The sequence below is a fragment of the Armatimonadota bacterium genome, assembly GCA_028871815.1.
Lineage (GTDB): Bacteria > Armatimonadota > Chthonomonadetes > Chthonomonadales > Chthonomonadaceae > REEB205.
The window spans coordinates 115,344-224,649 of sequence record JAGWMJ010000005.1; the positions used below are offsets into that span (position 1 = coordinate 115,344).

Annotated in this window: 87 protein-coding genes (1 of these 87 running past the window's edge); 64 read left to right on the forward strand and 23 right to left on the reverse strand. The window is 62.8% G+C overall.

Annotated features, from left to right (window positions below; genetic code table 11):
* Positions 1–2,560 carry the 3' portion of a DNA-directed RNA polymerase subunit beta' gene (gene rpoC, locus KGJ62_07930; GenBank protein ID MDE2126502.1) on the forward strand. It extends 2,264 nt beyond the left edge of the window, so the window shows 2,560 of its 4,824 coding nt (coding positions 2,265–4,824); its start codon lies beyond the left edge, outside the window; it ends in the stop codon at positions 2,558–2,560.
* 125 nt (positions 2,561–2,685) lie between these two features.
* Here rpoC and KGJ62_07935 read toward each other — a convergent pair whose 3' ends face one another.
* From KGJ62_07935 to KGJ62_07955, 5 genes are all read right to left on the reverse strand, one after another.
* Entirely contained in the window at positions 2,686–3,447 is a 762-nt protein-coding gene (locus KGJ62_07935) for a phytanoyl-CoA dioxygenase family protein (protein ID MDE2126503.1), read from the reverse strand.
* Between the two features lie 12 nt (positions 3,448–3,459).
* Entirely contained in the window at positions 3,460–4,488 is a 1,029-nt protein-coding gene (locus tag KGJ62_07940) for a hypothetical protein (protein MDE2126504.1), read from the reverse strand.
* 50 nt (positions 4,489–4,538) lie between these two features.
* Entirely contained in the window at positions 4,539–5,366 is an 828-nt protein-coding gene (locus KGJ62_07945) for an outer membrane lipoprotein-sorting protein (protein ID MDE2126505.1), read from the reverse strand.
* A 48-nt stretch (positions 5,367–5,414) separates the two neighbouring features.
* Positions 5,415–8,927 carry a DNA polymerase III subunit alpha gene (dnaE, locus tag KGJ62_07950; GenBank protein ID MDE2126506.1) on the reverse strand — a complete coding sequence of 1,171 codons (3,513 nt, stop codon included), beginning with the start codon at positions 8,925–8,927 and terminating at the stop codon, positions 5,415–5,417.
* A 95-nt stretch (positions 8,928–9,022) separates the two neighbouring features.
* Positions 9,023–10,198: a GNAT family N-acetyltransferase gene (locus KGJ62_07955; GenBank protein MDE2126507.1), complete on the reverse strand. Its 1,176-nt coding sequence runs from the start codon at positions 10,196–10,198 to the stop codon at positions 9,023–9,025.
* Between the two features lie 790 nt (positions 10,199–10,988).
* Between KGJ62_07955 and KGJ62_07960 the strand changes: the two genes are divergently transcribed.
* The 16 genes from KGJ62_07960 (at position 10,989) to KGJ62_08035 (ending at position 29,850) form a co-directional block, all read left to right on the forward strand.
* On the forward strand, positions 10,989–11,423 hold the full coding sequence (locus KGJ62_07960; GenBank protein ID MDE2126508.1) for a hypothetical protein: 435 nt from the start codon (positions 10,989–10,991) through the stop codon (positions 11,421–11,423).
* A 9-nt stretch (positions 11,424–11,432) separates the two neighbouring features.
* A complete protein-coding gene (gene rsmH, locus KGJ62_07965; protein MDE2126509.1) occupies positions 11,433–12,398 on the forward strand; it encodes a 16S rRNA (cytosine(1402)-N(4))-methyltransferase RsmH in 966 nt (321 codons plus the stop codon).
* Positions 12,383–12,778 (forward strand): hypothetical protein, encoded by a 396-nt coding sequence (locus tag KGJ62_07970; protein MDE2126510.1) that lies wholly within the window; start codon positions 12,383–12,385, stop codon positions 12,776–12,778. The genes rsmH and KGJ62_07970 overlap by 16 nt, the downstream gene beginning before the upstream one ends.
* 12 nt (positions 12,779–12,790) lie before the next feature.
* Complete coding sequence (locus tag KGJ62_07975; GenBank protein MDE2126511.1) at positions 12,791–14,707, forward strand: penicillin-binding protein 2; 1,917 nt, start codon at positions 12,791–12,793, stop codon at positions 14,705–14,707.
* 176 nt (positions 14,708–14,883) lie between these two features.
* Positions 14,884–16,428 (forward strand): UDP-N-acetylmuramoyl-L-alanyl-D-glutamate--2,6-diaminopimelate ligase, encoded by a 1,545-nt coding sequence (locus KGJ62_07980; GenBank protein ID MDE2126512.1) that lies wholly within the window; start codon positions 14,884–14,886, stop codon positions 16,426–16,428.
* 1 nt (position 16,429) lies between these two features.
* Positions 16,430–17,809: a UDP-N-acetylmuramoyl-tripeptide--D-alanyl-D-alanine ligase gene (locus KGJ62_07985; protein ID MDE2126513.1), complete on the forward strand. Its 1,380-nt coding sequence runs from the start codon at positions 16,430–16,432 to the stop codon at positions 17,807–17,809.
* Positions 17,802–18,851: a phospho-N-acetylmuramoyl-pentapeptide-transferase gene (mraY, locus tag KGJ62_07990; protein ID MDE2126514.1), complete on the forward strand. Its 1,050-nt coding sequence runs from the start codon at positions 17,802–17,804 to the stop codon at positions 18,849–18,851. The genes KGJ62_07985 and mraY overlap by 8 nt, the downstream gene beginning before the upstream one ends.
* On the forward strand, positions 18,848–20,311 hold the full coding sequence (gene murD / locus KGJ62_07995) for a UDP-N-acetylmuramoyl-L-alanine--D-glutamate ligase (GenBank protein ID MDE2126515.1): 1,464 nt from the start codon (positions 18,848–18,850) through the stop codon (positions 20,309–20,311). Before mraY ends, murD begins: the two co-directional genes overlap by 4 nt.
* Before the next feature lies 1 nt (position 20,312).
* Positions 20,313–21,674, forward strand: a complete 1,362-nt coding sequence (locus tag KGJ62_08000) for an FtsW/RodA/SpoVE family cell cycle protein (protein ID MDE2126516.1) — start codon at positions 20,313–20,315, stop codon at positions 21,672–21,674.
* On the forward strand, positions 21,671–22,825 hold the full coding sequence (locus tag KGJ62_08005) for a UDP-N-acetylglucosamine--N-acetylmuramyl-(pentapeptide) pyrophosphoryl-undecaprenol N-acetylglucosamine transferase (protein MDE2126517.1): 1,155 nt from the start codon (positions 21,671–21,673) through the stop codon (positions 22,823–22,825). Before KGJ62_08000 ends, KGJ62_08005 begins: the two co-directional genes overlap by 4 nt.
* The gene (gene murC, locus KGJ62_08010; protein ID MDE2126518.1) at positions 22,822–25,326 is read left to right on the forward strand and encodes a UDP-N-acetylmuramate--L-alanine ligase; all 2,505 of its coding nucleotides are present in this window, start codon (positions 22,822–22,824) and stop codon (positions 25,324–25,326) included. Before KGJ62_08005 ends, murC begins: the two co-directional genes overlap by 4 nt.
* A gap of 44 nt (positions 25,327–25,370) precedes the next feature.
* A complete protein-coding gene (locus KGJ62_08015) occupies positions 25,371–26,204 on the forward strand; it encodes an FtsQ-type POTRA domain-containing protein (GenBank protein ID MDE2126519.1) in 834 nt (277 codons plus the stop codon).
* Positions 26,201–26,983, forward strand: a complete 783-nt coding sequence (locus tag KGJ62_08020; GenBank protein MDE2126520.1) for a DUF881 domain-containing protein — start codon at positions 26,201–26,203, stop codon at positions 26,981–26,983. Before KGJ62_08015 ends, KGJ62_08020 begins: the two co-directional genes overlap by 4 nt.
* A gap of 41 nt (positions 26,984–27,024) precedes the next feature.
* On the forward strand, positions 27,025–27,420 hold the full coding sequence (locus tag KGJ62_08025; protein MDE2126521.1) for a small basic family protein: 396 nt from the start codon (positions 27,025–27,027) through the stop codon (positions 27,418–27,420).
* Positions 27,421–27,490: 70 nt separating this feature from the next.
* A complete protein-coding gene (gene ftsZ, locus KGJ62_08030) occupies positions 27,491–28,651 on the forward strand; it encodes a cell division protein FtsZ (protein ID MDE2126522.1) in 1,161 nt (386 codons plus the stop codon).
* A 56-nt stretch (positions 28,652–28,707) separates the two neighbouring features.
* Positions 28,708–29,850: a cysteine desulfurase gene (locus tag KGJ62_08035; protein MDE2126523.1), complete on the forward strand. Its 1,143-nt coding sequence runs from the start codon at positions 28,708–28,710 to the stop codon at positions 29,848–29,850.
* Between the two features lie 38 nt (positions 29,851–29,888).
* On the opposite strand, the gene KGJ62_08040 is transcribed toward KGJ62_08035, so the two are convergent.
* The 3 genes from KGJ62_08040 to KGJ62_08050 are packed head-to-tail and all read right to left on the reverse strand — an operon-like array spanning position 29,889 to position 33,398.
* Positions 29,889–31,034, reverse strand: a complete 1,146-nt coding sequence (locus KGJ62_08040) for a DUF1343 domain-containing protein (protein ID MDE2126524.1) — start codon at positions 31,032–31,034, stop codon at positions 29,889–29,891.
* A gap of 24 nt (positions 31,035–31,058) precedes the next feature.
* On the reverse strand, positions 31,059–31,349 hold the full coding sequence (locus KGJ62_08045; GenBank protein MDE2126525.1) for a hypothetical protein: 291 nt from the start codon (positions 31,347–31,349) through the stop codon (positions 31,059–31,061).
* A 3-nt stretch (positions 31,350–31,352) separates the two neighbouring features.
* Entirely contained in the window at positions 31,353–33,398 is a 2,046-nt protein-coding gene (locus tag KGJ62_08050) for a hydantoinase/oxoprolinase family protein (GenBank protein ID MDE2126526.1), read from the reverse strand.
* A gap of 3 nt (positions 33,399–33,401) precedes the next feature.
* Between KGJ62_08050 and KGJ62_08055 the strand changes: the two genes are divergently transcribed.
* From KGJ62_08055 to KGJ62_08075, 5 genes are all read left to right on the forward strand, one after another.
* Positions 33,402–34,361 (forward strand): polysaccharide deacetylase family protein, encoded by a 960-nt coding sequence (locus KGJ62_08055; GenBank protein ID MDE2126527.1) that lies wholly within the window; start codon positions 33,402–33,404, stop codon positions 34,359–34,361.
* A 64-nt stretch (positions 34,362–34,425) separates the two neighbouring features.
* Complete coding sequence (locus KGJ62_08060) at positions 34,426–36,453, forward strand: penicillin acylase family protein (protein MDE2126528.1); 2,028 nt, start codon at positions 34,426–34,428, stop codon at positions 36,451–36,453.
* A gap of 2 nt (positions 36,454–36,455) precedes the next feature.
* A complete protein-coding gene (locus KGJ62_08065) occupies positions 36,456–37,031 on the forward strand; it encodes a molybdenum cofactor guanylyltransferase (GenBank protein MDE2126529.1) in 576 nt (191 codons plus the stop codon).
* Positions 37,013–38,914 (forward strand): hypothetical protein, encoded by a 1,902-nt coding sequence (locus tag KGJ62_08070; protein MDE2126530.1) that lies wholly within the window; start codon positions 37,013–37,015, stop codon positions 38,912–38,914. The genes KGJ62_08065 and KGJ62_08070 overlap by 19 nt, the downstream gene beginning before the upstream one ends.
* Positions 38,915–38,974: 60 nt before the next feature.
* Positions 38,975–40,459, forward strand: a complete 1,485-nt coding sequence (locus KGJ62_08075; GenBank protein ID MDE2126531.1) for a phenylacetate--CoA ligase family protein — start codon at positions 38,975–38,977, stop codon at positions 40,457–40,459.
* A 525-nt stretch (positions 40,460–40,984) separates the two neighbouring features.
* Here the strand turns inward: KGJ62_08075 and KGJ62_08080 are convergent.
* Entirely contained in the window at positions 40,985–42,628 is a 1,644-nt protein-coding gene (locus KGJ62_08080) for a hypothetical protein (protein ID MDE2126532.1), read from the reverse strand.
* Positions 42,629–42,775: 147 nt separating this feature from the next.
* On the opposite strand from KGJ62_08080, the gene aroA reads away from it, so the two are divergent.
* Positions 42,776–44,083 (forward strand): 3-phosphoshikimate 1-carboxyvinyltransferase, encoded by a 1,308-nt coding sequence (aroA, locus tag KGJ62_08085; GenBank protein ID MDE2126533.1) that lies wholly within the window; start codon positions 42,776–42,778, stop codon positions 44,081–44,083.
* Here aroA and KGJ62_08090 read toward each other — a convergent pair.
* On the reverse strand, positions 44,072–45,697 hold the full coding sequence (locus KGJ62_08090; protein ID MDE2126534.1) for a phosphoglucomutase, alpha-D-glucose phosphate-specific: 1,626 nt from the start codon (positions 45,695–45,697) through the stop codon (positions 44,072–44,074). The two genes, aroA and KGJ62_08090, sit on opposite strands and share 12 nt — an antisense overlap.
* A 675-nt stretch (positions 45,698–46,372) precedes the next feature.
* On the opposite strand from KGJ62_08090, the gene prfB reads away from it, so the two are divergent.
* The 5 genes from prfB (at position 46,373) to KGJ62_08115 (ending at position 50,997) form a co-directional block, all read left to right on the forward strand.
* Positions 46,373–47,437 (forward strand): peptide chain release factor 2, encoded by a 1,065-nt coding sequence (gene prfB, locus KGJ62_08095; protein MDE2126535.1) that lies wholly within the window; start codon positions 46,373–46,375, stop codon positions 47,435–47,437.
* 44 nt (positions 47,438–47,481) lie between these two features.
* Complete coding sequence (locus KGJ62_08100; protein ID MDE2126536.1) at positions 47,482–48,234, forward strand: 5'-nucleotidase C-terminal domain-containing protein; 753 nt, start codon at positions 47,482–47,484, stop codon at positions 48,232–48,234.
* Positions 48,235–48,318: 84 nt separating this feature from the next.
* Complete coding sequence (locus KGJ62_08105) at positions 48,319–49,350, forward strand: M28 family peptidase (protein MDE2126537.1); 1,032 nt, start codon at positions 48,319–48,321, stop codon at positions 49,348–49,350.
* Between the two features lie 162 nt (positions 49,351–49,512).
* Positions 49,513–49,824, forward strand: a complete 312-nt coding sequence (locus KGJ62_08110) for a hypothetical protein (protein MDE2126538.1) — start codon at positions 49,513–49,515, stop codon at positions 49,822–49,824.
* Positions 49,825–49,926: 102 nt separating this feature from the next.
* Entirely contained in the window at positions 49,927–50,997 is a 1,071-nt protein-coding gene (locus KGJ62_08115; protein MDE2126539.1) for a site-2 protease family protein, read from the forward strand.
* Between the two features lie 67 nt (positions 50,998–51,064).
* Here KGJ62_08115 and KGJ62_08120 read toward each other — a convergent pair whose 3' ends face one another.
* Positions 51,065–53,158, reverse strand: a complete 2,094-nt coding sequence (locus KGJ62_08120) for a hypothetical protein (protein ID MDE2126540.1) — start codon at positions 53,156–53,158, stop codon at positions 51,065–51,067.
* A 138-nt stretch (positions 53,159–53,296) separates the two neighbouring features.
* On the opposite strand from KGJ62_08120, the gene KGJ62_08125 reads away from it, so the two are divergent.
* The 3 genes from KGJ62_08125 to KGJ62_08135 are packed head-to-tail and all read left to right on the forward strand — an operon-like array spanning position 53,297 to position 55,440.
* The gene (locus tag KGJ62_08125) at positions 53,297–53,632 is read left to right on the forward strand and encodes an NAD(P)-binding domain-containing protein (GenBank protein ID MDE2126541.1); all 336 of its coding nucleotides are present in this window, start codon (positions 53,297–53,299) and stop codon (positions 53,630–53,632) included.
* 27 nt (positions 53,633–53,659) lie between these two features.
* Positions 53,660–54,361 (forward strand): NAD(P)-binding domain-containing protein, encoded by a 702-nt coding sequence (locus tag KGJ62_08130; protein MDE2126542.1) that lies wholly within the window; start codon positions 53,660–53,662, stop codon positions 54,359–54,361.
* Positions 54,358–55,440, forward strand: a complete 1,083-nt coding sequence (locus tag KGJ62_08135; GenBank protein MDE2126543.1) for a beta-lactamase family protein — start codon at positions 54,358–54,360, stop codon at positions 55,438–55,440. The genes KGJ62_08130 and KGJ62_08135 overlap by 4 nt, the downstream gene beginning before the upstream one ends.
* Here KGJ62_08135 and KGJ62_08140 read toward each other — a convergent pair.
* From KGJ62_08140 to KGJ62_08150, 3 genes are all read right to left on the reverse strand, one after another.
* Positions 55,437–56,693, reverse strand: coding sequence for an acetate/propionate family kinase (locus KGJ62_08140; GenBank protein ID MDE2126544.1), 1,257 nt, complete (start codon positions 56,691–56,693; stop codon positions 55,437–55,439). The two genes, KGJ62_08135 and KGJ62_08140, sit on opposite strands and share 4 nt — an antisense overlap.
* A gap of 418 nt (positions 56,694–57,111) precedes the next feature.
* On the reverse strand, positions 57,112–57,963 hold the full coding sequence (locus KGJ62_08145; protein ID MDE2126545.1) for a hypothetical protein: 852 nt from the start codon (positions 57,961–57,963) through the stop codon (positions 57,112–57,114).
* 6 nt (positions 57,964–57,969) lie between these two features.
* The gene (locus KGJ62_08150; protein ID MDE2126546.1) at positions 57,970–60,363 is read right to left on the reverse strand and encodes a hypothetical protein; all 2,394 of its coding nucleotides are present in this window, start codon (positions 60,361–60,363) and stop codon (positions 57,970–57,972) included.
* A gap of 793 nt (positions 60,364–61,156) precedes the next feature.
* Here KGJ62_08150 and KGJ62_08155 point away from each other — a divergent pair.
* The 4 genes from KGJ62_08155 (at position 61,157) to KGJ62_08170 (ending at position 66,277) form a co-directional block, all read left to right on the forward strand.
* On the forward strand, positions 61,157–64,294 hold the full coding sequence (locus KGJ62_08155; GenBank protein ID MDE2126547.1) for an RHS repeat protein: 3,138 nt from the start codon (positions 61,157–61,159) through the stop codon (positions 64,292–64,294).
* Positions 64,295–64,381: 87 nt separating this feature from the next.
* Positions 64,382–65,038: a hypothetical protein gene (locus KGJ62_08160; protein MDE2126548.1), complete on the forward strand. Its 657-nt coding sequence runs from the start codon at positions 64,382–64,384 to the stop codon at positions 65,036–65,038.
* A complete protein-coding gene (locus KGJ62_08165; GenBank protein ID MDE2126549.1) occupies positions 65,035–65,712 on the forward strand; it encodes a hypothetical protein in 678 nt (225 codons plus the stop codon). The genes KGJ62_08160 and KGJ62_08165 overlap by 4 nt, the downstream gene beginning before the upstream one ends.
* Before the next feature lie 43 nt (positions 65,713–65,755).
* Positions 65,756–66,277, forward strand: a complete 522-nt coding sequence (locus tag KGJ62_08170) for a hypothetical protein (GenBank protein ID MDE2126550.1) — start codon at positions 65,756–65,758, stop codon at positions 66,275–66,277.
* Here the strand turns inward: KGJ62_08170 and KGJ62_08175 are convergent.
* Positions 66,241–66,420: a hypothetical protein gene (locus KGJ62_08175; protein MDE2126551.1), complete on the reverse strand. Its 180-nt coding sequence runs from the start codon at positions 66,418–66,420 to the stop codon at positions 66,241–66,243. The two genes, KGJ62_08170 and KGJ62_08175, sit on opposite strands and share 37 nt — an antisense overlap.
* 1,084 nt (positions 66,421–67,504) lie before the next feature.
* On the opposite strand from KGJ62_08175, the gene KGJ62_08180 reads away from it, so the two are divergent.
* The 16 genes from KGJ62_08180 to KGJ62_08255 all read left to right on the forward strand — a co-directional run bounded on the left by KGJ62_08180 (position 67,505) and on the right by KGJ62_08255 (position 86,290).
* Positions 67,505–70,012: a DUF4838 domain-containing protein gene (locus KGJ62_08180; GenBank protein ID MDE2126552.1), complete on the forward strand. Its 2,508-nt coding sequence runs from the start codon at positions 67,505–67,507 to the stop codon at positions 70,010–70,012.
* A gap of 85 nt (positions 70,013–70,097) precedes the next feature.
* Positions 70,098–72,620 (forward strand): hypothetical protein, encoded by a 2,523-nt coding sequence (locus KGJ62_08185; GenBank protein ID MDE2126553.1) that lies wholly within the window; start codon positions 70,098–70,100, stop codon positions 72,618–72,620.
* 112 nt (positions 72,621–72,732) lie between these two features.
* The gene (locus tag KGJ62_08190) at positions 72,733–73,707 is read left to right on the forward strand and encodes a hypothetical protein (protein MDE2126554.1); all 975 of its coding nucleotides are present in this window, start codon (positions 72,733–72,735) and stop codon (positions 73,705–73,707) included.
* A complete protein-coding gene (locus KGJ62_08195; GenBank protein MDE2126555.1) occupies positions 73,704–74,696 on the forward strand; it encodes an ABC transporter permease in 993 nt (330 codons plus the stop codon). Before KGJ62_08190 ends, KGJ62_08195 begins: the two co-directional genes overlap by 4 nt.
* 8 nt (positions 74,697–74,704) lie before the next feature.
* Positions 74,705–75,703 carry an ABC transporter permease gene (locus tag KGJ62_08200; protein MDE2126556.1) on the forward strand — a complete coding sequence of 333 codons (999 nt, stop codon included), beginning with the start codon at positions 74,705–74,707 and terminating at the stop codon, positions 75,701–75,703.
* Between the two features lie 514 nt (positions 75,704–76,217).
* Positions 76,218–76,424, forward strand: a complete 207-nt coding sequence (locus KGJ62_08205; GenBank protein MDE2126557.1) for a hypothetical protein — start codon at positions 76,218–76,220, stop codon at positions 76,422–76,424.
* On the forward strand, positions 76,421–77,470 hold the full coding sequence (locus tag KGJ62_08210; GenBank protein ID MDE2126558.1) for a hypothetical protein: 1,050 nt from the start codon (positions 76,421–76,423) through the stop codon (positions 77,468–77,470). Before KGJ62_08205 ends, KGJ62_08210 begins: the two co-directional genes overlap by 4 nt.
* Before the next feature lie 114 nt (positions 77,471–77,584).
* Complete coding sequence (locus tag KGJ62_08215) at positions 77,585–77,773, forward strand: hypothetical protein (protein ID MDE2126559.1); 189 nt, start codon at positions 77,585–77,587, stop codon at positions 77,771–77,773.
* 145 nt (positions 77,774–77,918) lie between these two features.
* A complete protein-coding gene (locus KGJ62_08220) occupies positions 77,919–78,962 on the forward strand; it encodes a substrate-binding domain-containing protein (GenBank protein MDE2126560.1) in 1,044 nt (347 codons plus the stop codon).
* Positions 78,963–79,096: 134 nt separating this feature from the next.
* A complete protein-coding gene (locus tag KGJ62_08225) occupies positions 79,097–80,344 on the forward strand; it encodes an ankyrin repeat domain-containing protein (GenBank protein ID MDE2126561.1) in 1,248 nt (415 codons plus the stop codon).
* A 154-nt stretch (positions 80,345–80,498) separates the two neighbouring features.
* The gene (locus KGJ62_08230; GenBank protein MDE2126562.1) at positions 80,499–81,026 is read left to right on the forward strand and encodes a hypothetical protein; all 528 of its coding nucleotides are present in this window, start codon (positions 80,499–80,501) and stop codon (positions 81,024–81,026) included.
* A 20-nt stretch (positions 81,027–81,046) separates the two neighbouring features.
* Positions 81,047–83,236: a hypothetical protein gene (locus tag KGJ62_08235; GenBank protein MDE2126563.1), complete on the forward strand. Its 2,190-nt coding sequence runs from the start codon at positions 81,047–81,049 to the stop codon at positions 83,234–83,236.
* A 48-nt stretch (positions 83,237–83,284) separates the two neighbouring features.
* Positions 83,285–83,734 carry a hypothetical protein gene (locus tag KGJ62_08240; protein ID MDE2126564.1) on the forward strand — a complete coding sequence of 150 codons (450 nt, stop codon included), beginning with the start codon at positions 83,285–83,287 and terminating at the stop codon, positions 83,732–83,734.
* A 37-nt stretch (positions 83,735–83,771) separates the two neighbouring features.
* Positions 83,772–84,449 carry a hypothetical protein gene (locus KGJ62_08245; protein MDE2126565.1) on the forward strand — a complete coding sequence of 226 codons (678 nt, stop codon included), beginning with the start codon at positions 83,772–83,774 and terminating at the stop codon, positions 84,447–84,449.
* Between the two features lie 21 nt (positions 84,450–84,470).
* Positions 84,471–84,980, forward strand: coding sequence for a hypothetical protein (locus KGJ62_08250; GenBank protein ID MDE2126566.1), 510 nt, complete (start codon positions 84,471–84,473; stop codon positions 84,978–84,980).
* Between the two features lie 38 nt (positions 84,981–85,018).
* Entirely contained in the window at positions 85,019–86,290 is a 1,272-nt protein-coding gene (locus KGJ62_08255; protein ID MDE2126567.1) for a M48 family metalloprotease, read from the forward strand.
* Between the two features lie 26 nt (positions 86,291–86,316).
* Here KGJ62_08255 and KGJ62_08260 read toward each other — a convergent pair whose 3' ends face one another.
* Positions 86,317–86,772 (reverse strand): hypothetical protein, encoded by a 456-nt coding sequence (locus KGJ62_08260; GenBank protein MDE2126568.1) that lies wholly within the window; start codon positions 86,770–86,772, stop codon positions 86,317–86,319.
* Between the two features lie 74 nt (positions 86,773–86,846).
* Between KGJ62_08260 and alaS the strand changes: the two genes are divergently transcribed.
* From alaS to trpE, 4 genes are read left to right on the forward strand one after another with little or no spacing between them, the layout of a single operon-like run.
* Complete coding sequence (alaS, locus tag KGJ62_08265; GenBank protein MDE2126569.1) at positions 86,847–89,570, forward strand: alanine--tRNA ligase; 2,724 nt, start codon at positions 86,847–86,849, stop codon at positions 89,568–89,570.
* 28 nt (positions 89,571–89,598) lie between these two features.
* Positions 89,599–91,791: a hypothetical protein gene (locus KGJ62_08270; GenBank protein MDE2126570.1), complete on the forward strand. Its 2,193-nt coding sequence runs from the start codon at positions 89,599–89,601 to the stop codon at positions 91,789–91,791.
* A 27-nt stretch (positions 91,792–91,818) separates the two neighbouring features.
* A complete protein-coding gene (locus KGJ62_08275) occupies positions 91,819–92,988 on the forward strand; it encodes a hypothetical protein (GenBank protein MDE2126571.1) in 1,170 nt (389 codons plus the stop codon).
* A 33-nt stretch (positions 92,989–93,021) separates the two neighbouring features.
* The gene (gene trpE / locus KGJ62_08280) at positions 93,022–94,521 is read left to right on the forward strand and encodes an anthranilate synthase component I (GenBank protein MDE2126572.1); all 1,500 of its coding nucleotides are present in this window, start codon (positions 93,022–93,024) and stop codon (positions 94,519–94,521) included.
* Positions 94,522–94,542: 21 nt separating this feature from the next.
* Here trpE and KGJ62_08285 read toward each other — a convergent pair whose 3' ends face one another.
* The gene (locus KGJ62_08285) at positions 94,543–96,021 is read right to left on the reverse strand and encodes a Gfo/Idh/MocA family oxidoreductase (protein ID MDE2126573.1); all 1,479 of its coding nucleotides are present in this window, start codon (positions 96,019–96,021) and stop codon (positions 94,543–94,545) included.
* A 53-nt stretch (positions 96,022–96,074) separates the two neighbouring features.
* On the opposite strand from KGJ62_08285, the gene KGJ62_08290 reads away from it, so the two are divergent.
* Positions 96,075–97,028, forward strand: a complete 954-nt coding sequence (locus tag KGJ62_08290) for a J domain-containing protein (GenBank protein ID MDE2126574.1) — start codon at positions 96,075–96,077, stop codon at positions 97,026–97,028.
* Between the two features lie 64 nt (positions 97,029–97,092).
* On the opposite strand, the gene KGJ62_08295 is transcribed toward KGJ62_08290, so the two are convergent.
* Positions 97,093–98,118 carry a GNAT family N-acetyltransferase gene (locus KGJ62_08295; GenBank protein ID MDE2126575.1) on the reverse strand — a complete coding sequence of 342 codons (1,026 nt, stop codon included), beginning with the start codon at positions 98,116–98,118 and terminating at the stop codon, positions 97,093–97,095.
* 118 nt (positions 98,119–98,236) lie between these two features.
* On the opposite strand from KGJ62_08295, the gene KGJ62_08300 reads away from it, so the two are divergent.
* Together KGJ62_08300 and glpK are read left to right on the forward strand one after the other, a co-directional pair.
* Positions 98,237–99,469 (forward strand): glycoside hydrolase family 57 protein, encoded by a 1,233-nt coding sequence (locus KGJ62_08300; protein MDE2126576.1) that lies wholly within the window; start codon positions 98,237–98,239, stop codon positions 99,467–99,469.
* Positions 99,470–100,972 (forward strand): glycerol kinase GlpK, encoded by a 1,503-nt coding sequence (gene glpK, locus KGJ62_08305; GenBank protein MDE2126577.1) that lies wholly within the window; start codon positions 99,470–99,472, stop codon positions 100,970–100,972. It begins immediately after the preceding gene.
* Here the strand turns inward: glpK and KGJ62_08310 are convergent.
* The 3 genes from KGJ62_08310 to KGJ62_08320 form a co-directional block, all read right to left on the reverse strand.
* Positions 100,969–101,472 (reverse strand): response regulator, encoded by a 504-nt coding sequence (locus KGJ62_08310; protein ID MDE2126578.1) that lies wholly within the window; start codon positions 101,470–101,472, stop codon positions 100,969–100,971. The genes glpK and KGJ62_08310 overlap by 4 nt on opposite strands.
* Positions 101,473–101,608: 136 nt before the next feature.
* Positions 101,609–102,832, reverse strand: a complete 1,224-nt coding sequence (locus tag KGJ62_08315) for a PLP-dependent transferase (GenBank protein ID MDE2126579.1) — start codon at positions 102,830–102,832, stop codon at positions 101,609–101,611.
* Between the two features lie 4 nt (positions 102,833–102,836).
* Positions 102,837–103,463 (reverse strand): hypothetical protein, encoded by a 627-nt coding sequence (locus KGJ62_08320; GenBank protein ID MDE2126580.1) that lies wholly within the window; start codon positions 103,461–103,463, stop codon positions 102,837–102,839.
* A gap of 90 nt (positions 103,464–103,553) precedes the next feature.
* Here KGJ62_08320 and KGJ62_08325 point away from each other — a divergent pair, with 90 nt between their 5' ends.
* Positions 103,554–104,327, forward strand: coding sequence for a hypothetical protein (locus tag KGJ62_08325; protein ID MDE2126581.1), 774 nt, complete (start codon positions 103,554–103,556; stop codon positions 104,325–104,327).
* On the opposite strand, the gene KGJ62_08330 is transcribed toward KGJ62_08325, so the two are convergent.
* Together KGJ62_08330 and KGJ62_08335 are read right to left on the reverse strand one after the other, a co-directional pair.
* Entirely contained in the window at positions 104,287–104,511 is a 225-nt protein-coding gene (locus KGJ62_08330) for a peroxidase (protein ID MDE2126582.1), read from the reverse strand. The genes KGJ62_08325 and KGJ62_08330 overlap by 41 nt on opposite strands.
* 60 nt (positions 104,512–104,571) lie before the next feature.
* Positions 104,572–104,865 carry a hypothetical protein gene (locus tag KGJ62_08335; GenBank protein ID MDE2126583.1) on the reverse strand — a complete coding sequence of 98 codons (294 nt, stop codon included), beginning with the start codon at positions 104,863–104,865 and terminating at the stop codon, positions 104,572–104,574.
* Between the two features lie 181 nt (positions 104,866–105,046).
* Between KGJ62_08335 and gap the strand changes: the two genes are divergently transcribed.
* From gap to KGJ62_08360, 5 genes are all read left to right on the forward strand, one after another.
* A complete protein-coding gene (gap, locus tag KGJ62_08340) occupies positions 105,047–106,063 on the forward strand; it encodes a type I glyceraldehyde-3-phosphate dehydrogenase (protein ID MDE2126584.1) in 1,017 nt (338 codons plus the stop codon).
* Positions 106,064–106,070: 7 nt separating this feature from the next.
* Entirely contained in the window at positions 106,071–107,258 is a 1,188-nt protein-coding gene (locus KGJ62_08345; GenBank protein ID MDE2126585.1) for a phosphoglycerate kinase, read from the forward strand.
* Positions 107,259–107,280: 22 nt separating this feature from the next.
* Complete coding sequence (locus tag KGJ62_08350; protein MDE2126586.1) at positions 107,281–107,733, forward strand: OsmC family protein; 453 nt, start codon at positions 107,281–107,283, stop codon at positions 107,731–107,733.
* Positions 107,733–108,533 carry a triose-phosphate isomerase gene (tpiA, locus tag KGJ62_08355; GenBank protein MDE2126587.1) on the forward strand — a complete coding sequence of 267 codons (801 nt, stop codon included), beginning with the start codon at positions 107,733–107,735 and terminating at the stop codon, positions 108,531–108,533. The genes KGJ62_08350 and tpiA overlap by 1 nt, the downstream gene beginning before the upstream one ends.
* 345 nt (positions 108,534–108,878) lie before the next feature.
* Positions 108,879–109,306: hypothetical protein (locus KGJ62_08360; protein ID MDE2126588.1), on the forward strand; the 428-nt coding region annotated here is incomplete at its 3' end.

Sequence of the window (109,306 nt, forward strand, 5' to 3'; positions counted from 1 at the left end):
GATCTCGATGACCGACATGGATGTGCCGGCGGAGTCGCGTGACTCCATCATCCAAACCGCGCAGACCGAAGTGAACCAGATCAACCGGAGTTACAATCGCGGCTCACTCTCCAGCGCAGAGCGCAAATCCAAGATTCTGGAGAAGTGGCTGAAGGCGTCGGATGATGTCGGAAAGAGCATCCAGGCTCAATTCGAGGCCAACAATCCGCTCTACATCATCACCGACTCCGGAGCGCGCGGAAGCTGGAAGCAGTTTACGCAGCTTTCGGGAATGCGCGGATTGATGACCGACCCGTTCGGCAACCTGATCGAGGACCTCCCGATCAAGTCGAACTTCCACGAGGGTCTCAATGTCCTTGAGTTCTTCATCTCAACGCACGGTGCCCGCAAGGGGATGGCTGACACGGCGCTCCGCACCGCGGACGCGGGCTACCTGACGCGCAGGTTGGTGGATGTTGCTCAAGATGTGATCGTGCGCGACGTGGATTGCTACACAACCAGCGGCGTAAACCTGGCTGAGATTCTGGAAGGCACCGAAGTCCTGGAAGAGTTGGGTGACCGGCTCAAGGGGCGGTGCCCCACGCACGACGTGATAAACCCCATAACGGGTGAACTGATGTGTCCGGCCGACGAGATGATGCCGGACAGCACGGCTCGGCTGCTGAACGATATCCGCATAATTGCTCAAGACCTGGTGCCTGTGGAGGCAGCGGACACCCAGTCTGGGTACGACACTGTGGACCCGCGGACTGGTGAACTGATCGGCCGGCACGACTACGCGAGGGCGAATATCGTGGCGCGTGAAGGACAGAACACCACCGTGGCGGGCGCCGAGGCAATTCTGCTGGAAGATGTTCGGGTGCTCCATACCACAGACCGGATTCGACCAGCCGACAAGATTACCGAGATCACGCGATCGCTTGGCGTGTGGGTACGCTCGGTACTCACGTGTGAGCTCCGACAGGGCGTCTGCGCACGCTGCTATGGCCGCGACCTGGCAACGGGGCGACTGGTTGATATCGGAATCGCCACCGGAATAATCGCCGCACAGTCGATCGGCGAACCGGGCACTCAGCTGACGATGCGTACCTTCCATACTGGAGGCGTCGCCGGTAAGCACCTCACGGGCGTCGCCAACGTGAAAGAGAAGCGCCAGTCGACGCTGCGCGAGCTCCATCAGGATATCCGGCTCGGGGTTGTCAGCCTGGAAGAGACCTCCGCAGCGCGAGGTGGCCGCAGCGCGCGACCGGGTGACCTACCATCCAGCCTGCGCGGCATGCGCGCTGAGTCGGAGACGGACTCGCTGGAACAGCGACGCCACGACCGCGAACGATCCCGCTCAATCCAGGCCTTCCTGAAGGTGCTGGAAGACCAGGTGCACGGACTGCTGCGGGTTCAGGAGCTGTTCGAGGCGCGTCGGCCTAAGGGTCAGGCGATTATCACAGAGGTCGGCGGGCTGGTTGAGCGCATCGAAACCGCTGGTCTACGCCGCGTAGTGGTGCGAACGCGACAGGATTTGAACGAGAACCTGCCCCACTGCGGGCTGGGAACCGATGCGGTATCGGCGGAAGAGATCCTGGACGAAACAGGGAACACTCTGTTGCGGCCCGATCAGCAGATTACCGACAAGGAGCTCAGGAAGATTCTGCAGATGGGGATCCGAAGCCTGGCCCTCTACAAGGTTTCACTGGTGCCCTATCGCGGAAACCTTGAGGTTACCGAAGGGCAGACGGTGTTGCCGGGTGACAGGCTCACGGAAGGTCCGCTCGATCCGCACAAGGTGCTGGAGCTGCAGGGCCCGCGCGGCGTCCAGGATTACCTCGTTCGCGAGATTCAAAGCGTCTACAAGAGCCAGGGCGTGGAGATCAACGACAAGCATGTCGAAGTGATTGTGCGCCAAATGCTCCGTAAGCGGAAGGTCCGCAATCCTGGAGACAGCCGGTTTCTTCCGGGCCAGTACGTTGACAAGTTTGTGTTTGAGGATGAAAACACGCGCACGGTGAACGCCGACGGCCAGCCGGCAACTGCCGACTGGGTGCTGCTCGGCATCACGGACGCATCTCTGGCAACGGAAAGCTTCCTTTCGGCAGCCTCGTTCCAGAAGACCACGCGCGTGTTGACGGAAGCGGCCGTTCGAGGCAAGAAGGACGACCTGGTCGGCCTTAAAGAGAATGTGATTATCGGTCGGCTGATACCGGCCGGAACTGGACTGCCATCATACCGCAGCCTGGAGCTGGCCACAGCCGATGGTACGCCGCTGATTGTGGCTCCCGTTCGCCGTGACGACCGCCAGCTGCGCATCGGCAGCGACGACGAGATGATAATGGCTGAGCGACAGCGCCAGGAGCTGCTCTCTGCCGTTCCGGAAGATCTGGAAGGTATGGCCATCATAACGCTAGGGCCATCATCGACCAGCATGGACGATGATGACGACTACGTTGAGGCTCCGCGCCGCGAGCTCGATACCGACGTGCTGGACATGGACGACGTGGCTTTCGGCGACGGCGACGATCTGGATGCCGACCTTTCCGAGGTGCCGGATATCGATCCGATGGAATAGGCGCTCGCACCTCTCTCCGACCGGCGATGGAGAACGAAATACCGGCGATGGCCCGCGCGGAATGCACGCGAGGCATCCCCGGTATTCTGCTGCTGAAGCCGCAGAGGTAACGTAAGAGGAAACGCCTACTCGGGTGGCGTGGAGGTTATGAAGCGCTCCGGATATCTTGCATTCGGGGCTTCAAGCAACTCGCGCTGCCGGGGTGTAAGATCCGGGTAATCCTGAACGCAATAGTATCGGGAAGCCCACGACAGCGGCGCCGGGCTGTACTTGTAAAACAGCGTCCGCCGTTCTGCTGCAGACGTCCAGGGCAGCGTACCGTGCGTTAGAGCCTCCGTGAAGATGATTGCCGTGCCTGCCGGCGCCGCAACCTTCTGAACACAATCCAGCGATGCCGCCTGTGTGCGCCAGTGTTCCGGAAACGGAATGTTGCTCTTGTGGCTGCCGGAGACTACCGCGAACCCGCCGTTACCGGGGTTCACATCTTTGAGGTTGAACGCTACAACCATCAAGCCGTTTCTCATCTCTCCATTATTGTAGTGGTAGTACTGCGTGGCGTCAAACGGGGTGGCGCCTCCATGAAGAATGTTGATGCCGGGCGCCGGTGGCTTGCGGAGCACCACCGCATACTCGTGGTCGAGACGCAGTCCCGCGCCGAGCAGCTCGAGGAGACGCGGATAGATGGCGGCGTGATCAATGAGATCGCGATACGCCCTCCCCCAATCGAGCAGGTGTGTAAAGCGGTGGCGATACGAATCGGCCGTCATCTCCGCTTCGACACGACGATCCATCAGCGCGTTCAGTTGCTGCAGTTCGTCGGCGCTGAGAGCATCTGGTATCGTAATCCAGCCCTGCAGGTCAAACAGAAACCTCTCATCACCCGTCATACGATCTCTTTCCTAATGGGAGTCGCTCTGTTCGGGCGGCGGAGCCGCTTCAATGGCTCGGGGCTCGCCGTGAACGCGTACTTCCGTCAATCCGCGTCTACGTGGTTGTTGGCCACGCTTTGCTCGAATACGTGCCGCCAGCGCCTGCACCGTTCCCTGTGACGCCTTCAAGGCGTCTTGATAAACGCTCCTTAAAACGTCTGAGGATGGCGCGGCGCCGTTTTCATAATAGTACTGGGCGCCTTTGCCCACGGTTACCGTGCCGGCGTAGGCGATGGATGCGCGCGCCAGGAATCCGACAAACGGCACCGCTCCAACGAGTTCACGGGCAATCGCCCGCCAGCCAAAACCGTTGGCCAGAACTGGGCCGAGCTCGGAGGAACGCCGGCGAAAGTCCACGGTCAAGCCATTGGCCGCAGCCAGCTTCATGACCATCATCACCTGATTCTTGGTAAGCACCACCATATCGCTGATGCTGTTCACCGGAAGCAGGATCGCGGAGAAAGGAATAGCCTCTGCGATTCCGGTCAAAAGAGCAAATTGCGCATTAACGGCGGCGGTGTCGGCGATGATGGCAGCGACCACGTGCGGTCGGAATGCGGGAAATCGCCTCGCCAGTGCGAGCGCCAACTCGGGGCGTTCATCCAGAATGCGATGGAGCGTGTTCGGCCAGCCACCCAGTTGGACCACGTTAAAGTGGCTCCCTCGAGCCTCGGCCGCCATCGGGTTGTTTGAAAGATCGATTGTAATGTCGGCGGCCGGCGAGACCCTGGCTGCCTCTCCAAGCGTATCGTACTGGTGAACTGCCTTCTGCGACTCCGTCGGCGCAATAAGCCGGCGAGCGCCGGAATGCTCCAGCAGTTTGGCAGCCAACGCAGCGCGCTCTTCGCTCGGTCCGACGATGGCAATACTTACCGGACGCTCGGCTTCCTGCGCGATCGCGCGAACGGAGACGCTTTTAAGCGTTCCCCAGAAGTTCTTGATGCCGCCAGTACGAACGGCTGCGGTGGTGAGAGAGCTTGGCATACTGGGCTTACGCACGGGCTGCGCGCTGGGTTTCTGAACGAGCAGTCCCTTAGAGGCCGCCGTTCTTAAAGTTTGAAGAGGGAATCGGGCAGGCCGACGTTGACTTTGATGTTGGTGTAGGCAGTCTCGCCGGCCTCCTCACCCTCGTTGTTTACCGCCTCTATCCGCGTGGGAAACCAGATTCCGGGCGCGGCCTGGATCGGATCTCGATAGTAGTAGATAGCGTTGATCTTGCCTTTCTGGCTGTACTCTTCGCGCTTTACCACTACATGTGTTCGCGGGTCGATCCAGACCAAACGGTGCGATGTATCGCCGAACGAGGCGTGATACTGGAGATTGAAGCAGGCGCACGGGACGCCGTATACGGGCCGCACCCCGAGGAACTGTGCCTGAGCTATTGTAAGATAGGCTGGCGAAAGTAGCCCCACATCCAAAAGCGTTTTTCGCTTGCCGGGGCTGTCGCCCAGGTTGCTCACTGTGCGAATGCCAACAGCCGGTATCTTGACGTACTGCGTTGCGCCATTGACCACCAGGCTGGCCCTGGCAGGACCCAGGTGCGCATCCAGCCTCAGCATATTCTGTTCCTTGTAGCGGAGCAGGATGTTGCCCTTCAGTTTGTAGATGCTGCCAAAGTCCTTGTTGATCTTGCGGCCGGCGGCATCGTTGTAGTGCAGCACGTGCAGGGTGCAAGAAAAGTCCTTCAGGTTGCGGACCAGGTAGTCGGCGATATTCCCGCTGATGTGAGAGCTGCCAGCGGTGGGCACGCTCCGTGCCCCACCCGCGGTCATCACTGCCGCCAATGTGCAGACTGCAATCGCGCTGACTTTGTCCCGAGTGACCATAAACTGCTCTGCTCCCTGCCGCTTCGCGTTCTGCGTCCGGCGCTTCTTCATGTTACCTTACGGTGGGTGTGGCGAAAGTGCGCCGCACGGGCGTTTCGCTCAATCGGTCCAAACAGTCTGGCTGCCGGTTATGCGCTCTATGTCGGTGCGGAACGCAGAACCATCATTCACCTTCAGGCCGGTTTGGAGCACGTATTCGGTACCGCTGTGCCGGATGTGGAGCAGCAGTCCGAGTCCACCGGACTTCGCCTCATGGCGTCCGACTGCATTGCGAACGGTGGCGAGGTGCGGCTGGCGATCCCCGTGGATCAACACGTGCGCTATGCCGGTACCGGGGCGGGCATCGGTCATCGCCTCCACGGAGTTCACGAGGATCTCGATTCTGCGGTCCGCCTCGTCGGTCTCTGTTTCAATCTCAATTACCGACACCTTAGCGCGGACGGTCACCCAGGCATCGGCCTGAGCTACGGAACCGGTCTCTTCATACGCCCTTGGGAACATGGTGCACGCAATGGCGCCGGTTGGGTCCTCCAACGTGAAGTGCGCCATCGTCGCCGCTGATTTCTTGACGCGGCGACGGTCGATGCTTGTGATGATTCCGGCAAGGAGGACCTGCTCACCGTGCACGGCATCCGCTAGCTGCTTTACGAACGTTATGCCTGCGCGGCGAAGCTTCGGCGCCATATCAGCCATGGGATGTCCGGAGATGTACACACCCAAAAGCTCCCGCTCAAGGCTGAGCAGCTTTGTGCGATGGTACTCGGGCAGCGTGCTTGGTCCATCATCGATCGCGGGCTGGTTGGCATCCTCCTGAACAAACAGCGTCTGGTTGCCCTGCTTTTCGTTACGCGCGTCGCGCGCGGCACGCCGCATCATGGCATCCAGGCTCTCGGCCATGCCTCTTCGCGTTGTATCGCCAGCCACACCATCCAGCGCACCGCAATGCACCAGTGCCTCCAGTACGGCCCGGTTCACAGAGCTCCCTTCCTGCGCTCCCACGCGAGCCATAAACTGTGCGAATGATACGAACGCCCCGCCGCGGTCGCGTTCGCTCACAATGCGATCAGCGGCGTTCCGGCCTACGCCTCTGATAGCGGTGAGACCAAATCTGATGCTGCCTGAAACGCTTGCTTCGGTCTCCAGCGCATCGGCTTCCTCCAGAGTAAAATCCGCACCACTGCGGTTGATATCGGGTGGCTCAACGCGCAGGCCCATCCGCCGCGCCTCCTCCACAAACACCGCAAGTCGGTCACCTTTGTCTTTGAAGCAGTCCATGAGCGCGGCCATGAACTGACGCGGATAGTTTGCCTTGAGCCAGGCCGTCTTGTAGGCAATTTTGGCGTAGCACACAGCATGCGCTTTGTTGAATCCGTATCCGGCAAACGGCAAAATGAGGTCGAATATCCGCTCGGCGCACTCTGCCGGTACGCCTTTCGCCGCCGCTCCGTTCAAGAAGGCAGCGCGCTGCTGATCGAGGTCCGTGGCGTTCTTCTTGCCGATGGCGCTTCGGAAAACATCGGCCTGGCCAAGCGAATAGCCGGCTACAGCACGGGCGATCTCAAGCACCTGCTCCTGGTAGACAATGACGCCGTACGTATCCGCCAGAATCGGGTCGAGAAGCGGGTGGATACTCTTCACCGTCGACCTTCCGTGACGACAACTGATGAACTTCGAAATCTCGTCAATTGGGCCGGGCCGATAGAGCGCAACCATTGCGGCGAGGTCGCGCACCGATTCCGGCTTAAGCTCACGGATGTGCTGCCGCATCTTTTCCGATTCAAGCTGAAACACGCCGATGCACTCGCCGCCGCCCAAGAGTTCAAAGGTCCGAGCGTCGGTTTCGGGCAGCGTGTCGAAGTCGACTTTAGCGCCCGTTGTTGCCTCAATGCTGCGCAGCGTCTGCGCCAGAATTGTAAGGTTGATGAGACCCAGGAAATCCATCTTTAGCAGCCCGATTTGGGCCAGCATCGGAGCCGGGTACTGCGTCACGCAGAGGCCGGAGTCGGATCGGCCGAGCGCGGTATAGTTGACGAGGGGGTCGCGCGAGATGATAACGCCGGCGGCATGCACCGATTTGTGCCTTGCGATTCCCTCAAGCTTCTGGGCTACCGAAATCAGGCGCTGTAATTCCGGATCGCGCGAAACTGCAGTAGCAAACTCCGGCACCTTATCAAGCGCTTCCTGGATCGTGAATGACGAAGCCTTTGGCATCAAGCGGCAGATACTGTCGGCAACATTGTGATGCAACCCTAACGCGCGCGCCGAATCCTTGATAGCCGCGCGTGCCGCCATCGTACCAAATGTTGTGATCTGCGCAACGCGCGCTTCGAGCGGATTCTGTTGGTCCGGACTGTACTTCTGGGTAACGTACTCAATCACTTCGGCGCGCCGAGCATCTTCAAAATCCATGTCCACATCCGGCATCTGCTTGCGTTCCACGTTCAGGAACCGCTCAAAAGTCAGCCCGAACTCCAGCGGATTCACGTCAACAATACCAACGGCATACGAGACCAGGCTTGCGGCAGCAGAACCGCGAACGCCAAAAAACATCTTTCGCTGGCGCGCAAACTGTGCAAAATCGCGCACGATGAGAATATACGGCGCAAAGCCGGTCTGCTCAATCACCTGCAACTCCGACGAGAGGCGACTGCGAACCTCTGCGCCCGGCGTGCCCCCCCAGATGCGCTCCATGCCCTCGTATGCCAGCTGCGAGAGGTATTCGTCGGCCGATTTGCCCTCCGGCAGGTCCGGATCCGGGAGTGGACAGCGTCCAAACTCGAGCGCGACGTTACAGCGATCGGCAATCTGAACGGTGTTTTCCAGCGCGGCCGGCGTTTCGCGAAAGAGCGCCGCCATCTGCGCATGGTCCTTCAGATAGAACTCCTTCGTGGCGTACCTTAGCCGTTTGACGTCGGATACGTTCGTGTTGGTTTGAATGCAGAGAAGGATATCGTGCGGCTCGGCGTCTTCGGCCTCCAAATAGTGCACGTCGTTGGAGCAGACCAGCTGCAGGCGCAGCTCCCGGGCAATTCGTACCAGTTGTTCGTTGCAGTGCTGCTGTTCCGGGATGCCGTGGTTTTGCAGCTCAATAAAGTATCGCTCGGGTCCGAACACTTCGCGGTACCAAGCGGCGGCATCCCTCGCCCGTTCGTAGTCACCATCCAGAATGCCCTGGCACACCTCGCCTGCGAGGCAGGCGCTTGTTACTATAACACCCTCCGAAAACTGCTCCAGTACCTCGCGGTCGATTCGCGGCTTTCCGTAAAACCCTTCCAGCGCGGCGATTGAGGTGAGCTTGAGAAGATTCCGGTAGCCCTCATTGGTAGCGGCAATCAAAAGCAGGTGCCATGGGTCACGATCCATCGCTGCCGACTTATCATGCCGTGACCGAGGCGCCATATAGGCCTCAACGCCGAGGAGCGGCTTGATCTTCTCTTCCGCGCAAGCGATGTAGAATTCCGCCGCGCCGTACATAACTCCGTGATCGGTCAGCGCCAGCGCAGGCATGCCGAGTTGAGCGGCATGCCGGACCAGAGGCTTGATCCGGTTAGCGCCATCGAGGAGGCTGTATTCAGAGTGGCAGTGCAGATGGACGAACTGGCTGGAGGCCATTCAGCATCTCGATTCGTGGTTTTGGAGCGTTTGCCCGCAGTTGCCGGCACGCACCCAATTGCATACCCTAAACCCGATTGGCGCCGGCACGCCTTTCAAAACGAATCGTGGATATTCATCGGAGGGCCGGCGAGGGCGCGTTCCAGCGTCTCCCACGACGTTTGTTCGCTCACATGAACAAGCCCGGCATTGCGGAGTTCCATGAGCGATGGGCTTCCGTAGAATGCCTGGCTCAGAGCACGAATATCGAGGCTCACCTGCGGATCGGCGTTCGTTGGCACGGCCGTCACGGCGCCACCCGAAAGCTCCACGCGCCAGCAGGCGTTGTTCCACGGGCAAACGTCGTCGGTTATTTGTACATCAGCCGCGCCTTCAGCGTCGGTTAGCGGCTTCCAGCACCCAAAGGCGCCGGCCACATCCACCACGCGTCCCATGGCGAGCGGCTCCAAACTGGTGTCGATTCCTATTTCGAAGTCGGTCATCCAGAGTGCGTCGTCTTCCGCGGCGTGCCAGCGGAAGCTGTCAGTCTGCATATTATGTCGACGCATCAAGCCCAGCAGCGCACGCTTGGCCTGCAGGTTCAGCGCGATGAACTCTCCAACCCTGATACGGCTTCCTTCACCGCCCTTCCAGGTTACATATCCCTCAACCGGCCCGCTTTGCGGATACCTGTAGGTATAGGTGAACGTGTCATCACTATCATCCAGCCGTTGCTGCCACAACTGCGCTCCACGGACCAGCATGCCACGATAGCGCGTGGCGTACTGGGCGTACGCCCGCTGAATCGCCGGCCGGTCATCCTCGCCGGCGAGTCGCACATGTTCCGTTTCGGGCACCAGTCGGAAGTGCCCGGCTGGCATGGTGTAGGTGCGCCGACGCCCTACCCACTCCCATCCAAGCCGGCGGTAGTAGCGATAGGCAAATGGAAACAGGATGGAGACGGGCTGCCCAACCTCGCGCATGTGCTCCAGCGCCCGCTGCAATGCGGCGCGGGCGTATCCCTTTCCCCTCGAGGCAGGCAGGCAAACAACATCGGCGATGCCGCCCATTCTGCACAAGGATCGCTCTCCAAAAACCTGCTCGAAGTCTATCACCACTGCTTTTGCCTGTAACCCGCAGTCATCCCACACACCGAACGTGGTTCGGTCGAGCGGCTGCGGTCCGCTGCCTGCGCCCTTTCGCATAAACCTGCGGTCGCCGAAGAAAAACGCCTGCGACGTCAGGCGTTCCGAATCGGTGGCTTCATCGTCCCGGACTTCGCGTACAATCAAGCCTGATGCTCACTTTCTGTGTTATTGACTTGCGCCACAGAACCTGCGATAATCCTGGCTGTGCGCGAAAGGAGGTGGTCGCAGAACATGAATGACTCTCGACGAGGTGATCGGGCGAGCTAGCCCGTTTTAGCTTCGGTTATGAACGGATGGCCGTCCGGTCACCCGCAGGGCCCGCGAAGAGAACTTCTCTTTGCGGGCCCCGTCCATTTGTGCCGGCGCATTATGATGGCGTCTCGGCAGTACACCAGGGCGTTGTTCGCCGCGCGCCTTCGCCACGTTGGCGTGCGGTAAAGCCACGGCGTATTGCTTTCGACCGGGATAGAGAAGACCAAACAGTGCGGACACGCGGCGGCAATTCGGCATGCTGGCCGCCACATCGGTTCGAACCACGTATCGAGGCAGGCAACTTGAATGGTGCGAGTCGCCCACGGGACCGGGTCGTTCGGCGTCACCAGAGCAGCGACGGAGATTTGCATGCCCCGCCGCTGGGGCATGAATAAGCCGAAGAGGCGTCCGGGCAGCTCAGTCACGGTGTTGCAGCACCTGGTGCGTCAGTTGCTTTGAGGTCCAAAATGGGCTTACTCCACGTCGGCCGCAAGCGGCACCGGCTTAGCTGGTAAGAATCTCTTAAAAAACATTACGAATCTCTTGACTCGCCCGGTGCCGCGCAGTAACCTATGGTCGTCGGTGGGTGCATATCCCTGAATATCGTTCAGCCTGCGGGGAAAAGCACATCGATTGTGGGAAATCCGCCCAAAAGGCCGTTCTGCGTCTAATGCCATCATCGATGTCATATCTCCTATTCGAGGGGGCGTTCGCCGCCTCTTTGGACGACCGGAGCCGCCTTACTATTCCTGAGGCATTCCGTTCTCAGTTGGGCCGCGAGGTGATAGTGGTGGCGGCCGCTGGAGCCACTGTACGAGTTTACCCTGCCGAAGCCCATGACGCATTAGCAGCGGCAGCCGCTGCCGACATCAGCAACCCGTTTGCCTTCGTCTCTTGCAGCCTCACCAGGACCGCAGTTGACAGCGTAGGTCGAATGCTGATTCAGGCGCCGATGGTGGCCTGGCTGCATCTTCGGTTCGACGAATCGGGGCCGGCGGAAAAAGTTATCGTCGCAGGAGGTGCCGGCTGCGTCACTCTGATCTCGAATGCTGGCTGGCGCGGATTGGCGAGCACGTTCGGCATACCGGCGGCAGTGGCCTCTGCCGCGAGCGGATAGGATGAAGCCGTGCCACGTCACCATGTGCCGGTGCTGCCAGGCGAAGCGATGGACCTATTGGGCCTGCAACCTGGAGGAGCGGCTCTCGACGCCACGGTTGGTGATGGTGGCCACGCGCGGCTCATGTGGGATGCAATCGGAAGACAGGGGCGCTTTGTGGGCATAGATGTCGATAAGATGGTCTCCGAGGCGATAAGTACCGAGATGCGGCAACACGTGGCGAACGCCGACATGCTCACCGGCAACTTTGGCGACCTGGAGAGCCTCGTGCTGGGACTGCGCGACGGCGCGACGCTTCGCTTCGACGCCGTTTTGTTCGACCTGGGCTGGCGGGTCGGCCAGCTGGAGAGCGTGCCCGGGCTGAGCCTCTCCGGCGCCGATTCACCACTCGACATGCGTCTTGCCGGTGAAAATGGAGCGGAGAGCGCCGCAGAACTGCTGGCAACGATGCCTGAGGACGAAATCAGCGAGATGCTGGCCTCAAACTCGGATGAGCGGTTTGCCGGACCGATCGCGGCGGCAATCGTTCGGCAACGACGCGCCGGAGCGCCAATAACTACGGCCGGCGACCTTTGCCGCCTGGTTATGGAGGCGGTTCCCCGCCGGGCATGGCCGAAGCGTACCCATGTCGCTACAAAAACTTTTTCGGCGCTTCGCATTCTTGTGAACCGTGAGCTTGAGATGCTCCGGCGCGGAGTGCTGGCGGCAGCGCAGCGCCTGGCGTCCGGAGGCACTTTGGTGGTCATTGCTTTTCACGGTACCGAAGACCGTATCGTGAAGCAGCTATTTCGGGAGATGAGCGGCGTCACAAGCGGAACGCAAACCGCAGCAGCGTTTCGGCTCCTGACGCCGCATGTAGTACACCCGCTGCGGGAGGAGACGCTTCGCAACCGCAGGAGCAGAAGCGCCAGGTTGCGAGCTATTCGACGCCGACCAATGATGGGCGAGGAGAATCCAGGATGTCACCCGCAGTAAACCACGCAACCGCTGTATCTCGGCCGTCCGTTCACGCACAGCTCGAACCGTCGCTTGTCGAGACGAATAGTCACACGCAAGCAATGTGGGCACAGCGTCGGTCCGAAGGGCTCCATCGTGATCGCCTCGGAAAGATTGCTATTGTCGTTGTTGCAGTGGTCGCGGGAGCGTTCGTGAGGATGAACGGTAGCGCGATAGCGCGCAGCCAGACACAGCGTGGTATTCAGCTTCGCCGGCAGTTGTTGGTGGCCGGCTTCCAGCTTGCCAATCTGCAGGCGCGTCAGGCGCACATCCTCTCGCCGGCCGGCGTCGCACAGTTGGCTGTTGACCACGGCATGGCTCCGGCAGATCCCGCTGCCAGCGTGCGCATCGGCAGGTAGACGACGCCACCAATGAACACGCCCCTGCGCCGAGGAGAACCTCGCACACGCCTCAAGCTGGTTCACCGCGCCCTGATCGGCGGCGGTGTGGTCCTGTTAGTGCGCCTTTCCGTACTTCAGGGCGTTCGCGGCCTGGCCTACCGTGCTGCCATCCGGCCGCAGCGCATCATTCTTGAGCCAACACACGGCTCGATTGTGGATCGAAATGGCGTGATTCTGGCTCAAAGCCTATACGATGGCACGCTTGCGTTCGACCCGAGTGTGGTGCTGGCACGCCCGAAAAAGCCCGTGGAAGCACGAAGGTTCGATGCTCGCCTTCTGGCCAGTGCCTACCGCGTGGCGTCGATCGCTCATATGACGCCCATTGAGGTTCAGCAAGCGATGGATGCCGCATACCGGAGCGCGGCTGCATATCGGACCGCCGCCAAACACCAGGAATTGCGGTTCGTTCCGATCCGAAGGCATTTGAGCATCAACCAGCGGCAAGAAATCGAGACGTCTCGCCCGCGGCTACTGGGATTCGGCGTTGTCGACGGCACCGTGCGCACCTACTCGCTCGGCCCGGATGCGGCTCAGGTCGTTGGGTGGATCGATGGCCAGCATCGTCCGGTACTCGGTCTTGAAGAAACGGAACGGAGCGTTCTGGACGGGCGTGCCGGAATGTGCCTGGCGTATACCGATCCCAGAGGTGACGAGATCCCGGGGACGCGGCGGGCGTTCACTCCCATGGTTCAAGGAGAGAACGTTCAAACCACGCTGGATGCCAGGATTCAGCGAGCGGCCGCAGCTGCAGCTTCGCGCGTCTATTCGGAGTACCACCCCAAAGGTGTAGCGGTCATCGTACTTGCGCCAACTACGGGCAGCGTACTGGGCCTCGCCGACATGCCAACCTTTGATCCCAACAGCACGGCACCTTCGGCTCGGACCCAGTCGGAGATGCGAGAGCGTGCGACATGCCAGCTCATCGAGCCCGGCAGCGTGATGAAGCCTCTGACCATGGCGGCGGCCTGGGACGCCGGCGCAGTGAACGCCTCCAGCCGGTTCCTCTGCACGGGCGTAACCGAGATTGGTGGGCGGGCGCTGCACTGCGTCCTGGAGGGAGCCCGCTTTGCTCACGGCCACGGACTGCTCAGCTGCGCCGGTATCGTCACCTATTCGTGCAACATCGGTGCGGCTCACGTAGCGCTTCTCCTTGGCGGCCGCAAGCTGGATCAGGATTTTCGTGCATTTGGCCTGTACCAAAACGCGGGTCTGGGGTTGCCCTACGAGGCAACCGGGTTCTGGTCGCTGGTGCCCAAAGACCCGCAACCCTATGCGCCAGTCAAGGTTGCGCGAGCCGCATTCGGGCAATCTGTAGTCATAACGCCGTTTGCGCTCATTCGCGGTTTTTCCACTATCGCGAATGATGGCGTGGCGATGCGAAGCCGAATTGTCCGCGCGTTGACGGATCTCAACGGCCAGGTGGTGCGCCGATTTCCACCCGTCACGGAGGGCCGGGTGATATCGAGCTCCACCGCTGATGCCATCCGCCAGATGATGGTGGATGTGATAACGCGAGGAACAGGCCGTGCCGCCAGCGTCTACGGCTACATATGCGCCGGCAAGACGGGCACCGCCAACAAGTACCACGCTGGGCAGTACATCTCCAGCTTCGGAGGCTTTCTTCCCGCCGGTCCTCACTCTACGCCACGAGCCGCAATCTACGTGATGGTAGACGAGCCCCAGGGGGCGCACTTCGGCGCGGAGGTCGCAGCCCCGGCGTGGCAGCAGCTGGCATCGCAGGTTATGACGATCCTCAACGTGCCGAGAGACGATCCGGATGGATCGCAGTTCCGCGCGGCTCATGGCGGCTCCGCACCGCCATCGGATGCCGCTTTGGCACAGAGCTCGCCTGCCGAACACAACTTGCCGACGGATTCCGCCGGCTAACGATTCCACGCGAAACATTGCTTCCGGTCAACGCGTGGACTTGCGGGGTCATGATGGCAATAACATGCCGGAGGAAACATGACCCCGCTTTCTTTCCCGTGCGGATACAGTAGTATACGGCATAGCGCAAGTGGATATCGAGTACTGAATCAGGCACAGACGCACGAGGTTTCGCAATGACCTTTGCCGGAGCCGGCCCAACCAGATCGCTTCGAGAACTGCTGGCGGAGTTGCCGGCGTACTGGCTGGAGGGCAGCGACGCCACCACCATAGCAAGCATAACGCATGACTCACGAGAGGTAAGTCCCGGCAGCCTGTTTGTATGCCTGCAAGGCCAACACGCCGATGGTCACGAGTTCGTTGAGAGTGCAGTGGCCGCCGGCGCGGTTGGTATAGTATGCGCCAGTGACGCCGACCTGCGTCCGGTTGGCGTCCCGCTGGTTCGAACGCCGGATACGCGCCTGGCGCTTGCGCTGATGTCGGCCGCATTTCACGGCTGGCCGGCCAGGCATCTGACGATAACGGGCGTGACGGGCACGAACGGTAAAACGACCACCACGCGGATGCTGGCCCACATCCTGCGGGAATCCGGCTTCAAAGCCGCCACCATTGGTACGCTCGGCGCGGAGTGCGATGGCATTCCACTACCGAGCCAACACACAACGCCCGAGGCTGACACACTCCAGGCGCTCCTGGCCGAAATGGTGACGCGTGGCGCGGAACACGTTGTCATGGAGGTGTCGTCCCATGCGCTCGATCAGCGCCGCACCGATGGCATACCATTTGCCTGCGGCATATTTACCAACCTGACGCAAGACCACCTCGATTACCATGCCAACATGGAGGCCTACCTGTCTGCGAAAGCGCGTCTGTTTACGGAGTATCCCACACGTTACGGGCCGGCAGGTCGGACGTTCGCCGGCGTGATCAACACTGCCGACTGGCCGGGGCTGGACCTGGTTGCGCGATCACGTGGTGATGTTTTGACCTTCACCACTGGCGAGAATCCGGCCAACCTCACGGCTCGAGATGCGCACTACGGTTCGGCACGCACCCGCTTCACGGCAGTTTACCAAACCGGCAGATCGCCTGCTGAAGCGCTCGTGGAGCTGCCGGTCGGCGGCGCGTTCCAGGTTGGAAACGCGCTGGCAGCCATCGGCGCCGCCATCAAGCTTGGCATCGATCTGACGCCGGCTGCCCAGGCGCTTGCCACACTGCCGGCGCCGCCCGGCCGCTTTGAAAGTGTTGCTACCGGCGGGCTCGGCTTCGGCGTGATCGTGGACTACGCCCATACGCCCGATGGACTCCAGAACCTGATCACCGGTGCGCGGGCGCTCATGCCCAGGCGAATCCTGTTGGTTTTCGGCTGCGGCGGCGATCGGGACCGCACCAAGCGTCCGATTATGGGTCGCATCGCGGCTGAAGGATCTGACCTCGTTATTGTCACCTCCGACAATCCGCGGACAGAGGACCCGGGCGCAATTATTCGTGAGATCGAGCCTGGTTTTCGCGAGTCCGTGCGCACGCCGGACGCTATTCGCATTGAACCGGAACGCCGTGCAGCGATTCAGTGGGCGATTGCGGAGGCCCAGCCCGGTGACCTGGTGCTTATTGCGGGCAAGGGACACGAAGACTACCAGATTGTCGGTACTGAAAAACTGCCGTTTGATGACCGCAAAGTTGCAAGTGAAATGCTCGCGGCACGCCAAGGTGGCGGCTGACGTGGAGTTCACGCTGGCCTGGGCGGCCGCTGCCATGGGCGCCGCGCCGATCGACACCGACCAAACGGCAACCGGTGTCTGCATGGATTCGCGCCAAAGCGTAGAGGGCCGAGTATTCTTCGCGTTGGCCGGGACCAACACCGACGGGCACGCTTTCGTTGCGGATGCGCTGGCACGTGGCGCCGCGGCGGCCGTCGTAAGCCAGAAGACGGCCGGTACCGGTGCACGCCAGATTCTCGTCGAGTCGCCGATCGCCGCACTCGGCGCACTGGCGCGCGCGTGGCGCCAACAGTTCAAGATACCGGTAGTAGGCATAACCGGCAGCGTGGGCAAGACGTCCGTCCGATCGATGGCGGCCGCAGTCGCGCGGGCACGGTACCGTACGCTGGAGAGTTCGGGCAACCTCAATACCGAAGTGGGCGTTCCTCTCACGCTGTTTGGCATCGACGCGCAAACGGAGATTGCTATTCTGGAGTTGGCGATGCGCGGTCCGGGCCAAATCCGCGAACTGTGCGAGATTGCGGACCCGAACGTCGCGGCGATCACCGGTATCGGGTCCACGCATCTCGGCCTGCTCGGCTCAAGGAGTGCAATCGCCGCGGCAAAGGCCGAGATACTGGATTCTGCTCCGGCAGTTGCCGTGCTCCCGGCGCACGATGAGTTCTTCCCGATGCTGCGTGACCGCGTGACAGCGGAATCGCGCCTGATCACGTTTTCGACCGACCCCGCAGTCCCGGCCGATGTGGTATTGAGGCGCGTGGCAACGATGGACTCACTTGGCTCGTCGGCGCACATTGAGGTACTCGGGGCGCCGGCAGCGCTGCGGATTACGATGCCGGGAACGCACCACATAAGGAATGCCGTGGCGGCGCTGGCGATTGGCGCCGCGATTGGCGTCGACGTGGAAGCAGCCGTGGAGGCGCTGGCCGCGTGGCGCGGAGTCGCCGGCCGCATGACCGTACGCAAGGCGGGAGGCATCACGCTGCTGGATGACTGCTATAACGCCGCACCGGAGAGCATGGAAGCCGCGCTGGCCACGCTGGCGGTGGTAGAGCCGGATGCCGCTCACCGCGTGGTAATACTCGGCGATATGCTCGAGCTTGGCGAGGTTGCCGCCGAAGCGCATGCGCTGCTTGGGAAACAGGTGGCCGATCTGCGCGTGCGTCTGCTGATAACCGTCGGCGCATTCGGTGAAACGGTGTTGTCTGAGGTGCGCGCAAGAAGGTCCGGGATAGCCGGTGCATCCTTTGCAACCGCCGCGGAGGCAGCGGCCGCCGTCCGTGAGATGACGAAGCTCGGCGACACCGTGTTGGTGAAGGGCTCGCGGGGTATCGCGCTGGAAGCTGTGGTACGGCGGCTGGAGGCCGAGCCGGATGCTTAGCCTGGTACTGGCCTACTGCGCCGCGTTTGGCATAACCGTTGGCACGACGGCGCTGTTGCTGCCGATGCTTACCCGGCTTGGCGCCCGCCAAACGGTCAGTGAGAACGCTCCGGCTTCGCACGCCGGCAAGCAGGGCACACCCACCATGGGCGGCCTGTTCATCCTTATCGGCGTGCTCGCCCCGGCTGCGTTTTGGTTCATGGTGACTCAGCCAGGCATGCACCGATCAGCGGAGCGCGACTATGTGGCGCCGACCGTTCTTCTGACGATGCTGTACTTCGGCGCTATCGGATTCATCGATGACCTGCTCATTGTGCGCCGCGGGCGAAACCTCGGCCTCAAGGCACGGCAAAAGTTTGCCATGCAGTGTGTTGGCGCCGTGCTTTTTGTGGTTTGGCTCTCTGCCACCGGCCGTGCCGGATACACAACGTGGATCACGGTACTGCCGCCGGCAGCCCACCTGCCAATCGGTCCGCTGGTCATCAACCTCGGCTTCTGGTTCTTCCCTCTGGCAGCGATCTATCTGGTCGGAATGTCGAACGCCGCCAATATAACCGACGGCCTGGACGGTCTGCTGGCTGGCATAGCCATGATCATCGCATTGGCGCTGGCATGGCAGCTCAGTGGCAGCCCAGAGCCGGCTCTTGGCGTGGTGGCGGCATTTGTTGCCGGATCGTGCGGCGGGTTTCTGTGGTGGAATTGCCATCCAGCTCGGCTCTTCATGGGCGATACCGGCTCATTGGCCCTCGGCGGAGTCCTTGCGAGTCTGGCGCTAGCCGGCAAGCAGGAGACCGGACTGGCAGTCGCCTCGCTCGTCCTGTGGGCCGAGTTGATCTCGGTGATCCTACAGGTTGGCGTTTTCCAGTGGCGCAAACGCCGGTATGGCGCCCAATATGCCTCGGATCACCGACTGCTGCGGAGGTCTCCACTGCACCATCACCTGGAAGAGCTGGGGTGCCCGGAGACCGCAGTGGTTCAACGCCTTTGGCTGCTGGCGGCCCTGTGCGGGTCTGCATCCCTGCTTTGGAGGCTTGCAGGTTGAACAGCGGACATGCGATGTTGGAGATTCCGCGAGGCTCGCAGCGCGAATGGGACGGGCTTCGCGTGGCGATTCTTGGCGCCGGGCGAAGCGGTACTGCCGTGGCGGAGGCGTTGGCACGGCTCGGCGCCGCCGTCAATCTCTACGACGACGCGTCGGAGAGTGCACTGGATGCTGAGCGCATCGCCGCGGTCAGAGCGGCCGGCGGAGGCATCGAAGCGCCCGCTGGCATTCATGACAACGCTATGGCCGACTGCGACTTGCTGGTCGTGAGCCCGGGAGTCAGCGTCCAGCACCGGCTCATGCAAGCGGCGCTCCGACTCGGTATACCGATCTGGAGCGAGGTTGAAGTTGCATGGCGCCTTACACGAGCACGCATTCTGGCAGTGACCGGTACGAATGGCAAAACGACGGTCGCAACGCTGGCACATCGTATGCTGTGTTCCGCGGGATTTGATGCCGCGCTCGCTGGAAACATCAGCGCCGATGCGGTCAAGCAGACGTTCACCGAGGCATCGCGCCACTTCACCGAACCTCAGGCGATAATTGTTCTGGAGTTGAGCAGCTTTCAGCTGGAGAACTGCCACACGTTTGCGCCAGACGTAGCGGTAGCCACTAACATTACCAGCGATCACCTGGACCGTTATGCGACGCGGGGTGCTTATGTTGCTGCCAAAGCGCGATTGTTCGCCCGGCAGAGTTCGACCGATGCTGCCGTGCTGAACCGAGACGATGCCGGCTGCCTGGAGGTGTTCGGTGGTGTGCCGGCAGCACAGGTGCTCTGGTTTACGCGGGAGTGCCGGCTCCCCGCCGCAGCAGTGGGAGCGTGGGTCGAGGCAGATCGGATCGCAGCCCGGCTCAAGCCGCACGGTCAAGAGGTTTTCCTGGCTGAACTTCCGCTTCCACAGGCACTGGAAGGCGCGCATCAGCAGGAGAACGTGATGGCCGCGGCATTGGCCGCGATGTCGATGGGCGCCACACCGGAGGCGATTTCCGCCGCGTTGGCGGAGTTTACGCCGGTGCCACACAGAATGGAGCCCGTTGCCTTCTTTAGAGGAGTGCGCTATATCAACAATAGCATGTGCACCAACGTAGATGCTGCCATTGCTTCAATCCGTACGGCGCACGCGCTGGGTCCTGTAGTGGCTATCATGGGCGGTGCGGCCAAGGGCGAAAGCTATACGGAGTTAGGACCAAGCGTTGTACCGCTGCTGAAGGCTGCGATAACTATTGGGCAAACTGGCCCTGCGATGGCTGCATCTCTGCGCGCGGCTGGGCTGGAGGCGGTATCGGCGGCCGAAAGCCTCCGCCAGGCGGTGCTGGATGCCGCCAGGCTCGCTCGGGCCGGGGACGTTGTGATTCTCTGCCCAGCCGCGGCCAGTTTCGACATGTTCAGCAACTTTGAGGACCGCGGGACTCAGTTCCGACAACTGGCAAATACAATAGCTGCTGGGGAGGCATGATATGACAACACTGGTACCGGAATCGCCAGTCGAGTTACGCACGAACTCTACGGAGATGCAGAGCCCACCGTTTGACTACTATCTGTTCGCAGCCACTTTCGTACTCGCGGCTGGCGGCATCGCCATGGTTTTCGACACAACCTATCCCCAGGTCGGCTCCGGCGCGCTGCTGGCGCAGAGTCAAGCCTATTTCGCGGTAAAGCAGGCCATAGGAGTGGTTGCCGGCTTTGGCGCTATGGCGTTTTTCGCGCGACTGCCGATCGCGCGACTGATGCAGTTTGTAAGGCCAGCGGCTCTGATTGCCTGGGTAGCTCTGTTGTTTGTGTTTGTGCCTCACATCGGTCATACCGTCAACGATGCAGCCCGATGGGTCGGGCCGGCCGGCGCCGAGTTCCAACCTGCTGAGTGCGCCAAGCTCATCATGCTGCTCTTTGTCGTGTCGGAGGTGTGCAACCCGGAGCCGAAGCGCGGAAGGTGGGTGTACGCGTACATCGGCATACCTGTGCTCGCTAACGAGCTGCTCATCTGCTTGCTGAAGCGGCAGGTTAACGCATTCGGGGTGGTGTTGATGGTGGCGTCGGTCGGCCTGCTGGTGCTGGCGAGAATGGTCCAGCAGCCCATACGGCCGGGAACCAAACAGGCGGTGCCGACGCTGCCCCGTATCGCTATCGCGCTGACGGCCGTGGTGATCTGCCTTCGCCTCATCGAGCAGGAGCCGGACCTGGGTACGGCCGCCGTACTGCTTGCCGCCGTGTACTGCGTGCTGGTTGCTGCCAGGGTCGCGTGGCGCACGTTAGCCATGGTAGCATTGGTAACTGTGATTGCATTCGCGTCCGCCACGGTTGGTTACACGCATCGCCGCAGTAGAATCGAAACGTGGCTGCACCCGTCCGCCAATGCGTCCGGCGATGGGTATCAGGTGTGGCAATCGGTACGTGCTGTCGGGTCGGGCTATATCTTCGGCCGCGGTGTGGGCCTGGGTCTCGGCAAATACTTCATTCCGCAGGCCGACACCGATTTTGCGTTTGCTACCATTGGCGAGGAACTGGGGCTATGCGGTTCGGTGGCGCTTCTGGCGCTCTTTGGCCTGGTTATCTTCCGCGGCATGATCATCGCCGAGCGGGCGGGCAACCTCAGGTCACAGCTGCTTGCGGTGGGCATAACGTCGCTAATCGGCTGGCAGGCGATCATCAACATCGGAGTAGCCACAGATACTATACCGAATACCGGTGTACCCATGCCGTTCCTCAGCTTCGGTCTTACAACCCTCATTACCACAATGGCTGGAATCGGTATCCTGCTGCGTATCGGACTCGAGTCACCACGGAGCAAATTGGCAGTCGGCGCTCCCGTCAAGCCATGACCCAGAAATCCGGCGGAATGCGAATCGCGCTCACCGGCGGCGGCACGGGCGGTCATATCTACCCGGCGCTTGCTGTGGCCGCCGCAATACGCCGGCAATGGCCCGATGCGGAGTTGCTGTATCTGGGCAGCGGCGCCGCAATGGAAGCCCGAATTGTGCCCCAGCACGGTATCGCATTCCAGGAAATACCGGCACGCAAACTGCGCAAGTTGGTGTCGCTCTCCACCATCGCCGCGGCGGCCACAATGGTACGCGGCACGCTGGTGGCCCGTCGTTACCTGCGCGCCTTCTCGGTGGATGCGGTGCTTGGGACGGGCGGTTACGTGGGCGCAGCAACGGTGGCCGCGGGTGCGCGGCTAGGCGCCGCCTGCACGATCATCGAGGGAAATGTGCTGGCCGGCCGCACCAATCGCTGGCTGGCACGCCTCACAAAAGCGGTATGCACTGCCTGGGATGAGACCAGCCTGCAATTCCGCCCTGGCCTCGCGATTCGCACGGGCCTCCCGGTTCGCGCCGACGTGGTGCTGCCGGCTGCGGTGCGCCCGGCCGCGGCCCGGCTGGATTTGGTCCAGCAGCTCGGGGCTCCGCCACTGGCGCGGAACCGGTTCACCGTGCTGGCTCTCGGCGGCAGCCAGGGTTCACGCGGCTTGAACGTACCGGTGTGCACAGCGGTTCCGGCACTCCTGGATGAAGGCTGCCAGGTTATCCATCAGACTGGCGAGGCGAATCTGGAGGCAGTGCGGCGCGCTGCAGCAGAGCGTGGCTACCTCGATTCGCCGTGGTACCTGCCCACTGCCTGGCTTAGCGATATTTCGATGGCTTCTGCACTCCGCAACGCGGATCTGGTGGTGTGCCGGGGAGGCATTTCAACGCTATCGGAGGTGATGGCGAATGGTCGCCCCGCGCTGGTCGTTCCCCTGCCGACCGCCTATGCCGATCACCAGCGGCTTAACGCCGAAGCGTTTGAGCGTGCCGGCGGTGCGGTCGCGATGTTGGAGTCGGGCCTCAGCGGAACTTCGCTCGCGGCGGCCGTCTGCGAGTTGGCCGCGTCGCCCGGTCGGCATGCAGCCATGTGCGAAGCATCGCGGCGGTTAAGCCCAATTCAAGCGGCCGATCTGGCAGCCAGTATTGTGATGCAATCTAAACCATGACGGTCGACCAGGTTGCCAGTATCTACTTTGTTGGTGTTGGCGGAATTGGCGTCAGCGCTCTAGCCCAGTATGCGCTCGAACGGGGCTGGCGAGTAACCGGCGCCGATTTGAATGTGGATTTGCAAGCGAACCCGGCGCTCGCGCGCCTCGCAGCCGGCGGCGCAGTCATATTTGCAGGACACGCCACCTCACAGTTGCCGCCAGATGCCACCATGGTCGTTGCCTCAGCGGCGGTGCCGGCTACCAACCCGGAGGTGGCCGAAGCGCTGCGGCGTGGCCTTCCCGTGTTGAGCCGCGCAGAGTATCTGGGCCGGCTGATGGACGACCACCACGCACCGCGGTTTGCAGTAGCCGGCACACATGGCAAATCAAGTACAACCGCCATGTTGGGCGGCATTTTGGCCGGCGCAGGGCGCGGTCCCGCCGTGTTTGTTGGGGCTGAGGCACCGCAGATTGGTGGCAACATGCTCTCCGGTCGGCCAGATGGTCCGTTCGTCGCAGAGGCGTGCGAGGCGTTTGAGTCGTATCTGGAGTTGCGACCCGATATCGCCATAGTCACCAATGTAGAGGCCGACCATCTGGATTACTTCGGCCATGAGGCCGCGGTCTTCGCGTCGTTCGGGCGGTTTGTTTCCGGCATCCGCCGTGATGGAGCACTGCTTCTCTGGGCCGATGACCCGGGCGCCGACATGCTCGCCGCCTCGGCGTCGGATGGCGTACGCGTATTTCGCTGCAGCGCAACGGATCCTCAGGCCGACTTCGTTGTGCGCAGCATCCAACTTACGCCGCAAACTGCCTTCGAACTGGTCGCGCCTGATTCCCGGCAGGTGATTCACCTCGCTGTGCTTGGCCGGCACAACATTCAGAATGCCGCACTTGCCGCCGCAGCCGCCTGGATTGGCGGCGTAAGCCTGGCAGAGTCGGCGGTAGCCCTGGCCGCATTCCCCGGTACCGAGCGGCGCATGGAGATCCTCGGCTATCGAAGCATCGAAGGCCGATGTATTACGGTGATCGATGATTACGCCCACCATCCTGCCGAGATACGCGCCACGCTGTCGGCAGTACGCACGGCCTGGCCAAACCTGCGCATCGCCATTCTGTTCCAACCGCACCTATATAGCCGAACACGCGACTTCGCCGAGGCCTTCGCGCAGGAACTGGGTCTGGCCGACGCTCTGAGCGTGCTGCCAATCTATCCGGCGCGTGAGGCGCCGATTGAAGGTGTCGATGGGGCTATGGTAGCGGCAAGAGCGAACCAGTTGCGGCCCGAACTGGCTGCTACCGGACTCATCGATGCGAACAGCGCGCCGGCCGAAGCGCTTCGGTTGCTCCCCGATGGCGGAGTCGCCCTGTTCATGGGCGCCGGTGATATCCGACTTCAGTCCGAGGCGATGGCCGCGCTCGGTGAGGCGTGTCTCCCACCAGCCGGCTCTGCATCGGCGAGTATGTTCCACGCCGGTCGGTCGGCGCACGGCCGCCTGAACGTCGCGGTGCTCATGGGCGGCAGTTCCAGTGAGCGTGCGGTGTCACTCGCCACCGGCAAGATGCTGATGGCAGCGCTGCAAGGCGAACGCTTCAATGTGCGGACGATTGACACAGCCGATGTTGCGCCTCTGCTGCTGCCTGCGCACGAGCCTCGGGCGGCGGCTGAGCCGGCGCGAAGGCCCGATGTGGTAGTTATCGCGCTGCATGGGCGAGGCGGAGAAGATGGCTGTGTTCAGGGCATGCTTGAGCTGGCCGGCATCCCGTATACCGGCTCGGGAGTGCTGGCCTCTGCTCTCGCTATGGACAAGGTGATGACGAAGCGCATCCTTGCATACGAAGGCATTCCGGCGCCACCACACTGCCTGGCCCAACGGAACCCGGCGCCGGATGTGGGCCGCCTTGCCCAAAAGGTGGAGCATGAGCTGGGCTTCCCGGTGTTTGTAAAGCCGAATCGTGAGGGATCTACCGTCGGCTGCGGGCTTGCCGCCGACAGCGAGACGCTGGTTCACGCGGTTCGCGAGGCATTGACGTTTGACCATACCGTGATCATCGAAAAGTACGTCGGCGGTATGGAGGTTACGGCCGGCGTGCTCGGCAACAGCTCGCAGCCGGAAACCATTGAGGCGCTTCCGCTGATTGAGATCGTTCCGCGGGCGCGATACTACGACTATGCATCGAAATACGATGCAGGAGGCAGCGAGCACGTGATTCCAGCGCGGCTGGACCCTGACGTAACGCAGCAGATCAAATCATGGGCGGTGACCGCACATCGCACGCTTGGATGCAGCGGAATGTCACGATCCGACTTTATCGTAAACGATGAAGGAGTCTGGTTCCTTGAGATCAACACCGTGCCGGGCATGACGGCCACCAGCCTGCTGCCGCAAGCTGCAGCCGCGGCCGGCATTTCGTTTCCGCAATTGGCCGAACGACTGATCGATTACGCCCTGACGGTACATGCATTGGAAAAGCCCTTGCCAACGGCCGTCTTCGAGGGTAGCGCGAAGCGGATTTAGGTTCAGGTGGTGGATGCCACGGACGACTACAGGAGGATGGACATATGCACCCGAAAAGGGAACCGACGAAATCGCTTCGGCGTAAACCTACGCTGGTACGGCTGCTGCTGGCGCTGTACCTGACGCTTATCGTCATAACGGTGGCGGCACTCCGGACCAGTCATATTCTGGATATCCGCAAGGTTCACGTCACCGGCATCGGCGCCCTGGCACCCTGGGAGAAGGAGCAGGCACTCGCTGCCGCGCGTCTTCCGGAAGACACCAACTGGGTGGCTGGGCCACCGGCCACTCTGCGCAGCCGGCTGCAATCACTTCCATTTGTAAGCCGTGCCCGAGTCACGAGAGCCACGCCGGGTGTGTTGTCGGTACAGCTGATGTTACGGTGTCCGTGCGCGCGCCTGGCCACACTGGCCGGCAGCGTGGAGGAGGATGCGTTCGGACACGCGATCCGTTACGCCGGCCCGACTTCTCAACTGCCGAAGATCTACGACGCAGCGGTTTCACAGCTGCCGGAGCCGGGAAGCCTGTGTGATCGGCCGGAGGTGCTCACCGCGCTCTCGGCTCTGGCGTACACTGCCGCCAGACTGCCGGTAACTGCCGCTTCCATGACGATTGATTCCACGGGTTATTTCTGGTTAAATATGCGAGACGGATTAGCTGTGAAGCTGGGAGACGCGACCGACTTGGCCACGAAACTGGATCTGCTCAGCGAGATTTACGCCCGTGAGCCTGGCGTGGCGCAGAGGCTCGCGGTGATCAACCTGGAGTGCTCGACGGTGCCGGCTTGCATACCGCGTGGCGAGCCACAGCCGGCCGCCTCCGTACAACCTGCGTCCATCAACTCTACGCCACATTCCGGGGTGCAGGCGCCTGGATGAGTGCGTTCACCTCCAACGTACAGCATCGCACCTTCTACTGGCAGTTGAGCCTGCTGTGCTTCGTGCTCGGAGGATTGCTCGCGGCTGCAGCTCGCACGGCTTCGTCGATTTCGCGCGCCGGCCTTGTACCTTCGCGAACCGGGTTCACCTACGGTGGCGCCGAGGTGCTGACACCGCCTCGCGTTTCCGAATATGAGGCCGAAATCAAGAAGCTGCGTGAGCGCAACAGCGAACTGGAGAATAACGCGCTAACGGGAAAAGGCGCTGCGTCCACCCTCAATCAAGAGCTGCAGGATCTGAAGCTGTTTGCCGGCCTTAGCGATGTACAGGGGCCCGGCGTGGTGGTAACGCTTACCGATAGCAAAAAGCCGGCGTTGTTACCCACCGACGCTCAAAGCAAACTGATACACGATTCCGACATATCGATGACTGTCAACGAACTGAAGGCCGCGGGCGCCGAAGCGATATCGGTTAACAACCAGCGGATCGTTGCATCCACGCCGATCCGGTGTGTGGGGCCCGTAATCTATATCAATCGCACCCCCACGGCGCCACCGTACGTCATAATGGCTACGGGCCCCGCCACCGTTCTGCAGCAGGCAATGAATCTGCCGAACGGTGCGCTGGACCAACTGCGACAGTTCGATCCCGCGATGGTGAAGGTGGAGACTCGGCCCTTGCTTCGCATTCCCGCCTTCTCCGGAAGTACTGCCACGCCGAACACGGTAACGGCAAAGACGCCAGCGGCAGCATTGGGATCCACGGAACGGCACGAATGAAGGCGCTCTGGCCCATTTCCAGCCTGGTCATCGGGTTCGCAATGGTCTACTGGTTGTTTGACCGCGGCAACTGGCAGGTTCCGGCGGCTTATGCGCCGTATTTGTCTGTTGCTGCCCTTGCCGGCCTCGATACCGTGTTGGGTGGCATCAAGGCCGGAATCGAAGGTAGGTTTCAAAACGACATATTCGCGAGTGGGTTCCTTCTGAACACCTCGCTGGCGGCGCTGATGGCCTGGCTTGGCGATGCTATCGGTCTGAATCTGGCGCTTGTCGCAGTGCTGGTGCTTGGAGGACGCATCTTTCTCAATCTCTCGCTCATCCGGCGTTACTACCTTACGCGCCGAGCCATGGCGCGCAGTCAACAGCAGGAAGAGGCGGCAGCAGCCGCAGCCACGGCGGCAGCTACCAGCCTTTCTGCCCAGACAGAGCCACACTGATTGAGCGCCGTACGAGCTCGGGCAGGTACATTCGGTATAAAAAGGCAATAGTGAAGGACACGAGGACTACATGGCAACACCGAACAATTCATCATTTCCACCCGACATCCACGGCGCCCGGATCAAGGTTGTAGGCGTCGGTGGCTGCGGATTGAACGCCGTCACCCGGATGATCGAAGCCGGATTGGGCGGTGTTGAGTTCATCGCTATGAACACCGACGCGCAGGTTCTTAACATCTCGCCCGCCGGAGACAAGCTGCAGCTGGGCGAGGCGACCACCCACGGATTGGGCGCCGGCGGAAATCCCGATATTGGCCGGCGAGCGGCCGATGAAAGTGCGGCCGAGATTCGTAAACGGCTGGATGGCGCCGAAATGGTATTTATCACCGCCGGCATGGGCGGCGGCACGGGTACCGGGGGTGCGCCGGTGGTCGCAGCTATCTGCCAGGAGTTGGGCATACTGACGATTGGTGTGGTTACGCGACCGTTCTCCTTTGAAGGACCGCGGCGCGCGCGGATTGCGTCGGATGGAATCGATGACTTACGGTCACACGTAGATGCGATCATCGTGGTTCCCAACGACCGCCTGGCGATCGCGGACCGCAAGGTGACCTTTGAGGATGCGTACCGTGCCGCCGACGACATACTGCGACAAGGCGTTCAGGGAATCACCGACATGATCAACATCCCGGCAGTCCAGAACGTAGATTTCGCCGACGTCCAGTCGATCATGAAGGGCGCCGGCACCGCGCTGATTGGGATCGGGATCGCGAGCGGGGATCATCGTGCAGCCGAAGCAGCCGAGCTAGCCATAAACTCACCCCTTCTTGAGCACGGCATGGACGGCGCGACCGGCGTGCTGGTGAGTTACACCACAAGCTCCGACTTCCGCCTTGAGGAGCTTACCGAAGCCTCCGAGATCATCCTGGGCAAATGCGATCCGGACGACGCGAATATCATTACCGGCTGGATCAAGGACAGCGCGCTTGCCGGCGAAGTTAAGATCACGGTCGTGGCCACAGGGTTCGGCCGGCATCGGTCCAGCGGATTTGCCGGCGGCGGTGCGGCGCCACCACGTCCGGCCGACGTTTTCCAACGCAGGATCGACACGGGAACACCAGCTTCCGCGGTGGCGGCCAGCGACGAGAAACCGGCGGCGTCGACGCCGTCGACGCCGGCGCCTACGCGCGACGAGGTCGAGGTCCCTGATTTTCTCCGGCGGCGCCCGTAACAGTTCGGCCGCAGCGCACGCGGGTGGTGGGATAAGTTTGGAAGGCGTGCGTTACGATGGACTCTATCTATCTCGATTCGGCCGCAACCACCGCCGTGGACCCCGGCGTATTGGCAGCGATGCTGCCGTGGTTCCAGGCCGACTTCGGCAATCCCTCCAGCATTCACGCTACCGGACGTCGCGCGCGAGGCGCCGTTGATGAAGCGCGCGATGCGGTAGCCCAGCTCATTGGGTCCGCATATTCCGAGATCACCTTCACCAGTGGCGGCACTGAGGCCGACAATCTGGCGATCCTGGGCGTGCTGCTGGCAGCGCCGCCCGAGCGTAATCACGTGGTCATCAGCGCGATTGAGCACCACGCAGTACTCCATGCGGGCCGGCTGGCTCGCCAACTCGGGTTCCGGGTTACGGAGGTGGCTCCAGACACGAATGGCGTGCTAGCCGCCGACCGCGTGGCCGCAGCCCTGGATGCCGGTACCGCGCTGGTATCGGTGATGCACGGCAACAACGAGATCGGCACACTGCAGCCAATCGCTCAGATCGCCGATGTGGCGCACGCCATAGGCGCGTGGCTGCACACCGACGCCGTGCAGAGCGCTGCGGTTCAGCCGGTGGATGTTGATGAGCTGCGGTGCGACCTGCTGAGCCTTAGCGCGCACAAGATGCATGGCCCAAAAGGCGCCGGCGCGCTCTATGTTCGCACCGGCGTGCCGGTAAGCGCGCTGATGGTGGGCGGAGCGCAGGAGCGTGAGCGCCGTGCGGGAACGGAGAACGTTCCGGCGATTGTGGGCTTTGGAGTGGCGGCGAACCAGACGCGCCGCTGGGTACGAACCGATGGGCCGGCCACGGTGGGCACGCTGCGTGACGGAGTCGAGACCGCCATTCAGAGCGCTCTGCCTGGCGTTACAATCCACGGCGCCGATGCCGCCCGGATGCCGCACATCTCCAGCTTTCGGCTGGATGGAGTTGATGGCGCCACGCTGTTGATGAACCTCGACCGGCGCGGTATCGCCGCATCGAGCGGCTCGGCATGCTCATCAGGCTCTATCGAGCCGTCACATGTGCTCACAGCGCTTGGCATACACCGGCGCGATGCTTCCGGCGGTGTTCGATTGAGCCTCAGTCGCACCACAAGCGCAGAGGAGTTGACTGCGGCAGTACAAGCCGTATGCGAAATCTCTGCCCAGCTCCAGCGGTGAGCCGCCGTAGGCCGTCCGCTCTTTGGGCTGCGAACGGATCACTCGTACAGGAGAAATGGCTTTCTGCGCTGGGCAAACGCGTGGTCATCTTCGTACCAGGAGTGGACGAGCTCTTCCGGATCGGCGCCCGCACGGAATCGCTCAAACGCTGCCCGGTTTACCAGGAGGCGGTTGAACTCGGAGATGCGCCAGGTTGACGGGTACAGATCGCGGAGCGCGGCGGCTATTGCTACACCGGTCAGCACCGGTACAAGCGCCTCGCGGCTGGTGATTTGAAGACTGATCCCCCGGCACAATGCGCCGGCATGGATACTTGAGTTAGGGCGAAACTCTGTAGGCACGAACACCACACCCGGCAGCCGCTCCGCGCGCAGGCGGGCGGCGAGAACGCGGCCATCGATGAACGGCGCGCCAACGATCTCAAACGGCGTGTCGGTACCACGGCCAACGCTCACGTTGGTTGGCTCCAGCAGCCCGATTCCAGGATAGAGCAGCGCCTGGTTGAAGCATCGAATGTTCGGAGACGGATTGATCCACAACAGGTTGGTTTCGTCCCAGAACATACTGCGCCGCCAACCCGCAGCGCGCTCAACGTGAAGGTTCACGCCAATCGGGCGTTCGGTGTGAAACATCCCGGCCAGCTCCCCCACGGTCATGCCATGTCGAACCGGCATAGGATGAAATGCCGTAAAGCTGAGGCGGTCGGAGTCCGCCTCAGGCCCTTCCACCACCAATCCGCCAATCGGGTTAGGCCTATCGAGCACTACAAACATCAGGCCGTGCTCCGCCGCAGCCTCCATGCAAAGACCAAGCGTGCTGATGTACGTGTAGTAGCGAGCGCCGATATCCTGAATGTCGTAGACCAGCGTATCCAGGCCGCGCAACTGTTCGGGCGACGGCTTATCTGTTTTGCCATACAGGCTATACACGGGCAGACCGGTGGCGGAATCGCGGGTATCGGCGACGCCGGTATCCAGCACTCCCTCAAGCCCATGCTCGGGGCTGAAAAGGGCGTGAAGCTGAACGTTCGGCGCGTGGTGCAGTAGGTCCGCGCTGCGCCTCCCCTCGCTCGACAGTCCGGTATGGTTGGTAACAAGGCCGCACTGCTTGCCACGCAGCAGCTTGAAGCCTGTTACCGCCAGAGCGTCGATCCCGGTGGAGACCGGGTTGAGATTTGCCGCCATTACCGCTCCCTTCCATTCACACGCCTATCGCATCTCCACCGGCGCCAGCCACATCGTCAGACCGGGGTTCAGCGTGTACGATGCAGGGAGCGCGCGCAGCGCGCCGGCCAGCAACTCGAGCGGCTCGTGCTCGCCGGCCACGTACAGCACGTTCACGGTGCCCGGCCATATCGGCGTGTTCTGCCTCCGACCGGCCCCGCCGAGCCCGTGCGCGCCAAACAGGCGCGTCCAGCCGGAGATGCCCATCTCTTCCAGCGTCTCAATAACCCGCTCATCCATGCCACTGTCGTACACCGCAGTAAGAAGCGAATTCACGTTTCAATCCTCTGCCGTATGCCGGATTACAAGGTTACCCATCAGGTCGGTCTCCGCAACCCATCCGGGTATTACCAGAATGGTAGCATCGTGCTGCACCACCACGCACGGCCCTGGTAGCTGTTGACGCACCGCGAGCTCCTCGCGGTGAAAAATGGGCGCTTCATGTGTACAGGCCAGACGCAGGCATGTAGTTCCTGCGGGCCGGGCGAGTTTGGTCGGGAGCTGGGGCTTTGGCAACCGTGGCGGGCGGCCGCGCTGCACCGCCAGGCCCACCTGGACGGCCTCCACATTGCGTTCTGGAGCGCTGAAACCATATAGACGGCGGTGGCTGCGGTGGAACCTGGCGATGGCAGCGCCGACGCCCGGTGTAGGGAGCGGGATGGGAATATGGCTGCCCTGCCCTTCGTAACGCAATCCCACTGTGGCCTGCCACGTGAGCCCGCGCAGCGCGATGCCATCGGCAGTCAGCGACGACTCCAACTGGCCGCGCATCTCGTTCAACACCCGGTTCACAAGGCGATCCATCTCCTCAACCGGGCCGGGCGAACTGCATCCGGCGGGAAGTGAGCGGACGACCTCGGTGAGCTTAACGGCCTGTACCAGCCCCCAGGCGGAGAAGACACCGGGATGTGGCGGCGCCATCACCTCACGCATGGCGACCATCTCGGCCAGTTCGCACGCATGCAGGGCTGATGCGCCGCCGAACGCCAGCAGTGTAAAGCCCGACGGGTGATATCCGCGCGCCGCGGTCGCTCGGCGTATAGCGCGCGCCATCTCGGCATTCGCGACCTCTATCACGCCCGTGGCCAGATCTATCGGCGTCATTCCAGCCGCTCGACCGGCATCGGCAAAAGCACGTGCGACGGCCTCCACATGAAGAGGCGTGTCGCCGGCCAGGCGCACGTCGTGCGGTATACGCCCGAGAAGGATGTGGGCGTCGGTGACGGTAATCTGGTTACCTCGCCCGTATGCGACCGGGCCCGGGTCTGCGCCCGCGCTTTGCGGACCAACATGCAGCGCACCGGCCTCATCGATGCGCGCGATCGCTCCACCGCCGACTCCGATCGTTTCGATATCCAGAGCCGGCGTACGCAGCGGCTGGCCGGCGACGTGGGTCTCCTGAGCGGCCTGTGGACGGTAGTCGACTACCACGGCAAGATCGGCGCTGGTCCCGCCAACATCCAGCGTCAGCAGCCTGCGGCGGCGCGCGGCGCGCGCCAAACTCGCTGCGGCCGTAACGCCACCAGCCGGACCGGAAAGGGCGCTATGAATGGCCATGTGGCCGGCTTCCGGTGGCAGGCGCATCGCGCCGTTGGATTGCATCACGTGAACGGCGGAGGCGCCGAGGCGGCGGGCCGGCGGCTCCAAGGCGGTAAGGTAGCTCTGAAGAACGGGCGCCACATAGGCATTCGCCACAGTTGTGGCGGCACGCTCGAATTCGCCCTGTATTGGCGCCACCTTCGAGGAGATGGAGACCGGTATGCCAATCTCGGCGGCAAGCGACAGTATCTGCTCCTCATGGCTCGGGTTGAGGTATGCAAAAAGAAGGCACACCGCCAGAGACTCGGCATTTAACTCCGAAACCAGTTTGAGCGTGCGCCGGATTTCACCGATATCCAGCCCATTCAGCACAGCGCCGCGCCAGTCGACGCGCTCTGCAGCCTCGAAGCGCATTCTCCGCTCAACAAGCGGCTCGGCACGACTCGGCGACAGATCGTACAACCGGTCGCGATTCTGCCGCCCGATTTCAATCGCGTCGCGAAACCCCTGCGTGGAGATGAGCGCCACGCGCGCTCCTGAACGCGTCAGGAGCGTGTTGGTTACCACAGTGGTGCCGTGCACGAGCCGAAATGGTGCCGTGAGCCAGCCGCGATCGATGGCATGTTTCATGCCCGCTAGCACCGCCTGCTCGGGGTGCGACGGCGTTGACGCACATTTCCAGGTTACCGGCGCCCGACCCGGTACGATAAAGACGAAATCGGTGAATGTGCCCCCGGTATCTACCCCGGCAATCGACTCGGATCCTGACTTGGAGATTGGCGTCATCAGATGAGATTCCGGATCACTCTCGAATTCTGCTGGAGCACAGCGGCAGTCGCAGCCATACTGGCGCCATCCGCAAGTGCCGCTCACGGGCGCCGGGCAGCCAAAGCGCAAAAACCGGCTACCGGCATGATACCCATCATCATGTACCACGCCATCGGCGGACCGGCGGAGTTCGCCGGCGGTCGGCGCTACGATATTCACGGGTTGAATATCGCCCCGCAAACCTTCCGACACCAGCTTGAACTGATGCGCAATGCCGGATGGATACCGATCAATGTATCGGAGCTGCTCAAGCGCGGGCCATGGGCGCCATCCGGTCGGCAGCCGGTGGCGCTCACGTTCGATGATGCACGCGGCAGCCAGTTTCACACGCTGCCGAACGGCTCAATCGATCCCAACTGCGCGGTCGGCATCCTGCTTGCGTTCCATCGACGGCATCCGGATTGGCCGCTGCGCGCCACGTTTTACATTCTGCCCGATTCACCGTGGAACGGCGTTCCGTTCGACCAGGATCGCGAAGGCGGATGGAAGCTGCGGTTTCTTATCCGACACGGCTTTGAGTTAGGTAACCACACCACCTCACATCGCCCACTGAACACACTGGATGGCCGTACCATTCAGTGGGAACTTGCCAATGCTGTAAGTTACATTCACCGCGAAGTCGGCCCATACGCCGTCCGTTCGCTCGCCCTGCCCTACGGCATCCCGCCGAAACCGGCCTACCGGGCCACGCTCTTCACGGGCCGGTACCGTGGCGCCACCTACAACCAGCGGCTGGTGCTGCTCGCAGGCGGCGGACCGTCGCCGCTGCCAACCGATCCGCGGTTTGTATTCGGCGCGATTCCGCGTGTTGTGCCTGCACCGGGCGTAGTGGAGCAGTGGACGCGGAAGCTGCGCCACGCGTGGAATAACATTGCGATAGGCAGGGGCGACGCAGGTGCCGGCCCGCGGTCACACGAATAGTCCGGTCGAACGCGCGCAGGTCGTCAATTCCATGGCTGCCTGCTGACTGGGCCAAGGAGGCCGAATGCTGAGCAAACGAACGCTGGTGACGGTGGCCGCAGCAACCGGCCTGCTACTGAGCGCACCGCGACAGCTGCGCGCGCAGACCACGATCTACCGCGATGCTTTGGGTTTGCCATCGGTGGTGGCTCCAGACATTCCGGCCGCCTTCTACGGACTCGGATATGCCGTGGCGCAGGATGACGCCGTGCAGATGGAGAGGAACTTTCTGTTTGCTCGCGGCCGGCTGGCGGAGGTCGACGGTCAAAAGTCGCTCATGCAGGACATCTTCATTCGCACCATGGGCTTCCAGCACGCCGCCGTGATCGAGGCGCCAAAGCTGCGTGGCATCGGTGCGGCGATGATCGACTCGTTTTGCGCCGGAGCAAACCTCAGCCTGCGCCGGCAGCGTAAGCGGCTTCCGCACTGGCTTCGACCGGTAACACGCGTAGACGTGCTGGCGCTCTCCCAACTGATGAACGCCGCATTCGCCCTGGAAGACGTTCAGCAGCAGCTCTATCCCGGCATTGGCTCCAATCAGTTTGCAATCGCCCCGGCTAGAACTGCGCAGGGCCACGCACTCCTTTCCATTGATCCCCATCTGCCGTGGTCCGGAATCTTCGCCTGGTACGAATTCAGCCTCTATACGCCGGAGTTCTGGTTCCATGGCGTCACGGTGCCGGGTGTTGCTGCCACCGTTATTGGTCATACCGCGAACGTGGGCTGGTCGATGACCAACAACAGCCCGCGGCTCTACGACCTGTTCACGATCCATACCAATCCGGATAATCCCAACCAATACCGATTCCGCGGCGTGTGGAAACCGTACATAACACGCGCGGTCACGCTGCACTACCTGGTGGATGGAAAGGAGCAGACATCGCACCAGCTCGTTCGCAGCACAGCCTGGGGGCCCATCGCGCCGCTCCGAGCCACCGCCGTTCACCTTTCCATGCTCAACGATTGGAAGGCATTGACCGAACCGCTGGCGATGGACCGCGCGAAAAACGCGTTGGAGTTCCGCCGGGCGCTGGCGATCGACGGAATATCCATGTGGAACATGGTCTACGCCGATACGCACGGGAATATCGGCTACCAGTACAACGCACGCGTGCCGCATCGATCGCCCCTCGTTTCGTGGACACCCGCCGTGGATGGAGCTAACCCTAACGCGGTGTGGGGCCCTTTGTGGACCGTGGACCAGCTGCCCCACATCCTCAACCCTGAATCGGGGCTGCTTGTAAACGCCAACTCCGATCCGAAGTTGACGCCGTGCGATGGCGAACTCAAGGGTGTTTGGCCGCGAGACGTGACCAGCTACGGTGAGACCACACGGCGTGCACGCCTGGCGCAGCTGTTGATGAGCAACCACAAGGTGACGGTGCGACAGGCGATGGCGATTGCAACCGATACCTATGTACCATACGCTATTCCAACCGTGGCTGCGCTGGCGGCTGCGGGCCGCAACGACGCGAGCATTGGCAGCGCGCTGGCGGTACTCCACGGCTGGAATGGTCGTGCCGATATTACAGACCGCGGCACGGCGCTGTTCTACTACTGGTGCCGTGCGTGTCCCGGAAGCATGGCGCTCCGACAGTTGGCGGGCCGCCACGTCGCATGGACGCCTGAACAGCGCCGGACCGCAGTCGCCGCCCTGCGCCGGGCCGGCGGTGAGCTGATCGCCGATCACGGGTCACTCAGCGTACCGTGGGGCGCCGTCCACGTGGCGGTACGCGGCAGCGATACGTTCCCCGTAAGCGGCTTTCGCACCGGTGATGCCGGAGCCGCTGTTGTGCCCAATTTTGGCCCGTTCGTGGATGGGCGTGAACTGTGCGATACCGGCTCCAGCTTCCGGATGATCGTCAGCATGGAGCCGCACAATGTGGAGTCGTGGGCCATTCTGCCGCATGGCGAGTCTCAGGATCCAGCCAGCCCGCACTTTGCCGACCAGAATCGGCTGTTCGGCGAGGGCCGATATGTTTCCACCAACTTTGGGCCCGCACGTGCGCGGAAGGCTGCTGTTGAGGTCACGCGGCTGCCGGCGGCGCGCTGACAGTGGCCGTCATCGTGCTGGCCGGTGGTGGCAGTCGCAGAATGGGTCGGGACAAGGCGCTTATTGAGCTGAACGGCAAGCCTCTGATTGAACACGCGCTGGAGCGCGTGAGCGGACTTGCCGAGCCGATTCTGGTTGTTGCCGACCGCGCGGACAGGTACACCCTGCCCGGCGCGATTTGCGTCGGAGACGACATGCCGGGCGAGGGTCCATTGGCGGGAGTGGTAACCGGGTTGCGAGCCGCCGGCGCCGGCGCGCATCTGGTGGTCGCCTGCGACATGCCGCACCTGCAGCGAGACCTTATGCGAACGATGCTGCTCAGCGTATCCGACTTCCAGGTAGTTGCCGGCCGGGTCGACGGCCACACGATGCCCTTGTGCGCCGTCTACACGCAGCAGGTTCTGCGCACCGCTGAGCGGCTGCTGGAGACCGGGGAGCGCGCGCTACGCTGCGTGCCGGAAGCTTGCAAAACCCGATGGCTGGATGAGGTGGAGCTGCGGCAGTACGACCCGGACCTGCTCTCGTACAGAAACCTGAATACCCCGCAGGACATCCGGAATTGGAGAGAGACAGCATAGGGCGCATGGGGCCGCGGCAAATACTCTGGTGGGCGGCACTGGCCGTTTGCGCCCTGAACCTGGCCGCGATGATCCGCCGCGCGCCAATACTCAAAGCAGAATCGCAAACGCCGGCCGAGGTATCGGCGCAGGCTGCCGCGCGATGGATCAACCGGCATGCCGAAGCGGGCGCGCCGTACACGCTGCTGACAGACGCCCGGGATATCTCTGCGCCGTGGTTCCACTACCGGCTGCAGTACTTGACGTACCCGCACGTGGTGTACGCGGTGAGCGATAACACGGGCCACGGCAAGCTCACGGGGAACGCCATCTACCACACTGCGTATCTCGTGACGTTTGAACACGCGAGCCAGGCGCCGTTGAACGGCTGGTATTGCCGGCACATCTGGCCGGCCGCAACCCTCTACACGCTGGCGCAGCCTGCTCCACCGTCTCCAACAAAACCGCAAAACGCACGGGGAGTGCTGCGCCTGCTGCGCGAAATACTGGGCACACTGGCCGCCACTGTTGCTGCCGCTATTGCCGGGCTGCTGGTGCTGCGTGTTACGGGCTACGGTAAGGCGTTTCGGAGCGTGATTGCCAAGCTCGCTTTTGCCCACCTTACCGGCTTGCTGCTCATCAGCTGGGTTGCGATGCTGACGGGTTTAGCTGGAGAGCGGCTGTCTCTCATTCCCATCTATGTGGTTTTCGGCCTGCTCATGCTTGGCGCGGCAGTCGCACAGCGCACAGCGCGCCAGCGCCACGCACCACAGCCTAACGCGGCACCAGGCGGAGCGCCGCCGCCACGGATCGCGTGGTTTGCCGCCGGCATCGTAATTCTGGCGGCTGTTGCCGCGCTTTGGACCGGGTGGCTGAACGGGCTGGATTGGGATGGATACGCAATATGGCAGTTGAAGGCAAAAGCGTTCGCAATTGATGGCGACTTCCGCGTGTTGACGGAGCAGCTCAGGTTCGCATACGCACACCTGGACTACCCGCTGCTGACACCGCTCGCCACGTGGTGGCTCTACGCGCACGCCGGCGCTGTGTCGGACCAGATCGCCCAGGCCGGCTGCTTTACCATCGCGCTCGATCTGGGCGCGCTCGTATACGGCGCCGTGCGCGAGCGCTGCCAGCAAGGCTCGGCGCTAATCGCGTGCGCGCTGGCGATCGCGGCGCCGGTCATCGTAACACACGCGGTGTCCGGTTTCGCCGACGTTGCCATGGCCGCCTGGTTATTCGCGGCCGCCTGGATGCTGGGGGAGCAGTCGGCCGGCCAGTCGTGGGCGCCGTTATGGATTTGTGTTGCCGGCCTCGCACTAACGAAGAACGAAGGGCTGGCCGCCTGCGTCTCGGTGTTCGCGCTGCTGTTTCTGGAGCGCCGCATGAGCAAACGGGCCATAGATTGGCGCGGCATCGGCCTTTGCGGCGCTGCCTGCGCCCTTGCGGTTGGCCCCTGGATCGGCTGGAAACTGGTCCATGGCGTCGGCTCAGACCTCTTTCCAGCACATCGGCCACCACTGCTTCTATCCGCAATCCCGGGCAGACTGGTGATCACGCTCGCGGCAATGCTGCGTGCCATCTCCCGCATTGGGCCGTGGTTTCCGTGCTGGGGCTTGACCGGCATCGTGATTCTGGGAGGCATCGCGATGGTGCGGCATCGATGGCGTGAGACCTGGAGTTTCTGGTTCCTTGCCTTTTGCCAGCTCGTGGCCTATACGTGCGTCTATATCATTACGCCGCATGACCTCCGCTGGCAGCTCGCCAGCAGCGTGGACCGGCTGCTCGCGCAGGTTATGCCCTGCGCCGTGGTTGCGGCTGTGATCGCGATTGGCGGCGCTGGAACATCCCCGACACGGAGCCACGACCGAACTCCCGCTGCCGCGCCGGCATCCACCGGCTGAAGCCCGCACAGCGCCCCGGATCCGTCGGGAACCAACGCGTCAACCTCTGGAGGAGCAGCTTTGAGAGATTCACATCGGTATGCAGCCTGGCAAGCACTGCGTCGATTTATAGAGACTCCGCTGGATCAGTTACTCTCGGGTGATTGCGAATCAGGACGGCGGGCAGCACTCGATCTCTTTGATCAGGCGAGGCACGAAGTGCCGGCCTATGCCGCTTTCCTGCGTGATCACGGCGTTGATGGTGAAGCGATTGTTCGGAGCGGCGCGTTCCATGAAATCCCGTTTACCACGCGCGCGAACTATGTGAACCGGTGGCCGCTTCCGGCACGCTGTTGGCATGGCGAGCTGGCCGCTAACGGAATGGTTGCGCTTTCGTCGGGATCCACCGGCACTCCTGCCATCTGGCCGCGGACGGTTGCCGATGAGCTGCAAACGGCAATTCGATTCGAGCAGGTATTTCGCGACATGTTCCACGCCGATCAGCGCCCCACCCTTGCCATCGTCTGTTTCGCGCTCGGCAGCTGGGTAGGCGGCATGTACACGGCGGCCTGTATGCAGCATCTCTCCTCGAAGGGATATCCGATCACCTGCATTACGCCAGGGAGCAATCGCAGCGAGATACTTCGAGCGTTTGCCGAACTCAGCCCGATGTTTGAGCAGACCGTGCTGCTGGGCTATCCTCCATTCCTCAAAGACGTTATCGACGAGGGCAGTTCCACAGGCCTCCGCTGGGACGCGACCGAGATGCACCTGGTGACTGCCGGCGAGGTGTTTAGCGAGGGATGGCGTGAGCTTATGGCCGAGCGCGTCGGCTGCGCCGACGCTGGCCGGTTTGCCGCATCGTTGTACGGCTCCGCCGATGCGGGTGTGCTTGCGATAGAGACGCCGCTCAGCGCCGCTATACGGGGATGGTTGGCGCTGCACCCGAGTGCGGCACGGGACATGTTTGGCGGTTCACGCATGCCCACATTCATGCAATACGATCCGCAATGCCGCACCTTTGAGTCCAATGGTGGCGCACTGGCTTTCACGGCTGACGGCGGCGCGCCACAGATTCGTTACGATATGCTGGACGAAGGCGGAGTTGCCGGGTTTGCCGCGATGACGGAACGGCTGACAGCCGCAGGATTCAGGATGGAGGACGTTGGCGGCACGATTCGCAGCATGCCGTTTGTGTGGGTTTTCGGGCGGCGCGACTTCACCGTGTCGTACTATGGCGCCAATATCTATCCGGAGCAGGCGCTGGCTGCGCTGGAGCGCAGGGAGATTGCCGAATGGGCGACCGGCCGGTTCGTGATGCTGGTGGAGGCGGATGGCGAGCACAACAGCACGCTGCGCTTCCACATAGAGCTTGCGCGCGGCGCGACGGACACGCCGGAGCGAAGGCAAACCGCGACGGCAGCGTTGGCGGAAGTTCTAGTGAGCAGCAACAGCGAGTTCGCCAACTACGTGCCGGCCGCGAAGCAGATTCCGTCGATCACTTTGTGGCCGACAGGAGCGCCGGAGTTCTTCGCTACCAAGGGAAAGCACCGTTACACGCGGTAGTCGGCGCCGTGACGCGGCAGCCGGGGAGTGTGGCGTAGCCCTACCGACCGATTCGTAACAACCTGATTGCGCCACGGATCTCAGATTGCGTAGAGTAGAGCCCTCTCGTAAGGTACCGACCTGTACTTGTAATTGGCCAGGCCGTGCGCCTGAATGCCATATCGTTTGAGCTCGATGCTGGAGCTATCGCCGTTATGGAACAGTTCAAGTAGTTCTTATCGTGTCATAAGCGCCATAGAATTCTCATTTGAGCCGTCTCGTATCGAACGCGGTCTTACCACCTTCGAGAAGCTCCTCAACACGCTTCGGCACGGCATGAGGATCAACCGAGCCGGTGTAGTCGGCCCGGATTTCCGGCTACTCAATGATGTTCGACGTAGTGAGTGTAAACCTCCGCCGTGAGTTACGAGACGGGTCACGTTCCGTGGTAATCGAGTCGCGGGGTTGGCCGGCCCCACGGCTATTGCCCGCTGTGGCCGCCACGGATCGGACCGCCGTGCGGCTGCTTCACCGAGCCGGACACGCTTACCGCCTCACCTGGTAAATAGCCTGCCACTTTGGAGTGTGCAGGTCTGCAACGTCTTCGCTCAGGCCCCAGCACCCATACCTGCTGTAGCCGCCGGAAGGTCCGGCGAAGTAGATGTACGTATTGCCGCCCAGCGCCATCCAGTTATCGCGCACGTCGCGCACGATGAGATCTTTCATCCCGGGCGCCCGGTTTGCGCGGATACGGTTCGCAACATTCACCACGCTGCCACCACCGTTATCCGGCCCGGCCTCATACTGCAGATGACCTATTCCGTACTGCAGCGCGATCGCGCCGATCTGCGAGCGAACCTTCCGGTTGGCGTCACTTGCGCCACGCATCACGGCGAGTATCTCCTCCGGGGATGCCATGGCGCTTGCAGAGGAGCCGCTGAAGTAGGCCGCAGATGCCACACCGTGAAGCCAGCGCCACGGCTCGCCCCATGCGTGGGTAAGCCAGGCGAGTACATCGGCGAAGTAGGCCTGCGGAGAGATGGTCCAGGATGCATAGACAGGCAGGATGCGCCTGCCTGCGGCGCCGCCGAAGGTTCGCTGGAAGATTGAGGCGATCTGCACCAGCCGCTGCGCGTGCCGGCGGTGCGCCCAAACCTCCGGATCGGTAGAACCGTCGCTGTTCAGCCGGCTGCCTCCAGCATGAACCTCCTCCTCGGCAGCGAGCTTGTTCCAAATGTACTGCGGGAATCCGAAGTTCCACACCTCGTTAGAGTGCTCGATGAAGATCCGGAGCTCACTCCGCAGCTTTGCATGCATCAGGCTTGCAAGAGACTGAACATACTGGTCCGTTGCCGACACGGGGATATTGATCCACGCATCTTTGCCGCTGGTGTTGGCCAGCTCGATCACCAGCTCCCACGCGGCTCCTACGTGCGCCCCAGTGGTCTGCTGCGTGGCTGCGTCGAGCGGCGTTCGAGCTTGCCACTCAGTCAGATGGTGGCCGGTGTCGCCGTAGTACCCCGGATTGTGATTCGTATCCAGCCAATCCATAAACCGCAGCGTAGTGAACGGCTTCAGCGATTGGAGAAACTCGCTCGTAAACGTCGCCGAAACCGGTGCCCTCGTGCCGGGTCGGAGCACATGGAGGTGAGCGATGCCGCTTCCCGTCCGGCCCGCAGGCGTCAAGCGGGTGTTGCGAAAGGTGAGTGTCAGCAGCCCACACCCGCGCGGCACGTCCAGTACGGCATGTGTGGTGTTGGCGGCGGCGTCATACGTGGCGCTGCGCACCCGAGCTGTTGAATCGCCACCGGTTTCCACGTTGGCCTGACCGGAAAACGAGAGGAGGTACGCTCCGCTCCAATCCGGCTGGAAGGCGTCCGGATCGTCAATCGGCGGGTTCCAGGCTGGAAATGGCCGGATATCGAACAGCACGGTTGTGCAGTCTGCAAGCGGCCATCCGAGCGCGTCGACGGGGAGCGTAGCGGCGCCATCGGCTGCCGTGAACGGCCGCAGGGTGCGCGCCAGATCGACGAATGGTTTCGACCGGCTGCCGTCGCCCAGTCCTTCCAGCGAAATGCCGATATCCGCTCGAGCCGGCAGGACGGCAGAGCGCGCCGAAACGGCCAGCGCGGCCCCACCGCCAAGGAGCGCCCGCCTTGATATCCCACCGGATCTGCTGCTATTTGTCATGGCCGAACTCTCCCGAAGGTTGGAACATAGCTTGCCGGCGGCACGCAAGGAATCGCACGACGCTGGAGTCTTCACCGGTGCAGCCCCTGTCGCGGCGTGGTATGGCCCAACTGGATGTCGAACTGCCTATCGCGGTACCATGCCTCTATGAGCCTCGCCGATACCATTGCCGTACTGCCTCTTGAAACACCTCCGGACGCCGTCATCCCAGTCCCCGGCTCAAAGAGCATTACAAACCGCGGTCTGGTGCTGGCGGCGCTTGCCGACGGCGTGACGGAGATTGTCAACGCGTTGGATTCCGATGATACGCAGGTTATGGCGGAGGCGCTTCGTGCGCTGGGGATCCAAACGGAGTGCGATCCGGCGGCCCGGACGATCCGGGTGACGGGCTGCTGCGGCCGTATCCCGGCGGCAAGCGCTCGACTGTTCCTCGGCAACTCGGGAACCTCCATCCGCTTTCTGGCCGCTCTGTGCTCGTTAGGCCACGGCGAATACCGCTTTGACGGTACCGAGCGCATGCGGGCGCGGCCCCAGGCCGGACTGCTGGACGGACTTCGAGCGCAAGGCGTTGGCATAACATTTGATGGCGTTGTCGGGTGCGCGCCGTTCACGCTTCACGCAAACGGTCTGGCTGGCGGAACGATGGAGCTTTCGCCGGCAGAGAGCAGCCAGTTTCTCTCGGCGCTGTTGATGGCCGCGCCATACGCCCAGCTGCCCATGGCAATCTCCATACTCGGTGACCTACGGCCCAACTACGTGGCGATGACGTGCGCGATGATGGCGAGATTTGGCGTAGAGTGCGGCGAATCCGACGGCGTGTGGCGGAGCGCAAGCGGTCCCTACCTACCGCCCGGCCGCCTCACAGTTGAGCCGGACGCCTCATCGGCATCGTACTTTTTCGCTGCGGCGGCGATCACGGGCGGGCGGGTCACGGTGCCTGGCCTCAACCATGACTCCCTGCAGGGTGATGTGGCCTTCACCGAGGTGTTGCGATCGATGGGGTGCCGCGCGGAGGATACGGCCGAAGGCCTGTGTGTTGAGGGCCCGCCACCGGGCTGCCTTCAGGGCGTTGACCGCGATATGCGTTTCATATCCGATACCAGTCTTACGCTGGCCGCTATCGCACCATTTGCCACAACACCGACTACAATCCGGGGCATTGCGCACAGCCGCCTTCAGGAGAGCGATCGCGTCTCGGCCATGTGCACCGAGCTGCGCCGCCTGGGCGTTACCGTGCACGAGAGGCCGGACGGAATGACGATTGAGCCGGCCGCCCACATGAACGGCGCAACTCTGGACACGTGGCAGGATCACCGCGTGGCGATGAGCCTGGCGATAACCGCGCTCCGGTCGCCCGGCGTGGTGCTGCGCGACCCGGCGTGCGCCGGCAAGACGTTTCCGGAGTTCTGGCAAACGCTGGAACTGCTCCGCCTTCGGAGGCCGTCAGGTGTTTGACAGTGTGTCGGTCACGATCTGCTGCGCCTCATGCAGGATCGCATCCACGGTCGCCTCGTCGCGAAACGACTCGGCGTAGATCTTGTAGATCGGCTCCGTGCCGGAGGGCCGCGCTACAAACCATCCGGCAGATCCGGAGACCTTCAGTCCGCCGATCGGCGCATCGTTGCAGGGCGCAGTTGTAAGCCGCTGAAGCACCGGCTCGCCCGCGAGCGTATCGGCCGAAACCGCCTCTGGTGTCAGGTTGCGCAGCGCCTCCTGCTGCTTCAACGTGGCGGGTGCGTTGACGCGACGGTACCACGGGCGCCCCAACTCTCCGTGCAGGCGCTCAATCCATTCGCCGGGGTCGTGACCCGTAACGGCGGTTATCTCAGCGGCAAGCATGCAGGCCACGATACCATCTTTGTCTGTGGTCCACGGCGCGCCGTCCAGGCACAAGAAGGAAGCGCCGGCACTCTCTTCCCCACCAAATGCGATTGTTCCGTTCAGAAGTCCGTCGGCAAACCACTTGAAACCAACGGGCGTTTCGCATACCTTGCGACCAGCCGCCTCAACCGCGCGGTCGACCAGCGAGCTGGTCACGATAGTCTTGGCAGCGCGGGCGCCGGCGGGCCACTTTTCACGGTGGTGGAGCAGATAGTGCACCATGGCCGCGAGGTATCCGTTGGGATCGAGCAGGCCTGCTGTTGGCGTCACGATCCCGTGCCGGTCTGCGTCTGGATCGCACGCGAATGCAATGCGGAACTCGTTCCGATGGGAGACAAGGTTCGCCACCACTGGAGGCGAGGAGCAGTCCATACGGATCACGCCATCATAATCGGGCGGGATAAACGAAAACGACGGATCGATCGCGGTCGCCAGCACTTCCAGGTTCAGCCGGTACCTGTTTGCGATTTCGGGCCACCATGCCGTAGATGCGCCGCCAAGCGGATCGACGCCGATGCGGATTTGCGAACGGGCTATCGCACCGGTATCGATCGCCAGAGCCAGCCCATCAACATAGGGAGTCAGGAAGTCGAAGGCGACAGTGCGGTCGGCGTCAAGCGCGCGTTCGAGGGGTATACGGCGAACGTCGCGACGCCACGTGCTCAATAACTCATTGGCGCGTGTCTCAATCCATCCGGTGGTTGCCGTGTCGGCCGGCCCACCGACGGGCGGATTGTACTTGATACCGCCATCAGTCGGCGGATTGTGCGAGGGTGTGATAACGATGCCGTCTGCGTGTGGTTTGCCGGCGCGCGAATTCTCGCTGATTATTGCCCGCGACACGGCCGGTGTCGGCGTATACGCGGCCGCACCCTCGGCCCGTGAGAGGCAGACGGTAACCCTGTTACCGGCAAGCACTTCCAGCGCCACGTTGTGCGCGTTCCGCGAGAGAGCATGGGTATCCATGCCGAGGAAAAGAGGCCCGTTGATGCCGAGTTGGCTGCGCCGCTCACAGATCGCCTGGCAGATCGCTGCAATATGCGCTTCGTTGAACGACCCGTCGGACGAACGGCCGCGGTGACCCGACGTGCCAAACGAAACGCGCTGCGCCGGGTTGCCGGGATCCGGCGCGATGTCGCAGAAATCGGCAAGTATGGCCGGCACGTCAATGATTTGTGAAGGCCCCATGCTCTGCTCCGCAAGATGTGCGCCGGGCGCCACGTAAACGGATACCCTGCCACACCGCCCTGGCGCAAGGGGCGGAGATGTTTTGTGGCCAGAAAACCGTTACCCGCAGATCTGCCGCCCCTGCAGCGCCAGGCGAGTGGCGTGAGACCGATTGGGCTCACTGGGGTTACCTTCATGCGCGAGGCATAAAGAGATCCGTCACGCCGCTTCGATAAACCACAGGCGCTTGACTCCGTACTTCAACCGGGGCAACATCTGGCCCGCTGGATGTTGCAGATGGCCGTGTTCGCCACCACTTACCGCTCCGTCAACCATCACTCAGTCGCCATCCTGAGCGAAGCCGAAGGATCACAGCCTGCGCCGGGCTGTCTGGTGGCGACGCTGGGTCATCGTCTGCGACTGGCGTGGCCGAAGCCGTGCGCGGGTCCAGACTGGACAACTGCGACGGATGGCACGCATGCAGTGCAGCGTATGGGCCCCTCAAAGCTGGTCGTACCGCCGCGTAAGCGAGCAGATGCGGCCAACGGACGCCACAACCCACCCGCCCTTGCTTGACTCCCCGGCACCGCCAAAGTATAATCCGACCATCGGGGGCGGGCTATCACCGCCTTCAGGAGAGACGTCAATTGCTTGAGGAGACAGCGAACGAACTGAAAGAGATGCGGCTCCGGCTGAATGAGCTTGGAGGGCATCTTTGACGTCGCCGGACGTTTAGACACTATTGCAACACTAGAAACGGCATCGTCCGACCCGCAGTTGTGGGACGATCCGCCCGCTGCTCAGGCCCTTTTGAAACAACTGAGCCAGCTGCAGGAGAGCATCGCGCCGGTGCAGGCGCTTGGCAGGCGCGTGGACGACGTGGAAGCCCTTTGTCACCTGCTTCAGGAGGCGGGTGAACCCGATCCTGAGAGTGAGGCCGAGCTGGCCGCCGCCCTTCGAGAACTGGCACACGACCTGGACCGGCTGGAGATCGAGATGCTGCTCGGCGGGCCGTACGACGCCGGTGACGCGATCCTCGAAATTCAGGCCGGCGCAGGCGGTACCGATGCGTGCGACTGGGTGGTTATGCTCCAACAGATGTACCTGCGCTGGTGCGAGCGCAAAGGCTTCGATGCGGAGGTAGCGGACGAGAGCGAGGCTGATGTGGCCGGCTTGCGCAGTACTACGCTGTTTGTGAGGGGGCGCTATGCGTACGGGTATCTGCGCGCCGAGCACGGAGTACACCGGCTGGTGCGCATATCGCCATTCGATGCCGCCAAGCGTCGGCAGACAAGTTTTGCCCGCGTGGAGGTACTGCCCGATGTGGGAGAAGAGGCGGCCGTCGCGATAAATCCCGACGATTTGCGTATAGATTACTACCGTTCCAGTGGCGCGGGCGGTCAGCACGTGAACAAAACCGAGTCGGCCGTGCGCCTTACGCACTTGCCGACGGGCCTGGTTGTAACCTGCCAGAACGAGCGTTCGCAGCACAAGAACAAAGCTGCGGCGATGAAGGTGCTGGCCGCCCGACTGTGGGACCGCGGCCAGCAAGAACAGAAGGAGCGCGAACGCGCGATGCGAGGCGAAACGAAAGCGAATGAGTGGGGCAATCAGGATCGCTCGTACGTACTGCAGCCCTACACATTGGTAAAAGACCTTCGCACCAATGTTGAGACCGGCGATGTAACCGGCGTGCTGAACGGCAATCTGGATCCATTCATCCAGGCATGGCTGCAGTGGCAGAAGAGCGGATCGCCGTAACTTTGCGCAGCGCGCATGCGTCCAATAGGTCAGGAGCGCGGCAGATGATGAGATCGGCGAATAGCATTGCAATTTCAGCGGCCACATTCATGCTTCTGAGCGCAGTCTGCACGCGTGCCTGCGCCCAGAAGGGCCGAACGGCCAAAACAGCCCGAACGGCGATCCGTACCGCAAGTTTGCAAGCGCCCGCGGGAAAGCCGTCGCCACCCGTCGTCGCGCCCGGCTGGACGACAACGGTGGAACTAACCACCCGGAACATGGGATCTGGTGAAACGCCTCTGGGCGATCTTGTGGCCGACTCGCTGCGCAGCGCCGGCAAAGCCGATATCGCTTTTATTGCAGCCTCCTCTTTTGACGAAGCCACGATACCAAAGGGAAGCTTCGTACCGGCTGACGTGGTCAAGTCGCTGGAGTTCGGCGACGACACCGTAGCCGTCGTCAAGTTGACGGGCAGCCAGATTGAGAAGGCGCTGCGCCACTCGCTGACGCTTTTCCCCAAGGAGAACAGCGGCTTCTTGCAGATGTCGGGCCTCACGGTCACCGTATCGGTAGATGCCACCATGCAGTCTCACGTGGTATCGGTCAAGGTGGGATCCGCGGCGCTCGAAATTGCCCATACCTATCTCGTGGCAATGCCCACACCTCTGGCCAATGGCGCGCTGGCTTATTTCAAAGTCTGGCCGAAGAGCGCCATTGACCACGAGACGACGTCAACGCTTTCGGGAGCGATAACCACCTGGCTTGCCGGGCATCACCATATTACGCGCTTCGATCCGCGCCTCGTAACCAAACCTTAGAGAAGAACCTGCCTTGAATGCCGGACATTCCGGCTTCCGTTGAAAGGATGAGCCGTGACAGGATCCCCCTCCCGGAAGCGTGCGATGAGCGTGCTGTTGCTCGCTGTTGTGGCCACTCTGGTGGGCTGCGGGCACGGCACCGCCGACGGCGCTCAAGTAGCCGGACCGACTCCCGCGCCCGCTCCAACCCATCCGACATTCGACTCGGCACGGGCCTGGACCTATCTCACCGCACAGACGGCGTTTGGCCCGAGGCCTCTCGGCAGCCCGGCGCACGCCAAGTGCCTTGCATGGCTGCAGAGTGAGATGTCCAAGTATGCCGATGTGACGATCGCGCAAAAGTTCACGTACCATCAGATGCCATGCACCAACGTGGTCGGCGTCTTCTATCCGGCCGGCAGCACCAAGCCTTCGCAACACCCGGTACTGATCCTGGCGCACTGGGACACGCGCCCCATCGCTGACGGGCCTTATTCCACCGTGGCGAAACTCTCGCCTCCGTACTCGTTCAGCTCGAACGGATGGAACCGGGTCAATCCAATTCTGGGTGCGGACGACGGCGCATCCGCCGTCGGTGTGGTTCTGGAGCTGGCGAAACTCTTCAAACAGCAGAGGCCGCCGGTCGGCGTGGTGCTACTGCTGGATGACGGTGAGGACTATGGCGATTTCAACGCCAACAACGGCGACGGTGATGGCGTGGAACTCGGCTCGCGCTACTTCGCCAAGAACTTCTCGAAGGATCCCCGGTTCGGCAAGCCGGAATGGGGCATTCTGCTGGATATGATCGGTATGCGGAACCTCTTCATACCGCGTGAGTCGGCATCGCAGCAGTTCGCAGGCTCACTCAATGATCGCGTATTCGGCGTGGCCCAATCTCTTGGATACGGAAAGGTGTTCCGCTCCGACGAGATGCAAGACGTTGGCGACGACCACCTGGCCCTGAACAAGGCCGGCATACCTACGATCGACCTCATAGACCCACTCCCGTACCCACCCTATCAAAACACTGGATACATCTACTGGCATACGCTTGAAGATACCGTGGATAAATGCGACGCTCAAAGCCTGAAGGCCGTTGGCGATGTGGTGACCAGTGTGGTATACAGCGGAGACTGAGCCCGCACCCAAACGAAACGCGTTTCGTTCGCCAGTCGTACCGTTTATTGAGCGCGCGCGAAGCACAATGTGTCTATTGCGCCACACAGCGGCCATGGCGGGGCCGGCTCAAAGAGATTGCTCAACCTACGACCGGTAATCGGGTAAGAAGGCCTGAAAAAGATGGCGGGTAACGGCGTTCAGCCTGCGGCGCGGCGCGTCATAACGCTCCGCGAAGACGACCTGAAGATTTGCGAGCTGTGTGGCCAGTTGAACCTGGCTACCAACAGGGAATGCTTTGTTTGCCGCTGGAGAGGCCACTTTGAAACGGACGCAGGGTTGGTGCACGCCGCCGTCTCGCTGACCGTGAAGCAGTATGGCCGCCTGGAACTACAGCACCTTACCGACCCGGTTACGTACTCCGTTTCGCACGTAACGCTGGGCGACCGCCTGGTGCTGCTGCTGCGCCGAACGTGGCGAGCGCTGATCGGCTGAGCTCCAGCGGGCACCCGGGAGAGACCCATCGAACCAGCCAACCATCCGCGCAGCCGGGCCACACAGTCATCACCCACGCGTCATGATGGCGGCTCGGTTGCCGTGGCCCGTGTGGCTGGTATACCGATCCGGCTGCATTTCACGTTCCTTCTACTGCTAGCCTGGCTCTTTGTAGCCAGCGCCACTAGCAAGCAGCCACATCCCTTTGACGGGCTGCTGTTTGTAGTTGGCGTATTTGTCTGCGTGCTGCTCCATGAGCTCGGCCACGCGCTGACTGCAATGCAATTCTTCGGCATCCGAACTGTGGATATCGTGCTCTACCCGATTGGCGGACTCGCGCGCATCGAGCGGCTGCCGGAGCCTCGGCAGGAGTTCTGGATTGCGCTCGCTGGGCCGGCCGTCAACGCGGTACTGGCACTGGTCTGCGTCGTGGCGCTCAAGGTGACCGGCGGCGGGATACCGCGAATAGGCGTTGTCAGCACACCACGAACGCTTCTCGCGGGCCTGTTGTTTGCCAATGTGGTGCTGGCCGGCTTTAACCTGCTGCCGGCTTTCCCCATGGATGGCGGCCGAATCCTCCGCGCCCTGCTGGCGGTGCGCATTGGCGAAGTGCGCGCCACGGTTCTATCGGCACGCGTGGGCCAGGCGCTGGCGTGGGTCATGGGCTTCGCGGGCCTGTGGACCGGCGACTTTCTCCTGATTATCGTTGCGGTGTTCGTCTACCTCGCGGCAGGCCAGGAGTCGGCGGCGATTCAGACTCGCAGTCTTGTTCACGGAAGACGCGTACGCGACGCCATGCTAACGGACTATCGCACGCTGCCACACGGCGCACGGCTCAGCGAAGCGGCCACAGCGCTGCTTGCCGGCAGTCAACAGGATTTCCCCGTGTTGAATGGCCAGGAAGTGGTCGGTGTTCTGCCGCGCGGCGCGCTGCTGCGTGGCATGGCCGCGGCCGGCGCTGATGCCTGGGTTGCCGGCGCGATGGACCGTGACTTTGCCCGGTGCGGGCCGGATGACTCACTGGAGTCGGTCTTCACGCAAACTGCAGCCCATTGGCCAATACTTGTGATGGCGGAGGAGGGCGGAAGCGAGCAGCTGGTCGGTATGATCACGCAGGAGAATCTTCTCGAGTTCCTTGCGCTTACGCGCCTCAACGAGCACGCTCGAGCCTGAGCTTACCCCGCCGAGACGGCGGACCAGCCGGATGCCGGCGGGCAACGTCGCGGCGCGGGCCGAACGCCTATCGATTCTCGCGAAGAAGCGAGGTCTCCCCGGTCGGTAATGCAATACGGAAACTGGCCGTTCCGGCTCGGCCGGTTTCGCGGTCCGCCGCGATACGCTCAGCCCAGGCTTCCGGGATGCTGAAGCGCCAATCCGTGGCGCGGGATGCGCTTGCGGTAAGTTCCGCCACGGCCCCGTGCTCGATGCGCCCCGAAACAAGCACGCCGTGCGCGGCTCGCAGGTGTTTGAACGTGAGCGACGGTACGCCTGGCGGCACCGCCGGCAGCAGGCGTGTGCCGACCTCATCCACCTGAACAAACAGGGCGTTAAGTGCATAAAGCCACAATCCGGCGCCCGTTGTGAACCACGGGACGCGGACGTGTCCATTTCGATCAACATGTTCGTTCGGACTGCAGAATGCTCCGGCAGACGCGGCGCCGCCGCGCAGAGCTTCCCAGGCGAGCGCGCCACTGCCCTGCCACGCGTGTACCGCAGCCAGGTGGGCGCCGGCCCATGTCCACATCGACTGTTCGTACGGCTCGGCGAGGCCGGGCTTGAACGCCTTTTGGGACCGCAGGGACTCGTGGGCAGTCTGCGCGGTTTGCAGCGCTCGTGCGCTTGAGAACTCGATTCGGAAGGGGAAGACCGGCGCCAATACCGACATATGGAACGGTGCGCCTGCCGGTGGCTCCCACGTGCTGCCGCCGTTTTGCAGATTCTGCCGCAACTCGCGTGCCAGGTTCGCCCACTGTTCCGCACGGGCCGCGTCACGCGAAAGCAGGTGCGCTGCGTTGGCGGCGGCTTCCATCGAGGCAGCGGCGGCGCACGTGGTAAACGGCCCGTTCTCCACCTCACCCGCCGCTTCGTCGAAATCGACGCCGCGGACGGTGCGAAGCTGCTTGCCGGGGCCGCGCACCAGCGCATTCATCTGGTAGTACCGTGCTATTTCCCGCAGCAGCGGGTAGAGGTCGTCCAACTGCACCAGGTCGCGCTCGTAGAGCCAAAGGTTCCACGCCGCCAGCGCAAACTGGCCATTGTGAAACTTCTCTGTGAGCCATGGGCCCAGCGGATCGCGCTCGTTTCCGGCCTCATCACTGCTCCACGGAAAGTGGGCGCCACGGCCAAACGCACGATCGATTGCCATCGGAAGTGTGGTCAACCGGAACCACGGTATGCGGGCGGCAAGCTCCGGGTGATTGGCAGAGAGCAAGCCCAGGAAAGGATAGAGCTCATCGTGAAATGCCCCGCCATCCCAGTACGGCTTGCCCACGGCCGGAGGTATTGACCATTTGGTGATGGTGCTTCGCAGCGTGTGGAGCGTCATCTGGCGGAATGCGTCCACGGTGGCATCCCCGGTCATCACATCGGACGCGCTTTGGAATTCAACTCGCTGGCGCTCGGCCTCCTTGCGCTCGTCGTCCATGGTGTCGGCTCGAGCCGGCTCCAGATACGTGCGCCGATCTGAGAAGCGCATGCTGGTTACCAGCGTCACCGAACTGCGTGCGCCAAGGTTGATCGCGGTTTCTATGGCGGCGCCGCGCTTACCGACCTCGCTGCGAGAAACAGCAGTTGGTTCCGAACAGTCGCCTTCAAGCGTCAGCTCGCCAAGCTCACCGGCAAACTCATAGTGCAGCCGAACTCTCCGGCCGTCGATCTCGTGCGTAAACCACATATCCGGCTCGTCCGCCGTGTAGTTAACGCGGAAGACGACGCTCCGAGCCGCATCTCCATCGTTTCGCAGCACCGTCTCTACCCGGAACACATTGCGTTGAAGCAGGACTGAGGTTTCGGCGGTTTCGAGAATGGAGTTGTGCTTCAGCTCGGATGTGACGACGCCATTGACCGGGTTGATTGCCTGTCGCCAGATTGTATCGAATATCTGCTCGCCATCCACCTCCAGCGTCCGGACCAGCGTGCCGAATGAGGTCAATGGATGCTGCGCGCCCGACCTGCGCCTGCCCGCCCACGTGAACCGCTGCGTCTCTCCCGCGGCATCCTCGGAAGCGACATGAAAGCCGGTCCGCCCAACGGTGCATCCGACTTCGCCGTTCGCGGCAATCGCCGACACGATGCGATCGTTTTGCCAGGATTCGAGTGTAAATAGCTGGTTCATATTGCTAAGACGAGGGCTACCACGAGCCGCCACATGGCGCGCCGCCGGGCGAGCGAGCAGATTATTCGTGCCGGTCCAGCGTATAATCTGCGAGGGCGTCACGTTGCAACAAGCCGTTGGCGCGCTGCCCGCCTCATTATGACGCAGAACGAATTCGCCCACGCCGGTACTCTCTTCGACTTGATTGTGATCGGCGCCGGTCCAGCCGGGATTCACGCTGCGGCAGAAGCCCGCAAGCTGGGATTGAACTGCCTTGTGCTGGATCGCCGCGGTCTAGCCCACAGCTTTGTGGAGTATCCTCAAACTCTCCGCTTCTTCTCGCCGCCCGATGAGATGGAGGTGGGCGGCGTGCCGTTTCCGATGCGCGGCGGCGACAAGCCCTGCCGCGAGGACATACTGCCTTACTTTCGGGCTGCAGCGCACGCGCTAGACCTGCAGTTGGCATTGTGGCGCCGAATCACGGCGGCAGCCTAGGATGGCCAGGCGTGGAGACTGCAAACGGTGCGGGAGCCCGATGGTGGCCAGCCGCTGGAATTGGTGGCGCGGGCGCTTGTACTGGCATGCGGCGTTTGGGATATCCCGGTCCGGCTGCCATGCCCGGGCGCCGAATTGCCGCACGTCATCTCGCGCTTCACCGAGCCTACCGAGTACTTCGATGAGCCTGTGCTTGTTGTGGGCGGCGGAAACTCAGCCGTTTATGCGGCGCTGACTCTGGCGGAGGCGCACGCCAAGGTTACCTTCGCCATGCGGCGTGAACCGGTGGCGGGCCAGAGCCACCTGAGGCCCTTTGTGGTGCGTGACCTCGAGATGGCGGTCGCGGATGGCCGGCTGAAGCTGCTAACCGGCGTCATCGTCACGCGGATTGAGCCGGCGCGGGCGTGGATGCAGCCCGTGGAGTACGACGCGGAGCATCCTTCTGGAGGGCGGCCAAACGGAACGCCATTTGAATTGCCTGCACGATTTGTCTTTGCCCTGCTGGGCCAGCGACCTGATGGCGAGATTATGGGGCTGCTTGGCCTGGAGCAGACAGCCGATGGGAGGCCTGTGCAGAACAGCGAGACGTACGAGACGCTCAGCCCGAATGTCTGGACAGCCGGTTCACTGGCCGGGCCGAAGATCGACATCATCATTACCGCTCGCACGCAGACGGCCGGTGTGGTACAGCGAGTAGCTGACCGGCTGGGCGGAAAGGAGTCACGATGACCAGCCACGAGGAGATGAGCGTAGCGGCGTGCGCCCAGCGGCTTGAGAAGATGGTGTTGGACGGCGTGGAGAAGGAGTGGTACTCATGCGCTACATGGCGCGTAACCGGGTCGGGCGCAACCGTGGCGGAGGGCAGCGTTGGCGTTACGAATCTGCGCGACGGCGCGGCCTCCCCAGCGAAGCTCGACACCATTTTCGATATGGCGTCGCTCACCAAGCCGTTCACCGCCGTGCTTCTGCTCCATGCTGCCGAGCGTGGTGATCTGCACCTGGGTATGCCGCTCGCTGCTTTTCTGCCGGAAGCCGTCGGGACCAGGGCAGGCGATTTGACGCTGCGGCAGCTGGCGACGCATACGAGCGGATTATCTCCGTGGAAGGCATTGTACGAGCGTTCGGAAGCATCGCCGGTACCCACCATCCTGAGTATGGAGCTTGCCGCCGAGCCCAGCACGCGCTACGCTTACAGCGACCTGGGGTACATCCTGCTTGGCGAAGTCCTCGCCCGAACCTACCAGCTGCCGCTGGACGAGCTGCTCCGCGCGTGGATTCTGGAGCCTGCAGGGCTTCACGACACGATGTTCAATCCGCCCGCCGCGCTCCAGCCGCGCATTGCGGCCACGGCCCACTGCAGCTGGCGGCCCGGAGAGACGCTGATTGGCAGCGTGCACGACGCCAATGCGGCCAGCATGGGCGGTGTTGCCGGCCATGCTGGTATCTTCTCGACTTTGGACGATATGACGCGCTTTGTGGCGGCCATCATGGGCCGGGGTGAAAACGCACTTCTGTCTCCGGCCGCCACGGCCGTGATGTCGACAAATCAGATTGAGCCTGCCATTGGCGGACACTCGATCGGATGGTTCACGCCACCGAACGGCATGTTGCCCGGCGGTGACTTTGGTGACCACGCCTTCGGCCACACGGGGTTTACCGGCACCATGCTGATGCTGACTTCGGACGGCTCGCTTACAATGCTGCTTACCAACTATGTGCTTTCACCGTTTGAGGGCGGCGAGATTATGCGGCTGCGGCGGAGATTCGCCAACGCGGCGGCGGCAATGCGCAGCGTGGCTGATGACTAGGCTGAGGCTTGAGCCAGCGCAGCAGATCGCGACCTGGCTGTGGTTGCCGTTGGCCCGTTCGCCAGGAGCGCAGATGCCTGCATGGTCATCGCATACTCCTCATCGGCCGGCACAACCCACACCTCGGCCTTCGATCCGGTAGCCGAAATGAGCGACTCGGTCGCACCATCGGCGCCGCCGTTGCTGCGCTCATCGAGATGGATACCCAGGCATTCGAGGTAGCCGCAAATCCGCCCGCGCATCTCTGGCGAATGCTGCCCGATGCCGCCGTGAAACGCGATGGCATCCACACCGCCCAGCGCCACAACCATGCCGGCGAGCGCCTTTGCCGCTCGATAGGCGAATACCGCCAGGGCCAGACGGCTCCGGTCATCTCCGGAAGCGGCGCTCGCTTCCAGATCGCGGACATCACCGCTCCGACCCGATATGCCCAGCATGCCGCTCTCGGCGTTCAGCAGTTGATAGAGGCGCTTACTGGTCATGCCGGTCCGCAGTAGGTAGAGCACGAGCCCGGGATCGATGTCGCCGGACCGGCGTTCCATCATCAGACCCTCCAGCGGGCTAAAGCCCATCGTGGTGTCGATACTCACTCCATCAAGTTCGGCTGAGAGGCTTGCGCCGCTGCCCAGATGGCAGGTGACGGTGCGCAGGCCCGGCTGGGACGGGTGCACCAGCTCCATCAGGCGGCCGGAGACGAACTGGTGCGCGATGCCGTGGAAACCGTACCTCCGAATCTTCCTTCCCTCAACCAGTTCGTGAGGCAGGCCGTACGCTTGAGCGAGGTCGGGCATCTCTGCGTGAAATGCCGTGTCAAACACGGCGAATACAGGCAGCACCGGTCTACGCCGCAGCATCTGCTCCAGCAGGTCGCACGCCGGGGGAATGTGGACGGGCGCCATGTCGGCAAATCCGCGGATGGCGCTGGTGATAGCGCCGGTGACGCGGATGGGCTTCGTAAACCGCCCGCCGCCGTGAACCACGCGGCAGACAATCGCAATCGGAAGCGGCGCACCAACCAGACTCCGCTGCACGGCGCTCCAGGCATCCGCCATGCCGATGCCGGGGACTGCGGTCTCACCCGTTTTGCCCGCGGAGCAGGTCCAGCGGAGCGCCGCGTGTGGCGTACCCATCCGGTCTACGGCTCCCGTAAGCAGCGCATGGCGCTCAGGTCGTCCAGTCGCGATGTCCAATTCGAATAGCGCGAATTTCAGAGATGAGCTGCCCGGATTCACGGCTAAAACGGTCGGCTTCATGTTACAGCCTCCAGGTCCGTTCAAGCGCAAACGGCAGCCGGCAGCCGGTTCCGTACCAGAAGCTGCAACCGGAGCTGTTGGCCGGACTTGGCCAGCTTGCAGCTCTCGCAAGCGCGGCTTGGGGTGAAGCAGGTGACGGCCGGAGATCATCGGCTCGCGCGCAAAGGATCCGGAACCTCGGCGCGCGCCGGAATACACTTCCGCTAATCCGGTGGGCAGACAGGCGGCCGGCTGAAAGCAAAACCTGGGGATGGGCGGCCGGATGGCGCCTGGCACGGGCCGGATTGTGACGTGAAGCAGGCAAAGCCGCTGCCCTCCCACTTCGCACTACGCGCAAGCGATGCCGGAAATACGGCATTTTCCCGCAGTGTGATAAAGATCACATGTTACTGTGCGCAGAGGCCGAATCCATCCGTTTTCAGGGCGGCATCGTCCTGTCGATCCGGCTCTTGAACCGTATAACGCGATCATTGGCCTGGTAGAGGCGAGCCTCTGCCGCGCCGTTGTGGCACCCAATGCAACCGGGATTGTTTACTGCCCGCCCGGTGACGGCGGGCGTTACGGCCGTTCCGAACCCGCAGGGACCTATGCGCATGATGCGGGTGTTGAAGGCTGTCAGGGTCGAGGTGCCGGCTACCGAGCCCGGCATCGGCCGGATGATCCGTGGGCCGCCGGGATGACACGTGAAACAGGTATCGCGCGACCGCGTCAGCCTCCAGGACCCGTTCGGCTGGCGGCGGACCTCCATAAACCAGACGTGCCGCGTGTGCAGGTCAATGCTCATGACGGCATGTAGCGAGTGCCTCGGATCGGAAAGCAGCCACTGATCCCAACCTTTGCTACGGTGCAGCGCGACCGTGCGAACACCACCAAGCTCGCTGTTGACGAATTGCACCGAGGGATATGAACGCCAGTGCAGCGGTATCGTGCGCGCTGCTGCCGGCATCGCTGCATAGTACTGCTCATCCGGGATGGCCCACCCCATGCCCGTTCCGGGCGAGAAGGCAAGGCGTGCCGACAACGGCACCAGCTGATTCAAGCGCGCTTCAGCATCCCTGGCTCGGAGGCCACGCTTCAGACGTGCGAGCGCCGAGACCGGCGGATAGGGGTTTTGGATGATCCGGCGCTCTACCGTGTTCAACGCTGGTTGCGGCGGCGACGCCACGGCTGCGGCTGCAACAGGCGCCGACACGCACAGCAGGAGGCGGGTGATCAACCAGGCGCGGTTTGGGAGCTGCCGCTTTTCACCTCCCGGCTTTCGCGTCTCCATAACAGGCTAGCCAGCACCTGGAGCGTCGCCGTGGCGCCAATGCGGCGTGAGCCACACTTCGGCTATCTGGCACCCGCGGCCGTTGCGTCCGCGCCCCGCTGCAGGTGTCCACCGAACCTCCAGTTCGCCATCTACGATCACCTCCGGCGGAATGGCCAGTTCAACCGGCGCGGTTGGAACCGGCTTTTGCATCGGTCCGCCAAGCAGAGCGCCGGTGCCGGCGAACACTGAGATGGCGTCGCGCGGGTCGGCGCCAGCATTGCCGGGGTCGTCGGTGGCGAACACAAAGCGAAGCCTCCAGCGTGCAGCCGGGTCCAGCCGGGAGTATCGCATCACCAGAGGCGTATCGTAGAGCGTCTCGGCATGACGGCACCATGCCACACGATGCGTCGGTATGTAATCGGCGAACCCGGTTCGCACGGATTCATAGCAGCCCGGGTCTTCCTCCAGCCCGGGACCGACAACGAGGTGTGGTCGCTGCCGTGGGTCGCCGGGCTGATCGTAGAAGCCGCCCGGCCCGGCACTGCTCCAGTTGACGATGGAGTTCAGCTCCTGCCGCCGGGCCTCCTCATCCGGCAGCGAGCGAATTGCCTGAAACCGGTAGAGGAGCCAATCCCGGTTGTTCACCGGCGCGTCGATCGAATCCAGATTGGCGCCGCGTTCAAAGTGAATTGCGGCATACCGCGGCACGCTCAGCTGCATGCAGATGCTTTGAAAGAGCGCTTCGGCAAGCTCGAAGACCCGTGCGCGAAGGTCCTGCGCCGGCGGACTAACCGCTGTCAGCGCAAGGATCTCCTCGGCCTGCTCCATCGCGCGAAGCGCTCCGACAGCCGCGGCGCCACGAAGCGCATCCGTCGCCCGCGTCTCCAGCTCCTCCTCGAAGCAGAGGCGCGCCCGCAGGTAGGCATCATAGTAGGCGCGGTACAGCGCCTGCTGCAAGCGCCAGTTGCGTTTCTGGAACGGTGTGGCGGCTTTTTCCATTACCTGAAACTGACGTAGCGTGACATCCACACCTGTGTTCGCGGCCAGCGAACCGCGCCAGTTACGTTCCAGAGCCAGCAATCCTTCGGCGAACACTTCCCCGTAATCCGGACCTATGAAGTACCGGCTGTAATCTTGCAGGATTGTGCGGACGTCGGCGTCGGGTTCCCACCCAAGCGCGCTCCAGACCACCTTGTTCACGTCGTCGTTGCAGCCCTCGGAGTAGCTGATAAACCCGATAGCATCGCCGGCGAGTTTTCGAAAGATGTGGGCCTGATCCACTGGCCGTGGGTTGATGCCTTCACGCCCCTCGGTCAACGCATAGGCCAGATCCCAGTCCTGTGGAGGATACTGGCACTCGCGGCAGTGCGTGATATCGGGATAGCGGCGAATTGGGTACCGATCAGGCACCATCCGGCGAAAGTCCGGAAGGCTGACTCGCACCTGCGGGCCAAATACCACTCCGGCAAGCCACGCCGGCTCTTCCGCCCTCAGAATGCCGATGAACTGCTCCATCCAGGCGGCATCGAATCCCTGTGGCGAGACCCACATACCGGCGTTGGGATGGTATGACTTCAGTGCATGCGACTGCTGTTCCAGAAGGGCGAAGAGCAGTCGCGGGGGCGTGTGTCCAGGGTCACCACCCGGCACGAACACGGCATCCACGCGTGGCAGCGCGGCGAACACTTCGCTCCACTCCGCCACCGAGCGCCGGATCGCCGGCTCGGACCCATAATCGCGGTCCATCGCCGGGAACCAGATCCAGACGTCCAGCCCGTAGCCGGCAAGGAGCTGCGACATGCCTGCCATCATCTTTAGCGGCGGCAGGGGAAAGTGCGGGCTGTCGGGTGCGTCATCCGTTCGCGGCGGCACGAGCTCTACGGCATTCGCGCCAAATACGATGAGGTCACGGATGTACTGCTCCCACATCGCCAGCGACCAGCCGTCGTACGAGTTGGTTTTGGGACGGTAGCCCAGTTGATGCCCGCGGAGCGGGTATGCCGGGGCAGTTGCGATTTGCAAACCGTCGGGCAGCGCGACCTCCCAGCGTCCGAGGCGCAGTGTGCGGAGCAGCCGGCCGACACCGAACAGCAGACCACGGTCATCGGCCCCGGTCACAGCCGCCATGTTGCCTCGCTCAGTAACCATGGAAGTGAGCGTAAACCCCTCGGCGCGCACCTCCCGTGGCATGGCGGCGGCCGGCGCCCCGGCTGCATCCAACAGCGCGGCCGCGCTTTCGCCGACTCCAGCCAACACCACCGGGATGCCTGGAGCCGGAATGGCGCCGGACGTGCGCCAGTCCACACGGCTGCGCGCCGCAACTTCCTCGATGAGCATCGCCACAGCGCGAGCCTGCACCGGCGTCTGATCCGGCGGGGTTACCACAACTGCTTCTGTAAAAGCGAGGTCTTTCGGCATCACGACGCCACTCCGTCACGCCTCCCAATAGCCTGCGATTCGCCCCCGAGACACCGTTTACCTGCGACAGCGACGTGCGCGCCCCCGCGCGTCGTGGAAGAGTGTCCGCCGGATGGTTCCGGCTCGGCTTCCCGCTGTGCGCCAAGCTTCGGTTCCGGCTACCGCATAAGTCTTGTTTGTCGCATTTCAGCAGGCGTCCCGCGCTGCTATCACGTTTGCCGCTGGGGCACGCGCTCACCACATGGGACCAATGCGACAACTAGGACATATAGGTTCGCGCACACGTGGTTGGCAAGAGGAGCAGCGGCCCGAGACCGCGCACCAGGCGCAGATTTTGGCTACCGCATATGTCTCATATGTCCCATTGGTCGCATTTCAGCAAGGGTCCCGCACTGCCATCGCGTTTGATTGGGGTACGCGCCCGCCAGATAGGACATATAGGTTCGCGCATACGGTTTCGGTCCCGGCTCAGGTGTGACCGCCTCGTGTGGTCGTATTCCGACAAGGTTTTTTTTACTTTTTGTTGCAAAAGCCTTGACAGCATGAAACAGGCGTTGTAGACTAGTTCACAGCATCCTGGTTAACAGGGTATTTTGGCAATTGTTCGCTGGCAGGGCATCGCCGGCAATCGTTTAAATAAGACGCACGCCACAGGACCTTAGTCTGCCCCGCGACGTACGCCTCTCACGGCAACCGTTTGACGTCCGGCTGCCAGCCGCTAAGGCTGGAGAAAGGTCGATTGTAATGGCAGGCAAACGTAAATCGCGCGGCGCATCCGAGTCCAACTCTCCGAATGGTATGGGGGGGGGGCAATCGCAATTCAAAACGGATACCGCGTTCGCCCCGCGTAACTTCGCGGCGTGATTTCCTCAAGGCGGCGGCCATTACGGTCGGCGCCACCGCCGCCGGTGCGGCGGGCCTCGCCTCCAGCCAGGAGCCGGCATTCGCGTCCGGCGGCATCAACCCTCCCTCCCCACCACAGCCGGGCGCGCCCTCCAGCTGGCAGGCCAGCCATGCCATCCGGTTTGGTAACGTGAACCTCTCCACCGGCAACGTGCAGCTGCAGTTTGGCGTTACCGGCTGGTCCGGCCGCACCGGGCTGGGATTTGGGCTTGTCTTCAATAGCCAGAGCACCCGCACTACGGCCGTTGGGCCAAAGTGGACCCACAGCTATAACTGGTATATCATCAGCGGCAATCCGGCCGTGGTAATCCGGCCGGACGGAACGGAGACGGCGTTTTACGGCAGCGGCAGCAGCTTCACTGCGCCGGTGGGGTGTTACGACACGCTGGTTCAGAATGCCGACTCCACCTGGACCCTCACGGCGAAGGACCAGACGCTCTACAAGTTCAACACCAGCGGCCAGCTGGTCTCCATCGTAGACACCTTTGGCAACACCGTCACCGTTGCCTGGAGCGGCGGGGTCATCACCAGCATCACCGATTCGGTGAGCCGCGCCTTCACCCTGGGATACACCAGCGGCAAGCTGACCAGCGTGACCGACTGCGTATCCAACCAGTGGACGCTGGCCTACGACAGTTCGGGCCGCCTCGCCAGCATCACGTGGCCGCTGCTCGGTGGGACCGCCTATGACTACAGTTTTGGGTACGACGCGAACAATAACGTCAACTCCATCACCGACCGAAAAACCAACCCGTGGACCTACAGCTATTTCAACACCAACTGCCTCGCCAGTGTCTCCGGGCCGTCCGGCAGCGGGGAGAGCGTGTTCTATGCGCTGATCTCCGGGTCCAGCACACCCATCCGGTATGGCGCGTCGCCGCCACCCTGGCCAAAGGCCGCAAAGACGACCATCGTGTGGACGGATCCCAATCTGAACACGGTGACGTATGCGTTCGACAGCAATGGGTTCCTCGTCGCAATGCGGGATGGGCTCGGGGATCAAAGCGCCTTCCTGTACGACGCGAACAATAACCGCAACAGTGTGCAGCTGCCCTCCGGCAAGACCACCACCTCAGTCTGGGACAGCCACGGAAACAAACTCAGCCAGAAGGACCCGCTCGGAAACGAGGACCAGTGGACCTGGAACGGCGCCGGCCAGATGCTGACACACACCGATGCGAACCTGAACGAAACGCAGTACGGCTACAACGCGAACTACGGACTTACCTCCGTGACGCGGCCGGACCTTGGACTGATTCAGTACACCCTGAACAGCACGGGCGAGCGGACGCAGATTACCGACCAGATGCTGCGGGTCACCACTTTCGGCATCGATACCTATGGCCATACCACCAGCCGCACCAATGGGCTGCTGAAGACCACCTACTGGGTCTACAGCAAGAACAGCCTTCTCACGCAGCGCACCGGGGCCGACAGCCGGGTCACCAACTACACGCAGGACGCGTGGGGTCGTTTGATCGGCATCGCCTTCCCAACCAGCGGCGCGCCATCGATCGCGTTGACGCTCGATGCGGAGGGCAACCTGACCGAGGCTGTAGACGGCACCGGCACGCGGTATTTCACCGTGAACGCCTGGGGCAACCGGACGCAGCAGACAGACCCGCGCGGAACCACAACCGCCGTCTACGATGCCGGGCAGCGGCTGACGAGCCAGACCGACGTTACCGGCCGCATCACAAACTACACCTACGACGCGGCGAACAACACCGTGAAAGTGGCCGACAGCACCTCAAGCGCGTCGACAACCTACAACGTTGACGGCCTCAAGACAGTGGTGGTCACCTCGGACGGCGTTACAAAAACCAACGGCTACGATGGCGCTAACCGGCTGACTTCCGTGGTGCACACCAATACGTCGACCAAGGCGACCATCGCCGGCTACACCGTAACGCTGGACGCCGGCGGCCGCAGGACCAAAGTTGTGGAGCAGCCGAGCGGCGACATCACGGAGTACGTCTGGGATTCGTGCAACCGGCTCACCTCCGAGACCCGCACCGGCGTCCGGCCCTACTCCGGCGGATACACCTACGATGCGAGCGACCTGCGTCTCACGGCGAAGATCATCATCAACGGCACAACGGTGCATAACGGCGCCTACGACTACAATGCCGCCGCGCTCCTGGCCACGTGCGACGACTCGGCCACCGGGCTGAATGAGACCTACACGTGGAACAGCGACGAGACACTGGCATCATGGCCGGGCGGTTCGAGCGCGCTCTCGGCCGATTACGACGAAGACGGTCACCTACTGAGCCTGGCCGTGGGCGGCACAACAGCCTACGAATACGGCTATGCCTTCGACGGCGGGCGGAGGTGGAAGAAAGACATTTCGGCTGCCGCCTGGACCTGGTTCCCGTGCGGCGTCGCCTGCAGCGCGGGCGACCTCGTGGAGCAGACGAGCGATCTCACGGGCCAGTCATGGTCAACCAGCGCGGTCTACCTCCGCGGCATGGGCTGCGGCTCATCCATCTACCGCCGCAACTCGGAATGGCACCTTTTCGACGCCGGCGGAACAGCCGGCGTGATCACCGACGGCTCCGCCAACGTGCTCAGCAACAACCTGTACGACGCGTTTGGTGTGCTAATGTACACCAGCGGCTCGGCCGCAACGCAGTGGCGCTTCCTGGGTCGGTTCGTGGAGGAGGAGGGGTTGGTGGCGAGTGCAGGGGGCGGAGGGGATATGCTGGTGGCGAGGGGGGCAGGAATCGGTGGCCGACATCGCGACTGCCGCGGCCTCTCGCCTGGCGCATGCTACGAATGTGAGATGGCCCGAATGGCGGGCAAGGTGGACCCGACCTTGGCGTGCCTCGTCGCGAACCTCCACTGCGGCTCCCACGCAGATTGCAACCCGCCGCCGCCAGGCGGACTGCCGATGGACAAGCTAAAATGTATGGCGGCGTGCGCGGCATTTTGCACACTTCTGTTTCCTGTCGGACCGCCATCGGGGTGGGCAACGTGCTTCAAGGATTGCATTCGGCTAGACTGCGAAATCACGGACGCTGGATAGTTTTGGGGCGCGCCGAGCAGTGATCCGAGGATGGCGTGTGGTTGTGGCGCAAATCTGCAGCCGCACCCCGTCCGGGAGCCGCAGCGAATGAAACAACAGAGTGACGTTTTCGCGTCGTTTGAACCGATTGACGACGGATTCCTTAGGCGCGACTGGACGGCGGCTCAGCTTCCAGCTTCTTGGTTGGCAGCGTCCACGGAGCTTGCGATTCAGCGCACCTCAGATCTGGCTACGCGATATAGCGGTCTTCGGCCCGACAGCGTGCATCGGCTGGACTGGCTTCCCGATCGGCTGCCGACCCTGGCGGTCCAGTTTCCGTGCGAGATACCGCCGGAGGAGCGGATGCCCTCCAGCGTGCTCGCAGCAGCGCGCGATATTGCAATGCGGCTGTTTCCCAGCGCGCGCGAGGAGGAGCTATCCGACTCGGCACAACTTGGCTCTCTGGGCTGGCCGGACCGGTTCGATTTGACAGCCGATATCGGCCGCCTCAGCGCGAGCATGGTTTTTCGAGACGAGGCCGCACTGCGTGAGATGGGCGCCGCACTGAGCGGTATGCTTGTGCGCGGTCCGCTTACGGGACACACGCCGGGTGCACTTGTCACACGCATCCGCGAGTTTACGGATGCGGTCCGGGCGGCCGTGCCGTGCGTGGTGTCGGTGATGACGCCCTGCGGAGAGCCCACCCGTGCCGTGGATCTTAGCCCGGTGTGGGCCACAGTCGCGGCGGGCATTCTGCTAACGTGAGCGGTCGTGTCGCCTGCAGCGCGGGAGACCTGGTGGAGCAGACCAGCGACCTAACGGGCCAGTCATGGTCAACCAGCGCGCTCTATCTCCGCGGGATGGGCTGCGGCTCATCGATCTACCGGCGCAACTCGGAATGGCACCTCTTCGACGCCGGCGGAACAGCCGGCGTCATCACCGACGGTTCCGCCAACGTACTCAGCAACAACCTGTACGACGCGTTTGGCGTATTGATGTATGCGAGCGGCTCGGCCGCCACGCAGTGGCGCTTCCAGGGCCGGTTCGTTGAGGAGGTGGGCTTGGTCGCAAGCGCAGGGGGTGGTGGGGATATGCTGGTGGGGAGGGGAGTCGCTCTTTCGTCCGCGTTGCCCGGCCGGATACCGGATTGCGGCCATATGAGTCCGGGCGCCTGCTTCCTGTGCCTGACGGCAATCGGCGTGCCGTGCGACAAGGCGAGGGCGCTATGCGGCGCACACACGCTGTGCCTGCCGCCGCCGGGCCCGCGCGGATGTGGGTTCTTGGAAAGCTTTCGATGTTGGCTCATGTGCGGCTCACGCGGCGTGACGGCGTGCATGGTCAACCCAGACGGTCTCATGGATTGCCAATGTGGCGAGGATCTTGCGGGCGGCCCCGACATGGAGGATCCTGATGGCGGGGCGCCCGGAGGCCCCGACTGATGTACGCGGTCGTGTCACAATGCGAGCGGCGAGGAGAACCACTATGAATCGGCGAGACACAGCATTCGTTTTGGCCGGGGTTGCGGTTGGGGCGCTCGGCTCGCTCGCGTGGTCGATGCGGCCGGTATTGCAGCTGGGACCGACCCCTGCACATGAGTTGATGCGCTCAAACGGCGGCGCTGTATTCGACATCAGGACGAACCGCCTCCTCTCCATCCACGGCGCCGCAACCGGGATGAACCTGACGATAGAGCGGCCCACAAATGCCGCTGCAACGAAGACGCTTGCTCGCGAACACCGGCCGAACTCTCCCGGCCAATCGGTGGAGGGCCCGGCTAAGATCGGGCTGATGCCGGAGAACGCCCCTGCCTCCCCGGCTTCGGCCGCGTGGTCGATCAGCATACCGGCCGGCATACGTGCGAGCGTGAGCGCACTCAGTTCCCGCACTACCCTGGGCTTCCGGATGCCACCAATGGTAATGGTCGTGGTCTCCGCAGACAAGCCTGCAGGCGCTCAGCCCGTGGGAGCCTACGGCTCGCGATCGGCGACGGCGGGGAGGTCGTAGGCGGCTTCGTCGTCGGTGCCGACGACGAGGCGGAAATCGGCGCAGTATTCGGACCCGGTGCCTTGCTGGTTGGCGGAATCCCGGGCGGGCGTGGCATGTTTGCCCGCGGCCGCGGTCGAGTGCCAGTCGTTATGGCTCTCCATCTCAGCCCCGGGACCGGCCGATTGCTCGGGCTTGCCGCCACGTGGCCGGCGCGCGGTGCCCGGCCTGCGGGCCGCGGCACGGAAGATGTGACCGCGGTGAACCTGCTCTCAAATGGACCGGCCCAGTCCGCGCTCCAGTGGCGACCGCCAGCGTCGGCGACGCGCGTCGCTGAGTTCCACAGTTTGCCATAGCATAATGCGGCCCGGCCGGCGTAATCACAGATGGCTCCGCTAACGTGCTCAGCAACAACCTCTACGACGCGTTTGGTGTGCTAATGTACACCAGCGGCTCGGGCGTAACGCAGTGGCGCTTCCAGGGCCGGTTCGTTGAGGAGGAAGGGCTGGTGGCGAGCGCCGCGGGCAAAGGGGATGTGCTGGTGGGGAGGGTTACGCCGCTGAACGCAAAGCAACACGCCCCACCCAAACAAGGGCCGGTCGCACGACCCAGGCGGGCACGACAGCGACCGCACCTTGTGCCAGGATGCAGATTCCGGCTGCCGCATTAGTCTTGTTTATCGCATTTCAGCAGGCGTCCCGCGCTGGGGTACGCGCTCACGACATGGGACCAACGCGACATATAGGACATATAGGTTCGCGCACACGTGGTCAGTAAGCGGAGCAGTGGCACTTGGCCGTGCGCCAGGCGCAGATTCCGGCTGCCGCATATGTCTCATATGTCCCATTGGTCGCATTTCAGCAAGGGTCCCGCGCTGCTATCACGTTTGATTGGGGTGCGCGCCCACCAGATAGGACATATAGGTTCGCACACACGTTGCCGGCAAGCGGAGTAGCGCACCCGCGCCGCGGATGAATCTCAGCGGGATGGTTCCGGCTGTGCGCCACGCATCGGTTCCGGTGCCGCATACGTCTCATATGTCCCATTGGTCGCATTTCAGCAAGCGCCCCGCACTGGGGTAGGCGCTAACCAGATGGGACCAATGCGGCAAGTAGGTTCACGCAGACGTGGCTAGCAAGCGGAGCGGCGGCGCGCGGCTGTGCGCCAACCTGCTGTCCCGGCAGGAATCCGAACCGCGCCGTCGGAATTGCCGTCTGGAAGCGACGGGGTGACAAGGATGGTGCGATCTTGATAAGCCGACGAGATCTGGTTGCCGGGCTGTTAGCCACTGCTGCCGGTACCGCTGGTTCAGCGGGCGCTGCGCGACACGAAGCCGGTCAGGATGCGGAAGTGACGCTCGTGAAAGACGGGGCGGCGCGCAGCGTCATCCTGATTCCGGATGACGCCCCGGCGCCTGTGCGTTACGGGGCTGCCCAGCTTCAGCACTTTCTGGCCGCGATGTCGGGGGCCAAGATACCCATCCGGACACCTGGGGCTACAGCCGGTTACGCTGCAGCCATTCAGCTGCAATCCGACTCCTCACTGGGCTCCGAGGAGTTCGCGATTCACGCCACCGGAAATGACCGCGGCGGAGCAGTCGTCATCCGGGGCGGCGGAGACCGCGGCGTGCTGTATGGCTGCTTCTACCTGCTGGATGAGATGCTGGGCTGCCGTTGGTTCACGCAGACTGCCTCGTTGATTCCCCGGCGCAGCTCCATCGGCGTGCCGGTCGGCGACGTTCGGCAGAAGCCGGCGTTTGAGTATCGTGAGCCTTATGCCGCAGAGTGCTTTGTGAAGGAGTGGACGGTTCGCAACCGCCTCAACGGCAGCCACTATCCGCTGGATGCCTCCGTTGGAGGCCGCGTGGAGTACGGGCCGTACTTCGTCCATACGTTCAGCGTGATCATTCCACCGGAAAAGTACTTCGCCAGCCATCCCGAGTACTTCAGCATGGTCAACGGTAAGCGGATGAATGGATATGCCCAGCTCTGTCTGACCAACCCCGACGTGCTGCGCATCACCATCGACACGGTGAAAGACTGGATCCGCAAAAACCCGCAGGCAACCATCTTCTCGGTCTCACAGAACGATACCTACTACTTCTGCCAATGCCCGCTCTGCAAAGCCATCGACGATGCGGAAGGCGCGCCATCGGGGTCGCTGCTGCGCTTTGTGAATGCGGTGGCTGCCGCAATCGGCAAGGAGTACCCGCACGTACTGATCGATACGCTGGCATACCAGTGGTCTGAAGACCCGCCTCGCATCACTCGCCCGCTGCCCAACGTGCGCATCCGTCTGGCGCCGATCGGAGCGTGCGTAGCCCATGCGTTCGACGGCTGCCCCGCCAACTCCCACGTCTATGCCAACCTGCAGGCCTGGAGCGCCATCACCGGGCAGCTCTACATGTGGCACTACAGCACCAACTTCGCGGCCTATCTGCAGCCTTTGCCAAACCTCAACGAAATCGGCGCCGATCTGCCGTTGATGAAGAAGCATGGGGTGGTAGGCGTCTTCTATGAGGGCGATTATGCGCGGGGCGGAGGCGGCTTCGATCAGGAGCTGAACAGTTACCTGATGGCCAGGCTGATGTGGGACCCAACCCGCGCTCCCGGCCCGATTATTCGCGAATACCTTCGTGGAGTTTACGGCGCCGGCGCCAAGGGTGTGCAGCGATGGTTGACCCGGCTGCATCAGCCTTCGGTGGAGCATGGCGTGGATGCCCACATCTATGATGGGTCTGGCGCAGCCTACCTTGCCCCGGCTACGCTCCTCGCCGGCGACGCGGACCTTGTCGGCGCGGCTGCCGCCGCGCGTCCAGGCGAGCATCGCGAGGCGGTAGAGCGCGCTCGGCTCGGCATTCAGTATACGCGGTTGGTACAGAAGCAGCCTGCCTATGCCGTCACGGGCGAAGAGTACGCCCCAGAGATCGGTCCGGACTATCAATCGCTTGAATCGGCCGTAACGCAGAAGATTCACCGGTACGGCATCACACAGATCCGGGAGGGCCAGGAGGTATCGCACTTCTTCAACTGGCTCGCCGGCCGGCGCGTAAGCTATCCCCTAAACACACTTCAGGACGCCCGACTGCGTGTGGATGTGGTGCCGGCACTGGGCTGCCGGCTGCTCAGCCTCATCGACAAACGGTTTACGCGAAATCTGCTTCAGCCGGCGCGGCTCGGAGATGATGGCTACCCGGCGTCCGGCGGCTATGAGGAGTCACTGAGTGCCGGCTACCACGGACCGGGTTGGAACGCCGCGTTTGTGGTGGCATCCGCCGGCAGTGATCATCTCTCGGCGCATGCCGTGGTTGGGGCGCTGCACGTTCAACGCTCGCTTCGGCTGTCGGCCACGTCGCTGGTGCTTACGACGACCGTTGAAAACCGGTCCGAAAGCCCGCAGACCGTAACGCTTAGAACCCGGCCGCAGTTTGCCGCGGCTCCCGGGGCGGTGTGGGAGGTGGATTACAAGGAGGCAAATGGCGCCTCCTTAAAGTTGCCTCGCACCGTGGGAAACGGCAAGCCCCGAGATACGATAACCTTACCGAATACGCCCAGCACGATTCCGGACGGCGCGTGGAGCGTGAATCTGGGTGACTCCGTGGTGGCAATCCAGTTCGATCTGAAGCAGGTGGCCGAAGCCGTGTATGATCGTGACACGGCACAAGGTCGAGTGAACCTGGAACTGGTATCCGTACCGTGGCAGCTGGAACCCGGCGACAGGGCGACGTTTACGCAAACGTGGACCGTCTCCTCGTAAGCTCGGACGAGCCGTATGCAACAATGATGGGATCAAGCGGTCCGGACGCCCCCCATCCGCCGCGTCTGTTGCCGAGAGACCGTTATTGCGATCTGTTGCGCGTACCAACCTTGTGGCGCTTGCAGCCCTTGCGGCCATCGCTGCCGGCTTGCCGGCTGCTGGCCAGGCCGGCCAGCCGGTTGCCCCTGCGCCGGAACAACGGCCGCCGTCTAGCCCGGGGACAACGCCGGGCGAAATACCATCGCTGCGTGGACCCTCTCCCGCCGCGGCGCCTCCCCCTCCGGCCGGCATCGATATCTATGCCGACGCGCTGGACGAAGGCGACGTTGCCTCCGGATTCTTCATGGCCCACGGCCATGTCAAGATCAGCTATGGCGATACCGTTGTAACTGCAGACCGTGTGCAGGGGAATGATCACGAGATCATCCTCAGCGGTTCGGCCAAGCTGGTGACCGATGGCGTCACCTCGTATGCAACGGCGGTGCATATCTATCCGCGCGAGCAGGCATTCCGCGTCGACCAGCCGCGAGCAACGTTTCAGCCGAGCTTTCTGCAGAACCGCATCACGTCTCCGCTGTTCGTAAATGGCGGTGCATTTGAGGCAAATACCAGCGGCTATGCGCTGGCGAGCGGCTTTGCGGCAACCACCTGCATCCTCTCCAAGCCGCACTACGAACTGCTGGTAGGCTCAGCGGAGGTCCTTCCGCACCAGCGCATCATCCTGAGGCACGTTGGAGTAGTGCTGTTTGGCGCGCACCTTCTGGTCCTGCCCGAAATCGTGATTCCGCTCAACAACCGCGCACGCCGGCTGCGCACCAACTATCTTCCGGAGGTGGGCGAGAATCTCCAGGAGGGCTACTTCGCGCGGTTTCCGTACACGTTTGCCGAGGGCAATGGCGCCGCCACTTTTACCCGGTTCGACGTTACGCAGAAGCGGGGCGAAGGCTACCGCATTGAGCAGGACTATCTGGCCGGCAAGCAGCGCAGCGCCTTCGACACCTCACAGTACAGCAGCGGCGCGCAGAGCGCCGGCGCCTACAACGCGGCTTATGGCTTCAACACATTCGGCGGCCGGTTCGGAGTTCTGGGTTCCGGGGCCGGCCCCGAAAACGGTGGCTTCCTCGCCCTGCAGGGTTATTTTGCCGACGGATTCAGCCGTAACTTCTCGGCAACCTACCAGCACCAACAGTCCATCGGTTCCGGCAACCACATCCTCTTCTCCTCCGAGCTCGATCGGAACAGCTACGGCGCCAACAGCTTTGGATCAGGAATTGCCGGCGGCGTCACCAGCGACAGCAGCCAACGCAGTCGCTTCGATTTCAGCCACCAGGACGCCGCTCATGGCGTGCAGGGTGACCTGGGGATCAACCTCTCCAATGCCGACACCGGGGGACTATCGTCCAGCCAGCTCACGGCGGATTATCGCCAATCGTTCGATTTCGGCTCGTCGGGCACGACACACAACAGCCTGAACTATGAGTTCGATCTCAGCCGGTACCTCACATCGGGCAGCGGCGTTGCGGCACAGAACAGCGCGACGCTCGATTCGAGCCTGGAGTTCCAGCACACGGCTCCAGACTACCAGCTGACGCTGTCTGCAAACGACACCACCAACCTCAGCGGCTCCCGTGGACTGGGGTTTGGCACGCTGGAGAAGCTGCCGGAGCTGATGGTGAGCGCCGACACGTACAACTTCAAACGTGGGTGGCTTCACCGTATACCGGCTCATCTGGAGTTCGGCATGGGGCAGTACTCCGAGCCGGCAAACAACACCGTGAACGACCGGCTGGCGATGGGCTTCACCGTGGATGACATGCAGCTGGTAAAAGGCGCCACACAGGTGACCTACGGCGGCGGGTTTGAACAGCGGATCTACAGCGACGGCGCGGCGCAGTACCAGGTTCAGCAGGATGCCCACCTGCGCCAGAGGCTGTGGGGCCGATCCGGTTTCGATCTCAGTTACAACTACCAGCAGCCGGAGGGTGGAACGCCGTTCCTTTTCGATACCTACACGCGCACGCACGACCTTGCACTGGACGCGGGGTACATCGATGACCAGCACGTTCAACTGACGCTCCGGACCGGTTACGACTTCCTGGGGACCTCGCAAAGCAACCCGTGGCAGCTGCTCTCTGCGCACGTGATGCTTCGCCCCAACAACTCACTGCGCTACGATGCCCTGGCCACCTTCGACCCCAATCGCGGCAGGCTCTTTGGCATTACAAACAGCCTCAAGATTCGGGGCCGGCACAACACAGCAATCGATCTGTACGCGCAGTACGACCCGACGCAGCATGCCGGACTGCTGAGCCACTTTCCGGAGCTCGACAGCCAGTTCACCATTCCGTTCTGGCGCAACTGGCGCATCGCGGGCCTGCTGCGCTTTAACGGACAGATCCGCAAATTCGAAAGCCGCAATATCCAGCTGACCCGCGATTGGGACTGTATGCAGGCCAGCTTCAGTTACACCGAATCGACGTACGGCTTCGGCGTGCAGCGCTCCATCTACTTCATTCTCAAGATTAAGGCGCTGCCGTTTTTCCACAGCTTCGACCGCGGACCCAGCGGCCAGTCTTTGGGACCATCCTTCGACGACTTCGGCTTTTGATAGGTAAGGCGCGTCGCAACTTCCGGTGCACACCGAACCGAAAGCGCTGCACGTACTGCATGGTATCATGATGGCGTGTGCGCCACGTGCGCGCATGCACGGAGATGGCAATATGATCGATCGACGCCGGTTTCTCGCCTCGGGCCTCTATGGCGCCGGAGCGCTTGCCACCGGCATCTACTGGCAGTCGCGATTCGGCCAATCCGGCGATCCTGTTGTGCACCACGACCCTGAGGGATCTGCGCTGCAGGTTTTCCCTCCGGACAACGCGTGGAACACGCCCGTTACCGACGCCCCGGTGGATCCGCTTTCGGCGCTCTACATCTCTACAATTGGCGCGGATACACCGCTCCACCCCGACTTTGGGACCGTTTGGGACGGCGCGCCGCTGGGCATACCCTATATCTATGTTCATTCATCGCAGCCCAAGGTGCCCGTAACCTTCACGTATAACGACGAGAGCGACCCCGGTCCCTATCCGATTCCCGACAATGCCCCAATCGAGGGCGGCCCAAACAGCGACGGTGATCGACACGTGCTGGTAATTGATGTGGATAGCCACATCCTGTACGAACTGTACAATGCTCGCAAAACTTCGGACGGGTGGTCCGCCGATTCCGGAGCCATTTATCACCTCGATTCCAACAAGCTCCGTCCAGCCGGTTGGACTTCGGCGGATGCTGCCGGCCTGCCCATATTCCCGGGCCTGGTACGCTACGATGAGTTGGAGCGCGACAAGGCGATCCGCCATGCGCTGCGGTTCACCTGCCAACACACCCAACGCGCCTACGTCTATCCGGCGCGGCACTTTGCTAGCAAATCGTCCAATCCGTCGCTGCCGCCGATGGGTATGCGCGTTCGCCTGCGCGCCGATTTTGATACCAGCAGCTTTTCCTCCAAGCCGCGCATCATTCTGAAGGCCCTGAAGGAATACGGTATGTTCCTGGCCGATAACGGTGGCAACTGGTTTTTAAGCGGTGCGCCGGATCCGCGCTGGAGCGATGAGGTCTTGCATACGCTGACGCGGGTGCACGGCCGCGATTTCGAGGTGATCCGAATGGATCATATCGTGCGCGCCGGCGGATGAGTGCGCGCCCGTCGTCGCACCGCCTGCCACGGCTCCGCGAAGCGGGCATCCTCTTCTTTATCCTCGCCATCGCCGCCACGGCCCGCGCCGTTCAGCCCGCGTTCTTTCAAAGCGAAAACCTGCGAAACATCCTGCTCGATCTGCCGATTATCGTCACCGCGGCGATGGGCATGAGCCTGGTTCTGCTGACGCGTCAGATCGACCTTTCGGTTGGCAGCGCGCTTGGCCTGTGCGGTATGGCCGTGGGACTTACGCTCAAATCGCATCCACAGCTCAGCGTCGGCACGGCGATGGCGCTTGGCGTGGGCCTCGGCGCACTGCTTGGAGCCGTCAACGGCGCACTTGTAACCGTGACGGCAATACCTCCCATCATCGCCACACTCGGAACGCTCAGCATCTATCGCGGGCTGGCGTTCATGGTTGCCCACGGCCGTGAAATCGATCCGTCGGACGTGCCGCAGCGGCTGCTGAACCTCTCGCGCGGATCTGCGGCCGGGGCGCCCGTTATTGTCTGGGTGGCTGCCGCCGTTGCAACGGCCACCGGGCTGTTTCTGGCGAGGATGCGTAGTGGGCGCTCTCTCTATGCCGTCGGGGGCAACCCGGATGCCGCGCGCCTGGCGGGCATCAACGTCAACCTCTGCAAGTTTCTCGCGTTCGTCGCAAGCGGCGCGCTCGCCGGCCTGGCGGCAGTACTCTATGCGTCGCGGTTCGGCTTCGTGAATCCCGGTGAAACCGGCGTGGGCTTCGAACTTGCCGTGATTGCCGCATGCGTCATCGGTGGCATCGACGTATTCGGCGGGGTCGGCAGCATCAGCGGCGCCCTGCTTGGCTGTCTGCTGCTCGCCGTGATGAACAACGCTCTGGCAGTCACCGGGCTCTCCGGCCGGTGGCAGCTGGCCGCTTATGGCGCGATGATCCTGCTTGGGATCGGGTCCGACGCATTGATCCGGGCGCGGCGCGGCGAAGTGAGCCCCGCCGACGTCTACTAGCGCGCCCTATGCCGCAAGCTGCAGCGCAAACCAAAGCGGCGCCGGCGCCCGGGTCGGTCGAGCGATACCTTCCCGAGATCGTCTGCTGCCTCCTTTTGATCGGCGCCTTTGTCGCCGGGTCGCACCTCTCACGCCATTTCCTCAACGCCCGGTACCTTTTGCAGGCAACCTCCGCCTACATGGAGACCGGGATTATGGCGTTGGCGATGACTCTCATTATCGTCGCCGGCAAAATCGATCTCTCGGTAGCGAGCACGCTCAGCCTGTCAGCCTGTGCCACGGCTCTGCTCAATACGGCGGCGGGCGTTCCTCTGCCAGTGGCGCTGCTCTGCGGCCTGCTGTTGGGAGGCCTGCTCGGGCTGCTGAACGGCTTGATGATTGTAAAGCTGCGACTTCCGTCGCTCACCGTGACACTGGGCACTCTGGCGCTCTACCGCGGCGTGGCCCAGATACTGCTCGGCGATCACAGCATTGCCCGTTTTCCCGATTGGTTTGCCGGGATCGACTACCGGTATGTAGGACCGCTGCCGCTGCCGCTGGTCCTGTTCCTGTGCCTGGCTGTGGGCGCGGCGGTGCTGCTCCACCGCACGGCGTTTGGTCGCACACTGTATGCCCAGGGCGCCGGCCACACAGCCAGTCGCTACTCCGGCGTGGCCGTGGGCCGAAACACGGTTGTGCTGTTCACGCTCTCCGGCCTGATGGCGGCTATCGCCGGGCTCATAATGACGTCGCGGCTCGGCGTCGCCCGGTTCGACCTGGGCCTCGGTTTGGAATTGAACGTCATCACTGCGGTCGTTCTGGGAGGCGCAGACATCTTCGGTGGACGCGGCACCATCTTCGGCACAGTTACCGCACTCTTTCTGCTCGGAATCGTGCGTGATGCGATGGGCGTCGCCAATATCACCGCGCAGGAGCAACTGATCGTGATGGGCGTTCTGCTGCTGCTATCGGTAGGGCTGGCGAATCTGCTGCGTGGTCGTGCCGGCGGCGCATTGAGGGGGCGTTGATCGCCTGACGCCTCACGTACGATTCCGACCGTCGCACGGCGCGCAATCCCTGCGCCGACGCTGGCGGGCGCGCATTCGGCACTTATGTGCGGTGCAAGTGGCCCCACTCCATAGGCTGACGTTTCCTCCGGTGCGGGCCGACCCCTGCCATGGGGCTTTCACCGCCGGTACCTGCCGCTGTACAAGATCCACGTCTCGCCGATGTTATTCCGAACACGACGCGCGGTCGCCAGGCGCCGTGGCAGAATCTCCGTGGGGTGGCTGCGGGTTGTCTGCGGCAGCCGCCGCTGCGTGCCACAGCTCCCAAACACAAACCGAGAACGTAGAAGAGTCGCCCGGCTGGACGATTTAGGGCGGGTTCTCACGGTTTGCCTGCTGAAGGTGACCGGGGGCAGAGCGGTTTTCAGATTGTCAGCGCGCGCTGTTGGTGGCAAGCTGGCTATTGGAGCGGATTTGCAGGTATTGTTGCGGCGTCGCCGGAAACGAACTCATTTCGGTCATTTCCGCTGTATGGGTGCCAGCGGTAGGCGTTGACGCCATAATCGGCGGGGTCGGTCTCGGTGTCTGGGGCGATGTGTCCGAAGGCGACGAGAACCTCGGACCGGCCAAGAGGAGCATCAAGGGATGGATCGGCCGCATCGATCGGTGGATGGCTCCGCCAAAGCCGCCAACGCAGGGTCCGCCGGAGCCTGGCGGCATCGCCCGCCCAGGCGCCGAATGAGCCTGTTGTCGCGGCTCGCTCGGCCAGAATGGCAGACGACGGCGGTACCCAGCCAGGTACCGCGGCCCTCAGCATTGACGCACGCGGCGCTCGCTTTGCTGGTGCCGCTGTTCTTTGGCTTGCTGTGGGGAATACCACTGACGATGCACGGTGGCGCTCTCGGGGCTGCAGCGGCGTCGTTCGTGGTCATCGTCCTAGGTATTATTGTGAGTGTAGCGCTACCGTGGCCGCACGGCTTTTCGCCGCGAGTAACGGCGTCGGTCGGCGCGTCGATCGGCCTGGCGCTCGCCCTCCAGTGCTCTCTCCTCCTGCCCGCGTTTCCGGGTGTCGCCGTGGTACCAATTGTAGCAGTGGGCGCACTTCTCGGCCGCGTGTCGGACATAGCATGTGCAGAGTGCCAACGCCGGCGGCTCGCACGCTGGCGTGAGGCGAGGGATCTTGTCCCTTCCGTGCCCGCGACGGCTTGTGATGAGCAGCGGCGCCTGGATGACGCGTGGCGGCACATGGCTCGGATCGAGGTCCGCGCTATAGCTGTCGTGGCTATTGGGAGCGGAGCTGCCATGCTGGTTGCGTTGCTCACTCCGGCTGCCTTAGGCATGCCGCTTCTCCTGTTCGTGGGCCTCTCATTATTGGCGGTGATGCGCGTGCAAGCGGCTGTCGCCTACGACGCGGTGGCCCTCGAACAAGCCGCCACCCGCCGACCCGACAGCGTAGGGCCACTCCTGGATCGGGCACGCACCATCGGGCAGCCGTACCGCATGTGGTCGGAGAGTGGGCCCATAGTGCGGCTGCTGGACCTCTCCGGAGCTGAGGTGATTGATACCCTTTCGGCGCGTCAACTTCGTACGCTCGCCAGTATCCTTCAGCGGACGTCACCGCGTGTGCGGTCGCAATCGCAGTGGGCCTCGGACGCGCTGCGGACTTTGGACTGCGTGGCACGCTATAGTGACAGGGATCGACGGCTGCTAGGGCGCCGCCTCGCGCGTAGCCGCGTAGGGCGCCGCTTAGGGCCAATCACGCGCCAGGCGATTCGCGGCGGAGCGTAGCCGACGCGGTAAGCCGGCTGAGGCAGCCGCCTCACTTCGGAAACGCGGACCGGCTCAAACCGGTACGCGATTTCGGATACCCTGGATCCGGGAGGAAACCGCACCGGCGAAACGGTGGGAAGCGCCTCTAACAGCTTCACGATGGATAACGACGATGAGCTTACGGTGACCAGCGGCGGATCCTCGAACCGCTATTCGTACAACGCAAATGGCGAGCAGACCGACCGCTCGCTGGCCGACACCACCACCTCCACACAGTGCGCGGGCTCCGCGCCGGTGACGGAGACGCGTGACTGCCCATAGGTTGGCGCACGATTCCTCCGGAAAGGCGGGAAACCTCTCCAGGCCTTCGGTCGGGATCATAGATCAGGCAGCGCGGACACTTGACCGGCTTGCCGCTTTGGCGGTTAACTGGTGATCAAACAATTGGGGGCCGGGGGATATTGCAATGCTGCCGCCATACCGAGTTCGTCTCTTCGTCATCGCCGCTCTGCTTCCCGCTGCATTGGCGGCGGGTTGTTCCAAGCGATCGCCACAGGCGATCGCCGGCGGACACAAGGCCGCGACCGGGCCGGTAACCGTGGTCTACATTCCCAAGAACACGGGCAATCCTTACTTCGACAGCATTGTGCAGGGGTTCAAGAAGGGCTGTGGCGAACTGCACGACACTTTCACCACGGTCGCGCCGGCCACCGCCGATGCCGCTTCGCAGATTCCGTTTATCCAGGACCAGGTCCAGCGTGGGGTTTCGGCAATCGCCATATCACCCAACTCACCCGACGCAATCAAGCCGGCGCTGAAACAGGCGATGGCGCAAGGCATCGTGGTGGTTGCCGTAAATGGCGACATGCCGGGCAGCGAGGACGGCCGTGAGGCCTGTGTGCTCCCGATGGATTTCGGCATCACGGGAACCAGCCAGCTGGACCTGGTGAGCGGGTTGATCGGCGGAAAGGGCGACTTTGCCATACTGAGCGCCACCACGGACGCACCGGACCAAAACACCTGGATTGCTTCGATGAAAGCCGCGCTGAAGACGCCTAAATATGCCGGGCTGCACCTGGTGCAGATTGCGTACGGCAACGACGATCCGCAAAAGAGCCTTACCGAGGCGCAGGGGCTGCTCACCCAGTTTCCCAACCTGAAATGCATCGATGCGCCTACGTCGGTGGGTATCGCTGCCGCCGCACAGGCCGTGGAGGTAGCCAACGCCGCCGGACGCGTCCAGGTAACCGGGTTGGGCACACCGAACCAGATGCGACGATTTGTCAAGGACGGCACCGTCAAGAAGTTCGCCCTCTGGAGCCCGTTTGATGAAGGCTATCTCGCGGCATATCTCATCCACGGGATGGTCAAGGGCGCCATCAAGCCCGGCGCAGGCGTTTCATTTCCCGCCGGTACACTGGGAAACCGTCAGTTTGGCGCAAAGAACGTCGTGGTAACCGGGCCGCCACTGGTGTTCGACGCCTCCAACATCGACAAGTACCACTTCTAATCATGACCTCACCGCCTGTGATACGCGCGGGTTGATGCCATAGCCATTCTGTCGATTTGTATCCGGCAGATCGGCCGTCGATTTCTGTGTTGCCCGGTGCGCCCGGGCCGGCCATCCTTCACGGGAGAACTCCGATGGCTCTGCGCCATTTTCCGGTACGGCCCGACCTCGAACTCCTGACGGGTCAGGCCGGTGAACTGCTCAGCGCGCTGCACAACGGCGATGCTGCGGCCGCTGCCGAGTTCCGCCAGTTTCATCCTGATCCGGTTGCTGCGCAGAGCGCGCAGATGGTTGACGCACAGCTGGCGCTGGCGCGCAGTTACGGCTTGCCCAGTTGGCAGCGGCTGGTTACAGCCTGTCGCCTGACCGATGCCATCTGGCGCGGAGACGCCGAGACTGTGCGTACGTTAGTGCTCCAATATCCCGAACTGATCACCGAAGATGCCCGTGGCGTCAAGGGCAACTGGGGCCCTCCGATGTCGTACGCCGCCAACATCGGACAGGACTCTATCATCCGCATGCTGCGCGAACTGGGCGCCGAGGACGTCCAGTCGGCATTTGAGCGAGCATGCCTGCAGGGTAAATTGGATACCGCCCGAATGCTGGTCGACATGGGCGCCCGGATCCAGCCCGGCGTCATCATGGGCCCATGTGAGACTCAATCCGGTTCCGGCCTGGAGCTGCTGCTCGAGCTTGGCGCCGATTTCAGCGATGCCGCCGGTGACAGGGCCGCCCCAGTAGCATTGATTCTGGAAACGTACTGCCGCAATCCGGAAGGCAAACACCGATGCCTGGAGCTTGCCGCAGCCCATGGCGCCGAACTGCCCGATTCGGCGCCGATGGCTCTGCATCGCGGACGGCTCGATTTGTTGGAACGGCACCTGGCGAGAGATCCGGCCATGCTCACACGCACCTTCACACATGAAGAGATCTACCCGCCGGAAGTTGGATGCCATGAGGATGTGTCGCTGGCGCTCTGCGGCACCGAATTGGCGGGTGGCACCCTGCTCCACCTGTGCGTGGATTATGACGAACTGGAGATCGCCAATTGGCTGCTGGACCACGGCGCGGATGCTAACGCGCCGGCTGCCGTCGATTCCGATGGCTTCGGCGGTCATACACCGCTCTTCAACTGTGTTGTTTCGCAGGCGTATCTGGCCGGCATCCACCGCGATGGCACATGGGCGCAGCTCATCCTGGACCACGGCGCCGATCCCAATGCCGTGGCGTCGCTGCGAAAACGCCTCCGCTTTGTGGAGGATGAAACGATGCACCTCTACCACAACGTAAAGCCAATCAGTTATGGCCAGCGTTTTCACGAGCGTCGATGGGTCTGCACGCCGGCCCTCGACCTGATCGCCGCGCACGGTGGCACACTTTGATGTTTAAGATAACCTTACCAAAAACTGGTACAATAGCTGTTCATTAATGAAACTATTCGGTATCACCGCCGTTCTTGTTGGTGCTGTTGGCACTTTCCTCCTGGCGGGATGTGCTGGCAGCAACCAATCGAGAAACCAGCCGGACCTGATAATCATGATGGTCGACAACTCCGGCTCAACGGTCCGGTTCCGCGACCAGGCGTTTGTGGTCCTCAACCGGTTAACGGCGTACGCACATGCTAGGAACATTCCGGTAGAGCTTTGGGGCTACTCACGCGATGCGCAGTGCTTCTACAGCGCACAGGTTCCGGGGAACGACAGCGCCCTTGTGCCGGCGGAGTCAAATCACATGACCGGAATGGGTTCCGCGCAAAGCAAAACGAGGCCGGTACGAGCGATGGAACTCCTGCTGGCCGATGACGCATTCCAAACGGCCGCCCGACCATCCGTGCTCTTTGTCACGGACGGTGACAATGATTACACCGCGGACACCAGCAAGTTTCAGAGGGATTGCGCGATGATTGCCGCGCACCGGGGCGTACGGGTGCTCGTAGACGGTCTTTCGCCATCCAACCACGACACATGGGTCCGGGCGTTTCAAACGCTGCCACCTGGCCGGTTCACTACATATCAGGACGTAGTTAGCGACCGCGACTTTCGTAATGCGGTTGGATTGGATTGAGGCAACAACAGCAGCCGGCCATGGATGCCACTATAACGAATACGGCAAACGCTGGCGCCCCGGCGCAGGCGCCGGCCGCGCCAGAGATGCCGACTGAGTCGTTGCATCCGTGGCACGGCTCGCAGCGCGCCGCTCAGGCAGTGGGAAACGATATTCCCGACTGTAAGGACCTGATCGGGCGGTACGACGCGGCGATCCGGCTGATCGAACGATATGAGCCCCTTCGAGCTGCGCGTTTGAGGGACCGCGCGCTACGCGCAGCGGACGCTGAGGCGCGTTTGAGCGGCGTCCGGAGTGAGGAGGCCGCGTTTCATCTGCAATATGTCGAGCACGCGAAAGCCCAGGCGGCATCGCATCGCATTGAGATGGACAACTTGCAAACGAAACTGCAATCGGTACGCACGGAAGCTCGCGCTGACCTCGCTGAACTTCGCAATGGGTGCGAAGAGACCTATGCGCAATTGGCTGCGGCCGCGATAGACGCAGGACTGCCGATCCCGGTTTGTGTCCATCGCTCCGTTGGTGGAGTCGGTGCTCAAATGGATGATCCTGACGACTCGGAATCGGCTGACATTCCCGAACCGGAACCTGAGGTGGATGAGGGTCCAAACGCGCCTAGCGCGGAACCGATGTCCTCACGGAGCGACGTCGCGCCGGCTCGTGCGCGCCGTAGGTGGAACTGGCTTGGTCGGTGGCGCCGCCCGGACCCTACGACACCGAGCGCGTCCGTGATCGAACCGACGCCTCATCTCGCGGTGCCGCCGCTGCCTGACGGCTCTGGTCAGACGAGCCGCCCAGTTCCGACAGAATCACCGGAGGATGACTTCGAGCGCATCCGACGGAGCGCTGAGCGCCGCACCGAGACGGCAACAGTGCTGGCACAACGGGGCGGCTTCTGCATCCCAGAGCAGCCGGATGCGTCGAAGCGAAGCCGCGAAGTTATCTTGCACATGGTCAGCAACATTATCTTTACCGTGGCTTGCGGTACCGTGCTTGGCCTGAGCCTGTGTGCGATGATCGGCTTCAACATCAGGCAGATGCTGGAGGATGGGGAATGGGCATCGATATCCGGTCCCGTTATACTCGGCATCTTCTTGTTCTGGCTGTTTGGCCGCGTAATCGACGGCGGCACGGAACGCTGCGCATCTGCGTGTATGAATGCCGCACTCTGCCGCGATCCAGAACGTGCCGAAGCCTGGAGGCGACTCGGTTGGCCGCGACTAGCAGCCCTGATCCTCACCGTTGGCGTCATTATAGCGATTACCTCTATCGAGATATGCGTCGACAAGGAGGGGATCGTTCGCTTCATTAACATGCGTGGCGCGGGCGACAGCGCTGTCGCGGTGCGCCAGGCTAACGGTCGTGTTGCTTTGCAGCAGGTACCGCTGCATCTCGGCTGGCTGGTCCAATGGTTGCTGGCCGCATTCGCGGTCGTCCCCTTCGTCGCACTACACGTAGCTACTGCCTGGGAGCGCGGATTCCACGAAGTCAAGCGGAGCTGGTACGAATCCGAGCGCGCCCGCTGCGTGCACACGCTAGCGGAAAAGCTGCTGGCAGAGAGCGAGCGTGCGACAGAAGACAAACCTGTGGCGGACCTGGTGTTCGATCGGCAATCTGAGGCCGCACGCGATGAGACGTCCATGCTACCTCCGGCGGACAATAGACCAATACCTGCCGTGGTTGACCCTGCCCAAACGCCGGAGCCAACGCCTGGAGCGGGGGCGGTCCGTACGCCAGCACCACGGGATTACCGGCGAAACGGTCAATACCTACTCTCGTCGGCTGAGGTTCCTGACCGTACGACTAGCGGCGGAGTGCCCAGGGAATCGGCGAGCAACCTGCTGGACAGGCTTGCCGAATACAGGCAAGCTCTGTACCGGAGAAACGCCGCGAAGCAATACTGGGGCAAGGAAATACTGGCGCTTCGACAGGAGCTTGAACGCGTTCAAGCACTGCGGCCGGTCATACCGCAGGATTACAGCGAGCGTGCCCGCGCTCGGATGGATGCGGCGTGGGCGGATCTCCAGCACGCAGTGCACGCGTTCGACGATGAATATGGCCAATGCGTGAGCATGATGCATGCAAAGCGCCGTCCCGGCCGACTCCGCGCTATCGCGAGGCGTTTTTGGGGCGCGCCGGAAATAACTCAGGACGAGTTCGCCCGAATTGAGCCATCCGGCGGTTCCACCACACGCTCGACTTCAGCGTGAAACCCTGGCGTATAGGCCACGTCGAAGGATGCGATGGCAGGAGGAACCGTGAACAACGTTACATTCCGAACAGGTGGAGATTGGGACAGCACCACGCTGGCCAATAACGGCGAAGAGGTGCTGGCGAATGCGCTCAATGTGAAGCTGACCGCCGGACGCGACGAAGGCGGAAACCCCGCTAAAGGCGGGATTCAGCTCGGCGGTGAGATGACCGCATCCATCGTGCCGCAGGATAGCTCCCAGCAGGAGATCCCGATCTTCCCAGGACGCCTGCAGATCGACTTTCCGGGCCACGAAGTGATCGTGGAGAACACCAACCCCGGCTTTATGTTTGAGGTTACGCGCGTCTGGTACAATGGCGCCGACGTAACCAATGAAGTCCTCGATCTTGAGGTAGAGGTGAATGCCCAGACCAATGTGGTCCGAGCGTTCATCGTTCTCTTCAAGACTCATTTTTTGGGTGCGCCCGAAGTGGCCACCTTCACCATCTGGTCGTGACACGGCCCCCTGCCGGCAGTTCGCAGGAGAGACTCCCATGCTTCGTATAGCCCTTCGCTACAGAATCGCCCTAGTTGCCTGCGCCGCGGCGCTGCTCACCGGCTTACCGCGCCAGGCGGCGGCTCAGCGGTTTCGGGGCGGCGGCAGCTTCCACTCCTTCGGCGGAAGCAGTCGTTCATTTGGCTCGTTCGGCGGCGGCAGCCACTCGTTCGGCTCGCTCGGACGCAGCGGCGGCTCATTTGGTGGGGGCAGCCGGTCGTTAGGAGGCTCGTTTGGCTCCAGCCGCTCTTCCGGCTCGTTTGGCGGCGGAAAGCTGTTCGGCAACTCCCGGTCCGGCAGCGGCCGCTCCGGTTCATTCGGTTCCGCTTTCTCCGGTGGCTCGTTCGGGCGGCATGGCGCCTTCGGCAGCAGCGGTTTCGTGCACTCCAGCTCTATCTACACCTATGGTGGCAGGTCGGCGCCGGCGCGTTACTACGGCGGCTGGGGCGGTTACAGCTATGGCTGGGCGCACCCTGCCTGGTATTACTACACGCCGTTTTACCCATCGTTCTATTACTATCCGCCCTACTACAGCGGCGGTTACTACTATCCCGGCGGTTTCAACTGGTTCCATTCGCTCGTCAGCATTCTTGTCTTCGGATTTATTATCTGGCTGGTCATCCGGCTGTTTCGCGGGTTCGGTGGCGGCCGGCGCGTCCGGTACACCAACTATTGAGCCGGCACGAGGCCGCTTGCGGTGTTTGCTAAGCACACGCCGTCCGACCCGGCTCCGCAGCCTTCCGCCGCGGAGCTTGCGCGCATTCTTGGCGGCGGTCTCGTCCAGATCATCGTCAGCAACCTGCAGCCGCTCGTCTTCCATCTCTTTTTGAACCACCACCTGGTGGAGCAGACAGATGTCGAGGAGGTATCGGTGCTGGTCGAACTCCCGGAGGAAGATGGCCAACCGATGCTGCGCGCCACAATGACGCATGCCGTCACCAACGTGGCCGGCGAACGTCAAATGCAGAGTGCGGAGCTGTTTCCCTGCACTCTCGAGGTGGTTGCGGAGAATCGGCGATTCTCGATCACATGCAGCGACGTGGCCGACATCAACTCAGCCTGGATCGGAATCGGCCTCCTGCCGGATGGTTCCGCGCACGATCTGTCGGGCGTCCGATCTCTCAGGATGGTTCTCGCGGCAGGGATCCTGGATGCCAGGGTTACGTGGACAAACGGCCAGGAAGAGGAGCTGTTTCCAGCTCCGTGAACTCGTTTTGGCTGCGTAACGTATGAACTAAGCAGGGCATGTCGAGACCATTGGGCCAACAATCTGCAATCCGCTCGCTGCTTGCGCGCGCCGCGTGCGTCGCGCTGGGTTTCGCGCTGCTTCTGCCCGCATCGCGGGCAGTTGCCCTCGCGCAGGCCGGCCACACCAAACCTCCGACGGCCGCCAGGGATTCCGGCGTTGGGCCGGACGGCTACGCGGATGACGCCGAGGTCAAGCTTGGCCGCGAAAACGCCGACGAGTTCAACAAAACCGCCAAGTTTGTTACCGACCCGGCGCTGGTTGACCGCGTCACACGGATCGGTGACGCCATTGCCCACGTAGCCAACACCGTACCGATTCCGGCGCTGTGGGGAAGCTCGCAGCTGAAAAAGTTCCACTACACGTTCCGGGTTGTGGATGATCCCGATGTGAACGCCTTTTCGCTTCCCGGCGGGTTCATATACGTGTACAAGGGGCTGCTCAACTTCGTCCATTCGGATGATGAACTTGCCGGTGTGCTGGCGCACGAGATCACGCATGTGGATCACCACCACACGATGAAGCTGATGCACGAGAACGACAAGATACAGAAGTGGATCCTGCCGCTTGTCGCCCTCGGGGCCATTGCCAGCCACAGCGCAATGAATGGCGCGTACGATGTCTTTCTGGCCGCGAACCTCTACCAGACTGCGAAGATAAACACCTACGGCATACACGCGGAAGAAGATGCCGATCATGGCGCCATTCTGCTCCTGACGCACACCAAGTACAACCCGGTTGGCCTGTACAGCTTCATGCTGCGCGAGGCCGCTGACGAGCGCAACCACACCTACGGCAATCTCGGTATCTACCGCACGCACCCACCCGGCGCCGACCGCGCCACATCCGCGCGCGAGCTGTTGGAATCGCTGCATATACCTATCCGGCTGAGCGAAGTGGACCCGACGCTGCGCGCCACAGCGCGCACCGACCCGGCCGAGCCGGCGGTCGCGGTTTTGGCGATGCGCGGCGTGGATATCTGCCGCGTGGTGGGCATGGATGGCGAAACTGCTGTGCAGCGCGGGGATCGTATCGCGGCGCAGCTCAACAAGCTGGTGGATACCCATCTGCAATCGTGGGAGGTGCGCACCAACGCCGATAACAGCCGTGTGCTTTTTCGCGGGCTGCCGCTGCTAACTCCGGCCGACGCTGCTGCCCAGAACCAGACCGTGCCCCAACTCGCGCTCAGCGTGGGAGTTGCGATCGCCCAAATCGATCAAAAGGTTCAACTCGATTCGAACCCGCAGTACCCCACGCCTCAAGGGCATTGAGCCGGGTGAATCCGGGCCTTTAAGCCTCAGCGCTTCTGCCGGTACGCTACCCTGAAGACGGTCAGCGTCTTGCCGCCGTCGGATAGTGATCCATTGAACCGGCCATTGGCCGAAATACCGGCCCATTGCATCATCTCCGCCAGACCACGGTCCCGCTTCGCACCGGCCTCAACCTTCTTGAGGACCGAAAGTGCAAGGGTAAAGTGCACGGTTGCGCCATCGCGCCGGTACACGCCATGCCAGTTTTCCATACCGCTGGCCGCCGCACCCGCTCCTGGGGCAGTAAACTGCCACGTCTGGTCTGGATGCAGCGCAAACAGGCCGTAGCCGTCGGCGTCGGTGTAGGTTGCGTCTATACCTCTGGTGCAGCCGAACATAACCGCAGATGCGGGCAGCACGAGCAGCCAGGCGATCCATCGGAGACCAGCGCGCCGCCGCGCCGATCGGATCGGCCCCTCGCGAACAAACGGGCAATGCGGCATTCTGCACTCCCTCCCTCTGTCATAATACAACCCGACGCACCTCTTTTCACTCTCTGGAGCCACAGTTCAACGCGATGCTTGCGAACGACTTACGGCAGCAATACCTCAGTTTCTTCAGTCAGCGCGGGCACCAGATTCTGCCCAGCTCTCCGCTCGCGCCAATCGACATACTGGGAAACCAGGACGAAAGCGTTCTCTTTACCGGCGCCGGCATGGAGCAGTTCAAACCCTACTTTGTGGGGGCGGCGCAGCCACCGAATCCGCGCATCTGCACGGTGCAGAAATGCTTCCGAGCCGTTGACATCAATAGTGTTGGCGATACCTCACACTGTACTTTCTTCGAAATGCTGGGCAACTTCAGCTTTGGAGATTACTTCAAAGCCGAAGTGATCCCCTGGACGTGGGAGTTCCTCACCGGCACGCTGGAGCTAGAGCCGGAGCGCTTCAACGTCACCGTATTCTCAGACGATGACGAGGCGTTCAGCATCTGGCGGGAGGTGGTTGGACTTCCCGAGGATTGTATTCACCGCCTGGGCGAAGATCACAACTACTGGCCTGCGAACGCCATTTCGCAAGGTCCGGACGGGCCGTGCGGCCCGTGCAGCGAGGTCTTTTACAGGCTGGGGTCCGCAGACGAAATGGCCCATGGCGGCGCCATGTCGCCCGCGGAGCGATTCATCGTCGATTGCGATGCCGGCCGCTGGCTGGAGGTGTGGAACAACGTCTTCACGCAGTTCAACCGGTCGACCGATAGTGGTGGCGAGCCGGCACTGGCGCCGCTGCCGCGCCGCAACAACGATACCGGCGCCGGGTTTGATCGGCTGGTGATGGTGACTCAAAAGGCCGGCAGTGTCTACTCCACCGATCTGTTCCAGCCGATTCTAACCGACATCGAAGATCTGTCGGGCATCCATTACGAGGGGCTGAACAGCCCTAAGGACTTTGCGCAGCGCCTCATAGCCGAGCACGTGCGCTCCATGACGTTTTGCGTCGCCGATGGCATCCTCCCGTCCAACGAGGGCCGTGGCTACGTGCTGCGGTACATCATGCGACGGGCCATTCGGTATGCAGCACACACGCTGAAGATTTCAGAGCCGTTTCTGCACAAGCTGGCCCCGCGTGTCATCGAGCAGATGGGTGACTTCTATCCCGAACTGCCTGAGCGCAGCGCGCTCATCGTGTCCACGCTGGAGGCGGAAGAGACGCGCTTCCGGAGAACGCTGGAGATCGGCCTTAGCCGCATCCAGGGACTGCTGGCGGATCAGGTCGGCGAGCCGGAACTGGTGATCAGCGGCGCCGACGCCTTTCAGCTGCACGATACCTGGGGATTCCCGGTGCACCTTACGCAGGATCTGGCACGGGAAGCCGGCGCATCCGTGGATATGGCGGCATTTGACGCCGCGATGGCGGAGCAGCGCGAACGGTCGCGCGCGAGCAGCCGGCTGGGAGGCGGTCTCTTCGATCAGGCGGGTGGCGCCGGTCGCACCGGGCAGGCGCCTACGCGCTTCACCGGATACGCCCGGACATCGGGCGAAGCTGTGATCCAGGCGATTCTAGGTCCGGATGGCGAGGAGCTGCAGTTTGCGCGGCCCGGCGATCACGTGGATCTGGTGCTGGACTCCACGCCGTTCTACGCGGAGGCCGGTGGACAGGTGGGTGACACCGGAACGGTGCGCGGTCCGTCCGACGGCACGGCTTGCGGCCTCTGGTTTGAGGTGGCGGCAACCACGCGCAGCTCCGGCGTGTTCCGGCACTCCGGCGTGGTGCGGGAAGGCGAAGCCTCGGTTGGCCGGCATGTGTTGGCCGAAGTGGACGCGTCGCGCCGTCACGACATTATGCGCAACCACACCGCGACGCACCTGCTGCAGGCGGCGCTGAGGACCGTGCTGGGCGACCACGTGCATCAGAAAGGCTCGCTGGTCACGCCCGATCGTTTGCGATTTGACTTTACGCACGGTGCGCCCGTCACGCCGGCCGAGCTTGCGGAGGTGGTGGACCGTGTTGTGCAAGAGGTGCTCCGCGATGACCCGGTAACGGTGGATGCGGACGTGCCGCTTTCCGATGCGAAGAAGCTTGGCGCAATGGCGCTTTTTGGAGAGCGCTACGGCGAATTCGTGCGAGTGGTGACGGTGCCGAATTTCAGCATCGAGCTTTGCGGCGGCACGCATTTGACACACACCGGCGACATCGGTCTGTTTACGATCGTCTCCGAAGCCGGAGTTGCTGCCGGTGTTCGCCGGATTGAAGCGGTAACCGGCCGAATGGCCGCGGAACGCGTCCGGGAACGGGAAGAGCTGCTGCGTACCGCGGCGGTTCTCCTACGCACCGCGCCGGAGCAGCTTGCCGCTGCGGCGGAGCGCCTGGTTCACGACAAGGCCGAGCTGGAGCGCGAAGTCCGCCGGTTGCGCGCTGCGGGCGGGGCTGATGCGCCACCCATCGAACCTCAAACCGTTGGCGGCGTGCCCACGGTGATCAGCGCGCTGCCGAATGCCGATGCCGGGGCGTTGGTACAGTTCGTTGACCGCGCTTCGAGCGCAATGCCATCCGGCATTGTGGTGGCCGGCGCGGTCCTCGACGGCGCGGTGAACTTTGCCGTCAAGGTCTCGCGCGACCTGGTGGCGCGCGGATTCCATGCCGGCAATCTCATCCGCGAGATTGCGCAGATCGCTGGCGGCGGAGGAGGTGGCCGGCCCGACTTCGCCCGTGCCGGCGGCAAGGATCCTGCACGCTTGCAGGCCGCGCTGGACGCCGCAGCCGGGTTTATTGAAGCGCAGGCGGGTGCGACCCACGCTTCGTGACTGTACTGCCAGCTCAAGGTGAGTGGTATTGAGGCTCCGGGAGTGGCTGCATCTATTCGTGACGTTGAGCGCCACTGCGGCAGCGCTTTGCCCCGCGGTCGCTCAGCAGCCGCCTCGCCACCGCGTGGTGCTGGTGCTGTGCGACGGCCTCGAGCCTGGTGATCTGCTGCGGATCCCCTCCTTGCGGCGGATGGCTGCCACGGGCGCCGTCGGGCTTTTGAGCGAGCCCGGCGCCTCGGAGTCGGACCCAGCCTACGCGGACCTGGTACTGGCTGTTGGAGCGCGCCCGACGCCGTTTTACGTCTCTGCATGCGCCGGAGCCGGCGATGGCGCATATCCACGCGAGGCCGGCACCTACCGCACCGTCACCATGCGCCGCACCGCGGCCGATTACGGTTCGAAGGGCTCAGAGGCGCACGGCAGCATCTACTATCCCGGAATCGGTCGCCTGGCGCGAAATGGCATAAAAAGTGGTTGGCTCGGCGCCGTGCTCCAAGGGTCGCCCCATTCACTCACCGTGAAGGTGTACGGGGCTGCCGATACCAACCAGGTTCAACGGGCAGCGGTGCTGCTGGCGATGGACCCGTGGGGCCGTGCGGACGGTGCCATTCCGATGTCGCGGCCCTCTGCGACTTCGCCGTTCGGACTTGTGGATGCTCCGCGCGCGCTGGCGGATGCCGCCACCGGCTCCGGTGCTGCGCTTACGGTGGTGCAGTTGGGAGACTGCGCGCGTGCAGCCGCTGCGCATGCTGGCGGCGCGATCCGGCTGGCAGCGCTGCACCGTGCGGACATCTTCCTGACGCGGCTGATGCAAGCGCCCGACGCCGCGAGCCGTGACGTGCTGCTAGTTAGCGCGTGGCCGCTCCCGGATTTGGGCGCGCCGTCGCCGAAGTGGAATCGACTCTCCGTAGCGGCGGCGGTCGGGCCGGATTTCCAACCCGGCCTGCTCACCTCCGCGACGACGCGTACGCCCGGCCTTGTCTCCAACGTGGATGTAGCCCCGACGGTGCTGAGGCTGCTGGGCGCGGCGGCGCCGGTCGGGATGATCGGCCGGCCGATCCACACAATCGCGTCATCCGCTGGGAGTCGGATTGCGTCCCTGCTTCGGATGGATCGTCGTGAGCAGCTGAATGCACACGCAGTGGTGCCGGTTATGGCGCTCATAGGCGGTCTGTTGGGCATCTCGGTCGCGTGCTGCCTGGCGCTTGCAGCAGCCGGGAGTTGCCGATCTGCAAGCTTTGGCGCCGGGCTGTGCGTTGCGGCGTTGAATCTCCCCGCTGCCTGCCTGCTGGCCGGTCTCTGGCTGCCAGGGAGTGTGGCCGCTTACGGCTGGCTGATCGTCGGCTGTATCGCTGCGCTGTCCCTCTTGTGTACCGTTGGCGCTGCCGCAAGCGGTCGCGAAGCGGCGCCGGTGGCTGCGGGCATATTCATCGTTGTGCTGCTGCTGGACCTTGCGACCGGCCAGCATCTGATGAAGTCATCGATAATGAGCGGCTACACCGTCTCCGGGATCCGTCTGTACGGCATTGGGAATGAGTACCTGGGACTGGCTTCGGCTGCCACGGCGCTCGGGCTCTACGCGCGCGCGCGGAGTTACGGTGGGCGCGCGGGCCGCCTTCGTATCGCGCTGATTGCCCTGGTGTTCCTCGTGTTTGGTTGGCCGGAGCTTGGGGCCAATAGCGGCAGCCTGGTGATTGGAGGTGCGCTGCTGGCGGCCTGTGTTGCCATCGAACGGCGCAGGCCGGCCTTCTGGCTGTATGCGCTGCCGGGCGCGATATGCGGCGCTGCTGCAGCCGTAGCAGCTGCAACGGCAGATGCATGGCTTCTTCCAGGCAGCGCCTCTCATGCCGGTGAAGCGCTCCGGACCGCATCATCGGGTGGAGGCTTTCGCTACCTGGGGGCGATTCTGCTGCGCAAAGCGCGGCTGAGCATGACTTTGGCGCGCTCGCCGTGGCTTCTGCTGATCTTCGGCGGGTTTGCCGCCACCATCGCAGTGGCACTCGCAGCCGCGGAACGGCGCAAGATGCCGCTAATGGTGCGCGGGAGCCGACTACGCCACGCGTTGGGATTGGTGGTGGTAGTGGCTGCAACGGCCCTCATCTCCAAAGACTCCGGCGTGGTTACGTGTGCATACGCGTTTGGTGTCGCCGGTGTCTGGATGGCATGGGAGGTGCTTTCAGCCGCTGCTGGAGCAGGAGTTGCGCCCCACCCCGCCCAATAAGGCGCCATGCCCAGGATCGCTCGCCGCATGGTTGCGCCCGTTTTTGCCATCCTGTTGTCGTGCAGCGGTTCGACGTACGCTCAGCGGCGCGGGCCGGCGCGGCCAGCGGTCCGGAGCCGGGCGGCGCCACTGCGGCTGATATGGTCGTGGCCCGGTCCGCTCCACTGGCGTGACGTGAGCGCCGGACCGCGTGACGGAATAGCGGGTGATGCGATCTACGCCTCGCGGGCGGATGGACGCGTCTCGATCCTCAGCACGGATGGAAAGCCGGTCGCGGCGCTCCAGCTGGATCCAACCGTGCGGCAGGTGACCCCCTGCGCTGCGACCGGTCATCTCGCCGGCTGGCTGCTGGCGTTCGGAGCGGGCCAAACGTCGGTATTCGGCTACAGCCAGGCCGGAGCGCTTCTATGGCGCTACAACCCATTTGGCGCCCGCACCGGCGTCACCTGGGCAGCTCCGGCCGGCGCTCCACCAGACGGCATATTCGGCGCAGTTATCGGCTACGGTGGCTTCGGGGGTATTCATGTGTTGGGCGCCGCCGGCCATGTGCTATGGAAAGCGCCGCAGTTCGGCGGGATTGAGGGCGTTGCAGCCACCGTAACGGGAGCAATTGGAGGAATGGTGCTGGCCACAGACAGCACGGGCGCGCTCCTCGGATTCGATGCCCGTGGCACACAACGCCTGAATGCCCGACCGGATAACGTGACGTTCCGGACCGTCGACTCGTTCAATCTGCACAACCAGACGGCCTGGGACATTGTCGCCCTGGCCGGCAAGCCGGACAGCGACCGCGAACTGATCTACGATATGTCGGTGACCGGCTATGTGCGCTGGGTACGCAGTCTGGGCGTCAATCTTCGCGAGACCGGCGCACGTCGCCTTGCGATGCTTCGGATTTCGCCGCGAGAAAATCTGCTGGCCGCGCTTGATTGCGCGGGCGCAATCCACCTTTACACGCCGGATGGACAGCCGGTTGGCGTAACGCGCGGAGTTCCGCCTGCCCTGGCAATCTGCTCGGCGACCGAACCGAACGGCGACCAGATTCTGGTTGCTGCGGCAGATCGTGAAGTTTATGCTTTGCGGCCCACCATCGGCTCCACGCATCGATCGCGTGGACGGAGGTTTGGCCGCCGGCAGGTGCGGCGAAAACGTGGTAGACCATTGGGGTTGCGCCGGCTGCACAGGCTGCCGCCATAACGGCTTGCTGCACCGGCACGTCTATCTCCACCCATGCAGATCTCCCCATCCAAAGAAGAGTTTATCCGGCTCGCGCGGCCGGGCAGTCTGGCGCCAATTACGGCCGAGATACTCGCCGACCGCATCACGCCCGTCTCCGCCTATGATCGCCTGGTAGCGGCCGAGGGCGGTGATACGCCCTGGGCCTTTCTGCTGGAGAGCGTGACCGGCGGTGAGCAGCTTGCCCGATACACCTTTCTTGGAGTAAGCCCCACCTGCATTTACCGGTGCCGGGCTGGATCGTGGAGCATCAGCAATCGCGGCGAAAACACCGTTGGCGTGCTGGCTGATGGCGAAGACCCGCTCACACCGCTGAAGAAGTTGATGCAGGCACGGCCGTACGTTGGGCGCGCCGACCTGCCTCGGTTCTGCGGTGGCGCGGTCGGCTTCCTCAGTTACGACGCTGTGCGGTATTTCGAGGAGCTACCCGATAGCAACCCAGACGATCTGGAGGTGGATGACGCGTGTTTCTTCATCACCGACCGCCTGGTGATCTTCGATCACGTTCGCCGGCGGATGGTGCTGCTCTGCAATGCACAGGTGGAACAGGATCCCGGCGAGGCGTGGGAAGCCGCGGCCACCGGAATCGCGCAGCTCGCAGCGGCGCTCAAGCGACCGGCACCGGCTCCGGAGTTACGCCCGGTGGATACCTCCGAGGTTGTACCGGCGCCACACTCCAGCATTGAGCGGTATCAGGCGGCTGTTGGCAGGTGCGTAGAGTACATTCTGGCCGGCGACGCATTCCAGATTGTGCTCTCCGAGCGCTTCACGGTGGAGTTGAACTGCCGTCCGTTTGACGTCTATCGCGCCCTGCGCTCGGTCAATCCATCGCCCTACATGTACTATCTTCAGATGGGTCCCGACCGGATGATCGGATCATCGCCGGAGATCCTGGTAACCGTGAATGGCAGCGAGGTCTGCGTTCGGCCGATAGCGGGTACGCGCTGGCGAGGCAAGACACCCGAGGAGGACGCGGCGCTTGAGGGCGAACTGCTTGCCGATACGAAGGAGTTGGCGGAGCACGTGATGCTGGTGGATCTCGGGCGCAACGATGTGGGGCGCGTGTGCGATTACGGCTCCGTTCGCGTTGATCAACTGATGGCGGTGGAGCGTTATTCTCACGTGATGCACATTGTCTCCAATGTGCTGGGCCACCTGAGAGACGACCGCGACCTGTTCGATGCGATCCGGGCATGTTTCCCAGCCGGCACGGTGTCCGGGGCGCCGAAGGTACGCGCTATGGAGATCATTGACGAACTGGAAACAGTGCGCCGCGGCTTTTACGCCGGATGTGTGGGCTACATCGGCTTTGATGGCGGTATGGATATGGCGATAACCATCCGCACGCTTTGGGCGCGCGGAAACACTGCCACGCTGCAGGCCGGCAGCGGCATTGTGGCAGACAGCACCCCCGAGTACGAATACCAGGAGTGTCTCAACAAAGCGGGCGCCCTGGTGCGCGCCATCGAAATGGCGCGTGCCGGGCTGGATTGAGCGGCGCCCGCCCTACCCGGCTTAAACCTTCTCCGGCACCACAAACGGCGCTCGGTACTTGCGCGTGAGCATCGAGTTGGCCTGGGCCGCCATATTGCGCCAATCCGGATCGCCGGCGCGCTCGGCGCCGGCGCCGTGAGCCTCAAACCGCTCGTGACGCGGATCGAACGGCAGCTTCGGACCCAGAAGGTAGGCGCTATCGGCTAGTGACACGCCGTCATCCGCCAGGTGTTTCTCAAAGGCTGCGAATGTTGCGTAAGCATCTTTATCGTCGCCGAACGCGGCGGACTTCTGAGAGAACGGCGTGGTTTTGCCCAGGCGGTACGAAATGTTGGCGATATGCACCAGAGCGCTGGAGATGTGGCCCTGCAGGATATCGGCATGGAGATCCTGCCACCTCCGACTTCGGACTGCCTTCAGGAAGTTGCCGAAGTGGTCGCCACCACCATGGAAGTGACGGATCGTGTTTCCAGCCATATCCACGGCGACGGCGTCGTCGTAGGATGTGAACGCTACGTAGCCCTTGTCACCGTAGACAATGTCGCCGATCCGCACACCAAGGAGGTCCGCGGTGGGCAGGCCCCGCACTTCAAAGATCAGGTGCGCGGCGCCATAGTCGAAGAACGAGAGCAGCGTATTCGGCGTCTCGCCGGCGTCGGTGTACCCGAATCGCCCGCCAAGGGCCATTACCGAGTGCGGCAGGCCGGCCTGATTGAGCGCCCACCGGGCAACATCCATCTGGTGAATCCCCTGATTGCCCATATCGCCGTTGCCGTAATCCCACCACCAGTGCCAGTTGTACAGAAACCGGTTTCGGTTGAACGGCCGCTCCGGCGCCGGCCCGAGCCAGATATCGTAATCCAGCTCAGGCGGTGGCGGAGAGTCGGGATAGATACCGATGCTGGTCCGCCGCTTGTAACAAAGGCCGCGCGCGAGGTAAACCTTACCAATGCCGCCGGAGTGAATGAAGTCGATCGCAGCCCGAGACCCTGCGGAGGACCGGATCTGTGTGCCGGCCTGGCAGATTCTCATATACTTTCGAGCCGCTTCAACCAGGCGGCGGCCCTCCGTTACTTCATGGCTCACCGGCTTTTCCACATACACGTCCAGCCCGGCCTGCATGGCCCACACTCCGGCGAGCGCGTGCCAGTGGTTGGGCGTTGCGATCGAAATGGCGTCGCACACATGGTGGTCCAGGAGACGGCGAATGTCCTGATACGCCTTCGGTCGGCGCTGGCCACCCTTTACAGCCAGATCCTGCGCGGCCGGGATCAGGGCGGTATCCACGTCGCAGATCGCGGTGATCTCCACTCCCGGCCGGCACCAGGCGCGGATATGGTCCTTCCCGCGCCCATGGATACCGGCAACTGCAATGCGAACGCGGTCGTTGGGGGCAACCCGTCGGTTCGGTATTCCGCCATCCGCGTCGCGGGCCGCCACGACTGCCGCTGCCGCGCTGATGAGCGACTCCTCCAGAAACCGCCGCCGGGTTGTGGGCATTTTGCGCGCCTCCTCGCCTCGCCTATTCCCGTCATCGGCCACGCACTCCTTCCATGAACCTTTCGGAAGCGCGGGCCATCCTCGGAGTTGCCGCCGATGCGCCGCTCGACGAAGTACGCCGTCGCTACCTCGAGTTGGCGCAAGCCAACCACCCCGATCGGCAGCCGCCGGATCGCCGTGACCGCGCCGGCCAGGTCACCGGCTCTCTGAACGCCGCCTGGGAATTGGTCCGTGCGGACCGTGAGGCCCGCGGCGAAGATGCTTTCCGCCCGGATTCCGGACCGGCGGTCCGGGCAGAACGACCCGCCCCATTTGTACCGGACCCCGAAGCAGCATCCGCTGCCGCCGCGGCGCTGGGCGCGAAGGCCGCGCAGCGCACCCGGCGCATCCAGCGTCGACGGCGGATTGTCATCCTGATCTGCGTTGCGGCCGTCGCGCTGCTGGTATGGCGCAGCCTGCCGCGCTACGAGGCGACAGCGTCACCTGCCACGGCGCCGCCGCAGATCGTCCCAGCGCCTACCATCGGCCTGCTGCAACAGATCGATACCTCCGGTCTGCGTTGGGGCGTGGCCGAGCCGGACTTGGTATCGGGACTGGTGGCCAACCGAACCGGCCAGCGGATCCTTGGCCACGTTACGCTGCATATGGTTGCGTGGAACGTGGATGCTCCGCGACACGTTGTAACGCGCTCGTTCCCACTGTGGGCCGACTGGCCGCCTGGGGCGGTAGAACCGATATCGGTTGTCTGCGGGCTGCGATATGGCGCCGGCCGGTTTCCGGTTGGCCGAGGAACCTGCTGCCTCTGGTTCGAGCCTGCCGGCTATTCGGCCTATCGCATGTTGACCGCAACATTCCGCGACGGGCGCGGCTGTGTGGTCCAGGCGTTTCCCGGTACATCGCAGCACGACCTGCGCCTTGTAGCGAGGAGGTTTGCATCCGGCAATCCGCTCCTCTTCAGCGCGGATGACCTGCGCGGGCCGGTTTCAATTACGAGCGCTTCGCGCTGAGTGTGGCCTGGGTCGCAGACGCGGCGCCATTTGCCGGAGGACGGGCTAGCGGATCGTCGGCCGGCTACATCACATAGAGCGGCGTGCAGCAAACGTACCTTTCGAAATGCGGGGCGTCGTGCGACGACATGTACAGGTATTGGAAACCGATCCGCCAGCCAGCGCCCAGCAGCCACCGAAGCATCACCTCGTTGGTGCCCGCAACTGCCCAATGGGTTTCGTTGATCGGCGCCTGTTGGCCGCCGGCGTGGGGTCGCACGCCATCCTGCGCCCGGCGGCACAGCGCGGCCACGATATCCGGCTGCATACCCGCGCCGATAGTGAGTATGGGACCGCTGGCGTTTGGCCCGATATAACCGTAGGCAACAATCGGTGAGCCCGGGAGCGTCACATCGCGAAAGAGCCGGGAGGCTCCGTGTGGTCCACCCGAATCCTGCATCCAGAACAGATGCTCGGGCCGGCGCGCATAACCCAGCGTACCGCGATCAAGGACGTCCAGTGCATCCAGCACGTGTGGCTCTGGAACCATTGGCTCGGCGACCAGTGGTGCGCCGGCGTGCGCGTCGGCATCGCTGAGAGCCACGCGGTCCGGCCGCCATTGATTGGCAAGGCTCGCAAGTGGACCCGTAAAGAGCATCATCGGCATCCGCGGCAGCAGGAGCGCATGCCGGATATAGAGGGCATCTGCCGAGCGATCCTCAGATGCCAGGATAAATCGCGAGCGTGCTGCCCGTCCCGAGTTAAGGCATGCCCGCAGTAACGCCGTACCGATACCGCGACCGCTCCATGAAGGAATCAGGAAGAACTCGGTCAACATCCAGTGTGCGTCGCGCACGAGCGAGCGTGCGTAGCCAACGACGCGGGCAGCGCCGAAGCGTGGCTGCTCCTCGGCAACAAAAAATGCGGCGCCGGGAGATTCCCGCAAATGATGCCGGATCGCGGCATGCGCGCTCCAGCCGACATCGGAGCCGAATGACCGGCGCATGACCTCAAAGGAGGCAAACTCATCATCCACCGTGCCGGACCGTACCCGGATGCCGGGCGGTAGATCACGCGGCTGGGCGGCGCCACCGATGGGTTCCGTTATCATGCTGGTTACCGCCAGGGTGATTCCACCGCTTCCGGCAATTCTCCTCGTTTCGGATGTAAAACAGCGGCGCGGCGGTCAAACCGCGCTATAATCCGTTGCACTCAGAGAGGCCCCGAGCATGACCCTTGTAACGCTCTTCTTCTTCGCTCACCAGCCGATTCGCCTCAAGCCCTACGAGACGAGGCTGGACACCGGCGCACGCAGTCCCGAGGAGCTCTTTGACTTCTATTTCGACGAGACTCTGAACCGAGATATCTTCCACCGCGTGGCGCAGAAATGCTACTACCCGGCAACCCGCGCGCTGCTCGATCTTGTAGAGCGCTACCACGGCGAGCCGAAGCCGTTCAGACTTGCGTTCGGTCTCTCCGGCACGTTTCTGGACTCGGCGGCGCGATACGATCCCGGTGTGCTCGCGCTGTTTCAGGAGCTGGCGCAGTCGCGCTGCGTGGAGTTTACCGCCGAGACCTACTACCACTCGCTGAGCAGCTTGTTCGACGCCCATCGCAGCGAGTTCAATGCTCAGGTCCAGTTGCACTCCCAAACCATCGAGCGACTGTTCGGGCGCAAACCAACGGTTTTCAGAAATACGGAGTGCATCTACAACAACTCGATTGCCGCGGCCGCAAAGTACCTGGGCTTCGAGGGAATCATCACGGAAGGCGTCGACTGGGTGTTGGACGGACGCTCACCCGACTTTGTCTACGCCGCGCCGTGCGGACTGCCCGTGCTGCTGCGCAACTACCAGCTTTCGGATGACGTGGCATATCGCTTTCCGAACCGGAACTGGGAGGGTTGGCCGCTGAACGCCGAAACGTTTGCCGGTTGGTTGGCAAACAACACCGACATGAACGTGACGTTGGCGATGGATTATGAAGCGCTTGGCGAACACATCTGGGCCGATACCGGCATCTTCGATTTTTTGCGCGCGCTCCCGGACGCCGTGCGTGTACATCCACAGTTGGAGTTTGTTACGCCTACCGATGCAGTGAGGCGCCTGCCGGTGCATGACACGGTGGTTGTGGATGACTACGCTACAATCAGCTGGGCCGACAAGGAGCGGGATACCTCTGCATGGCTCGGCAACGAGCCGCAGAGACTGGCCTACGAAGAGATCAAGCGCCTGGACGGTCCGATAACCGCGGCCGGAGATGCCGACCTGCAGCGGTACTGGCGCTACATGCAGACGAGTGACCATCTCTACTACCTCAGCGACAAGGGAATGAACGATGGCGACGTACATCAGTACTTCAGCGCCTATGGTTCGCCGTTCTCCGCGTTCGTGCGGCTCCAGACAGCGCTGTACGACCTGCGCCGGCGTACATCGGAGCTTGCGCGCGCGAAAGGTAAATAGCTGGGCGACCTGATCCTGGCGCTGGATGCCGGCACCACCAGCGCGCGCGCGATGGTGATGGACAGCGACATGCGGGTACTGGGCTCTTCCGCAAGTGAGCTGCGTCTGAGCTGCCCGGAACCGGGCTGGGTAGAGCAAGACCCCGAGGAGATATGGCAGGCGCAGCGCGCCGTGATGCAGGGAGCCCTCCAGGCGGCCCGACGGTCTGCCGCAGACCTCGCCTGTATCGGCATCGCGAACCAGCGAGAGACGACCGTGCTTTGGGAACGGCGTACCGGCGTGCCGATGGGCCCCGCGATTGTGTGGCAGGATCGCCGGACCGCCGGCCGGTGCGATGAACTGCGGGCGATGGGATGCCTGGTCGACGTCGTGGAGCGGACAGGCCTCACCCTCGATCCTTACTTCAGCGCCACCAAACTGGCATGGATGCTGGACCGAAGCGCAGATATCCGGCAGGCTGCGGAGCGCGGCGACCTGGCATTCGGCACCATCGACAGCTGGCTGATATGGAAGCTGACCAACGGCGGCTGCCACGTTACCGACACTTCCAACGCATCACGGACGCTGCTCTTCAACATCCGTACTCTGAGCTGGGATCCGAGGCTGTTGGCGCTGTTCGGCATCCCACCGGCGCTGTTGCCGAAGGTAGTCGCCAGCAGCGGACATGCCGCCGAGACGAGCGCCGAGCATTTAGGACGGCGTATCCCGATCACGGGCGTCGCCGGTGACCAGCAGGCTGCGGCTTTCGGCCAGGCGTGCATCCGGCCCGGTACGGCGAAGAACACGTACGGCACCGGCGCATTTCTGCTGATGAACACCGGCGCGGCGCCGGCGGAATCGAAGCACGGGCTGCTGTCAACTGTCGGCTGGACGATCGGACGCGATACCACGATGGCTCTGGAAGGAAGTGTGTTCACCGCCGGGGCCGCGGTTCAGTGGCTCCGCGATGGTTTGGGGATCATCGGGGCTGCATCCGATGTCGAGGCGCTGGCGGCGTCGGCGCCCAATTCCGGCGGCGTGACATTTGTGCCGGCGTTCACGGGGCTTGGCGCGCCTTATTGGGATCCCTACGCCCGTGGCGCCATCACCGGGATCACCCGGGCGACCACCGCGGCGCACCTCGCATTCGCCGCACTGGAGGCGGTTTGCGTGCAGACATGCGAGGTTGTGGAAGCGGCGCAGAAGGATACCGGGCTGAAGCTGCCGGAGCTGCGCGCCGATGGCGGCATGGCACGCAACAACCTTCTGATGCAGATGCAGGCCGATCTGCTCGGCGTTCCCGTCACGTGCCCGGAAAACTGCGAAACAACCGCTGCGGGCGCGGCCGGGCTAGCCGGCATCGCCGCGGGCGTGTGGCCCGATATCGACGCGTTTGCGCGCGGCAGGCGCCACCAGAGGCGATTTGAGCCCGTCAAGCCGGATCGGTGGCGCGAAGACGTGATGTCCCGCTGGCGCGAGTCGGTGGCCAGATGCCGACACCACCCGTCAAAACCGGAAGGCTAGCCGCGGCCGTTTTCTATCCGCAGAGACCATGCACCGGAGGTTCTACCATCCTCCTCCACGGCACGCGGGCGACGCACGGCAGAGAGGATGACGGCGGGCAACTCGGCTGCCTTATCCTTGGAGACCCAGGCAAACGCGCCACGCGCTACGAAATGCTTACCAATAGCGGTGTTCACGGCGCCTGAGTAGAGAATGAACGGCGGCGGCTCCGGCAACTGCTGAACCAGTTCGAGCGCCTGAAGTCCATCGTACTGCGGCAGCTCGTAGTCTGAGATGATGACATCCCACGACTCTTCGAGCGCGGCCCGAAAGTCGCGCTCGCCGTTAACGCGCCGCAGTGCCGGGTTCAGGCCGGCTCGCTTCAGGTTGTATCCCACCAGCGCGGCATCATCGTCGCTATCTTCCAGAAGCAGCGCACGGAACAGCTCTCCGGACGCTTGTCCGGACCGCCCGGAATCCTTGCGGTGTTGCGGCGGTTCGCCGTGCCCGTCAACATGCATATGTCAGCGCCCTGAAAGCAGAATCAATTGCACACAAGTGATAGACAAAGCATCGCCGTGCCGATGCTGCGACCAGACGTCGGGGAAAAGCCGCATGGATTGATAGTGCCGGCTCAACTGCGGTTTGTGCAATCGGTCACAGCCGCGCAAATTCCCGGTCGTGCGACGCCGGCGCTCCGGCGTGCGCACCTGTAAGAGCCTGGTCCAAATCCGCACGCAGATCCTCAACGCCCTCCAGGCCGATGTGCAGGCGGATAATATACTCCCCCTCCGCGGCGCCGGTTGCGTCCGGCGGGAGGAGCATCGGTATGGCGAGGCTTTCGAAGCCGCCCCAACTGCAGCCGATACCGAACCACCTGAGCCGGTCGATGACGCCGCACGTTGTATCGCGATCGCTCCGGTGGAGGCGGAAGCTGAGGAGTCCGCTCGTGCCGCGGAGCTGGCGTTCCGTCAGCCGCGGCTGCGGATCGCCGGGAAGGCCGGGATAGTAGACGTGCGCCACGAACGGGTGCTGCTGCAGCCAGAGCCCTATACTCCGCGCCGACTGGTGATGCCGCTCCATACGGATCGGGAGCGTACGGAGACCTCGAAGCAGCAGCCACGCCGCAAACGGGTCCAGCATACCGCCGAGCGACGGAGCTTCATTCTGGCGCAGGCGGTTGATACAGTCACCGTTTCCAATGGCCGCTCCAGCCACAATATCGCTGTGCCCGCCCAGATACTTGGTGGCCGAGTGCACCACCAGATCGATACCGAACGCCAGTGGATTCTGGAAAACCGGAGATGCCCAGGAGTTGTCACATATCGTGGCGATGCCGTGCTCTTTGGCAACCGCGGCCACCGCGCCAAGATCCTGCTGTTTCATGACGCCGCTCGAGGGCGATTCCAGGTAGATCAGCCGCGTTTCGGTTCGGATGGCACGGCGAATCTCGGCGGGATCACTGCCTTCCACAAACGTGGTATCCACACCAAAGCGGGCGGCAAAGTCGGTGAGGAAGCCCCGGGTCGGCCCGTAAGCGGTATCCACCGCAATGACGTGGTCGCCGGCCCGAACGCACGAGAGGATGGCGCCGGAGATGGCAGCCATTCCGCTGCCGAAACACCGCGCGGCCTCACCGCCTTCCAAAGCGGCAAGCTTGGCCTCCACGATTCCGGTGGTCGGGTTGGATACGCGTGAGTACGAATAGGCGTTCTTGCCGTGGGCGCCGGTAAACCGCTCCGAAGTTGAAGGACCGGTAAAGAGCGAGGTCTGATAGATCGGCGGCACAGCCGCGCCAAAGTACTCGGCGGGGTCTTCACCCCAGTGCGCACAGACCGTTTCCGGGGAGAGATCCGATGGGCTGTCTGGGTGATTCGTCATGGTTTCAGTGGCCGGCCTTCACCATGGTATCCGCGATATCGTCCACGTAAAAGCCGTAGTCTTCCGTATTGGAGCGTAGTACGTAGTCGGCTACGTACCACTTGTTGTTGTACTTTACCACCTTCACGTCGCGCTGCCGTTCCACTTTCCAGTTGCCGTCCTCGTCATGGTAGGTGCCATGTTCCGCGACGGTGACGCGCCACGCGGTCGGGCTCTGTTTCAGCACCTCCAACACTTTGTAGTCGCCCGGCACGAACGACCCGCGGTCGTTGTCAAAGAGAATGGGAGGGTGCCTGGATCCGGGCATGTCGTGCGGGCCGTAGCCGCGCAGCCACTGATACCGCTTCTCCAGCGTTTCAGCGTCTTCCGATGGCTCCATCAGCGTCATCAACATCCGCTCACGCTGCTTGTGCTCGTAGGCCGTTTCCCACGTTTTGACTACCTGAAGCACCGAGAGCTTATCGGTGACCGGATGCGCGGTTCGCGACTTTACCACGATGTGGCGCCGGAGTTTTCTGCGCCGCTGCGCTTGTGCGGGTGACCCGGCCATGCACACAATGGCGCAGGTAAACAGGGCAATAGCAACGAAGATCGAGCCGTTGTACCGGCGATGGTTTCTATCCGACATCATAATAAAGACATATTCTCCTGTTATGTGACCCAATCCTGCGGATCAGTTCCCGCCGGCGGACGCTGGTAACCGATCGGATTGCCCATCTCTATGACAACTTCCGGCGCCCTATTCCTCGATTTTGACGATACGCTGGTAGATTTCTCCGCATTTATGATCGCATGGGTCCGCGCCATAGGCGATGTTGCGATGCATCGCCTGGGTGGCGAGAGCCGATTCTGGAGCGATGCAGCGGTAGAAATCCTCGGGCGGCTGGAGGCGGAGTACAGGGCGCTCTTCGTGGGTAATCCACTGGCTGGATATCGCCAATGGCTGCACGAGGTCCGCGGTCGCGAGGCGCGGGCGGCGCTGGCGCAGGCCGGACTGCCGGCGACGGACGAGAACGTGGCAATTATCATCGACGCATTCCAGCGATCGCTTCTAAGCGTCGGAACGCCGATTGCCGGCGCGCTGGAGCTCCTCGATACTCTGGATAAAATGCCGGTCGGCATCCACCTTGCATCCGGCCAGGATTCCGACCACCTGCTGTATGCGCTACGCGGACTCGGGGTTCGGGACTTCGCCGGTTACCGCTTCGGTCCGGATCTGATCGATTGCGCCAAGGAGGGCCCAGAGTACTACGAGCGCTGCTTTGCCCTGAGCGCCGCTGTACAGCCGTGGATCGTAGTGGATAACCAGCCGGAGTCGCTGGAGTGGGCGATTGCTGCCGGCGCCACCGCCATACACTCGTGCGTGCTCCCGGATACCGACTGCAGCTCGCCAGACGGGGTAGCCGCTTCCATCACCGATCTTGCCCAGCTGCCATCACTGATCGATGCCATCCTCAGCGATGGCCAATGCCGAGCCCATCGGCAACCCGGTTGATGTAGTTGAACCAGGAGGCGATCAGATTGATCTGAAGGATCGCCACATCGTCGTAGCCCGCGGCCCGCAGCGCCTCCACGTCGGATTGCTGCATATCGCCCGGACGCGCAGTGAGCTTCTCCGTGTACTTCAACATAGCGCGCTCCTTGCCCGTAAGCGCGGCATGGGTCCAACCGGTCTTCATGGCTTCCGAAAGCGTGGAATCGCCCGTTACGCGGCGCAGAAACTCTGCGTGCGACTCGATTCAATAGAAGCACCGGTTGACCACAGAGACCGTAGTGGCGATCAACTCATGATCGCGGCGGCTCAAGGGAAGATCGCCTGCCATCATCGTGCCAAAGGCGCTGAAGGAATGGAGAAGCGTTTCCGGCAGCAGGGAGTGCGACCCCACAATCCCCCAGCCGTTGTTGGATCGCTCAATTTCGTCCACCGAGGGTACCGGCGTACCGTACTCCGGCGGGTAGTGCCGGCGCATCTGTTGAACGGCGTCTGTCAACTCCGGGCTGGAGTTCGGGGGAACCACTTTAATCCACGGCATGTTTCAACTCCTGGTCCATCAACCCATGGGCTCACGGGCTTGACCCGCCTGCGGCGTGGATGTCATAATTTGTGGCTAAGGCTACCTGTGTTGGCGAATTACTGCAACCTATGGCAATTAACCTACAGGTTGTAGAAACTCGGACCACTCCAGATGGTCAACGAGGAGGATACCCCGCTTAATGTCTGTACGTGTAGGGATCAACGGTTTTGGGCGCATTGGGCGCCTCACGCTTCGAACAATTCTGGCTCGCCATGCGGGCGCAATTTCGGTTACTGCCATCAATGATTTGACCGACAGCCGGACGAACGCACACCTGTTTAAGTGGGACTCCACCTACGGTCCTTTTGCAGGTGACGTAAGCGCGTCGGAAACAGGATTGACCGTCAACGGCCGATCGATTTCGGTATTCGCTGAGCGCGACCCGGCAGCGATTCCCTGGGCCACGGCCGAAGTGGATGTTGTAATCGAGGCGACAGGGTTCTTTACCGACGCCACAAAGGCGGCGGCACATCTGGGGCATGGCGTGAAGAAAGTGGTGATTTCGGCGCCTGCCAAGAAAGAGGACCTGACGATTGTTCTGGGCGTCAACCAGCAGGACTACAACCCTGCGGTGCACCACGTCATTTCAAACGCGTCCTGCACCACCAACGGTCTGGCGCCGATCGCGAAAATCCTTAACGACAGCTTCGGAATTGAAAAGGGACTTCTGACAACCGTACACTCGTACACCAACTCACAGAAGCTGCAGGATACCGCAGCCAAGGATGACCTGCGCGATGCGCGCGCCGGAGCCGAGAACATCGTGCCAAGCGCCACGGGCGCGGCTCGCGCTGTTGGCCTTGTGCTGCCGGAGCTTCAGGGCAAGTTCAGTGGCATGGCTTTCCGCGTTCCAACGGCTACCGTCTCGGTGGTCGACTTTACGGCGCTGCTTTCGCGCGCGGCAACCATTGAGGAAGTTAACGCGGCGGTTCGTGCCGCTGCTGCCGGCCCGATGCGCGGCATTGTGGAGTACACCGAGCTGCCGCTGGTCTCCAGCGATATGAAGGGCAATTCGCACTCAAGCATCTACTCGGCAATCGACACCATCGCGGTCGGCGGCGATCTGGTCAAGGTAGTGTCGTGGTACGATAACGAATGGGGCTACGCTTGCCGTGTGGGTGACCTGGTCAAGTTCCTCGGCGACCAGGGGTTGTAAGCGCGCAATGTCCAAAAAGACGATCGACGACGTGGATGTGCGCGGCCGTCGCGTGCTGGTCCGCGTGGATTTCAACGTACCTCAGGACGAGTCCGGCGCTATTACCGACGACCGGCGTATCCGGGCTACACTGCCAACTCTGCAGGCGCTGGTGGCTCGTGACGCGCGGGTTATCGTCTGCTCACATCTCGGACGGCCCAAAGGTATCACGCCCAGATACACGCTGGCGCCCGTGGCCGAACGCCTTTCCGAGTTGTTGGGGATGCCGGTGGTGCTGGCCGCCGACTGCATAGGTCCGGCCGCTGAAACCGCCGTCGCCATGCTTCCGCCCGGCGGGGTGCTGCTGCTGGAAAACGTTCGGTTTCACGCCGAAGAGGAGGCCAATGACCCGGCATTCGCTGCGTCGCTGGCAAAACTTGCCGACCTGTACGTGAACGATGCATTTGGCGCGGCTCACCGCGCGCACGCCTCCACCGAAGGTGTTGCCCACCTGCTGCCGGGCGTGGCAGGCATGCTGATGCAGCGAGAGCTGGAGTACCTGGGTGGCGCTCTTGCCGACCCAAAACGCCCGTTCGTTGCGATACTCGGTGGCGCCAAAGTAAAGGACAAGATTGGCGTGATCGAGGCCCTGCTGCAGCGTGTGGATACGCTCATCGTTGGTGGTGGCATGGCATACACATTCATCAAAGCGCAGGGTGGCTCGATCGGAAACTCGCTGCTGGATAGCTCCAACCTGGAGTTCTGCCGGTCGGTGATCGCGTCGGCCGGCGAGCGCCTGCTGCTGCCGGATGACGTGGTGATTACGAACGCCAATCCCTTCACCGCAGGTGAGGCGGCGTGCGACACCAGAATCGCCGGCGCCGGCTCGATACCCGATGGGTGGGAGGGCGCCGATATCGGCCCAAACACACGCCGGAGGTTTGCCGCTGCGTTAATGGGCGCCGGCACGGTGATCTGGAACGGGCCGATGGGAATCTTCGAGTTTGCAAAGTTTGCCGAGGGCACCCGGGCAATTGCAGAGGCCATGGCAAGCTCGCAAGCTATCACCATCGTAGGCGGCGGGGATTCGGCGGCAGCGGTGGAGCAGATGGGCTTCGCAGACCGGATGACGCACATCTCAACGGGCGGCGGCGCCAGCCTCGAGTTTTTGGAGGGCCGCGTGCTGCCCGGAGTTGCCGCGCTGCAGGATAGGTGACGGCACAACAAGGAGGCCGATATTGAGTGATCCGCATGTGATCAAGATGCGCTGCAACTGGGAGCACGGCTACCCACTGGGCCATGGGATGATGTTCGGCGGCTCCGGGGAGGCCGAGTACGGTATACCGATCGAGCTGGGCGGCGCGCCCGGCCGCACCAACCCGGAGGAGATGCTTTTAGGCGCTGTAATGGCATGCAACGCCATTACGTATGCGGCCCTTGCCGCCCGCCGCAGCCTGGAAGTCACGGGCTATTCCATGGCAGGCGAAATCGACATCACCACCCAGCCCGGCGGCTCGTTGAAGGTGACTGCCATCCGCCTGATGCCAGAGATAACCATCCATGGAGACGATGCGGCGCTTGCGCTGGCCACCGACCTGACCACCAGGGCGGAACAGCTCTGCATGATCTCATGCGCGCTGCGCGGCAACGTTGAAGTGACCGTTCATCCCGTCGTCACGCGAGATTCGTGATGACGCGCAGGCCACTGATCGCCGGGAACTGGAAGCTGAACGGCACGCTGGGCCAGGCGGCCGAACTGGTGGAACATCTGCTGCCGCTTTTGCCGCAATCCAGCGCAGAGGTGGTGATATGCCCGCCTTTCACCGCACTACCGGCGGTTTCCGCCATGCTCGCCGGCACCACGGTTGCCCTGGGCGCGCAGGACCTGTTCTGGAAGCCGAGCGGCGCATACACGGGCCAGATCAGCGCGGCGATGCTGAAGGAAGCCGGCTGCCGGACCGTGATTGTGGGTCACTCCGAGCGGCGCGGGCGTTTCGGCACGCCCGACCCGGATATGGATGCCGCGGTTCTTGCCAGCTTTGCCGACAACGACGCCACCGTTGCGCTGAAGGCTGCCGCGGCGGCGGCCGGCGGGTTGGCGCCGATCTGCTGCGTCGGGGAGACGCTGGCCGAGCGACAAGCCGGCCATGCGGATGCGATTATCTGCAAGCAGGCGCGTGCGGCCATCGGACGCATTCCCGGTGATTGCAGCTTTTCGGAAATCGCGTTGGCTTACGAGCCGGTTTGGGCTATTGGCACGGGCGAGGTCTGCGATGCCGCCGAGGCGGAGCGTATCTGTGCGATGATCCGTGGGGTGGTGGCGGAGGCAGCCGGCAGCCGCGCGGGCGAGGCGGTTCGTGTACTGTACGGCGGAAGCGTCAAACCGGGCAACGCCGTGGAGCTGCTGGCACAACCGAACATCGACGGCGCACTCGTCGGTGGCGCAAGCCTGAACGCAGCCGATTTTGCCGCGATTGCAGCCGCGGCCTGACGGGCCTGCCTCAACCGGGGGTCTGCGCCCTCGCAACCGCCCCACTCCGCCAAGGCTCCGCTGAGGCGTGCGCGCCGCGAGAACAGCCGCGCCTCGCTCCGCCATCCTGGCGCCCAGTCGTCATTCCGAGCGAAGCCGACGGATGTAGGGTTGATGGTTCCGGGGCCGGCAGACGGCGCTCGGGACCGAGCGTTTCCGCACTTAAACGTCCAAACGAATTAAATAAAGTCGCCCGGATGGAACTTTCCGGCCCGAACAACTCGCTTTACCTTTTGAATGCAGGATGCGTGCGAACATTGTCAAATAAAGCTCGTGGCATCCTTGACAGGGTTTGTCTGTTAGATTATGATGACTTTGTTTTCGATTTCGTATACCGTGGATCCGGTAGGAAACCGCACCGGCGAAACGGTGGGAAGCACCTCTACAAGCTTCACGATGGATAACGACGATGAGCTTACGTCGACCAGCGGCGGATTCGCGAACAGCTATTCGTACAACGCCAACGGCGAGCAGACCGGACGCACGTTGGCCGGTACCGCGTACACCATCGCCTTCGACTACGATGGCCAGCTCAAGTCGATCACCCAAGGTACGGCGGTGACCGGTTTCGGCTATGACGCTCTGGGCCGGCGCGTGAGCCGAACTGCCTCCGGCACCACCACCTCCACGCAGTACGCCGGCGGCGCGCCGGTAACGGAAACGCAGGGGAGCACCTTTACTGCCGCGTACACCATAGGTAACGACCTGCTCCGGCGCAACGGCGAGTACCCCGC

Bases quoted from the DNA above. Each gene is read 5' to 3' on its own strand.
- KGJ62_07935 (MDE2126503.1), bottom strand. From the start codon at position 3,447: ATGACGGGTGATGAGAGGTTTCTGTTTGACCTGCAGGGCTGGATTACG.
- KGJ62_07945 (MDE2126505.1), bottom strand. From the start codon at position 5,366: ATGAAGAAGCGCCGGACGCAGAACGCGAAGCGGCAGGGAGCAGAGCAG.
- dnaE (MDE2126506.1), bottom strand. From the start codon at position 8,927: ATGGCCTCCAGCCAGTTCGTCCATCTGCACTGCCACTCTGAATACAGC.
- KGJ62_07960 (MDE2126508.1), top strand. From the start codon at position 10,989: ATGTCATATCTCCTATTCGAGGGGGCGTTCGCCGCCTCTTTGGACGAC.
- KGJ62_07970 (MDE2126510.1), top strand. From the start codon at position 12,383: ATGTCACCCGCAGTAAACCACGCAACCGCTGTATCTCGGCCGTCCGTT.
- KGJ62_07975 (MDE2126511.1), top strand. From the start codon at position 12,791: ATGAACACGCCCCTGCGCCGAGGAGAACCTCGCACACGCCTCAAGCTG.
- KGJ62_07980 (MDE2126512.1), top strand. From the start codon at position 14,884: ATGACCTTTGCCGGAGCCGGCCCAACCAGATCGCTTCGAGAACTGCTG.
- mraY (MDE2126514.1), top strand. From the start codon at position 17,802: ATGCTTAGCCTGGTACTGGCCTACTGCGCCGCGTTTGGCATAACCGTT.
- KGJ62_08000 (MDE2126516.1), top strand. From the start codon at position 20,313: ATGACAACACTGGTACCGGAATCGCCAGTCGAGTTACGCACGAACTCT.
- KGJ62_08005 (MDE2126517.1), top strand. From the start codon at position 21,671: ATGACCCAGAAATCCGGCGGAATGCGAATCGCGCTCACCGGCGGCGGC.
- murC (MDE2126518.1), top strand. From the start codon at position 22,822: ATGACGGTCGACCAGGTTGCCAGTATCTACTTTGTTGGTGTTGGCGGA.
- KGJ62_08015 (MDE2126519.1), top strand. From the start codon at position 25,371: ATGCACCCGAAAAGGGAACCGACGAAATCGCTTCGGCGTAAACCTACG.
- KGJ62_08020 (MDE2126520.1), top strand. From the start codon at position 26,201: ATGAGTGCGTTCACCTCCAACGTACAGCATCGCACCTTCTACTGGCAG.
- KGJ62_08025 (MDE2126521.1), top strand. From the start codon at position 27,025: ATGGTCTACTGGTTGTTTGACCGCGGCAACTGGCAGGTTCCGGCGGCT.
- ftsZ (MDE2126522.1), top strand. From the start codon at position 27,491: ATGGCAACACCGAACAATTCATCATTTCCACCCGACATCCACGGCGCC.
- KGJ62_08035 (MDE2126523.1), top strand. From the start codon at position 28,708: ATGGACTCTATCTATCTCGATTCGGCCGCAACCACCGCCGTGGACCCC.
- KGJ62_08040 (MDE2126524.1), bottom strand. From the start codon at position 31,034: ATGGCGGCAAATCTCAACCCGGTCTCCACCGGGATCGACGCTCTGGCG.
- KGJ62_08050 (MDE2126526.1), bottom strand. From the start codon at position 33,398: ATGACGCCAATCTCCAAGTCAGGATCCGAGTCGATTGCCGGGGTAGAT.
- KGJ62_08055 (MDE2126527.1), top strand. From the start codon at position 33,402: ATGAGATTCCGGATCACTCTCGAATTCTGCTGGAGCACAGCGGCAGTC.
- KGJ62_08060 (MDE2126528.1), top strand. From the start codon at position 34,426: ATGCTGAGCAAACGAACGCTGGTGACGGTGGCCGCAGCAACCGGCCTG.
- KGJ62_08080 (MDE2126532.1), bottom strand. From the start codon at position 42,628: ATGACAAATAGCAGCAGATCCGGTGGGATATCAAGGCGGGCGCTCCTT.
- aroA (MDE2126533.1), top strand. From the start codon at position 42,776: ATGAGCCTCGCCGATACCATTGCCGTACTGCCTCTTGAAACACCTCCG.
- KGJ62_08090 (MDE2126534.1), bottom strand. From the start codon at position 45,697: ATGGGGCCTTCACAAATCATTGACGTGCCGGCCATACTTGCCGATTTC.
- prfB (MDE2126535.1), top strand. From the start codon at position 46,373: ATGAGCTTGGAGGGCATCTTTGACGTCGCCGGACGTTTAGACACTATT.
- KGJ62_08100 (MDE2126536.1), top strand. From the start codon at position 47,482: ATGATGAGATCGGCGAATAGCATTGCAATTTCAGCGGCCACATTCATG.
- KGJ62_08105 (MDE2126537.1), top strand. From the start codon at position 48,319: ATGAGCGTGCTGTTGCTCGCTGTTGTGGCCACTCTGGTGGGCTGCGGG.
- KGJ62_08110 (MDE2126538.1), top strand. From the start codon at position 49,513: ATGGCGGGTAACGGCGTTCAGCCTGCGGCGCGGCGCGTCATAACGCTC.
- KGJ62_08120 (MDE2126540.1), bottom strand. From the start codon at position 53,158: ATGAACCAGCTATTTACACTCGAATCCTGGCAAAACGATCGCATCGTG.
- KGJ62_08125 (MDE2126541.1), top strand. From the start codon at position 53,297: ATGACGCAGAACGAATTCGCCCACGCCGGTACTCTCTTCGACTTGATT.
- KGJ62_08135 (MDE2126543.1), top strand. From the start codon at position 54,358: ATGACCAGCCACGAGGAGATGAGCGTAGCGGCGTGCGCCCAGCGGCTT.
- KGJ62_08140 (MDE2126544.1), bottom strand. From the start codon at position 56,693: ATGAAGCCGACCGTTTTAGCCGTGAATCCGGGCAGCTCATCTCTGAAA.
- KGJ62_08145 (MDE2126545.1), bottom strand. From the start codon at position 57,963: ATGGAGACGCGAAAGCCGGGAGGTGAAAAGCGGCAGCTCCCAAACCGC.
- KGJ62_08150 (MDE2126546.1), bottom strand. From the start codon at position 60,363: ATGCCGAAAGACCTCGCTTTTACAGAAGCAGTTGTGGTAACCCCGCCG.
- KGJ62_08155 (MDE2126547.1), top strand. From the start codon at position 61,157: ATGGTATGGGGGGGGGGCAATCGCAATTCAAAACGGATACCGCGTTCG.
- KGJ62_08160 (MDE2126548.1), top strand. From the start codon at position 64,382: ATGAAACAACAGAGTGACGTTTTCGCGTCGTTTGAACCGATTGACGAC.
- KGJ62_08170 (MDE2126550.1), top strand. From the start codon at position 65,756: ATGAATCGGCGAGACACAGCATTCGTTTTGGCCGGGGTTGCGGTTGGG.
- KGJ62_08175 (MDE2126551.1), bottom strand. From the start codon at position 66,420: ATGGAGAGCCATAACGACTGGCACTCGACCGCGGCCGCGGGCAAACAT.
- KGJ62_08190 (MDE2126554.1), top strand. From the start codon at position 72,733: ATGATCGATCGACGCCGGTTTCTCGCCTCGGGCCTCTATGGCGCCGGA.
- KGJ62_08195 (MDE2126555.1), top strand. From the start codon at position 73,704: ATGAGTGCGCGCCCGTCGTCGCACCGCCTGCCACGGCTCCGCGAAGCG.
- KGJ62_08200 (MDE2126556.1), top strand. From the start codon at position 74,705: ATGCCGCAAGCTGCAGCGCAAACCAAAGCGGCGCCGGCGCCCGGGTCG.
- KGJ62_08210 (MDE2126558.1), top strand. From the start codon at position 76,421: ATGAGCCTGTTGTCGCGGCTCGCTCGGCCAGAATGGCAGACGACGGCG.
- KGJ62_08220 (MDE2126560.1), top strand. From the start codon at position 77,919: ATGCTGCCGCCATACCGAGTTCGTCTCTTCGTCATCGCCGCTCTGCTT.
- KGJ62_08225 (MDE2126561.1), top strand. From the start codon at position 79,097: ATGGCTCTGCGCCATTTTCCGGTACGGCCCGACCTCGAACTCCTGACG.
- KGJ62_08230 (MDE2126562.1), top strand. From the start codon at position 80,499: ATGATGGTCGACAACTCCGGCTCAACGGTCCGGTTCCGCGACCAGGCG.
- KGJ62_08235 (MDE2126563.1), top strand. From the start codon at position 81,047: ATGGATGCCACTATAACGAATACGGCAAACGCTGGCGCCCCGGCGCAG.
- KGJ62_08245 (MDE2126565.1), top strand. From the start codon at position 83,772: ATGCTTCGTATAGCCCTTCGCTACAGAATCGCCCTAGTTGCCTGCGCC.
- KGJ62_08255 (MDE2126567.1), top strand. From the start codon at position 85,019: ATGTCGAGACCATTGGGCCAACAATCTGCAATCCGCTCGCTGCTTGCG.
- KGJ62_08260 (MDE2126568.1), bottom strand. From the start codon at position 86,772: ATGCCGCATTGCCCGTTTGTTCGCGAGGGGCCGATCCGATCGGCGCGG.
- alaS (MDE2126569.1), top strand. From the start codon at position 86,847: ATGCTTGCGAACGACTTACGGCAGCAATACCTCAGTTTCTTCAGTCAG.
- KGJ62_08275 (MDE2126571.1), top strand. From the start codon at position 91,819: ATGGTTGCGCCCGTTTTTGCCATCCTGTTGTCGTGCAGCGGTTCGACG.
- trpE (MDE2126572.1), top strand. From the start codon at position 93,022: ATGCAGATCTCCCCATCCAAAGAAGAGTTTATCCGGCTCGCGCGGCCG.
- KGJ62_08285 (MDE2126573.1), bottom strand. From the start codon at position 96,021: ATGCCCACAACCCGGCGGCGGTTTCTGGAGGAGTCGCTCATCAGCGCG.
- KGJ62_08290 (MDE2126574.1), top strand. From the start codon at position 96,075: ATGAACCTTTCGGAAGCGCGGGCCATCCTCGGAGTTGCCGCCGATGCG.
- KGJ62_08295 (MDE2126575.1), bottom strand. From the start codon at position 98,118: ATGATAACGGAACCCATCGGTGGCGCCGCCCAGCCGCGTGATCTACCG.
- KGJ62_08300 (MDE2126576.1), top strand. From the start codon at position 98,237: ATGACCCTTGTAACGCTCTTCTTCTTCGCTCACCAGCCGATTCGCCTC.
- KGJ62_08310 (MDE2126578.1), bottom strand. From the start codon at position 101,472: ATGCATGTTGACGGGCACGGCGAACCGCCGCAACACCGCAAGGATTCC.
- KGJ62_08315 (MDE2126579.1), bottom strand. From the start codon at position 102,832: ATGACGAATCACCCAGACAGCCCATCGGATCTCTCCCCGGAAACGGTC.
- KGJ62_08320 (MDE2126580.1), bottom strand. From the start codon at position 103,463: ATGATGTCGGATAGAAACCATCGCCGGTACAACGGCTCGATCTTCGTT.
- KGJ62_08325 (MDE2126581.1), top strand. From the start codon at position 103,554: ATGACAACTTCCGGCGCCCTATTCCTCGATTTTGACGATACGCTGGTA.
- KGJ62_08330 (MDE2126582.1), bottom strand. From the start codon at position 104,511: ATGAAGACCGGTTGGACCCATGCCGCGCTTACGGGCAAGGAGCGCGCT.
- KGJ62_08335 (MDE2126583.1), bottom strand. From the start codon at position 104,865: ATGCCGTGGATTAAAGTGGTTCCCCCGAACTCCAGCCCGGAGTTGACA.
- gap (MDE2126584.1), top strand. From the start codon at position 105,047: ATGTCTGTACGTGTAGGGATCAACGGTTTTGGGCGCATTGGGCGCCTC.
- KGJ62_08345 (MDE2126585.1), top strand. From the start codon at position 106,071: ATGTCCAAAAAGACGATCGACGACGTGGATGTGCGCGGCCGTCGCGTG.
- tpiA (MDE2126587.1), top strand. From the start codon at position 107,733: ATGACGCGCAGGCCACTGATCGCCGGGAACTGGAAGCTGAACGGCACG.